Source organism: Actinomadura luteofluorescens, assembly GCF_013409365.1.
Lineage (GTDB): Bacteria > Actinomycetota > Actinomycetes > Streptosporangiales > Streptosporangiaceae > Spirillospora > Spirillospora luteofluorescens.
Genome location: NZ_JACCBA010000001.1, coordinates 4,473,958 through 4,586,855 on the forward strand (window position 1 = coordinate 4,473,958; position 112,898 = coordinate 4,586,855).

Below are 112,898 nucleotides of genomic sequence, written 5' to 3' on the forward strand. Positions count from 1 at the left end.
CGGCCACGGCCGCCTGCTCGTGTTCACGCACTACGTCGCGGTGACCCGCGCGGAACCGGACCTGCCGAGCGCCGCCACCGGCGGCGCCCCGGAACTGCGGCGGGGCATCGAGTTCCAGGACGTGTGGTTCCGCTACAGCGACGACCATCCCTGGGTGCTGCGCGGCGTCGACCTGACGATCCCGCACGGCTGGGCCGTCGCGCTGGTCGGCCTGAACGGCGCGGGCAAGAGCACGCTGGTCAAACTGCTCTGCCGCATGTACGACCCGACCCGCGGACGGATCCTGTGGGACGGCGTCGACCTGCGGGACATTCCGCCGCACGCGCTGCGCGAGCGCATCAGCGCGGTGTTCCAGGACCACATGAACTACGACATGACCGCGAGGGAGAACATCGCGGTCGGCGACCTCCGGACGCTCGACCGTCCGGAGGCGGTCGAAGGGGCGGCCGCCCGCGCGGGCGTCCACGACAAGCTCGCCACGCTCCCCCACGGATACGACACCCTGTTGACCCGGATGTTCTTCTCCGAGGCCGACAAGGAGGACGCCGACACCGGAGTGGTGCTGTCCGGCGGTCAGTGGCAGCGCCTCGCGCTGGCCCGCGCCTTCGTCCGCGACGGCCGGGACCTGATGATCCTGGACGAGCCCAGCTCCGGCCTCGACCCCGAGGCCGAGCACGAGGTCCACGCCCAGATGCGGCTCCACCGGTCCGGCCGGACCAGCCTGCTGATCTCGCACCGGCTCAGCGCCGTCCGGGACGCCGGCCTCATCGCGATCCTCGACGAGGGCCGCGTGGCCGAGCTCGGCACCCACGAGACGCTGCTGGCGGCGGGCGGCCACTACGCCCGCCTGTTCCGCCTCCAGGCGGCCGGATACCAGGAGGCCCCGCAACCCTCCGGGGGCATCGGATGACGTGGCTCGCCGCCGCGGCGGGCGTGCTCCTGGCGGCCGGCGCCCTCACCGTCTGGGTGCGCCTGCGTTACCTGGTCACCACGGTCGACGGGCCCAGCATGGAGCCGGCGCTCCATTCAGGCGACCGGCTCCTCGTCCGGCGGACCCGGCGGGTGCGCGCGGGTCAGATCGTGGTGGTGCGGATCCAGCCCCCGACGCTGGACGCGCCGCCCCCGGACGCGGGGCCCGCTCCAGGCGAGGAGATTCCGTTCTCGCGGGTCCACCCGGACGGGGAGCTGCTCGTCAAGCGGGCGATCGCCGTGGCCGGTGATCCCGTCCCGGTGGACCGGGTGCCGTGCCTCCGGGAGACGCGGGAGCCGACCGTGCCGCCGGGCGCCCTCGTCGTGCTGGGCGACAATGCCGCCACCAGCTGGGACTCCCGCGACTACGGGTTCGTCCGCGCCGAGCAGTTCATCGGCGTGGCCGTCCGCAGGCTCTCGACACCCTGACCCCTTCGGCGCCGGTTCGCATATGCCGGCGATATGCCGTCCCGCCTAGCCTTCGGGTATGCGCGTGCTGATCGTGGAGGACGAGCCCTACCTGGCCGAAGCCGTCCGTGACGGCCTGCGGCTGGAGGCGATCGCCGCCGACATCGCCGGCGACGGCGACTCCGCCCTGGAGCTGCTCAGCGTCAACTCCTACGACATGGCGGTCCTGGACCGCGACATCCCCGGGCCCTCCGGCGACGAGGTCGCCCGGCGGATCGTCGCCTCCGGCAGCGGCATCCCGATCCTCATGCTCACCGCCGCCGACCGCATCGACGACAAGGCCTCGGGGTTCGAACTCGGCGCCGACGACTACCTCACCAAGCCGTTCGAGCTCCGGGAGCTCGTCATGCGGCTGCGGGCGCTGGACCGCCGGCGCGCGCACGCCCGGCCCCCGGTCCGCGAGATCGCGGGCCTGCGGCTGGACCCCTTCCGCCGGGAGGTCTTCCGCGACGGGCGCTACGTCGCGCTCACCCGCAAGCAGTTCGCGGTGCTCGAAGTCCTCGCCGCCGCCGAGGGCGGTGTCGTCAGCGCCGAGGAACTCCTGGAGCGGGCCTGGGACGCCAACGCCGACCCGTTCACCAACGCCGTCCGCATCACCGTCTCCGCCCTGCGCAAACGACTCGGCGAACCATGGCTCATCGCCACGGTCCCCGGCGTCGGCTACCGGATCGACACCGCCCCCGGCGGCTCGCACGAATAGGCGCCCGGCCCCAGGCGAACGACGGCCCGGGTGCGCTCACTGGGCGGGACGCCACCAGGGCGTGGTGCCGCTCAGATTGCGCTGCACGTTCGTGACGCAGTGGATGTCGCCGCCGGCCGTACCGACGTAGTGGGAGTAGTCCCAGTCCTCGATCCAGTGGACGCGCACGCCCGCTCCGCGCAGGGCCTGCTCGGTGGCCCGCTGGAACACGTCATGCCCGTCCTGCCGCGGCCCGTGCTGGGCCGGGGCCAGGTAACCGCCGGTGCCCGTGCTCACGCCGTTGGCGGCGTCCGGCAGGTACGTGACGGTCAGGTCCTTACGCGGGTAGCCGTCGGGCAGGTCGAGCTTGGTGAAGAGCGCCGGCACCCGGATGACGTCCCGTTCTGTGATCCCGGCCTTCTCGCGGAACTGCCGCAGCGCGCGGTCGACGCCCGCCGCCGCGATGCGGGTGCCGTTCACCAGTTCGGGCTTGGCGAGAGCCTGGGCGACCGTGAGGCCGGGGAACTGCGTGTTGGACGGGGCGACGCCCTCGACCAGCCGCTGCCCACCGCCACCGCCGCGGGCGACCTTCGCCAGGAGGTTCATGCCCATCCGCGGGTCGGCGACGACCATGGCCCAGCCCTTGCCACCGCGCCTGGGCACGAAGTGGAAGAACTCGTCGATGTGGCCCACGCCGAGCCAGCTCGTGTCGATGGCGATCGGGTCCTGGTAGCCCTGGGCCTCCAGCATCCGGGTGAAACTCGCGTCGGGCGCGAACTTCCCCTCGCCTCCGTAGACGATCCGCCCGGTGCTGTACTTGCCGTACGGCGGGATCGTCCCGAAGTTGCCGCTCGAACTGGCCGATCCGTAGTACAGGTTGGCGTCGGGGCGGTCGACCGCCGTCGCGTCGAACTGCTGGAGGCCCGCGACGCCCGGACCGCGCATCATGGTGAAGACCGGCCGGGACGCGTCCCTCAGCGGGCGGTCGCGGGCGGGGAAGTCGGGGGTCACCGCCGGAGACCTGAGGTTGACCACGATGCGGTGCTCCTTGCCGCCCGGCCCCGGCATCGAGGCGTAACCGGCTTGAACATGTCGCCCATCCACTGGTCGCCCCCGGCCGGGGACTCGACGAACGGTGCGCGCAGCCCCTCGGCGTCCAGGCCGCGCCGCAGGTCGCGCCGGTACGCCTCCTGCCCCTTCACTGGCTTGTCGGGCGCGGTCCCCTTCTCGAGCGTCACGGGAGCCTTGGGGTTCGCCACGACCGCGCGCTCCAGGGGCAGGAGGTCGTGCTGGAAGAGAACCGGCGCCACCCGCAGCCGGACCGTGTCGGCCCGGGTCCGGCCGCGGTCGGTGACCGTCAGCGTGAGGTCGCTGAACCCGGACCAGGCGGCCGGGTCGCGGACGACGTCGCGCGCCTCGACGGCGAGCCGCACCCCGCGGCGCAGCTCGCCGGGGCGGATCGCGCCGTCCGTGCCGAGTGCCGTGAGCCGCCCGCCGCGCCGGACGAAGATCCGCACCTTGTCCGCCGACCGGGCGTCGGCGCGCAACGTCGCCCGCGCGGAACCGGACGCGCCCGCCACCGCCGGGATCTCCAGCGGCGCCAGATCGGCGGCGTCGGCCGCGCCGTTGACCACCGCGTCCGCCGCGTCGCCGCACGCCGCCAGCGCCGCGTCGGTGAGCCGCTTCCCGCCGGCGCCGGCCGTGGGGCAGCGGGAGGCGTCGTCGTCCAGGTTCGGAAGCATGATCGCCCCACGGGCGGCGGTCCACGCGCCGCGCCGGGCGTCGTCGGCGGGCGACAGCCGCCCGTCGCGATCGGCGTCGGCGCGCAGCAGCGCCCTCCCGGACGCCGACGACGCGCCCGCCTGCGCGGCCTCGGCCGTGAGACCGCATCCCGCGAGGCAGGCCACCGCGGCCGCGGCCAGCCCGGTTCGTACGATTCGCTTGTGATCGTTCATGGTGACGAGCCTGGCGATGGGGCCCCCGCCCGGGCATCGGCCGTACGGCAGATCTTCCGGGCGGGCGCCTCGGCCGTTCGGCAGAGCCGCCCGCGGGCCCGTGCGGCCGGGGCGTTGATCGTCGTGCTCGCGGCGGCCGCCGCCGCGGGCACGCCGGGCACGGGTCCGCTGATCACGGTCCCGGCCTGGCTGACCGGTGCCGCCCTGGTCCTGATGCTGGCCTTCCCGGCCGCCCGTCCGGGCGCCGTCGCCGGCACGGCCGCGGCCGGCTCGCTGGCCGCGACCCTGCTCTACCGGGGCCCGGCCGACAACCGGACGGCCGGCTGGTGGCTGGCCGAGACCGCCGCCGCGACGGTCCTCCTCCACCTGGTGGTACGGCGCGCGGAGGCCCGTCCCGCCGCGATCGCGGGCGCGGCGGCCGCCGCCGCGGTGACCGCGCTTCCGCTGCGGCTGACACTGCACGTCGTCCCGCCCGCCAGTGCGCGCGGCGCGCTGCTCGGCTGCCTGTTCTGCGGGCTCGGCGCGGCGGTCGCCGCCGGCACCGGGGCCTACCTGCGGTTCCTGGACGCGCGGCGGTCCCGGTCGGTGGCCGAGGCGCGCCGCGCGCAGCGCCTCGCCCTGGCACGCGACCTGCACGACTTCGTCGCCCACGAGGTCGGCGGAATGATCGTCCAGGCGCAGGCCGCCCAGATCGGCGGCGACTCCGGGGAGGCCCTCAGGCGGATCGAGGCGGCCGGGGCGCGCGCCATGGCCTCGCTGGACCGCACCGTCCACATGCTCCACGACGAAGGCCCCCGGGAGGGGCCGCACGGCCTGGACGAACTGCCCGCGCTCGTGGACCGCTTCAACGAGTCGAGTGCGGCCCGCGTCCGGCTGGCGATGGACGCGGAGACCCCGCCCCCCGAGGTCTCGGCGACGGCGTACCGGCTGGTCGTCGAGGCCCTGACGAACGTCCGCCGGCACGCCTCGGGCGCCACGGCGGTCGAGGTCGCCGTCACCGCGACCGGTCCGGCCCTGCGCGTCACCGTCACCGACGACGGCCGCGGGGGGCGCGCGGGCCCGCTGCGCGAGCGGCGCCGCGGCGGCCTCGGGCTGCCCGGGATCGCCCTGCGCGTCGAGGCGCTGGGCGGCGACTTCGACGCCGGCCCCGCGGAGGGGCGAGGCTGGCGGGTCAGCGCCCTGATCCCGGTACGATCACCGCGATGACCACTCGGATCCTCATCGCCGACGACCAGGACGACGTCCGAGGGGGCTACCGCATCATCCTGGACGCCCAGCCCGACATGCGGGTGGTCGGAGAGGCCGCCGACGGCGCGACGGCCGTCGAGCTGGCCCGCAGGCTGCGTCCCGACGTCGTCCTCGCCGACATCCGGATGCCCCGCATGGACGGCCTGGAGGTCACCCGGCTGCTGGCCGGCCCCGGCGTCCCCGATCCCCTCCGGGTGGTCGTCGTCACCACCTTCGACCTCGACGAGTACGTGCACACCGCGCTGCGCGACGGCGCCTGCGGGTTCCTGCTGAAGCGCTCGGGCCCCGCGCTGCTCGTGGAGGGCGTCCGCGCGGCCGCGGCGGGGGACGCGCTCATCAGCCCCTCGATCACCACCCGGCTGCTGCGCCGGTTCGCGCCGCCCGTGCCGCGCGCGGACGACGAGCGCCTCACCGGCCGTGAGGCCGAGGTCGCGACCCTCGTCGCGCGGGGCCGCACCAACGCGGAGATCGCCGCCGAGCTGTCCATCACGTCCGGCACCGCCAAGACGCACGTCGCCAACGTCCAGCACAAGCTCGGCGTCCGCAACCGGGTCGAGATCGCCGCCTGGGCCTGGCAGACCGGCCGGCTCCGCCCCTGACCGCGCGGGCGCCGCCCGTCACCGGTGCTCCACGACCGGAGAGTCGCGGGGCGGGGCGGGGAGTGCGGAGCCGAAGACCCAGGGAGAGGTCTCGGCGATGAAGTCGCTCGGGAAGCCGGGCGTGAACTCGGCGGCCCGGGTCAGCCGAGCGACGATCTCGGGCGGGAGGGTGAGATCGACGGCGGCGAGATCGTCGCGCAACTGATCACTGGTGCGTGCCCCGATGATGGGGTGGACGAGGGGCGAACGGCTCATCGTCCAGGCGATCGCCACCCGCGCCGGAGTGGTCCCGAGCTCGTCGGCGACCTCCCCGACGACGCGGGCGACGGCGTGGTCGCCGTCCGAGAGCGGGGCGCCGGCGAGCCGGCCGCCGGCGTTCCCCGGGCGGGTGTATTTTCCCGACAGCACCCCGCCGGCCAGCGGGCTCCAGGCGGTGACGCCGAGTCCGAGCGTCTCGGCCATCGGCAGCAGGTCCCGTTCGATGTCGCGCTTCAGCAGGCTGTAGGGGACCTGCAGGGCTATGAACCGGCTCCAACCGCGCCACTGGGCCAGGGTGTTGGCGTGCGCGACGACCCAGGCGGGGGCGTCGGAGATCCCCACGTACAGCACCTTGCCGGCCTGGACCGCGTCGTCGAGCGCGCGCATGGTCTCCTCGACCGGCGTGTGCCGGTCCCACATGTGCACCCAGTACACGTCGAGGTAGTCGGTGCGCAGCCGGCGCAGGCTGGTCTCCAGCGACGCGCGCAGGTTCTTGCGGTGGTTGCCGGCGGCGTTCGGGTCGTCGCGGTCGCGGGAGACGGTGTACTTGGTGCCGAGAACGAACGAGTCCCGCCGGCCTTCCAGCAGCTCGCCGAGGAACTCCTCGCTGGCCCCGTCGCGGTAGTTCACCGCGGTGTCGATCATGTTCCCGCCGGCGGCGGCGTACTGGTCGAGCATCCGGCGGCACTCGGGCAGGGGCGCGCCCACGCCGCCCTGCTCGCCGAAGGTCATCGCACCCAGGATCACCTCGGAGACCCGCAGGCCGCTGGCGCCCAGTGTGCGGTACCTCATGCCTTCTCCGACCCGGAGAACAGCTGCGCGGCCCGCGCGACGACCTCTTCGTGCGGCACGTCGCGCACATGCTGGTCCAGCGCCCACCGGTGCCCGAACGGGTCGAGGAACTGACCGGTGCGATCACCCCAGAACGCGTCGTGCACCGGCTCGAAGACCGTGGCCCCGGCCGCCGTCGCCCGCGCCCAGGCCGCGTCGGCGTCGGAGACGTCGACGTGCAGCGCGGCGGGGGTGCCACCGAGGCTCGCCGGCGCTCGCATTCCGCGTTCGGGCATCTCTCCCGCCACGGCCAGGACGGTGTCACCGAGCCGTAGTTCGACGGTCAGCGTCTGCCCGCCGGGAAGCGCTATGCGGCTCGTCTCGCGCGCGCCCAACGCCTCGGTGTACCAGGCGGCGGCCTGGTCGGGATCGGTGACGACCAGATGGATCGCGATATTCGTCATGAGGCGGGACCATACACGTTGTACGGACAGCATGTACAGACATCGCGTATGATGGGGTCATGTCCGCCAAGCGCTCCTCCCGGCCCGCTCGTCGATCCGACACCCCGCCCGCCTCCGGCCAACCCGGGGAGCAGATCCTGTCCGCGACGCGCGAGCTGCTGCGGGAGCGCCGGTTCGACGGCCTCAGCGTGGCCGACATCCTGACCACCGCCGGGGTGTCCCGCGCCAGCTTCTACTTCTACTTCCCCAACAAGCAGGCCGTTCTGGCCGAGCTGGTGCGCCGGTCCGTGACACAGGGCCGGCAGGCGGCCCAGCCCTGGACGGACGGACGACAGGACCCGATCACCGCACTGCGAGCGGGGACCCGGGAGGGCGCCCGGCTGTGGCGCGAGAACGCAGGCGTCCTGATGGCGATCGTGGAGAACTGGGCCTCCGACGCGGACCTGCGAGCTCTCTGGCTTGAGCAGATGGACCTGTTCACCGATGCCGCCGTGGCGCGCATCCAGTCCGACCCGCAGGCCCTGCAGCGACTCGCCGGCAAGAACGTACGCGCCGTCGCCGCGTCACTGACCTGGCAGGGCGAGCGGCTCTACTACCTGGCCGCAGCCGGGATCCCGCCCTTCGACGACGAGGAGACCCTCGTCGATGTCCTCACCGACGCCTGGACCGCCACCCTCTACGGGCGACCGACCGAGGAAACGACAGGTTGACCTGGGAGGGCCCCGACAGCGGCGTGGCCGTCGGCAGACCGAGGCTCGGCGCCGTCGCGGCCCGGGCCCACCGTGAGCGCCCGAGCACATTGTGGCCCGTTCAGTCCAGAACCAGTACGGTGAAGGCATGCCCCGGCCCCGCGAGTTCGACGAAGATCTTGTGCTTCTCGCCATCCGCGACGAGTTCTGGGACAAGGGCTACGCGGCGACGTCGATGGACGACCTGCTGCGCGTGAGCAAGCTGGGCAAGGGCAGCCTCTACGGGGCGTTCGGAGACAAGCGAAGCCTGTTCCTGCGGGTGCTGCGCAACTACGACGACGCGAACCTGCTGATGCTGCGCGAGCGCCTGGCGTCCGCGGCGCGAGGGATCGACCTGGTGCGCGAGTTCCTGCTCGGCCCGACCGGCGACCCGACCGGAGCCGCTGCGCGCCGGGGTTGCCTGCTGGCCAACAGCAACGCCGAGCTGGCCACCTGCGTTCCGGATGTGGCCGCCGAGGCTCGCCGCAGCTACGACGCGATCGCCACCATCCTCACCGCGGCACTGGAGCGCGCCCAGCGCGAAGGCGATCTCGCCCCCGACGCCGACCCCGCCGAGACCGCCCGCGCGATCCTCGTCGCCCAACTCGGCCTCGTCGCGCTCGGGCGCACCGGCATGGACATCGACACGCTCACCGCGGTGGCCCACTCCACCCTGGCGCGGCTACTGCCCACCCCAGCGCACTAGCCAGCAGACCACCGCCCGACCTGTACCGTCGCGGCCCGCAACCGGCCCGCAGCCCTGAAGAGTCGCCGTTCAATGTTTATTGACTGTGCAGTCCATAACTGGATAGTTTGCGGACTGAACAGTCCACAACTTGGAGGGAGGGCGGCATGGCCGTCCTGGCAGACAAGGTCGCCGTGGTCACCGGTGGCAGCACGGGCATCGGATTCGCGACCGCACGCGCGTTCCTCGAGGAGGGCGCCAGGGTCTTCATCACCGGTCGCCGCAAGGACGCGCTCGACGCCGCGGTCGCCGAGCTCGGACCCGCGGTAACGGGCGTGGTCTGTGATGTCTCGGTGCCATCGGAGCTCGACGCGTTCTACGAGACCGTGCGCGACCAGGCCGGCCGCATCGACGTGCTGGTCGCCAACGCCGGCATCGGCATCGTGGCTCCGCTCGGCGAGGTGACGGAGGATCTGATCGACTCGATCTTCGCCGTCAACGTCAAGGGAACGATCTTCACCGTGCAGCAGGCGCTGCCGCTGCTCGGCGCGAACGCGTCGGTGATCCTCACAGGCTCGACCGCCGGGACACGGCCCGACCGGGGACTCGAGGTCTACGGGGCGTCGAAGGCCGCGATCCGCAACCTCGCCCGCGGTTGGGCCCTCAGCTCGCGCACACGTGGCTTCCGGGTCAACGTCGTGTCCCCGGGCGGCACCCGCACCCCCGGTCTCCTCGATCTGGTCACGCCCGAGATGCTCAAGCAGGCCGAAGGCGCCGTCCCCCTCGGCCGGCTCGCCGAACCCGAGGAGATCGCCGCCGTGACGACGTTCCTCGCCTCGGACGCGTCGAGTTACGTCAACGGTGCCGAGTTCTTCGCCGACGGTGGCTACGCGCAGGTGTGAGTGCTCCCGCCCGGTCCGCGGCGAGGTCGCGTCGGGCGGTCAGGCCGCGGTTGACGCGGCGGTGATCTTGGCGGGGTTCATCATCCACAGCACCTGGCCGATGCCCTGGTCCGTGGCGTCGACGGTGAGGACGGTGAACGTCCGGCCGTCGCGCTGGAGCAGGGCGGCGTACTGGCCGTTCACGGTGGCCCACTCCACGTCGACCCCGTCCCAGAAGTGGTTCGCGAACGCCCGGACGTACTTGGCGACACGGACCGCGCCCACCACCGGGAAACGGGACGCGCGGACGGCGCCGCCGCCGTCGGAGTAGCTGACCGCGTCCGCGGCGAGGATCTCCTCCAGGGCGGCCAGGTCGCCGGCGCGGGCGGCGGCGACGAAGGCGGTCAGCAGCCTGCGCTGCTCGGCGCCGGTCACCGGCGCCCGCCGCTCGGACCGCAGGTGCTTGCGGGCCCTGCTGACCAGCTGCCGGACCGCCGGCTCCCCCGCCTGGAGGATCTCGGCGATCTGCGGATAGGGGTAGTCGAACGCCTCGCGCAGCACATAGGCGGCGCGTTCGGTGGGCGACAGCCGTTCCAGGAGCATCAGGACCGCGAGGTTGAGCGCCTCGCCGCGTTCGGCGCCCAGGTACGGATCGGCGCCGGTGTCGACGGGTTCGGGCAGCCAGGGACCGACGTAGCTCTCCCGGCGGACCCGGGCGGACTGCAGGACGTTGATCGCCAGCCGCGTGATGGTCGTCGCCAGGAAGGCGGCGGGATCGGCCACGGCGGCGCGGTCGTAGGTCTGCCAGCGCAGCCAGACGTCCTGCACCAGGTCCTCGGCCTCGGTGGCGCTGCCCAGCATCCGGTAGGCGATCCCGAACAGCCGCGGCCGCACCTCGGCGAAGACCGCGGTGGCGTGGTCGAGTTCGCCCGCCGCCGGGTCGCCGCCCGGTCCGCCGTCCGCCGCCATGATCGCCCCCGTTCGGATCGCCGGCCGGTCCTGTCTCACCTGCCCCCGGACAGCTCAGACAAGACGGGCCGCTCTCCCGCGAGAGTAACCGCTACCGGTTCACCGTTCGATCAGATGGCCTCACCCTGCGCCGCCGCGGCCCCGCCGGCCGGCCCGGGCGCCTCCTCACGGAAGTCGATCTTCCGGTGGGTGCCGTCGCACAGCGGCTTGCCGGCCGACTGCCCGCACCGGCACAGCGTCACCCTGTTGCGGGTCTCCAATGGCCGCCCGTCCGCGCGGTGCACGGGCACGCCACCGGTCACCCACAGCGCGCTGGCCAGCCCGTCCTCCTCTTCGAGCACGGCGATGGCGGGCGGAAGGCCGGGCTCGATGGTCTCCCCGCCGCGCCGCAGTGCGTAGCTGTAGGAGCCGGAGGGGCAGTGCTCGATCCGCCCCATGATGTTGGAGCGCACGTCGCTGTCGCCGGTCTCGGCGAGCATCTCCGCGATCGGCCGCGTGCGCCCGATGCAGAACGCCGCGTGGATGCACAGCTCGCCGACCCGCTGCGCGGAGATGCCCACCCCGTCGTGCACGTGCTGCAGTTCCTCGTAGGGCCGGACGTCGGCGCTCTCGGTGCCGTCGAACCCGATCAGTGCGTGCGTCCCGTCGCAGAACGGCTTGGACCGGGAATGGCCGCAGCGGCACAGCGCGTAGACGGGCTCGGTCGGCAGGGCGTCGCCGGTCTGCCAGGTGAGCGCGCTGTTCTCGGCGGAGACGATCTTCCGTTTGCGCCGGAGCGGGATCCCGCCGCGCACGAGGTACGGGCCGTGGGGGAGGACGTCGACGCGCTGCGGCTCGTCGCCTGCGCCCCAGCCGCGCTCCTCCGGCGGGACGTACTCGAACGTGGGGCCGGCCGTCGCGCCGTCGCCGTCGGGCGTCCGCATCAGCGCCTGGGCCTGCGCCTTGAGCTGGTACATGGAGGCGACGGAGACCGCGAGCAGCCGCGGGCTGCCGTTGAACGCCTGCTCCAGCAGGTGAAGGAGAGTGCAGTACGTCCGGTTGAACTCCTCCTGGGCCGCGCGGATCTCGCTCCCGGGGGCGTGGTCGGCGACCTTGGGGTTGGGCCGCATCGGCAGGACGCCGGCGAAGTCGACGCCGAGCGGCTCGCCGGTGGGGCCGGACGCCGGCGTGTCGCCGCGGCGGTAGCGGCGGCCGGCCCTGAGCTCCTGGAAGCGGTAGTAGTGGGCGACCTCGTCGCGGTCGGGATGGTGCACGTCGGGGTCGCCGTCCCAGACCGCGCCGCGGGACGTGCCCTCGCCCTCCTCGACGATCTCCTCCAGCGCCGCCAGCGCCGAGGCGAGACCGGTGACCTCGATCATCCGCCCGGCGGTGTGCGCGAAGTGCCCGGCGTGGAGCTGGCGTGCCGGGTCGCCGGAGAAGACCTCCGCCTCGCCGAGCCGGTCGCACAGGCCGCGCAGCCCGGCCTCGATCGCGTCGTAGAACTGCCCGATCGTCTCGTAGCGGTCGCCTTCGGCGGGGGCGCCGGCCGGTGCCGGCTGCTCCAGGTGCAGGAACATGTCGATCGCCGCGTCGCCGAACGGGAGCAGCGACAGCTCCAGCGAGGCGTCGCCGTGCGGCAGCCGGCGAGGGTGCGGCGGCAGCAGCTCCGGCGCGTCCAGCCGCGGGCTCCCGCCTACGGCGTTGAGCAGGTTCGCCGCCAGCACCAGGTGCAGCATCTCCTCGATGAAGACGCCCGCCACCGCCTCGACGGCCTCGGGGTTGCGCTCCGGGTCGAGCGAGTAGAGCGCGCACAGGTACGGCGGCAGGGTCGCGTGCTCCAGTTCGACCGCCCACTGCAGGTGCTCGCGGAGATCATCGAGCGTGGCGATTCCGGTCGACGGGACGGGTTCGGGGGCATGCTGCCGCCCAGTTGGTGGGTTCATGGGTGTCTCGCTTCGGATGTCGTGGGATGGGCAGAGGTCAGGCGCCTTCGCCGGGGCGGTGCCCGCGGGACCGGGGAGCGGCCCTCAGTTCCTCGGCCGCGCCGAGGAGGTTGCGGAGCTCGATCTCCTCGGCCTCTACCTCGGCCGGGTCGAACAGCCACTCGGAGGCCGGCCGCGCCGCGGCCCGCACCGGGTCGCTCGCCTCGGCCAGCTCCAGTTCGGCCTCGACCTCCGCCTCGAACTCGTCGCCGATGGGGGTGTTCATCAGTCCTCCACACACGGTTCGTTCGGCCGGCCGCCCGGACGCCTGGTCGCGTGGACCAGCCGCACCGGGCGGCAGCACCCGGTGGATCTCGCGGAGCATCGCGTCTCGCCGGGGGTCAGGAATCCCCGGGGACCCGCAGGTGCGCGCGCTCGGCGAGCTCGGCGTCGTCCACGAGGGTCAGCATCGGCTTGCCCGGCTCGCAGAGCATGGTGACGACGAACCGGACCGGCATGTCGTCGCGGTTGTTGCCGTCCTGGTAGTGGATGACGTCGCCGCCGGGCTCCCAGAACGCCTCGCCCGCCGGGACGGGCCGGGGCGGCTGCCCTTCGAGCTCCATCAGCATCTCGCCCTCCAGCACGTAGCCGAACGCCGGACCGGGGTGCCGGTGGGGCGGCGCGCCGGGGTCGCCGGGCGGGTACTCGATGACCACCGTCATGGCGTGCGCGCCGGCCGGGATGAACGGCGGCTCCACCTCCTGGACGGTGGTGAGCGCGGTCTGCCACGCGGTCGACCCGGGCTTCGGCTCGGCGGCGGTGGAGTCAGGGCCGGACATGGGGGCGCCTCCTCGGCTCGTCGGTGCGGGCGCCGGTCACTTGACGGGGTTCGCGGCCAGCCAGGCGGCGTAGGTGACCTCGCCGAGCGTCGCGGCGCCCTCGTCCGGGACGAGGTCGCGCTCGTGCATCTCGGCGCCGAAGTAGTGCGCGTGCGGGTCGGTGACCACCTCGCGCGGGTCGCCCCAGGCGGCCAGCGCCTTGCGGAAGAACTCGTCCATCCGGGACGCCTCGGGGCCGGCGATCTGGATCCGGCCGTTCAGCGGCGTTCCCGCCGCGGTCCGCGCGACCGTCCGGGACACCTCCTCGCCCGCGATGGGCTGGAACAGCACGGGCGGCATCGGGACCGCGTCGCCGCCGGCGGCGGCCTCGTCGGCGATCCTGCGGCCGAACTCGAAGAACTGCGTCGCGTGGATCAGCGAGAACGGGATCGGCGACTCCTCGATCAGCCTCTCCTGCGCGAGCTTCGCCCGGAAGTAGCCGATGTCGGGACGCCGGTCGGTGTTCACGATGGTCAGCGCGACATGGTGGCCCACACCGGCCTTCTTCTCCGCCTCCAGCAGGTTGCCGGTCGAGGTCGTGAAGAAGTTCAGCACGGCCTCGTCCTCGAAGGACGGCGAGTTGGACACGTCGACCACCGCGGACGCGCCCTCGAGCACCTCGGCCAGCCCCTCGCCCGTGAGCGCGTTCACGCCCGTGTTCGGCGCGGCCGGCACCGCCTCGTGCCCGTGCTGCCGGAGCATCTCCACGGCCTTCGAACCGATCAGCCCGGTGCCGCCGATGACCACGATCTTCATGAGGAACCCTCCCGTCCGCCGGGCGGTCGGTCACCGCCCGGTCGCCAGCTAGGACAGGGCACCCGTCCGGGCTGTGACGGCTCCGGCGAAGATTTCCCGGACGCCGCGCGAATCGGGCCGCGGCCGTCACAACTCCGGGCCCTCGCCTGTCCTTGCAGTCGGACGAGTTCATGCGACGACGGGAGCGAGACCGTGCCACCAGCAGGTGCCGCATGCCGTATCCGGATCCGGATGACCGCGCGCGCGGTCGACGAGCCGCACCGCGCCTCGAGTCAGCTCGAACTCCTGTTCGACCTCACCTTCGTGGTGGCGGTCGCGGCCGTCACCGCCCGGTTCGCGGACCACATCGCCGGCGGGCACGCCCTGTCCGGGCTCGTCCCGTTCCTGCAGGTCTTCTTCGCCGTGTGGTGGGCGTGGATGAACTTCACCTGGTTCGCGTCCTCGTACGACACCGACGACATCCCCTACCGGCTGCTGACCATGGTGCAGATGGCGGGCGTCCTGGTCCTCGCCGCGGGCGTGCCGGCCGCGGCCGGCCACGCCGACTACCGCGCCGTCGCGATCGGCTACCTCGTCATGCGGGCCGCCCTCGTCGCGCAGTGGCTGCGGGCCGCGGCCGAAGACCCGGCGGGCCGCGGCACCGCGCTGCGCTACGCCCTCGGCATCACCGTCGCTCAGGCGGGCTGGATCCTCTGGCTCGTCGCGGCGCAGGCGAACCTTCTGCCGTCGTCCGCCCAGTTCCCCTGCTTCGCCGCCCTGGCCGTCCTGGAGCTGACCGTGCCGCGGTGGGCGGAACGGACGAGCCCCACCAGCTGGCACCCCCACCACATCGCCGAACGCTACGGCCTGTTCATGATCATCCTGTTCGGGGAGAGCGTCCTCGCCGCGTCCAACGCGGTCGCCGAAGCGCTCGAAGGGGCCGAGGTCGGCCGGCGGCTCCTCATCATCGCCGGCTCCGGTCTCGTCCTGCTGTTCGCCCTCTGGTGGCTCTACTTCCTCGTCCCCGCGGGCGAGGGGCTCAACGACCGCCGCCACCGCTCCTACCGGTGGGGCTACGGCCACTACGGCATCTTCGCGAGCCTCGCGGCGCTCGGCGCGGGGCTTGAGGTGGCGGTCGCGCAGACCGGACACGACCTCGAAGCGTCACCTCTCGCGGTCTGCTACGCCGTGGCGGTCCCGACCGCTCTGTTCGTCATGCTGCTCTGGAAGGTCCACACGCCCATCCTGGCCGCGCCCGTCCTGCGCCCCGCAGTGGTGGTGCCCGGGGTCGCCGCCGTCCTGCTCATGCCGTCGGCGGCCGCACACGTCGGAGTGGCCACGGTCATCGCAGCGATTGCCGCCCTGGCCGTCGTGATGACCGTCCTCACGATCGCGCCCGGCGACAACAGGTCTCCGCGACAGGAAACGCGCGCCGCGACCTAAGCCCACAGCGGTCACAGAAGACTGGCCCCCGCAACGACGAAAACCCCGGGGCTTGCCGCTCCGGGCAGCGGCACAGGCTCCTCGATGACCCGGTACGGCTCGGTGCCGGTTTCGGCCCCGCCCATCTGTGCTTGTAGAGCGAAGGTGCGCGGATGTCCAGCCGGGCGGCCAGGGCTCGCATCGTGAGGCCATCACAGCCCTCCTCTTCGCGCAGGCCCATCTGGGCCGCGCGGGAGCTCAGGACGCCGAGTTCAGGCCGGTCGCTCACGGTGAGGTCTTCTCTCAGTGCGCAGCCTCGACGCGCTTCTTGAGCGCGTCGTTCATGGCGGCGAACTCGTCCTGGACGTCGATCGCACTCTCGGCGAAGGGCACCAGGAAGCCGGTGAAGTTCTCCCCCTGGGTCAGCTTGACGCGCCCAGGGCCCATCTCCTGGATGAGGAAGTAGTGCTCGCCGTCGACCACGCCCGGGACACCGAACCGGCCGATCCAGCGCAGTTCGTGCCCGGGGTCGGCGACCAGGACGGTCGGCTTGAAGGTCATCCCCTTCCCGCCGTCGTCGCCGGCCAGCTTGTTGACCAGCTTCGCGCCCTTCTTCGGCTCGCCGACGGCGCTGAGGATGAACGGGTTCCACTCGGGATAGGCCTGGAAGTCGGTGAGCACCTGCCAGACCTGGGCGGCGGAGGCGTTGACCTCGATCTCGGCGCGGAGCTTGTGCGGATGGATCCGGGTCCAGCCGTACAGGCTCCCGATGACGACGACGAGTGCGACGACCACGATCCCCGCGACGCGGACGATGCGGACGGCCATAACAACCCCTCCCTCTCAGCTAACCTTATTAGCCATAACCATAAGGCTAATGCAGTTAGCTGCACAAGGTCACTCCCCCCATCCCGAAGGCCGTCACCCGTTTCCACACATGCGCCGATAGTGGAATGAAGCATTCCGTTCTGCTAGAGTGAGAGCAGAACGTTCCGTTCCGCAAAGTTAGGGGTTCGATCATGACCTTCCTCGTCACAGGTGCCACCGGGACCGTCGGCCGTCTCGTCGTCGAGGAACTCCGCGCGGCAGGGCAGCCGGTTCGCGCCCTGACCAGGAACCCCGCCAGGGCCGCCTTTCCCGAGGGTGTCGAGGTCGTCGCCGGCGACCTCGCCGACCTCGACTCACTGACCGGTGTCTTCGACGGCGTCGTGGCCGCACACCTGATCAACTTCGCGGGTGACGACTACACGCCCCTGCCCGACGGTGCCGGTCTGGTGCGGCTGGCCGCCGAGGCGGGCGTACGGCGGGTCACGGTGCTCGGCGGGCGCGCGGACGGTGGGCTGGAGCAGGCTCTGGCCGCCGGCGGCATCGAGTGGACGCTGCTCGAACCGGTCGAGTTCATGTCCAACACGCTGCGCTGGTGGGCACAGACGATCAAGGCCGAGGGCATCATCAAGGAGCCGTTCGGGGACCGGCTCAGCGCGCTGGTGCACGAGCGCGACATCGCCGCCGTGGCCGCCACGGTGCTGGTCGAGGGCGGGCAGGGCGGCGAGACGCTCACCATCACCGGCCCCGAGGCGATCACGCTCAGGGACAAGGTCGCGATCCTGAGCGCGGCCATCGGCACGAACGTGGGGTTCGTGGAACTGACCGTGGACGAGGCGCGCGCCAAGTGGCGCGGCGACGGCATGGGCGAGGGGACCATCGAGTTCCTCGTCAACGCGCTGGGGAACACGCCAGAGGCCGGCTACACCGTGGTCCCGACCGTCAAGGAGATCACCGGCCGCGACGCGCGCGGCTTCGCCCAGTGGTCCGCCGAGAACGCCGCCGCCTTCCGCTCCTGATCGGCGACCACCGGGCAAAGGCGGCGGCACGGGCGCACTGCGGCGTACGCCGCAGTGCGCCCGTGCCCCTTCCGGGCTCAGAAACCCCGCCTCGCCGGCTGCGATCAAGAACTGTGGACCGCCTCGACACGTCGTGAGAAGCGGAAAGAGCCCCCACGCTGTCGCGTGGGGGCTCTTTCCGTCACTACCCCATCTTCCACTCGATGGCCCGGAGCCGTCTCCGGCTGTCTCTCGGACTCGTGACTGTCGCTGCTCATCGCGCGAGGCGCCGGTGGCGGGGGCGTCGGCACCGACGATCTCGACGACGACGCCGCGTTCGACGTTGGTCTGCCGCCCTACATCCGGCTGCACGCACTCCTGGCACCCGAGCCGGGTGCTCCCCGGCACCGCCGGCCCCGGGCGGTCACCCAGCGCCTCGAGCCCGGTGACAAAGCCACCCGGCTTCGGACGGTCCATGAGTGCGACGGCGGCCCGGAAGGGCGGCCGGAGCCTAGGGAAACAAACGAAAGGAACAAGAACAATGGAAATCAGGATTGCGGATCCTCGCGATCTGAAGGGCATCCGCCGGATCGTGAGCGACGTGGTGGCGGACCGCAACCAGTACTGGGTTCGGCGGGCCCTCCCGCTGGAGCCCTCCTTCCAGGACGTTCGGACCGTCTACCTGGTCGCGGCCGAGGGCGAGGAGGTCCTCGCCTTCATGCGCGGGCGGTGGATCAGTCGGTCGTGGTCGGAGCTGCACGTGGGCCCCGACGAGGACTTCCACGTGGACATGTTCGCCGTGGTCTCCGGCCACAGCGGGAAGGACCTCGTGCGGCTCTTCGTGGAGTCGGCGGGCGAGTTCTTCACGGGGCCGGTCACGATCGGCTTCAACGTTCCCGAGGGCAGTCCGCTGCTCGACGTGCTGGTGACGCTGGGGTGTGAGATCGCCCCCACCGACACGTTCTACGAGACCGGTGCACGGCGCCTTCAGGGCCGGTGGCACCGCGGTAGCTAGTTCGTGAGGGGGTGGTGGGGCCGCGCTGGCCCCACCACCCCCTCATTGTTCGCGTGGGTGTCGCGTGTCCGGGGGCCGGTCCGGAGGGACCCCCACCGCCGCGCTCGGCACAAGACACGCAAGCCACGCGGCACCTGGACACCCACCGGGCACATCACCCCGCCCGCAGCCTGAACCCCCGGCACTCACGACGCTGACACACCGCCACAAACCGGACCCAAGGGCCGAGGCATCCTCCTGCGTGCCTGCCGCTTCGGTCGCTGCGGTCACAGAAGACTGGCCTCCGTAACGACGAAGACCCCGGAGCTTGCTGCTCCGGGGTCTGTTCCGTCACTGTGGGGCTAGGACTTTCGTCTGTACCCCTGAGTGGGCGAGGAGGGATTTGAACCCTCACATCCTTTCGGACACACGGACCTGAACCGTGCGCGTCTGCCGTTCCGCCACCCGCCCGTGGGTGCCGTCCCGTTTCCGGGTGCCTGAAAAGGCTAGCACGGGGCCGGGGGTGGTTAGGTATCCAGATACGCCGAGCGAACCTTCGCACCGATACGATCGTCTACCAGTGGGGAAGGGAGGTGCCCGTGGGCGTCATTCAGCGCTTCGAGCGACGGCTCGAGGGCATGGTCGAAGGGGCCTTCGCCCGTGCCTTCAAGTCCGAGCTGCAGCCGGTCGAGGTGGCCAGTGCTGTGCAGCGCGAGATGGACGATCGGGCGGCGATCGTGGCACAGGGCCGCACGCTCGTGCCGAACGACTTCGTCGTGGAGATCTCTCAGCAGGACGGGCAGCGGCTGCAGGTGTACGCCGACAGCCTGAGCCAGGAGCTGGCGAATCTCGCGCGCGAGTACGCGAAGGAGCAGGGGTACTCCTTCGTGGGTCCGGTGCGGGTGAGGTTCGAGAACGCGGGGGACCTCGCCACGGGCATGTTCCGCATCAGGTCGGGCGTGATCCGGGGCTCGACGGTCGAGGGCGGGGAGATCCGCCGGCCGGTGAGCGACGTGCCGCAGGGCGGCCGGGGCGGGGTGTTCGGGGGGCATCCGCGCCTTCTGGTGACCACGGCGGTGGAGGGATCGGACACGACTCAGCGCACCTATGAGATCAACACTCCCGTGACCCTGCTGGGTCGCGGCACCGACTGCGACCTGCGCCTCGTCGACCCCGGCGTATCACGGCACCATGCCGAGATACGCGTAGAAGGTCCCGAAATCGCTCTCGTGGATCTAGGGTCGACCAACGGCTCGTTCGTGAACGGGCAGCCGATCCGGCGGGTGACGCTGGTCGACGGCTCCCGGGTCACGATGGGCCGCACCACTCTTGTGTTCCGCCGCGATAGGGAGTAACCCCGACTCCGATGTCCCCATTCACCCTCACGCTGATCAAGCTGGCGTTCCTCGCGGTGCTGTGGCTGTTCGTCATCGCGGCCGTCGGCGTGATCAGGGCCGACCTGTTCGGCTCGAAAGCCGCCTCGAAGGCGGCCAATCGCGCGTCCCAGCCCCGTCCCCCCCGGGCGGCGAGACAGCCGAAGCCGCCGCGGCCGCAGCGCAGCGCCCAGAACAGCGCCCCGACAAAGCTGGTCGTCGTCCAGGGCGAGCGGGCCGGCACCGTCATCGACCTCACGGGGGTGCCCATCACCATCGGCCGCGCCAATGACGCCACGCTCGTCGTGACCGACGACTACGCTTCGAGCCGGCATGCCCGACTTTTCGCGCAGGACGGTCAGTGGATCGTGGAAGATCTCGGCTCGACCAATGGGACGTATCTCGGACGCACGAAGGTGAGCCGGCCGATGCCGATTCCACCCGGCGTTCCGGTCCGTATCGGCAAGACCGTGATCGAGCTGCGCAAATGACACTGGGAATCCGCTACGCCGCGCGCTCCGACGTGGGCATGCTGCGCGAGGGCAACGAGGACTCGGCGTACGCGGGCGCGCACCTGCTCGCGGTGGCCGACGGGATGGGCGGGCACGTCGGCGGCGAGATCGCGAGCGCCGCGGCGATCGAGGCGCTGCGGGGGCTCGACAAGGACCTTCCCGCGACCGAGCTGCTGGCCGCGCTGGAGCACACGGTCAAGACGGCGAACGACAACCTGCACCGCATCGTGGAGTCCGACCCCGCCCTGCAGGGCATGGGGACGACGCTGACCGCGATGCTGTGGGCGGGCAACCAGGTCGCGCTGGTGCACATCGGCGACTCGCGCGCCTACCTGCTCCGCGACGGCAGCCTGTTCCAGATCACGCACGACCACACGCTGGTGCAGTCCCTGGTCGACGAGGGCAGGATCAGCCCGGACGAGGCGGCCTCGCACCCGCAGCGGTCGCTGCTGCTGCGGGCGCTGGACGGCCGCGGCGAGGTCGACCCCGACCTGTCGCTGCGCGAGGCCAAGGTCGGCGACCGGTACCTGCTGTGCTCGGACGGCCTGTCCGGCGTCGTCACGGCGGAGACGATCTTCCAGGTGCTCACGGACGTCGACGACCCCGAGCAGGCCGTCCGGCAGCTGATAGACCTGGCGAACCGCGGCGGCGGCCCCGACAACATCACCTGCGTCGTCGCCGACGTGGTGGACCTGGAGCGCCAGCCCCCGACGGGCGGCCCCGGCCACGCGGTGGGGGCGGCGGCCAACGCGGCGCCGCCGGAGCGGCCGGGCGGGGGGACGGGGCCGAACACGACCGTCGCCGACACCCCGGCGGGGCGGGCCGCGCAGCTGCGCGAGACCAGGCCGCAGCCGCCCGTGGCGGTGGACGAGATGCCGCCGCCGCAGGCCCCGATGCCGATGAGCGACGCGATGGGCCCCCCACCGGCGCCGGGCGCGATGCCGCAGGCCCAGCAGATGCGGGCGCGGCGGGGCGGCACGCGGCGCTGGACGTGGCTGGTCGTCGTGGCGGGCGTGGTCGTCGTGGGCGTCGTGGCGGGCGGGTTCGTACTGCTGCAGAACGTCCGGAACGGCTACTACATCGGCGCGAACAAGGACGGCGAGGTCGTCCTCTACCGCGGGACGACGCAGAAGGTGCCGGGCCTCAGCCTGTCGCGCGAGGCCGCCAAGAAGGAGCAGCCGAAGCAGGCGATCCTGGTGGCCGACCTCCCGCAGGACCTCCAGCAGCAGGTCAAGGACACCTACACCGTGGACGGCCCGAAGGCGCTGAAGCAGCTGGAGAACGCCGTCTGCAAGTACTCCCTCATCGGGGAGGGCGGCAAGGTCGTCATGGTGAAGGGCCGTGAGCAGCAGAACTGCCGGCAGTCCTCCGTGAAGAGCAGCGACATCCGGATCGACGAGCTGCCCGCATCGGACGTGACCGCGGTCGAGAAGGGCACCCTCGTGTTCATCGGGCAGAAGGCGGCGCAGGCCAAGCTCGACCAGCTCGGCGCGCACCGGGAAGAGTGCAAGCAGCGCACCCCGTCCATCAAGGACTGCCCCTCCAGCGGGGGGAGCTCGTAGATGCAATCCATCGGGGACCAGATCAGGGCCCACCTCCCGTACCAGCGGCGCAACGCCGCCTCGCTGGCGCTTCTGGCGTTCGCGATGGTCCTGACGCTGTCGGCGTTCGCGGAGGTCGGCCTCGCCCGTGACGGGAACATCCCCGGCGGCCTGTTCGTGTACGGCGGCGGCCTGGCCGTCCTGGCGTTCATCGCCTACCTGATCCAGGCGAAGTTCACCCCGTACGCCGACCCGCTGCTGCTGCCGCTCGCCGTGGCGCTGAACGGCATCGGGCTGGCGATGATCTACCGCCTGGACCTCGACACCAGCCACGACCGCAAGGTCGCGGCGGCCGCGGGCAAGAAGCTGCTCCCCGACGCCGCCGACGCGCCCGGCCAGCTGATGTGGACGTTCATCGGGATCGCCCTGTTCGTCGGCGCCGTGATGATCATGCGCGACACCGACAAGCCCGACGCGCCGCTGTCGTTCACGCCGAAGACCGCGCAGCGCTACACGTACCTGATCGGGCTCACCGCGGTCGTCCTGCTGCTGCTGCCGATCGTCCCCGGCATCGGAGCGGAGATCAACGGCGCCCGGGTGTGGATCCATCTGGGTCCGTTCTCGGTGCAGCCGGGCGAGTTCGCCAAGCTCCTGCTGGTGGTCTTCTTCGCCGGGTATCTGGTGAACAAGCGGCAGGCGATGTCGCTGATCGGCAAGAAGGTCGGCCCGATCAGCCTGCCCCGGGCCCGCGACCTCGGCCCGATCATGGTGATCTGGTTCTTCTGCCTCGGCGTCCTGTTCATGCAGAAGGACCTCGGCACCGCGCTGCTGTTCTTCGGCCTGTTCGTGTCGATGCTGTACATCGCGACCCAGCGGGTGTCGTGGGTGGTGATCGGTGTCGGGCTGCTGTCGGTCGGCATCTTCATCGCCACGCTGCTGCCGTTCATGGGCCACGTGAACCAGCGCATCGACATCTGGCAGAACCCCAAGCCCTACTTCGACGGCGGCTGCCTGCTGGAGAGCGGCAAGGTCGTCCCGGTCAACCCCGACACCACCATCTACAAGAAGTACAAGGCGCAGGGCACCATCTCGCCGGGCTTCTCCGCCTGCGCGGAGCTGGGCGGGGAGTACTCCGACAGCGCGCAGCTGATGAAGGGCCTGTTCGCGCTCGGCCAGGGCGGCGTGCTCGGCACCGGGCTCGGCCAGGGCGAGCCGTGGCGCACGCCCCTGTCGTTCAGCGACTTCATCTTCGACTCGCTCGGCGAGGAACTCGGGCTGACCGGGTTGATGGTGCTGCTGCTGATATACGCGTTGATCGTGCAACGCGGGATGAAGACGGCCGTGGCGGCGCGGGACCCGTTCCTGAAGCTGTTCGCGGGCGGCGTGTCGTTCGTGCTGGCCCTCCAGGTCTTCGTGATCGTCGGGGGCGTCACGCGGCTCATCCCGCTCACCGGCCTGACGACGCCCTTCCTGTCCCAGGGCGGTTCGTCGCTGATGGCCAACTGGATCCTGATCGCGATCCTGGTGCGAATGAGCCACGACGCGCGCAAGCCGGCCCCGCAGGCGATCCAGGACGAGGGCATGACCCAGATCGTGAGCACGAGGTGACTTCCCCCCAATGAACATGGACAAGCCGGTTCGGCGGGTGGCGATCTTCGCGCTGCTGCTGTTCTTCGGCCTGATGGCGCAGGTCAACTACGTCCAGGGCAGCCAGGCGGAGGACCTGCGGACCGACGCGCGCAACAGCCGCCAGTACGCGGACGTGTTCAACTCGCCGCGCGGCCAGATCTCGGCGGGCGGCGAGGTCCTGGTGACCTCGAAGGAGACCGGCAAGGACAACCCGAAGTACGGCCGGACCTACAAGGACGGGGCGGTCTTCGCCCCGATCACCGGGTACTTCAACGGCAACGCCACCCAGGTCGAGCGGGCCTACAACTCGCTGCTCGGCGGCAAGGACACGCGGATCACGCAGCAGCGCTGGTTCGACACGTTCATCGGCAAGAAGGCCGAGGGCGCGAACGTCGAGCTGACGATCGACCCGCAGGCGCAGCGCACCGCCTACGAGCAGCTGAAGGCGGGGACGGCGCAGGGCCGCCGCGGCGGCGCGGTGGTGATCGACGTGAAGACGGGCGCGGTGAAGGTGGCGGCGTCGTGGCCGTCGTTCGACCCGAACGAGGTCGCGCCGCAGACCGGTGAGAAGGGCGGCAAGCGCCTGGAGCAGCTCGACAAGGGCGACGGCGTCGTCAAGCCGCTGGTCGACAACGCGCTCAGCCAGACGTTCCCGCCCGGGTCCTCGTTCAAGGCGGTCGTGTCGGCGATCGGGATGCAGAAGCTCGGCCTGAACAGCTCCTCGACGGTGGACACCGGCCAGCTGATCCTGCCGGAGTCGGGGCGTCCGCTGCCGAACTCGCACGACACCGGCAACTGCGGCGGTGCGGCCCCGCTGCGCGGCGCCTTCGCCGAGTCCTGCAACACCTCGTTCGCGAAGATGGCGCTGAGCATGGGCATCCAGGAGCTGCACGACGGCGCCACGCGGTTCGGGTTCGGCAAGCACGTCCAGCTGGAGCCCGACATGTACGCCGCGGAGAGCGACGTCCCGGTGTCGATCAAGGACGCCAAGGGCAACACGATCGAGACCGGCAAGGACGGCACGGCCCGGTCCGGTATCGGCCAGGAGAACGTGCGCGCGACGCCGCTGCAGATGGCGCTGGTCGCCTGCTCGATCGCCAACGACGGCAAGATCATGAACCCGTACGTGGTGCAGAAGGTCCGCGCGAAGGACCAGAGCGAGCTCTACAACGCCTCGCCGAAGGAGTTCGGCGAGGCCATGAGCGGCGACCAGGCGGGCCAGCTGGAGGACATGATGCGCGCGGTGGTCTCCGAGGGCACCGCGAAGAACCTGGCGGGCAGGCGGATCGCCGGCAAGACCGGTACCGCCGAGCAGGGCCCGGGCAACCCGAACGCGAACTGGTTCGTCGGGTTCAGCCCGGTCGAGAACCCGCGTTACGCGTTCGCCGTGATGGTCGAGGCCCCGGGCTCCGGCGCGGCCAACGCCGGCCCCGTCGCCGCGGCGATCATGGCTAAGGTCCTGCAGAAGTGAGTGCGGGCCTCGTCCTGAACGACCGGTACCGGCTGCTGGAGCGGCTGGCGATCGGCGGGATGGGCGAGGTCTGGCGCGCCTCCGACGCGCTGTCGGGGCGGCTGGTGGCGGTGAAGCTGCTGCGCCTGGAGCTGGGCTCGGACATGCGGGCGCGCGGCCGGTTCGAGTCGGAGGCGCGGTTCGCGGCGGAGCTGCGGCACCCGGGGATCGCGCGGGCGTTCGACTACGGCGAGCAGGCCGGACGGACGTTCCTGGTGATGGAACTGGTGCCGGGCGAGCCGCTCGACGAGATCCTGGCGCGCGACGGCGGGCTGCCGCTGGAGGCGGTGCTCGACCTGGTCGTGCAGGCGGCGCGGGCGCTGGCGGTCGCGCACGCCGCCGGGATCGTGCACCGCGACGTCAAGCCCGCGAACCTGATGGTCGCCCCGGACGGCACCCTGAAGATCACCGACTTCGGGATCGCCCGCCGGCTGGCGGCGGCGTCGCAGACCCAGACCGGGATGGTCATGGGGACGGCGCACTACATCTCGCCGGAGCAGGCGCAGGGCCTGGAGCTGTCCCCTGCGGCGGACCTGTACTCGCTGGGCGCGGTGGCCTACGAGTGCCTGACGGGCGCGCCGCCGTTCGACGGGCCGACGCCGGTGGAGGTGGCGCTCAAGCACGTCCGGGACGCCCCCGCTGAGCTGCCGCGGCGGGTGCCCGAGTCGGCCCGCGAGCTGGTCATGGAGATGCTCGCGAAGGAGCCTCGGGACCGTCCCGCGAACGCGGACACGGTCGCCGCCCGGGCCCTCGGGATCCGCGCGGCGCTCAGCACGGGCCGGGCCGGGGCGACCGGCGAGGCCGCGCGCCTGGACGCCGCCCGGCGGGGCGCGCGCCGGCCCTCCGCGGCCGGCCCCGCTCCCCGTCCTGTAAGATCGTCTACTTTGTCGGGATTTGACGCTGGCGACGGGGCGGATAACCTCACCAGCGGACCGGTGACCGGGCAACGGCGCTCGGCACTGGCGTACGCGTCGGTCGCGGCCGTGGTCCTGGTCTGCGTGATCGTCGTCGGCTCCCTGTGGAAGGGGCTGGCCTTCGCCGGTCCGGGCGGGGACCCGCCCGCGGCTCCGGCCACCCGGCCGGTCGGGGACGACGGCAGCGTCGCCGATCCGGCGTCCACGCCGGCGTCCTCCGCGACCCCGCCGCGGCGCAGGGCCCGGAGCACTCCCGGGCCGGCTGTCCCGCCGCGGCACCGGACGCATAGGATCCGTCCGTCAACGCAGGCGTCGCCCCAGGCGTCCCTCTCACACAAGCCATCCACGAAACCGCCCCGGGCGACTCCCACCGCCCCTGAGCCCACACCCGTCCCGACGGGGAGCACCACGACTCCGTCAACTCCGAGCCCGGATCCCCCGCCGACCCAGACGGGGAAGCTAGGTTCTGGAGACAAGGTGTAGACGTACGAGGGAAAGTGCACATATGAGTCAACCTCGGCTGCTCGGCGGCCGCTACGAGCTCGAAACGGTGATCGGGCGCGGCGGCATGGCCGAGGTCTACCGTGCCCGGGACCGCCGCCTCGATCGCATCGTCGCGGTCAAGACGCTGCGATCCGACCTGGCCCGTGACCCCACGTTCCAGGCACGGTTCCGGCGCGAGGCCCAGTCGGCCGCGTCGCTGAACCACCCCTCGGTCATCGCCGTGTACGACACCGGCGAGGACATGATCGGCGACACCCCGATCCCGTACATCGTCATGGAGCACGTGGACGGGAGCACGCTGCGCGACCTGCTGAGGGAGAACCGCGCGCTGCTGCCGGACAAGGCCCTGGAGATCACCGACGGGATCCTGCGGGCGCTGGACTACAGCCACCGCGGCGGCATCGTGCACCGCGACATCAAGCCGGCCAACGTGATGCTGACCCGGCAGCACGAGGTCAAGGTCATGGACTTCGGCATCGCCCGGGCCATGGCCGACACGGCGTCCACGATGACGCAGACCGCCCAGGTGATCGGTACCGCGCAGTACCTGTCGCCCGAGCAGGCGCGCGGCGAGCGGGTGGACGCCCGCAGCGACATCTACTCGACCGGTTGCGTGCTGTACGAGCTGCTCACCGGCAAGCCGCCGTTCACCGGCGACTCCCCGGTCGCGATCGCCTACCAGCACGTGCGGGAGGAGCCGGTGCCGCCGTCGCAGGTGGACCCGCAGATCCCGCAGTGGGCTGACGCGATCGTCCTGAAGGCGATGGCGAAGGAAGCCGACCACCGCTACCAGAACGCGACGGAGTTCCGGCAGGAGATCCAGCGCGTCCTGCAGGGCCAGCCGGTGTCGTCGACGGCGGCGTCCACGATGCTGATGGGCGGCCACCAGCCCCAGGGCACGCAGGTGATGGGCGCGTACGGCGGCGGCCCGGCGCGCACGCAGGTGCGGCGGCCGCAGGACGACGGCTACGGCCTGCCTCCCGCCCACTACGACGACGACGGCGGACGCGGCGGCGGCGGCAAGAAGGCCGCGCTGTGGGTGGGTCTCGCGGTGCTGTTCATCGGCGGCGCCGCGCTCATCGGCCTGCTGATGAGCAACGGGAACGACGGGGCCGACCAGGTCGCGATCCCCAAGAGCATCGTCAACGTCTCGCAGAACGACGCGACGGCCCAGCTCACCAAGCTCGGCTTCAAGCTCGGCGAGCCGAGGACCGACTTCAACGACGACGTCCGGAAGGGCTTTGTGATCAGTTCTGATCCCCAGCCCGGCACGGACGCCGCCAAGGGCGCCACGGTGACGCTGCTGGTCTCCAAGGGCAAGAAGCCGCCCACGGAGGTCGAGATCCCGGACGTGACCGGCAAGCCGTACGCCACGGCCAAGAAGATGCTGGAGAACAGCGGATTCGAGGTCGACAAGAGGGTCGATTCGAACGACACGGTGCCGCGGGGCAACGTGATCTCGACCGACCCGTCCGGCGGTTCGAAGGCGGCCAAGGGCTCGAACGTGACGGTGACGGTGTCGACCGGCCCGTCGAGCCTGAAGGTCCCGAGCCTGTTCAACAACAGCCAGCGGGCCGCGTGCGGCAAGCTGGAGGGCATCGGCCTGAAGTGCAACGTGCAGAAGGGCGCGCCGCCGCCCGACAAGCAGGTCGCGCCCGGCTTCGTCTACGACCAGCAGCCGGGTGAGGGCGCGACGGTCGCACCGGGTGAAACGGTGACGATCTTCGTGGCGCAGAAGCCGCAGTCGCCGCCGCCCAGCACGCCGGGCACGCCCACGCCGGGCTTCCCGGGTTTCCCGGGCAACGGCCAGGGCTGACCGGATAACGCCCGAGGGCCCCGTCTCCATCAGGAGGCGGGGCCCTCGGGCGTTTCACGAGCCGTGTCACGGGGCCGGCCGGGCCCGGACATGAGAGAAGGGCCTCCGCCACTCGGGGGCAATGGCGGAAGCCCTTCGCTATGGTCTTCGTCACGACGTCGGGAGACGTTACCGATTTCAACCGAAATTTTCTAAGTTCGGGTGAGATGGGGCTGCCTAGCTCCCGCCCACCCGGTGAAGGCGCAGGTCATCGCAGGTGACCAGCCAGTTCCGAAGCAGTCGATGGCCGGCGGTCGACAGGATCGACTCGGGATGGAACTGGACGCCCTCGACGGGACGGCCGCGGTGGCGCAGCCCCATGACGACGCCGTCGCGGGTGCGCGCGGTCACCTCCAGGACGTCCGGCGGGACGGTGGCGGGCGCGACGGCGAGCGAGTGGTAGCGGGTCGCGGTGAACGGGTCCGGCAGGCCGCGCAGGACGCCGGCGCCGTCGTGGTGGATCTCGCTCGTGTAGCCGTGGACGATCTCGGGGGCGCGGTCGACCGTCGCGCCGTGCACGTGGGCGATCACCTGGTGGCCGAGGCAGACGCCGAGGAGCGGGGCGCCGCGGCGCTCGGCGTCCCGCACGAGGTCGAGGCAGACGCCGGCGTCGGCGGGATGGCCCGGTCCGGGGCTGAGCAGGACGCCGTCGACGGCGGCGGCGTCCCGGACGGAGACGTCCGAACGGTCCTTGACGACGCAGTCGGCGCCGAGTTCCAGCAGGTACTGGACGATGTTGTAGACGAAGCTGTCGTGGTTGTCGACGACGAGGACGCGCATCGCCGGTCAGCCCGGGGTCGCGGAGCCGGACGGCGCGGGGTCCTGCACGACGCCGTGGTCGAACTGGACCTTGGGCTCGATCCACGGGAACACCACGTACCAGAGGAGGACGGCGACCGCGACGAGCAGGCCGAGCGCGGTCGCGGTCTTGGTCTGCCAGGCGCCGGGCAGCCGGCGCCAGATCCAGGCGTACACGGAGCCTCCTACGTCCCGGCGGCCCGGGCCGACGCCGCGCGCGGCAGCGCCTCGGCCAGCTCGCCGAAGATGATCATTCGTTGGGCGGCGGAGTACTTGGGGTGGCAGGTGGTGAGCGTGAGGAGCCGCTCGGTCGGCCGCCGCTTCGGGTGGAACGGGACGGGCGCGGTCACCTCCACCGCCGACGGCTTCACGATCCGCCGGTCGGTGACCGTGTAGACGTACTGCTCGTCCCGGGTGTCGATGAGGATCCTGTCGCCGCGGTCGAGCTCGCCGAGCCGGTTGAACGGCGCCGAGTAGGTCGTGCGGTGCCCGGAGACCACGAAGTTCCCGATCTGGCCCGGCAGCGCGCTGCCCGGGTAGTGGCCGGGCCCCTTGCGCAGGTCGGCCCGGTCGACGCCCTCGATCACGACGAAGCGGTAGTGCTCGCCGAACCGGGGGATGCGGATCACGGCGATTCCCTTGCCGAGCCTGACCCTCTCGGTGGTGACCTTGGTGGCCCGCCAGTTCTTCAGCATCTCGTCGCCGAGCTCGTCCTGGGCGCCCTTGGTGTACTGGCCGGTGCCCCACAGCTCGTACGTGACGAACAGCATGACGATCAGCCCGGCGGTGATGCACAGCTCGCCCATGCCACGGATCACCGTCCGCACCGCGTCCTCCTCTGCCGGGGGGTTCAACCGCCTTGGGGCGGTTCCGCCGGAACCGTAGCGTGCTTCATGGTCACGTTGCCGGTGTAGGGCGGCAACGTGGCGCGCTCCACCGTCCGCACCGCGTAGCCGAGCCCGTAGGCGCGGACGTACCTGCGGTAGATCGCGATCTCGCGGGACGCGCCGAGCGCCGCGCGCAGCCGGACCGGATCGCCGACGGCGGTGATCCGGAACGGCGGGGAGTAGACGACGCCCTGGAGGATCAGCGTATTGCCGACGCACCGCACCGCGCTGGTCGAGATCACCCGCTGGTCCATGATCTGCATGGCGCGGGCGCCGCCGGCCCACAGCGCGTTGACGACGGACTGGACGTCGCTCTGGTGCACCACCAGGTCGTCCGGCCGGACGCCGCGGGGCAGCTCGCCCGGCTTCGGCAGCGGCGCGTCGTCCAGCGAGACCCGGACGGCGCGGCCCGCGGCGGGGGTGAACCCGGCCTCGGCGGCCAGCCGGTCGGCCTCCGCCTGAGCGTTTTTCACCCGGGCGTCGTGACGTCCGGCCTCCCGGGAGATACCGTCGACCTGGCGGCGCAGCCGCCGGTACTCGGCGCGATCCTGCCGGCCCCGGCGCTGCTCCGCGGTGATGAGCTCGGTGATCCTGGTCCGGCCCTGCTCGCGCAGGCTCGTGCCGCGGGCCGTGCTCGCGCTCGCCGCGAACAAGGTTCCCGCAAGGAGCGTGAGAACTGGGATGATGCTTCCCCACGCCGGACGCCGTACGCTGCTCACCAGCGACTACGCTAACCGACAAAACACCCATGCGCGGTCCGACGCTCCGGCCGCCGGACGCCCGAGGAGATCGATCCCACCGTGGCCAAGTCCAAAGTGCGCAAGAAGGCCGTCTACACGCCCCCGCAGAAGTCCAAGGCTCCCGAGGTCAGCCCCCGCTGGCTCGTGCCGACGATGGTCGCTCTGTGGCTCGTCGGCCTGATCTGGATCGCTGTCTTCTACGTGACGGCCAGCACGGGTACGGACGTGCCGTACATGACCGACCTGCACAACTGGAACCTGGGGATCGGCTTCACCGCGATCATCCTGGGTGTGATCCTCTCGACCCGCTGGCGCTGACCGCACGTTATCCACAGGTTGAGGATCTCTCACCGCGCCTTTCCCCAGGTTTTCCACAGCGGGTGTCCACAGGCGCCGGAGCGCGGACGCCGCCGCGCGCGGGCCGCGCGGCCCGGCGCCCGCGCGGCGTCCGCGCGCACGGCTACACCGACGGGCTCAGCTCGGCCGTCCTGAGCATCACGAGCACCGCGAGCAGCACCAGCACGGCCAGCGGCGCGCCGATGTGGAACAGCCGCCGCCGCGCGTCCGGCGCGTAGGCGTAGGCCGCGGCCAGCGCAGCCCCCACCGCCAGCCCGCCGACGTGGCCCTGCCAGGAGATCCCCGGCACCGAGAACGTGATCACCAGGTTGATCACCAGCAGGACCACGATGGGGCCGACCGGTCCGCCGAGCCTGCGGCCGATCACGAAGTACGCCCCGAACAGCCCGAAGATGGCCCCGGACGCGCCGACCGCGGAGTCCGCCGGCGAGCCGACCAGGTACAGCAGCACCGAGCCGCCGAGCCCCGACAGCACGTAGAGGGCGAGGAAGCGCCACCGCCCGAGGACCTGCTCCAGCGCGGGACCGACGGCCCACAGCGCCCACATGTTGAACAGGATGTGGGTGATGCCGAACGATCCGCCGCGCTGGTGCAGGAACATCGTGGTGAACAGGCGGTACCACTCGCCCTCGGCGACCCCGCCGACCTCCCCGCCGGGCAGCACCCCCCGGCCGAGCATCATGAAGTCCCAGACCACGCGCCAGGACGCCAGCTCGGCGAGGTACGCGGCGACGCACGCGCCGATGAGCGTGTAGGTGACGACCGGCACGGCGGTCGCCGAGCCCCGCGCGCCGAGGATCGTCCGGGGAACCGCCTTGCGGACCCCCCGGTTGCCCTCGGCGACGCACTCCACGCACTGGTGCCCCACCGCCGCGTCCCGCATGCACTCGGGGCAGATGAAGCGGTCGCAGCGGGTGCAGCGCACATACGTCTCGCGGCTCGGATGCCGGTAGCAGGTCGGCACCGAGGTCTCGGGGACGGGACTCTGGTCTGTGCTCATCAGTGGCTCCGTGGGCCGTACGTACGGTGGGTGCTCGGCTCACCCGTAGCGGGGTCTCACCGTGTGGAACGTCTAACGGCGCTCGATCGTCACCGACTCGATGACGACGTCCTCCTTGGGACGGTCCATCCGGCCCGTCGGGACCTTGCCGATGCGGTCGACGACGTCGGTGCCCTCGATGACCTTGCCGAAGATGGTGTGCCGGCCGGTCAGGTGCCGGGTGTGCGCGACGTTCGTCGTGATGAAGAACTGGGAGCCGTTGGTGCCGGGCCCCGCGTTCGCCATCGCCAGCAGGTACGGGCGGTCGAACTTCAGGTCAGGGTGGAACTCGTCCTTGAACTGGTAGCCGGGGCCGCCGGTGCCGGTGCCGAGCGGGTCGCCGCCCTGGAGCATGAAGTCGTCGATGACCCGGTGGAAGATCGTCCCGTTGTAGAGCGGCGCGTCCGACTTCTGGCCGGTGCGCGGGTCGGTCCAGGTGCGGGTGCCCTCCGCCAGCTCGACGAAGTTCGCCACGGTCTCGGGCGCCTGCTCCGGGTACAGCTGGATCACGATCTTGCCGAGCGACGTGTTGAGCGTCGCGAAGATCTCGTTGGCCACGCTGGCCGCCTCCTCCTGAGATGGGTTCTGTTCCGTCCGGTGCGCGGTCCCGGCCAGGCCGTCCACGTCACTCTGAGTGAAAGCCTCGTCACGATCGCGGTGTTTACCTTCCGTTCGCTGGGAAGGCTGCCTGACAGGACCTCGCAAACAGGGAGGTTAGCGTGTCCCTAATGATCAATATCCGCCGGAAGCCGCAGGACGAGGTCGTCAATCGGCTCGGCCGCGTCCAGCAGGCGGCCCGTCAGGGCGCCGACGCGTGCCGGCAGGGCGCCTCCAGTGCGGCCGAGCGGATCGGGCCCATCGCGAACGAACGCGTGATGATCGCCCGTGGATGGAGCGCACCGAGGCTGCGGCAGGCGGCCCGGTACGTGGAGACCGGCCTCGCCCCGCGGGTGAGCACGTTCCTGAGCGATGTCGCCGGACGGGTGGAACCGCCCAGATCGGCGGCCAAGCCCGGGCGTGGCGCCCTCATGGCGATGATGGGGGTGGTCGCCGCCGTCGGGGTCGCCGGCGCGGTGGCCACGCGGCGCGGCGCCGTCCGTGACATGGCCAAGGGGTCGAGCGAGCATGCGGGCAGCGCGACCTCGGCCGACTCCATGACGGTCAGCGGCGCCGACGTCGACGGTCAGGTGCGTTCATCGCACTGAGCCCCGCGATCGCGCTGAGCGCACAGGTGAAGGGTCCGGCCGCGCGGCGGCCGGGCCCTTCGCCGTCCCCGTCGGTCAAGGGGTTGCTACCACCCGGTACGGTGAACGCCATGTCGCCGAAACGCCCCTTGCGGCAGATGCTGGCGGCCCGCGCGAAGCAGCGGGCGCGCCAGGGCGTGCACACGGCCGTGCACCACGCCTGGGAATGGATCCAGCGGCACGGGGAGATCACCCCGCACACGCCGGGCCGCCGCAGGTTCGCCTACCTGGGCGAGGGCGCCTGCATCGGCTTCCCGACCGGCGCGATCTACGGCGAGCCCTGGATCTCGATCGGCGACCACACGCTGGTCGGCACGCACGTCACCATCTCCGCGGGGTTCGTGCCCGGCCTCGACCTCGGCCCGGACGTCATCGTCCGGATCGGCGGGAGCTGCTCGCTCGGCCGCGGCACCCACATCGTCGGCCACCAGTCGATCGACATCGGCGACGACGTCTTCACCGGCCCGAACGTCTACATCACCGACCAGAACCACACCTACGGCGACCTGCACACCCCGATCGGGCGGCAGTGGCCGGAGAACAACCCTGTCGTGATCGGGGACGGCTGCTGGATCGGCACCGGGGCGATCATCCTTCCTGGCACCCGCCTCGGCCGCAACGTCGCGGTGGCGGGCGGCGCCGTCGTCCGCGGCGAGTTCCCCGACCACTCGGTCATCGGCGGTGTCCCGGCCAAGGTCCTGCGCAGCCACGACAAGGAGAACGGCTGGCAGCCGCCCCTGCGCACCGACCCCCTCATGTCCCTGGACGAGCTCGCCGCCCTCTCGGTGGACGGCCTGGAGGGCCTGCAGATCCTCCAGGACAGGCTGCGCGCCGAGTCCGCCGCCCGCGAGGGCGACGTCCTCAGCGAGGAGGCGGGCTGACCGCCGCGGCCGGCCCGGAACGCGAAGAGCCCCGCCGTTCCCGGCGGGGCTCTTCTGTCGTCGATCAGCTGGTGCGGGCCGTCCGGCGGTCGCCCCCGTAGGAGGAGGTGCCCCGGCGGTTGCCGTGGGAACCGCCGCCGGTCCGGGGACCGCCGCCGCGGCGCTCGCCGGACGAGTAGGAGCGGTGCTCGCCGCCGCGCCCGCCCTCGCCGTCGCGACGGCGGTTGCCGCCCTCGCGGTCGAAGGTGCGCGGGCCGCGGCCGCGGCCGCGCCCACCCGGCCGGCCCCGGCCGCCCTCGCGGCGCGCCGGCCGCTCGGGGATGATCGGCTCCTCGATCGGGATGCCGGACGGCTGCCGGGCGCCGGTCAGCTTGACCAGCTCGGAGTCGCCGGTGGACACCCGCGTCCGGGGCGCGTTGATGCCGGCGCGGCGCGTCATCGCGGACGTGGAGCGCACCTGGTGCGGCAGGACGAGCGTGACGACGGTGCCGCGCTCGCCTGCGCGGGCGGTGCGCCCGGCGCGGTGCATGTAGTCCTTGTGGTCGGCGGGCGGGTCGACGTGCATCACCAGGGACACGTCGTCGACGTGGATGCCGCGGGCGGCGACGTCGGTGGCGACGAGCACGCTGATGGTGCCCTCGCGGAACTCGGCGAGGGTGCGGGTGCGCAGCCCCTGGCTCTTGCCGCCGTGCAGGCCCGCCGCACGGACCCCGGCCTGGGTGAGCTGCTTGGCGAGCCGGTCGACGCCGTGCTTGGTGCGGGCGAACAGGATCGTCCGGCCCTCGCGGTTGGCGATCTCGGCGGTGACGGCGCTCTTCTCCTTGGGCGCCACGAGCAGCAGGTGGTGGTCCATGGTGTCCACGGACTCGTCCACCGGGCCGATCGCGTGCGTGACCGGCTGGTTCAGGTACCGCCGGACCAGGACGTCGACGTCCTTGTCGAGGGTGGCGGAGAACAGCAGCCGCTGCCCGCCGGGCTTGGCGGCGTCCAGGATGTCGGTGACGTCGGGCAGGAAGCCCATGTCGGCCATGTGGTCGGCCTCGTCGAGCACGGCGATCTCGACGTCGGACAGGTCGCAGGCGCCCTGCCGCATCAGGTCCTTGAGCCGGCCCGGAGTGGCCACGAGCACCTCGACGCCGCGGCGCAGCGCGTCGATCTGCTTGAACATCGAGGTCTGGCCGATGACGGTCTTGAAGCGCAGGCCGAGCCCGCGGCCGAGCGGCTCCAGGTTCGTCTGGACCTGCTGGGCGAGCTCGCGGGTCGGGACGAGGATCAGCGCCAGGGGGCGCTTGGGGGCGGCCTTGCGGCCGGAGAGGCGGGCCAGCAGCGGCAGCCCGAACGCCAGGGTCTTGCCGGAGCCGGTCTTGCCGCGCCCGAGGACGTCGTGTCCGTCCATGACGTCGGGGATGGCGGCGGCCTGGATCGGGAACGGCGCCTCGATGCCCTGGCGGACCAGGGCGCTCACCAGCACCGGCGGGAGGCCGAGCTCGGCGAAGGTGGGAACCCGCTCCTCGTCCGCGATGGCGGGCATGGTCGGGTTCTGTTCAGCAGCAGCTGTGGTCACGCACTACCTTCCGAGAGGGGGGCACGTCTCGGGAGGCACCGCGTGGGTGTGGCCTGCAAGGACGAGCCTGGCGCCGTCGTCGGCGCCGAAGAGTGATTCCTAGAGTCTAACGTCGTCGGGGTACGAGCTTATGCCCCGTCCCCGAAGGAACATGCGTCACCGCGAGCTCAACAAGCACAGGAAACACCCCTGACGGGGGCGGTGAGCGGGTCCGGTGAACGCCGCGTGACGGTGCCGCCACCGGTCTCCACGGGGTAGCCCTCCCGCGCCCAGTACTCGAATCCGCCGAGCATCTCCTTGACGGGACGGCCGAGCTTCGCGAACTCCAGCGCCGCCTTCTGGGCGCCGTTGCAGCCCGGCCCCCAGCAGTAGACGACCACGGCCGCGCCCTCGGGGACGAGCGCGGCGGCGCGTCCGGCGATCTCGGCGGTGGGGAGGTGGACGGCGCCCTGGACGTGGCCCTGCGCCCAGCTCTCGGTGCTCCGGGTGTCGACGACCACGATTCCGGGCGTCCCCTCGGCGAGCCGGGCGGCCACGTCGGACACGTCCGTCTCGAAGGCCAGCCTGGCGGCGAAGTGCCGGAGGGCCTCGTCGGCGGTGGCGGGCGCCGGGGTGGCCTCGTTCATCTGCGGCTCCTTGGAATCGTGACGAGCGTCTCGTGACCACCTCGATCCTCGGCCGCCGGCCGCTCGCCCGGAAGTGGCGCGAATGCCGCGTATCGCTAATATCGCGCCATGTACGTCGCCGCCCCGTCCCGCCGGCACACGGTGTCGGTGCTGGTGTTCGACGGCATGGCGCCGTTCGAGCTCGGCACGGTCGTCGAGGTGTTCGGGCTGCCCCGGCCCGAACTGGACGTCCCCTGGTACGACCTGCGTGTCTGCTCTCTGGAACGCGGCCCGATGCGGGCGGTGGGCGGTTTCACGATGACCGCCGAGCACGGGCTGGACGCGTTCGCGTCGGCGGACACCGTGCTGGTCGTCGCCGTCCCCGACGTCCGCGGGGACCCGCCGCCCGAGGTCGTCGCGGCGCTCCGGGAGGCGCACGCGCGGGGCGCCCGCGTGGCGTCCATCTGCTCGGGCGCGTTCGCCCTCGCCGCCGCCGGGCTCCTGGACGGACGGGCGGCCACCACTCACTGGCGGTACGCCGACCTGCTCCGCCGCCGTTACCCGGACGTCCACGTGACGCCCGACGTCCTCTACGTGGACGGCGACGACGTGCTCACCGGGGCGGGCAGCGCGGCGGGGCTCGACATGTGCCTGCACCTCGTCCGCAAGGACCACGGCGCCCGGGTGGCCAACGCGGTGGCGCGGCGGCTGGTCGTCCCGCCGCACCGGGACGGCGGGCAGGCGCAGTTCGTGGAGGCGGCGGTGGTCCCGCCGGGGGAGGACGACCCGGTCGCGCGGGCCATGGCGTGGGCGCTTGACCACCTCGCCGAGCCCATCACGGTGGCCCGCATGGCACGTGAGGCGTGCCTCGCACCCCGTACGTTCCTGCGCCGCTTCCAGCGTCGGACAGGGACGAGCCCGCTGCGCTGGGTGGTCAGCCAGCGCGTCCTGGCCGCGCTGCCGCTGCTGGAGGAGGGCGGCGCGCCGATCGAGGAGGTCGGCGCGGCGGTCGGCTTCGAGAGCCCGGCGACGTTCCGGCACCACTTCGCCCGGACGATGCGGACCTCCCCGTCCGCCTACCGCCGCACCTTCCGCACCGCCGGCGGAACCTGACCCGCCTCCCTCACGCCCGGCGCGGGGAGCGCGCGCCGGGGTGAGAGTCCGGTAACGGTCACGAACCGGGGAGTGTCCCCGCGGTTTCCTGACCAGCAGAAGTCACCGATGTCAGGGGCGAGTTGCGCCATCTCGGCGGCCGGGGCGCGGCCGCGGTGACCGCGAGGGGCGGCAAGGTCAGCACGGCAGTCAGGCGGCGCGGGACGGGCGCGGGCGCGATCGGTCCGGACGCCCGCAAGATCATTACAGACGGGACCGAAACGCGCGGCCGCCCCGCCGGAAAACCGGGCACCGACACAAAGTTCCTGCTCAATCGTTGATCATCGCCCGGGGCCTTTGTTAATCTGCCCGGCAGCCGAGAGGAAGCGGTCCCTTACCGCATGTGATAGATCACTTCCACTCCGCGACATTTGTTCATCCCACCAACAAATGGAAGCCGTTCTCAGTGATCACGGCCGACACAATCGGCCGCGCACGCCTTCAGCTACACCCGACCCTTGAGTAGTCAGGTGAACGGTACAAGTCAATGACAGTTCAACCGCAGGCAGCCCCTGCCGCCCCACGCGCCGGCGGCACCCTCGGAAAGCGGATCCTGGCGTTCGCCGGCCACCCGCTGTTCCGCGGTGATCCCCAGGTCGTCCACGGCCGCAACCCCTACCGCCGCATGCTCGCGCCCGGCTCGCTGGCCGAAGCCGACTTCGACCGCCCGCCGGGCCCCGGCGAGTGGGCGGCCCATCGGTCCCTCGCCGCGCACCGGCTGCTCGGCACCTTCTACGAGGCCGAGACCGTGCTGCTCCCCGAGCAGGGACTCGACGGCCTGTACGAGGATTTCGACCTCTTCTACGGCCCTGACCTCAAAGAACTCCGGGAAGGGTCCGTCTCGGATCTGGAACGTTTCGCGTTCGGCTGCCTGGACGAGGCCGTGGACGTCAGCGGCGCCGCCACGCCCGAGGTGCTGGAGGCCTACTTCCAGCACGTCGTCGAGGAGGCCGCCGCCGGGCCCTCGCCCGCGCTGACCGCCATCGCCGGCGCCCGCGACCGCAAGAGCGCCGCCGACCTGTACCTGGTGCAGCTCGCGCTGGACGGGCTCACCGAGGCCTCCGCGATGTCGCGCAACCTCGCCGGGGCCTACGGTCCCGAGCAGTCCGCCCTGTTCAAGATATTCATCGACGAGTTCGGCTACGGGGTCTACGACGCCAAGCACACCACGATCTTCGCCAAAATGCTGCGCAGCCGCGCGATGGCGACCCATGTGCACGCGTACTGGAACTTCTACCTGACCGGCCCCCTGGCAACGAACAACTACTATTACTACCTGTCCCGCGACCATGCGAAGTTCTTCCGCTACGCGGGCGCGGTCACCTACGCCGAGGCCGTCTTCGCGCCCGCATTCGTGGAAATGATAAAAGTCTTCCGCGATATATTCGGCGACGCGGTCGATCTGCATTACTGCGACGAGCACGCGCACATCGACGAGCACCACGGGCGCATCACCCGGGACCAGGTCCTGCTGGCCCTGGCCGGGCGGCACGGCCCGCGAGTCGTCCCCGAGCTGCTGCGCGGCATCGCGGAGGCGCGGCTGGTCGGCGGCTGGTTCGAGGACGACACCGCGGCGCAGATCCGCTGGTCCGACGACCTCCCCCGGCACCGCGAGCTCGCCGGTTCGGCCCGGACCGGGTCCGAGCCTCCGCGGCGCGTCGTGCTGACCGCCGAAAGCCCGTTCGGGACGCGGTGCCATGACGGCGACGTCGTCCTGGAGGTGGAGCGCGGCGAGGCCGACCTCGTCACGACCCCCACCGGGCCGCCCGAGCGGCTGGCGCGCGGCGAGGCCGTGCTGATCCCCGGCGGGCGCCTCTACGGGATCCGGCCCGCGACGCCGGAGACCGCCTGCGCGCTCCACGCCGTGCCTCCCGCCTGAGACTCCCCGCTCCCCGACGCTCCCGCCGAGACTCCCGTCTCTCCCGCCCCGCCTGACCGCGCCATGCCCAGTGCCGCCCCCGCCCGTCACCGGCCGCGCCCGAAAGACAAGAGGAGCCGATGGCCCGCGTCATCGTGATGGATCTGAGCCGGCACAACACCGTGATGGTCGGCCACGACCGCTACTTCGTCCTGCACGAGGGCGAACGGTCGCTGCTCGTCCGCGACCACTGCCCGCACCGCGGCGGCCCGCTCAGCCTGGCCCGCCGCACCCCGGACGGGCGGCGGCTCAGCTGCCCGTGGCACGGCACGAAGGTCGGTGTCTCCGCCGTGAAGCGCTCCTGCCTGCCGATGGTGCGCAGCGGCGACGAGGCCGTCGTCGTCCTTCCCGACACCGGCGACCCCGTCTCGGTCATCCACAAGGAGATCCTCGCCAACCTGCCGCCCGACCCGACCCACGACGAAGGGGCCGAGAGCCGATGAACAGCGCACAGCCGCGGACGCAGGGCGCGATCGCCGGGATCCACGACGGAACGGAGCTCGGCGAGTTCCTCAGGTGGGGCCGCGACCTGCACCACCAGGGCCGCTACGAGGACGCCGCCAGGGCCTTCGAACTGATCCTCGGCGTGGACGCCGACAACCAGGAGGCCCTGATCGGCCGGAACCGGGCCGTCCGGCGCTCGGTCCCCCGCTGGCACTGGGAGATGCTGCACGACGAGGAGCGCGCCGAGCTGTACGACCGGGCGATCCGGCAGGCGGTTGCGGCCGCCCCGGACGCCCTGGTCCTCGACATCGGCGCCGGGTCGGGCCTGCTGGCGATGATGGCGGCGCGGGCCGGGGCGCGGGAGGTCGTGGCCTGCGAGGGCCAGCCGTCCGTCGCCGAGACGGCCGCGCGGGTGGTCCGGGTGGCCGGGTACGACGACGCGGTCGGCGTCGTGTCGAAGATGTCCACCCGCATGACGGTGCCCGGGGACCTGCCGAGGCGCGCCGGCCTGCTGGTCACCGAGATCGTCGACTGCGGCCTGCTCGGCGAGGGCATCCTCGGGACGATCGCGCACGCCCGCGAGCACCTCCTCACCCCGGACGCGACGATCATGCCGTCGCGGGGGCGGATCCTCGCGCAGCTCATCGAGAGCGAGCCGCTGCACCGCAAGAACCACGTCGGCAAGCTGTACGGGTTCGACCTCGCGCCCTTCAACCGCCTGTCCACGCTGGAGTACTTCGACTCCCGGCTGCACCGGCACGAGCACCGGGCGCTGTCGGAGCCGACGACGGTGTTCGAGTTCGACTTCTACACCGCGGACGCGCGGCCGCAGCGCACCGAGCTGACGGTCCGGCCGACGGCCGCGGGCAAGATGCACGCGATCGCGTTCTGGTTCGAGATGGAGCTGCTGCCGGGGATCGTGGTCGACAACGCGCCCGGCCACGACTCGCACTGGAAGCAGGCGATCCAGTGCCTGCCCGTCCCGCTGCACGTCCAGCCGGACCTGCCGGTGTCCCTGGTCGCCGCCCACGACGGCGAGTGCGTCCGCTTCGAGGTGGAGTCCGAGGAGGTGGTCGCGTGACGGCGATCACGGAGGCGCTCGGCGCACCGGCGCCGGGCATGGTGACGACGAGCATGGCACCGACGCCGGCCGCGGCGAGCGCCCTCGCCGCCTACTGCTCGCAGCGGATCTTCCAGCCCGGGCCCGAGGTCCTCATCGAGGGCAACCCGTTCCGGCGGCCGATCGGCCCGCCCGGCGCCGGCGCCGGCGACTTCTCCGTCCCGGCGACGGAGGCGGAGTTCCTCGGCAGCGGCCAGCTCATCGCCGGCCGCGTGCTGTGCAACGCCTACGAGAGCGACATGATCCTGCTGCCCGCCGCCGGGCTGGCCTCCGCGAAGGACGACTTCGACCTGTTCTACGGCGACGAGGTGCGGGCGCTGCGCGACGCCGTCCGGCCGGGCCTGGAGCGGTACGCGTTCTCCTTCCTGGACGACGCCGTCGCCGTCCCGCCGGTGCGAACGCTGGAGGAGCTCCAGGCGTACTTCCTCACCGAGGTCGGCGGCGCCGGGGCGCCCGCCGACGCGTCCGGGAGCAACCCGGCGGTGGACCCGGCGGCCGAGGTGACCGGCACCATGCGGCTGATCACCGAGTGCCGGCGGCCGGAGGAGGCCGCGGCGCTGCACCTGATCCAGCTCGCCCTGGACGCGCTGACCGAGGCGTCGGCCATGGCGCGCAACCTCGGCGGCTCCTACGGCGTCGAGCAGTCCGAGCTCTTCAAGATCTTCAACGACGAGTTCGGGTACGGGGTCTACGGCGCCAAGCACAGCACGATCTTCAAGGAGATGCTGGCCAGCGTCGGGCTGCGCACCGACCTGCACGCCTACTGGAACTTCTACCTGACCAGCTCCCTGGTCGGGGTGAACTACTTCAACTGGCTCACCGAGGACCACCGCGGCATGTTCCGCTACATGGCGGCGGTGACGTACCTGGAGTGGCTGTTCGCCCAGGGGTTCGCCGACACCGGCGCCATGCTCCGCGCCGTCTACGGCGACCGCGTGGACGCCAAGTACTGCGACGAGCACGCGCACATCGACGTCCACCACGGGCGGATGACCTACGAGAACCTGCTGCTCGGCCTGGCGCGCACGCACGGCGAGCTGGTCATTCCCGAGCTGGTGCGCGGCATCGAGGACACCAAGCTCCTGCTGCGCCTCGGCGACGCCGACTTCCGCGCGCAGATCGCCTGGGCCGACGGCCTCGACCGGTACACCGAGAAGGGCGCCGCGCTGGCGTCCTCCGCGCTGGACGACGCCGAGACGAGCACGCTCCGCCCGGACAGCCCGTTCTGTACCGGCGTGTACGACTCCGACCGGCTCGTGGAGATCACGAGCGGCGAGGCGGACGTGTACGCGTGGGCGACCGGCCACCCGCACCGGCTCGGCACGGGCGACGTGCTGCTGGTGCCGCGCGGCCGCCTGCACGGCCTGAAGGCCGCCTCGCCCGAGGCCCGGGTGACCGTTCGAACCGTCGAGAGGACGTCGCGATGACCGAGAACGCACCTTCGGCCGAGCGGCCCGCCCCGGTCGGCTCGTACAACGAGTGGGACCCGCTGGAAGAGGTGATCGTCGGCGTCGTCGACGGCGCCGCCGTCCCGCCGTGGCATCCGGCGATCGAGGCGACCGTCCCGCCCGAGGCGTGGGACTTCTACCGTCGCAACGGCGGCGGGGGGTTCCCGCGGGAGCAGGTCGAGGCGGCCCGCGAGGAGCTCGACGGTTTCGCGTCGATCCTGGAGGGCGAGGGCGTGACCGTCCGGCGCCCCGACCCGGTCGACCAGTCCCGCCCGTTCGGGACCGCCGACTGGACGTCCACCGGCGGCTCGTCGCACACCTTCCCCCGCGACATCGCGCTGGTCGCCGGCGACCAGATCGTCGAGGCGACGATGGGCTGGCGGTCGTACTACTTCGCCACCCACCCGTTCCGGACGATCTTCAAGGACTACTTCCGGCGCGGCGCCCGCTGGGTCGCGGCACCGAAGCCACAGCTCACCGACGCGTCCTTCAACCCGGGCTACGCCGCCGCCAAGCCGGCGACCATGTCCCCGGACGACCCGTTCCCGGACGCCACCTCCGTCATCACCGAGTTCGAGCCGATCGTGGACGCGGGCGACTTCATGCGGTTCGGCCGCGACATCCTCGTCCAGCGCAGCCACGTCACCAACCGGTTCGGCATCGAGTGGGTGCGGCGGCTGCTCGGCGGCGAGTTCCGGGTGCACGAGGTCGCCTTCGCCGACGACCACCCGATGCACATGAACGCCACGTTCGTCCCGCTGCGTCCCGGCCGCGTGCTGATCAACCCCGAGCGGGTGCCGGAACTGCCGGAGATGTTCGCCGACTGGGACGTGCTGGTCTGCCCCGAGCCCGCCATCCCCGCCGACCAGACCATGTACTTCTGCAGCCGGTGGATCGCGATGAACACCCTGATGCTCGACCAGGAGCGGATCTTCGTCGAGGCGCAGGAGACCGAGCTGCTGCGGCTGCTGGAGAAGGAGGGGTTCACCCCCATCCCCGTCCCGTTCCGCACGGTCAACACCTTCGGCGGCGGCTTCCACTGCGCCACCCTCGACGTCCGCCGCCGCGGCGGGCCCGAGGACTACTTCTCCTGACAACCTGCGATCGAGGTCCGCATGTCCTATGACCCGCCCGCGGGCGGCGAGCGTCCGCTCCTTCTCCTGGTCGCGAGCAGCTACTGGGTCTACCGCAAGTACATCCTGGAGTCGGTGTCGCAGCGGTACCGGCTCTGGCTGCTCAACCCGTCACCGGCGAGCTGGGAGGAGCCCTACATCGCCGGGCACACCGTCGTCGACTGCCTCGACCTCGAAAAGCTGACGGCCGCGGCGCGCGACGTCGCCCGCGACCACGAGGTCGCCGGGGTGTTCTGCTACGACGAGGTCTACATCGAGACGTCCGCGCACCTCAGCGCGGCGCTCGGGTTCCCCGTCCTCGACCCGGGCGCGGTGGCGCGGTGCCGGGACAAGTCCGCGACGCGGGAGGCGCTGCGGGACGCCGGGTTCCCGCAGCCCGCGTCCCGTGCCGTGGCGTCGCTGGAGGAGGCGCGCGCGTTCGCCGCCGGGATCGGGTACCCGATCATCGTCAAGCCGCGCAACCTCGGCGGCAGCCTCGGCCTCAGCAAGGTCGAGAGGCCCGAGGACCTGGACGCCGCGTTCGCGCTCACCGACGGGACGCGGATGGGCGGCATCCGCCAGTTCGAGGACTACGTGGTCGTGGAGGAGTTCCTCGAAGGCCCGGAGATCTCCGTCGAGTGCGTCCTGTTCCAGGGGGAGTGCACGCCGCTGATCGTGGCGCGCAAGGTGCTCGGGGGCAGCGGCGACCTGGCGTTCGAGGAGATCGGCCACGACGTCGACGCGGGCGACCCGCTGCTGTTCGACGCCGGGTTCCACGACATGCTCACCCGGGTCCACGCGGCGGTCGGGTTCACCGACGGGGTCACGCACATCGAGTTCAAGCTCACCCCGGACGGCGCGAAGCACGTCATCGAGATCAACGTCCGGCTGGGCGGGGGGATGATCCCCTACCTCGGGCTGCTGACCTCCGGCGTCGACGGGCCGCTCGCGGCGGCCGACGTCGCGGTGGGGCGCCGCCCCGCCCCGCGGTTCCCGAAGCCGCGCAGGGCCGCGTCCATCCGGTTCGCCTATCCCCCGTTCGACATGGAGGTCACCTCGGCGACCGCGCACCGGGAGCTGATACGACCCCCCGTCGCGGAGGTCGAGGTCGGGACGCAGCCCGGCGCGCGGGTGCGGCTGCCACCGCACGGCCTGGCCCGCACCGGCTACGTCATCGCGATCGGGGAGACCCTGGAGGAGACCCGCGCCGCGATCCCGGACGCCGGACGGTACTTCACCTTCGAGGGCGTCCCGCTGGAGCCGGCGCCATGAGCTCCGCCGACTCCCCCGAGCCCCCGGCTCCTCCGGAACACCCGACGATCATCGCCACGCTGCGGGAGATGAGCGGGACCGTCCGGATCCTCGTCCTCGGCAACCTGATCATCAATCTGGCGGCGTTCCTCAACGCGTTCCTGGTGCTGTTCCTCACCGACAGGGGCTTCACCGCGTGGGAGAGCGGCGTGGTGCTGACCGCGCTGATGATCGGGCGGATCTCCGGGTCGGCGGCGGGCGGCGCCGCCGCCGACCGGTTCGGCTACCGGCGCGCCATCATCGGCTCGATGGCCGGCACGGCGGTGCTGACCGCGGCGCTCGTGCACGTCCCGAACGTGTGGACCGGCGCGCTGGTCGCCGGGGGAGCGGGCCTGACCGCGCAGGCGTACCGGCCCGCCGCGCTCGCCTGGGTCGTGGAGCTGACGCCGAAGGACCGCCAGGTCATCGTGTTCTCGGTGCTGCGGCTGACCTTCAACGTCGGAACGACGGTCGGCCCGGTCGGCGCCGCGCTGCTGCTGGCCTACTCCTCCTACGACGCGCTGTTCTACGTGGACGCGGCGACGTCGCTGGCGTTCGGTGTCCTCGCCTACGTGGCGCTGCGCTCCAACCCCGAGCCGGCCGGCAGGGAGGCGGCGTCGAGCGACGGCAAGCGCGCCGGATACGGGCAGGTGTTCGCCGACCGGCGGTTCATGCTCGTCGTCCTCGGCCTCTTCGTCACCGCCATCGCCTACATCCAGAGCTCGGCCGCGCTGCCGCTGTTCGTCACCGGCTCCGGGCACACGGAGAAGGTGTACGCGGCGCTCCTCTCCGTGAACGGGTTCATGGTGATCGCGTTCGAGGTGCTGCTGTCGAAGTGGACGCAGCGGCTGCCGATCGGGGTGCCGATGGCGCTCGGCATGGCGATGCTGGGCGTCGGCCACCTCGTCTACACCGGGCCGTCCCCCGTCACGATGCTGATCCTCGCGACCGTGGTGTGGACCGCCGGCGAGATCATCGCGGCGCCGTCGATGATGGCCTACCCCGGCCTGGTCGCGCCGTCCGCGCTGCGCGCCCGCTACATCGCCGCGGCGACCGTCCCGCAGCACGTGGGCTACGCCGTCGGCCCCATGATCGGGATCGCCGCGTGGCACGCGTGGGGCTCGGGCGTGTGGGTGCTCACCGGGGCGTGCGGGCTGCTCGCCGGCCTCCTCGTGCTCGCCGGGGCCGGGGTGTCGCGGCGGCGGCCCGGCGAGGACGAGCCCGCGAAGGAGCCCGGGGAGCCGCCCGCCATGGCCGCGAGCCGGCCGGGCGCGGCGGACGAGGCGGGCGCGCCGGACTCCCCGGGGCCGCAGGGCCAACCGACGGATCAACCGACATGAAGGTGAAGAGCATGAGCAAACCCGTCGTCGCCGTCGTCCGGCCGTTCAGCTCGTCGGCGCTGCTCGCGCCCGCGCTGCGCGAGGCCGGCTTCAGCCCCGTCGCCGTCATGGACTACGACGGGCCGGCGCTGGCCCCCATGCAGGGGGCCTACGACCCCGCCGCCTACGACGCGGTGATCAACCACCACGGCGACGTCGAGGAGACCGTCGCGCGGCTGGGCGCGCTCGAACCGGTCGCGATCTTCCACGGCGCGGAGGCCGCGCTGGAGCTGGCGCAGCGCTGCACCGACGCCCTCGCGCCCGAGCTGTCCAACGACCCCGCGCTGATGGACGCCCGGCGCCACAAGTACGCGATGCACCAGGCCGTCGCCGCCGCGGGGCTGCCCGTCCCCCGGCAGATCTGCGCCTCCGACCCCGCCGAGGTCGCCGCCTGGATCGAGCGCGAGAAGCTCGCCGGGGTGGACCTGGTCATCAAGCCCCCGGCCAGCGCGGGCACGGTCGGGGTCAGCCGCGCGCCCGGCGGGCAGGGCTGGCGGGAGCTGTTCGACCGCATGATCGGCACGCGCGACAAGCTGGGCGTGCTCGCCGACGAGGTGCTCGTCCAGGAGCAGCTGACCGGCACCGAGTACGCGATCGACACGATCAGCCACCGGGGCCGCCACTCGATCACCGACATGATCAAGTACCGGCGGGTCCCGTTCGGCGAGGGCATCGCGGTGTACGACAGCGTCGAGTGGCTGCCCTACGACCGGGACGCCTACGGCGAGCTCATCGACTATGGCCTCGCCTCCCTGGACGCGGTCGGGCTGCGCAACTGGGCCGCGCACACCGAGATCATGATGACCCCGGACGGGCCCCGGCTGCTGGAGGTCAACGCGCGGCTCTCCGGTGCGGGCAACCCCGCGGTCACCTACATCGCGTCGGGGGAGAGCCAGGTCACCCGGACGATCGACCTGGTGCGCGGGCGCGGGCCGGAGCTGCCGCCCGGCTACACGCTGCGCCGCAACGTCATGGCCGTGTTCCTGATGTCGCACTCGACCGGGATCGTGCGCAACGCCGAGATCTACGACCTGGCCCGCGAGCTGCCGAGCTACCACTCGCCCGTCGCGGTCGTGCGCACCGGCGACCACGTGGACGCCAGCACCGACATCTTCGCCAGCATGACGATGGGCTACATCATCCTCGCCCACGAGGACCCGGAGCAGATCCACGCCGACCGCGAGGCCATCCGCAAGATCGAGAAGGACCTGGTCGTCGACGTGGAGGGGGCCGGCTGATGGTCACCGCGAAGTACATGGAGGCGGCCGGCGAGGGGCCACTGCGCGACGTCATGACCGAGGCCGAGTACCCGCCCGTCTTCGCCGAGGCCTGGGGCAGGTACCTGGCGACGCGGCCGCTGCTGTCGTCGGAGACGCGGACGCGCCAGGCGGCGGACGACCTCGCCGGACTGTTCCGGCTCATGGCGTCCCTGCCGGACCGGCTGTTCGACGGCGACCGCCGCAGGTTCTGCGCCGCGGTCGGCGCGGACGCCCGCCGGACCGACCTCATGACGCGATTCGACGCGGAGCCGATCCTGTACGGGCGGGCCGACCTCTACGACGACGGATCCCGGTTCCGGCTGCTGGAGTTCAACATCGGCAGCGAGCTGGGCGGCGTCGACATGAGCGAGGCCAACCGCTGCCTGCTGGCCCACAAGGAGTTCGCCGCGTTCGCCGACGAGCACGGCCTGTCCACCGTCGACACGCCCGCGGCCATCGCGCGGCAGTTCGTCCAGGCCACGCAGAAGGAGGCGCCCGTCGTCGCCACGCTTGAGGCCGTCGACGGGATGGCGGCGTACGAGTCGCTGCACCGCTCCTTCCAGGAGTCGATGAAGCGGTACGGCATCGAGCTGCTCATCGGTGAAGTGGACCAGGTGCAGGAGAAGGACGGACGGCTGTACCTGCACGACCGTCCGCTCGACCTCGTCCTGCGGTACTTCTCCGCCCACCAGGTGGCGCGGGACCCGCGCAACGACAAGCCCGTCGAGGCCGTCATGCGCGCCTACGAGGAGGGCAAGGTCGTCCTGTGGACTCCCCTGACGGCGTCCATGTTCTCCTACAAGAGCTGCCTGCCGCTCGTCTCCGATCCCGACATGCGCGCGGAGCTGTCGCCGGACGAGAACGCCCTGATCGACCGCATCCTCCCGTGGACGCGGACCCTCACCCCCGACCTGGCCGACCAGGTCCGGGCCGAGCGGGACGAGCTGATCCTCAAGCCGGTCGCGGGCCTGTCGGGGAGGGGCATCCGCGTGGGCTGGGAGCAGACCGACCGCGAGTGGGCCGAGACGGTCGCCGGGTGCCTGAAGGAGGACTACATCGTCCAGCGCCGCGTCGTCCCCGCCGCCGAGCCGATGCTCAACGACGAGACCGGCGCGGTCGAGGACTGGCTGGGCGTGTGGGGCCTCTTCGTCTTCCCGGACGGCTACGGCGGCGCGTTCTGCCGGGCCGTCCCGTCCGGCGGGGCGTCGGTCGTCAACCTCGGCACGAAGGGCGCGCGGGTGACCTCCGCGTTCCATTACTGATCGCCGGGAGGGCGCCGCGGGCCGGGCTTGGCAATGCCTGCCAGATTCGAGGCGCCCTCCGTTTTTGTCCACTTTTGACCTTTCTGGACGGCGGTGCCGTGGTTAGCATCACGCTGCCACCCCTCACTGGAGAGGACCCCCCGCCATGCACAGACGCCTTCTCGGCGCGCTCGCCGCCGCGGCCGTCGGCGCCGCCGCGCTGACCGCCGGAGCCGCCCCCGCCTCCGCCGCCCCCGCCCCCGCGCCCGCCGCCCAGGTCAAGGCGGTCGACTTCACCGGGATCGTCGCCCTGAGCAACTGCTCCGGCTCGCTCGTCCGCACCCCGACCGCCGCCGACAGCGACCCGGCGCTCGTGCTCACCAACGGCCACTGCTACGAGGGCGGCATGCCCAGCGCCGGACAGGTCATCACGAACCGGGCGTCCAGCCGCACGTTCAGCCTGCTCAACTCCAGCGGCTCGGGCACGCTCGGCACGCTGCGCGCCAACAGGGTGCTGTACTCCACCATGACCGACACCGACGTGACCCTGTACCGGCTCAGCCAGAGCTACGCGGCCATCCAGCAGTCCTACCGGACGCCGGCGCTCCAGCTCTCGCTCACCCGCCCCACGGCGGGCGCCGACGTGCGCGTGGTCTCCGGCTACTGGCGCAGGATCTACTCCTGCAACATCGACGGCTTCGCCTACCGTCTCAAGGAAGGGGAGTGGACGTTCAAGGACTCGATCCGCTACACCTCCACCTGCAACGTCATCGGCGGCACGTCGGGCTCCCCGCTCGTCGACGCCTCGACCGGCAAGGTCGTCGGGGCGAACAACACCATCAACGAGGACGGCGGCCGCTGCACGCTGAACAACCCGTGCGAGGTCGACCAGTCCGGCACCGTCACGGTGCACCCGAACATCGGATACGCCCAGCAGACCTACACCCTGGCCGCCTGCATCGCCCCCGGCAGCGTCATCGACTTCAACCGCGCGGGCTGCACCGTCCCCCGGTGATCCGCCACGCGGGCCGCTGACCCGAACCCCCACCTGCCCTGGACGGGGCGGCGCACCCCTCGCGCCGCCCCGTCCAGCCGCGTCCGGGGCGAGTGACACAACTAACCACCGGCCGTAGTACTACAGCTCGTAGTATTTCTGACAGGATGAAGTACTACAGCTTGTAGTAGATGAGCCGGAGAGGCCTGCGCCCATGGACACCGTCGACATCGCCCGGTGGCAGTTCGGGATCACCACCGTCTACCACTTCCTCTTCGTCCCGCTGACGATCGGGCTCTCCGCGCTGGTCGCGGTGCTCCAGACGGCCTGGCTGCGGACGGGGAAGACGGCCTACCTGCGCGCCACCAAGTTCTGGGGCAAGCTCTTCCTGATCAACTTCGCGATGGGGATCGTCACCGGCATCGTGCAGGAGTTCCAGTTCGGCATGAACTGGAGTGACTACTCCCGGTTCGTCGGCGACGTCTTCGGGGCGCCGCTCGCCATCGAGGGCCTGCTCGCCTTCTTCGTCGAGTCGACCTTCCTCGGCCTGTGGATCTTCGGCTGGGACCGGCTGCCCAAACGCCTGCACCTCGGCTGCATCTGGCTCGTCCACATCGGGACGCTGCTGTCGGCGTACTTCATCCTCGCCGCCAACTCCTGGATGCAGCACCCCGTGGGCTACCGGATCGACCACGAGTCCGGGCGCGCCGTCCTCACCGACTTCTGGGCCGTCCTGACCAACTCCACCCAGCTCGTCGCGTTCCCCCACACCATGACGGCGGCGTTCGCCACCGGCGGCATGTTCATGGCCGGCGTCAGCGCCTGGCACCTCGCCCGCCGCAAGAACGTCGAGGTGTTCCGGCCGTCGCTGAAGCTCGCGCTGGTCGTCACCGCGATCGCCTCCATCGGCGTCGCGATCACCGGCGATCTCCAGGGCAAGGTCATGACCGAGCAGCAGCCGATGAAGATGGCCGCCGCGGAGGCGCTCTACGAGACCGAGCGGCCCGCCTCCTTCTCGATCTTCACGGTGGGGACGCTGAACGGCGACGAGGAGGTCTTCGGCCTCAAGGTGCCGCGGTTGCTGTCGTTCCTCGCCACCGGCACCCTCGACGGCGAGGTCAAGGGGATCAACGACGTCCAGGCCGCCGAGGAGGCGCGCTACGGCGCCGGCGACTACCGGCCGGCGACCCCCGTCATCTACTGGAACTTCCGGGTCATGTCCGGCGCCGGGATCGCCATGGCGCTGGTCTCGCTGGCCGGGCTGTGGCTGCTGCGCCGCGGCAGGCTCCCCTCCAGCCCCTGGGTGTACCGGATCGGCGTCCTGTCGCTGACCCTGCCCTTCATCGGCAACTCCGCCGGATGGATCTTCACCGAGATGGGGCGGCAGCCCTGGTCGGTGTTCGGCGTGCTCAAGACCTCGGCCAGCGTCTCGCCCGGGGTGTCGGCGTCGTCGATGCTCATCTCGGTCGCGTCGCTGACCGCGCTCTACGGCGTCCTGCTGGTCATCGAGACGGGGCTGATGCTCAAGTACGCCAAGGCCGGGCCGCCGTCGGAGGACGAGGTGCTGCCGCCTCCGTCCGACGGTCCCGGGTCCGACTCCGACTCCGAGCGCTCGCTCGCGTTCGCCTACTGAGGGCCGACCATGGAACTCACCACCGCCTGGTTCATCATCATCGCCTTCCTGTGGACGAGCTACTTCTTCCTGGAGGGCTTCGACTTCGGCGTCGGGATGCTGCTGCCCGTGCTCGGCCGCGACGACGTCGAGCGCCGCGTCGTCATCAACACCATCGGCCCCGTCTGGGACGGCAACGAGGTGTGGTTCATCGTCGCGGGCGCCGCCACCTTCGCCGCCTTCCCCGAGTGGTACGCCACCCTTTTCAGCGGCTTCTACCTGCCGCTCCTCGCGATCCTCCTCGCGCTGATCATCCGCGGCGTCGCGTTCGAGTACCGCGGCAAGCGCGACGACGCCCGCTGGCGGTCCCGCTGGGACAAGTGCATCTTCTGGGGCAGCCTCGTGCCCGCCTTCGTGTGGGGCGTCGCGTTCGCGAACATGGTGCGCGGCGTGCCGCTGGACGCCGACCACGAGTTCGTCGGCTCCCTCGGCGACCTCCTCAGCCCGTACGCGCTGCTCGGCGGCCTCACCACAGTGACCCTGTTCCTCCTGCACGGGGCGGTGTTCCTCGCGCTCAAGACGTCCGGGAGCATCCGGGCGCGGGCCCGCCGGATCGCCGGCCTCGCCGCGGTCGCCGCCGTCCTCGCCGGGGGCGCCTTCCTGCTGATCACCCAGCTCCAGTACGGCGAGCCCGTCACCTGGCTCACCGCCGCGGGCGCCGCCGCAGGCCTGCTCGCCGCCGCGGCGGCGAACCGGCGCGGCCGCGAGGGCTGGGCGTTCGTCGGGACCGGCGCCGCCATCGTGCTCGCCGTCGCGACCCTGTTCCTGTCGCTGTTCCCGGACGTCCTGCCGTCCACCCTCGGCACCGGCGGCCTGACCACCGCGAACGCCGCCTCGTCCGGCTACACCCTGAAGATCATGACCTGGGTGGCGGCCGTGTTCACCCCGATCGTGATGATCTACCAGGGCTGGACGTACTGGGTCTTCCGCAAGCGGATCGGCACCTCCCACATCCCCATGAAGAAGCCGGTCGCATGAAGCCCCTCGACCCCCGGCTGCTGCGCCACGCCCGCACGACGCGCCCGTTCCTCGCGGCGTCCGTGCTGCTCGGCGCCGCCACCGCCGGGCTGATCATCGCGCAGGCGACCCTCCTCGCCGGGATGCTCACCCGCGCCTTCCTGCACGGCGCGTCGCTCGGCGACCTGCGCACCCCGCTCCTGCTGCTCCTCGCCGTCGTCCTCGGCCGGACGCTCGTCGCGTGGCTCCAGGAGGTCGCCGCGCACCGCTCGTCCGCCGCGGTGAAGTCGCAGCTGCGCGGCCGCCTGCTCGCCCGCGCCCTCGCCCTCGGGCCGCGCTGGCTGTCCGGCGAGCGCAGCGGCGAGCTCGCCACCCTCGCCACCCGCGGGATCGACGCGTTCGACGACTACTTCTCCCGCTACCTGCCGCAACTCGTCCTCGCGGTGATCGTCCCGGTGGCGGTCGGCGCGCGGATCCTGCTCGGCGACTGGCTCTCCGCCGTGACGATCGCGGCGACGCTGCCGCTCATCCCCGTCTTCGCGATCCTGGTCGGGCTCACCACCCGGCGCAGGATGGACCGGCAGTGGCGGACGCTCTCCCTGCTCTCCGCCCACTTCCTGGACGTCGTCGCCGGGCTCCCCACGCTGAAGATCTTCGGCCGGGCCCGCGCGCAGGCGGACCGCATCCGCGAGATCACCGGCCGGCACCGGCGCGCGACCATGTCCACCCTGCGGATCGCGTTCCTGTCCGCCCTCGTCCTCGAAGTGCTGTCCACCCTGTCCGTCGCCCTGGTCGCCGTGTCGATCGGGCTCCGGCTGGTGGAGGGCGGCCTCGGCCTGGAGACCGCGCTGCTCGTCCTGATCCTCGCGCCGGAGGCCTACCTCCCCCTACGCCAGGTCGGCGCGCAGTACCACGCGAGCGTCGAGGGCCTCACCGCCGCCGCGCGGATCTTCGAGGTCCTCGAAACGCCGCTGCCGCCCGCCGGGACGCGGCGGGACGTCCCCGACGCCGGCCGCGCGACGCTCCGCCTGGACGGGGTGACGGTCACCTACCCGGGCCGCGACGTCCCCGCCCTCGACGGCTTCTCCCTGACAGTCCACCCGGGCGAGACGGTCGCCCTGGTCGGCCCGAGCGGCGCGGGCAAGTCGACCGTGCTGGCCGTGCTGCTCGGCTTCGTCCACCCGGACTCGGGCCGCGTCCTGGTCGACTGGGACGACCTCGCCGACCTCTCCCCGGACGCCTGGCGCGAGCGCATCGCCTGGGTCCCCCAGCGCCCGCACCTGTTCGCCGGCTCCGTCGCCGCGAACATCCGCCTCGGCCGCCCGGACGCGTCCGACGCCGAGGTCCGCGAGGCCGCCCGCGCCGCGAACGCCCTCGGGTTCGTCGACGCCCTCCCCTCAGGCTTCGACACGCCCCTGGGCGACCGCGGCGCGGGCCTGTCCGCGGGCCAGCGCCAGCGCATCGCCCTGGCCCGCGCCTTCCTCCGCGACGCCCCGCTCCTCCTCCTGGACGAGCCGACCTCCAACCTGGACACCGAGAGCGAGGCCGCCGTCCTCGACGCCGTCCACCGGCTGGCGGAGTCCCGCACCGTCATCCTCGTGGCCCACCGCCCGGCCCTGGCCGCGATGGCCGACCGCACCGTCCCCATCACCCCCGCCCTGGTGACGACATGACCCCCACCACCCGGCAGGCGCCCTCCACCGGCCGACCGGACGCATGCTCTCCTCGCCGCGCGGCATCGCCCCTGGCCCGCCGGACGGCCCCGCGCTCCGAGCACCGAGCCGCACCGGCGGCCCCTGGAGGGACTGCCGGTGCGGATGATTCACGTGAAACTTCGGCGTTCTCGCGGAGCGCCGCGGTGACGGGGGTGAAGGCATGATCTGCCGGCTTCTCCGGTTCGCCCGCCCGGCGCGGGGACGGCTCGCGCTCGCGGTGCTGTTCGGGGTGCTGGCCCTCGGCAGCGGCGTCGGGCTGATGGCGACGTCGGCGTGGCTGATCTCCCGGGCGGCGCAGCATCCACCGGTGCTCATGCTGATGGTCGCGATCGTGGCGGTCCGGGCGTTCGGCCTCGGGCGGGGCGTGTTCCGCTACGTCGAGCGCCTCGTCGGGCACGACGCGACGTTCCGGATCCTCGCCGACCTGCGGGCCCGGGTGTACGAGCGGCTGGAGAGGCTCGCTCCCGCCGGGCTTCCCGCCTTCCGCGGCGGCGACCTCCTGAACCGCCTGGTCGCGGACGTCGACGCCGTCCAGGACCTGTTCCTGCGGGTGCTGCTGCCCTGCACCGTGGCGGCCGTCGTGGGCGGCGCGTCCGTCGGGCTCGCCTGGGCGCTGCTGCCTTCGGCGGGCGTCGTCCTCCTGCTGGCCCTGCTGCTCGCCGGGGTCTTCGCCCCCTGGCTGTCCGGCGTGGTCTCCCGCCGCGCCGAGCGCCGTACGACCGACCTGCGCGGCGAACTCACCTCCCACGTCGTCGACACCCTCCAGGGCGCACCGGAGCTCATCGCCTACGGCGCCGCTCCCGAGCAGCTCGCCAAGGCCGCGCAACTCGACCGCGACTTCACGCGTGCCACGGCCCGTTCCGCTACGACGACCGGCCTCGGCGCCGCCATCTCCGCCCTCGCCGGTGGCCTGGCCGTCTGGGGCAGCCTCGCCGTCGGAGTCCCGGCCGTCCGCTCGGGAGCGCTCGACGGCGTTATGCTCGCGGTCGTCGTCCTCCTCCCGCTGGCCGCGTTCGAGGTCGTCGCCGGGCTGCCCCTGGCCGCGCAGCACCTGGAGCGGGTGCGCCGTTCGGCCGCGCGCATCTTCGCCATCCTGGACAGTCCGCCCCCGGTGCGCGAGCCGGACACCCCCGCGCCCCTGCCTGAGACGCCCTACACGCTCTCGGTCGAGAACCTCCGAGCCCGTTGGACGCCCAGCGCGCCCTACGCCCTCGACGGCGTCTCCCTGGACCTGGCACCCGGCCGCCGTTGCGCGATCGTCGGCCCGAGCGGATCGGGCAAGACCACCCTGACCGCCGTGCTGCTCCGCTTCCTGGAGCCCGCCGGCGGCCGGACGTCCCTCAACGGCGTGGACCTTCGCGCCCTCTCCGGCGACGACGTCCGCCGGTTCGTCGGCCTCTGCGCCCAGGACGCGCACCTCTTCGACTCGACGATCGGCGAGAACATCCGCCTGGCCCGTCCGTCCGCCACCGGCGAGGAGATCCGCGACGCGCTGCGCCGCGCCCGGCTCCTCGACTGGGTCGAGTCCCTCCCGGACGGCCTCGCCACCCGCGTCGGCGAGCACGGCGCCCGGGTCTCCGGCGGCCAGCGCCAGCGCATCGCCCTGGCCCGCGCCCTCCTCGCCGACTTCCCGATCCTGCTCCTCGACGAGCCCGCCGAGCACCTCGACATCGCGATCGCCGACGAGCTGACCGCCGACCTCCTCACCGCCACCGAGGGCCGGACGACCCTCCTGGTCACCCACCGCCTCGCCGGCCTGGACGCCGTCGACGAGATCATCGTCCTGGACGAGGGCCGCGTCGCCGACCGGGGCACCCACACCGACCTCGTGAGCCGCCCCGGCCCCTACCGCGCACTCTGGCAACGCGAGCAGGCCACCGCACCGGCTCCGCAGCTCACGTAGACCGACCGCCTACCTGTTTTCTGAGGTATTCGGGGAACACATCCCGGTCTGTCGGCATCACACGGAGTACAGGATCCGTTCGATGGAACGGGGGTTCCACAGATGCGCATCACCCTCCGAATCGCGATGGTGTTCCTCGCCGTGGCCACCACGATCGGCGCCCTGGACGCCGCCCGAGCCGACACCTCCGCCGCCCCCTTCTGGCCGCGTCCCGCCAGCTCGCAGCCGTGAGCTGAAGCGGTCAGCCGCTTCAGTGCGCCTTCACCGCACTCCCGGGCGAGCGCCGCTCACGCCTGGGTGGTGGGCCCGTCCGGTACGGGCTCCGCGTGCGCGTACCGGGCCGCGGCGGCGAGGAGCAGGCGCTCGGCGCCCGGCCGGGCCACCAGTTGCAGGCCGGCGGGCAGCCCGTCGACGAGACCGGCGGGCAGGCTGACGGCGGGAAGCCCGAGCACGCTCCAGGGGCTCGTGTACGCCAGGAGCGCCGCGCGGACGTCGACGGGAGTCCCGTCCAGCACCAGGGTTCGAGCGCCCAGAGGCGGTGCGACGACCGGAACGGTGGGCATCGCGAGGATCTCGACGCGTCCGAAGAGGGCCGTCACCGCCCGGCGGACCCGTTCCCGCAGCTCGCGGGCGGTCGCAGCGTCCTTCTCGGTGATCCGCCCGGCCGCGCGCAGGCGCGCCAGCACCTCCGCGTCGTAGAGTTCCGGCGCGGCGGCCATCCGTCCCGCGTGGAGCCGGTGGACCTCGCCGCTCTGGATCGCGGTGTAGGCCCAGCGCAACCGCGCGACGTCCGGGACGGCGACGTCCCGCACGGGCAGCGGCCCCAGCACGGCGCGGGCCGCGGCGGCCACCCGCGGGTCGCCGGGGTGGAGTGCGTCCGGCGCAACCCAGCCGACGCGGACGCCGGAGACGTCCGCGTCCGGAGCGCCCCCTCCGGTCAGAGCGTTCCACAGCAGCAGGCAGTCGCCGGCGGTCCGCGCCATCGGGCCCACCGTGTCCAGGGAGGACGACACCGGGAAGACCCCGCCGGTCGGCACGGCGCCGAGCGTGGGCTTGAGCCCGACGATCCCGCAGCAGGCGGCGGGGATGCGCACCGAGCCGCCGGTGTCGGTGCCCACCGCGAGCGGCACGATCCCGGCGGCCACCGCCGCCGCGGACCCGCTGCTGGATCCCCCGGCGAGACGCCCGTCCCCGTAGGGGTTGCGGGTCGCCCCGCTCAGCGAGCGGTCACCGGTCGGCCCGAAGGCGAACTCGTGGGTCGCGGTCTTCCCGACGATGACGGCTCCGGCCGCGCGCAACCGGCGCACGCACTCGGCGTCGTGCTCGGGCACCCGGTCCGCGTAGTGGCGGGACCCCATGGTGGTGCGCAGCCCCGCGGTGTCGACGACGTCCTTGACCGCGACGGGAATGCCATGGAGGGGGCCTCGGTCCCGACCCGCGGCCAGTTCCCGTCCGGCGCGCTCCGCCGCCTCGCGCGCCCCGGCCCCGTCGAGGGTGACGAACGCGTTGAGCCCATGGAGCCTGGACGCCTCCGCCAGCGCCCGCTCCACGAGTTCGCCCGGGGACGACCGCCCGGCCCGGAGGTCGCCGGCCAGTCCCGCGACCGTCCGCCTGGCGAACCAGCCCGCCTCCGGTGGCAGGCCGATCACGCCGACCACCCCGCATCGACCCGTCGTGTCACGGCTTCGCCTCTTTCCCAAACGATTGGGGTGGATCTTCCGTCAACCCAAACGATTGGGTCAAACGTTTGGGTTGTATAAAAGACACCGGACGGTGGCCCTGTCAAGGGCACGGCGGCAGGAAGGCGGACGCAGTGGCCCGCAACGACCGGCAGCGGCCCGCGACGCTGCGCACCATCGCGGAGGCGGCGGGCGTCGACGTCTCCACGGTCTCCCGGGTGCTCAACGGCTCTCCCGACGACGCCCAGCGCGCCGCGTCCCGCGAGACCGCCGACGAGATCCGGCGCTGGGCCGCCCGGCTGGACTACCGCCCCAACCCGCACGCCACCAGCCTGCGCACGCAGCGCAGCAACCTCGTCGGCGTCCTCGTCCCCCGGCTGTCCGACCTGGTGCTCGCCACGATCTACGAGGGCATCGAGGACGCCGCCGCCCGGCACGGCCTCACCACCTTCGTCATGAACAGCCACGACCGGCCCGAGCAGCAGCGGGCGCGCACCGAACTGGCGCTGTCCCGGCACGTCGACGGCCTGGTCTTCGGCGACGCGCACGCCGGCGCCGCCTTCCTCGACGAGATCGCCGCGCGGCGCGTCCCGTTCGTCCTGGTCAGCCGGCACGCCGGCGGGCACCCGTCCGTCACCTGCGACGACCGTCTCGGCGGACGCCTGGTCGCCGACCACCTGCTCGCCCTCGGCCACCGGCGCGTGGGCGTCATCGCGGGCGAACCCTTCGCCAGCACCGGCGCCGACCGCACCGCCGGCTTCGTCGACCGGTACCGGGAGGCGGGCTTCCCCGTCCCTGGATCCCACGTCGTCCACTCCGGGTTCGACGCCGCCGGTGGCCGGGCCGCCGCCGAGCGCCTCCTGCGCCACGACCCCCAGCCCACGGCCATCTTCGCCGTCAACGACTTCGCGGCCATCGGCGCGCTCGGCGTCCTGCGCGACCAGGGCCTGCGCCCCGGCGAGGACGTCGCCGTCGCGGGCTACAACGACACCCCCCTGGCGGCGGAACTGCCCATCCCCCTCACCAGCGTCCGCTCGCCCATGCACGAGATGGGGGCGCGCGCCCTCGACCTGCTCGTCGACCTGCTCGCCGGAGGGACGCCTGCGTCCGCGCGCCTCACTCCGGGCCTCGTCGTCCGCGCGTCCACCGACCCCGCGCAGAACGCCGCGTGACGACGTGATCCCGCTGGCCGACTTCACCCGGCTCTTCGACCCGTTCATGAAACTCGTCGACCAGGGAGACCGTCCGGCCATCGTCCTGCAGAGCCGTTACCGAAGACCCCGCCTACCTCGCGGCCCGCGGCATCGAGAACCTCAGCCGCTGAAACCGGCGCGCCCCCGGACCAGCGGCAGGAAGACCTCTTCCACGATCTCGACGAGGACGCCGTCCGGCACGGCCGGGACGCCCCGCGTCATGTACTCGTTGCGCAGCAGCGCCACCGGCACGGACGCGACCCTCGGATGCAGCGCCTCGGCCGCGGCGTCACCGCGGGCCACCGCGCGTCCGAGCACCGTCAGCCACGCCGCCTCATAAGCGCCGCCCCCGCCGTCCCGCAACTCGGCGAGCACCTCAGGCGCGCTCCCGGCCGCCGCGATCAAACCTCGAAGGATCTCCCCGTACGGCGACGACCAGGTGCTGTTCGCGCGGCGCAGCAGGTCCAGAGCGTCGTCCCGCAGCGAACCGGTGTCCGGGACCGTGATCTCCGCGTCGGCCAGCCGGCGGTACGCGGCGACGCCGAGCGCGACGCGATTCGGCCACCGCCGGTAGATCGCGTTCTTGTTCGTGCCGGCCCGCCGCGCCACCTCGTCCATGGTCAGGCCGCCGGCACCGGACTCCCGCAGCACCTCGGCCGCCGCCCGAAGGATCGCCTCCTCAAGCGCGGCCCCCCGCCGCCGCGACCCACCGCCCTCAGCCATGCCGCCCCTCCACCGCTCTAGGGTACGAAGCGTACTCCGATGTGCTCCATCCAGCGCCGAAGGCGATCACCATAGGGTACGTTGCGTACCGTAACTTCGACGCGAAGGAACGACATGCGCGCCCTCGGCATCAACTTCGACACGGGCTTCACCAGCGCGGGGACCACCACCCGCGAGCCCTTCGACCCGGCCACCGTCCGCCGCGAGATGGCCGTCATCCGCGACGACCTGCGCTGCGACGCCGTCCGGATCACCGGCGGCGACCGCGACCGCCTGGAGACGGCCGCCCGCCTCGCCGCCGACGCGGGACTCGAAGTCTGGTACTGCCCGTTCACCAACGGCCTCGGCCAGGACGAACTGCTCGACTTCCTGACCGACAGCGCCGCCCGCGCGGAGAGGCTGCGCCGCACCGGCGCCGAGGTGGTCTTCCTCACCGGCTCGGAGATCTCCATCTGCACGGCCGGCTTCCTCCCCGGCGACACCCTCCAGGAGAGAGCCGCCGTCCTCTCCGACCCACAGCGGCTCCGCGCCGCGCTGGCCACCCTGCCCACCGCGATCAACGCCTTCCTCGGCAAGGCCGTCGCGGCCGTGCGCGCCGAGTTCGGCGGCCGCGTCGGCTACGCCTCGCTGCCGTTCGAGGGCGTCGACTGGACACCGTTCGACCTGGTCGCCACCGACGCCGGCTACCGCGACGCGCAGAACGCCGACCAGCTCCCGGCCGGGCTGCGGGCCCTGACCGCCCACGGCAGGCCCGCGGCCGTCACCGAGTTCGGCTGCGCCCCCTACCGCGGCGCCGCCGCCATCGCGAGCCGGGGCGACGAGGTCATCGAATGGAACGACCGCGCCCGTCCCGCCCGCTTCACCCGCCCGGTCGTCCGAGACGAGCAGGAGCAGGCCGACTACCTGCGCGAACTCCTCGGCGTCTTCGAGGGCTCGGGGATCGACGCGGCCTTCGTCTACACCTTCGCCCGCTACGACCTGCCGCACGCCGACACCGACGCCCTCGACTTCGACAAGGCGTCCTTCGGCATCGTCAAGGTCCTCCCAGGCAAGGGCACCACCTACCCGGACATGCCCTGGGAACCCAAGGCCGCCTTCCACACCCTTGCCGAATACGGCCGCAGCCGCTCGCGACAGGCTTAGCACCTCCCGTGCATCATTCCCCTTGCCGCTGCGCCGCGATGGCGACTACCTCGGCATGCGCCTTCTGGTGCATCCACTCCAGCTTGGTGACCATTCCCCGCCGCTGGTTGACCGAAAGGAACCTACGCGTCGTGTACTGGTCGATCTGACGCATCGCGCGCTTGCGCACACCGTCCAGGCGCCGCTGGACGTCCGCCAGCCAGGCCTCGGACACCGCCTCGTCCGACCCGGCGAACGCCTCCAGCACCTCCCGGTACTCCCGCTTGGCCTCGCTCAGATTCATCCGTCCCGCCCACCGAAGGCAAGCCGCCAAACGGCGGCGCCCATGCCACTGGCGACCAGAATGCCCGACTCATCGCCGACCTGGTTCTATGGCTTTCGGCCCGGGCGGACGACGCGACTCCTGGAGGTGATCGTGGTGGACGAGACGTCACTCGTTCTCAACATGTCGGCCCAAGGCCTCCGGCCGATCGCCGACGGCATCGCCTGGTTCGAGAGCCTGACGAGCGACCAGCGGCATGACGCCCTCTCGAGGCTTGCCATGTTCTGCACCCAAGCCGGCGCGACCAGCGAGAACGCCACGGAGGCCATTCGCCGCGCGGGCATCCGGCCGACGCACACCCCGGCGGTGCTGCTGCAGCGAGGTCGGATGGAAGTCCAGCTGGCGAAAATCGTCAATCTGCCCGAGGACGAGCGGCTCAGGTCCTTCCGTCTGCTCGTCGCACTGCTGGGCGTCTCTGACGGCCGGCGCCGGGCGCGCCTCTGCTCGGACGGATGCGGCCACGCCTGGCATCACCTTGGGGCACCGGCAGAGCCCAGCATCCGCCTGATCACGCGGCGCGATGAGCAGCCGGACGGCCCATAAACCGTTTCGCCATGGGCAGGGCTCGATCAGCACATTACAATTTCGCGGCCATTCGCGGAAAAAGTGTTGCACGTTCCGGATGCTCACCTCATGGGGCGAACTCCCTGATTCGTTGCGCATTCACCTCGCCTCCGCACGGTCCTCTGTTGGCACCGGTTCCTCCCGGTGCCGCCCTGGCAACTTCGGGGCTCAAACTAGAGACAAAGGTGGTAGATAACGGTGGATAACACGCGCACGGGGGCTCCGGTCATGGGAGTGCCTCCGTTTTTATGCGGTAGCGGGTGGTCGGCAGTCGCTCCCTCGGTCATCGGAGCGCCGCCGCTCATCCCCGGCATCGGGTGCTCGGCGGTCGCTTCCGTGACCACCGAGGCGCCTCCGATCGTCCAGGCGTGCGACATGCCCGGCCACGTGCAGCAGACGTGCATGATCTGCCAGGTGTCGTTCTGCTCGGTGTGTGACGGTCACAGCTGCTAGTTCCGGCCGGGCCTGGTCCTCGCGTGGGCCAGGCCGGTTGAGCGGCTGATCAACCGGCCGGTCCCTCCGCACTGCGCGGAGGGACCGGTCCCATGAACGAACGGCGGTCGGCCCCCTTGCAGAGCCGCCTCGCGCTGCCGGCGACACGGCCCCGCTTATGGGAGCTCGCAGATAACCACACGCACCCGTCCCATTAGCAGGGAAGGCGAGCCTGTCATTTTGCCCGAGGTGGGCTGAAGGGCTCGTTCTCACATGGGACGGTTATCGGACGAGCCTGCTTGTGAAGCCTGCCTCGACCAGACGGCGGTAGGCGGCCTCGACTTCGGACGGCATGTCCTGCGGGATGGCGAATCCTTGGCTTGGGTAGACCATGATGCGCTGCGTGTCGCCCACCAGCATGTCGACAACACGGTTCACGTCCCCGATGCTCACGATGTACTCGTCCAACGGGAGCGGTCGCGACGCGCAGACGACATCGAGTTCCGGCCACAGTTTCTTGGCGGTGGAGTAGGCGCGGCGCTGCTGGTAGGGCCGAGAGACCAGCGTCGCCGAGCGGACTTCGATCCCGCGTTCGGCGAGCAGCCTGCGAGTGAACTCGATGTTCTGACCCGTATTGGTGGCTTCGGACTCGACCAGGATCGCCTCATCGGGAACGCCGAGCGCGATGGCGTGCTCGCGGTAGTGAACGGCCTCGCCCCGCGGGAACCGCTCGATCGTCGTCGGCGCGTTGGCACCGGTGAACACGATGCGAGGGACCATGTCCCCGCGGTAAAGCTCCACCGAGAAGGCGGCGACACCGAGATCATGGCTGCCCAGTCCGATGGCGACATCGGTAGGCCGGATCGCGTGGTGCATGTCGTGGTAGTCCCACAGGGTTTCCACGTCGGAGCGGTACGCGTCGGGCAACAAGGTCTCGGGCACGGACCTTCCCCTCTCACGTGGACATCCGTGCACGGCGGGACTCTAGACCTTGAGGACCGCGACATCAGGCGGACGCGCCCATAGACCGAACTTCAATTAGGTCCAAGGTGGCGGCGACTCCGGTCGTCGCCCGCGCGACCGCCCGACAACCGACCGCGAGAAGCGAATGGTCAGCCGCAGTGAACCTTCTTGCCGGTCAGCTCTCCCGTGTGCGCACCGTTGGTGTTGATGGAGGCCTTGACGTACAGGCACCGATGACGGGCGTAGACGTAGAGCGGCCCGGAGTACCAATGGTTCCGCTTGCTGTAACCGTCGTATTTGCAGTTGCCGTACTTGGTCCTGGCCGCGTTGTAGACGCAGAGCTTGAGCTTGATGCTGTAGAGCGACGTCGAGCCCTTGCGGACGGCCAGCGCGCAGTTATAGCCGTTCGAGGAGTTGTAGTAGACCTTGAGATAGCCGCGGACCTTGGAGTTCACGTAGATGGAATGGGTGCTGCGCAGGGCGTACCTCGACCCGCACGACGGGCCTGCCGCACTCGCCGGCGCAGTGGACGCCAGCACGGTCGTCAGGGTCAGCGTAGGAAGCATGACAGCGGCCAGGCGCAGCGCGCGCCCTCCAATTTTGATCACGCGTGAACCCTACGGCGACCGGGGTGGTTCCGCCAGAGCCGGATGATCTCTTGTCTCCGCTGTGACCTGCACACCTTCCACCATGTGCACTCTGCGGCCGCCCGGGCACGCGCCGCGACAGATGCCCGTCCAGCACGGATCTCATCCACCTCCGCCAAGCCTCTGCGAACACTAACGAGTCCCCTCGGACAGGAGGCACCGCGCCATTAATGGAGTGCTCCCGCCACTAGGCGCACGAGAGACCGAGCCTCCAACGGCCTATGGGCAAGAACTCGCGCAGCCGTCGCAAGGGCCCGCGAACTCAGCAGGGACGGCCACCTCTGCAGTGAACTGCGATGATCAGGGAATGCCCACGGAGTACCTGGAGCACGGCGGGACGGTCTACGAACTGCTCAGCTACTACGCCCTGCCGGACGATGCCTGGAGCATCGAACTGACCGACATGAGCGGGGAAGGCGGCCCGCTGGCGCATGTGCTGGTGCCGGATGAGGACATGGATCGCCCGTGCGAGGTACTGGTACTGGACTCGTCGCGGATACCCACAGAGGTCCTACGCCGCCTGCTCGTGGAGGTAGCCGAAAGCGCCCGGCACGCCGGAGCAACCTTCGTCCGTGACCAGCAGGATCCCCCCGCCGGAAGCACAATCAACCGACCGAGCCGGAAACAAGACAGGGATAAGCGACCCTGAGATCTTTATTTCCTGGTGGCGCTCAACCATTGAGCAGGCCTCCACGGTTCGGGCGCTGTGGTTCGGCCTCATGGAGCTGACGGAAGCCGAGGGCGCCAGGCGGAATCTGTACGTAAGCGGATGCCGGGAGTTCACTCGGGCGGACGACTCGGGCGACCGACGTAGCGACGCCGCAGACCCGCGAGGCCCCGCCGGAAGCTCTGCTGTATTCGGGTGGCCTAACCTGGCGTCATGCCGAGACCTCCAGAGCCGACGGATCCCGACCGTGAGGCAAGCCTTGGCCGACTTGCCCTGTGGCTGGCCCCGGAAGATCTGCAATGGCTGGCGTCTCGCTGTACGTGCACCGACGCAACGCCCGACCATGAACGGGATCGGTGCGCCCGGGTTCGGTTTCGCGCCAGCGCCGCGCTGCACAGGCAGGCGTTGTACACGGCGGCTTCGCTGAGAGATGACGCAGGAAGCGGCGCCGCGTACCCGTGACGCCGCTCGAGTACGAGGGCTCAGGGACGCGAAGCGATCGGGCACGGCATTCAGAGATCAGCGATGCGCCTTCGCCACCATGGCCAATCTTCCGGTGTGGACGGATCATGCAGAGTGCGGGCCTGATATTGCTCCGCAAGCGGGGCCACGATTGCCAAGACCTGACGCCGGGAGTTCGGAGGGAGAGCCGCAGCGATCTCGTGGAGCGTGTCCAGCGCCTCCCGTGGATCATGACACGGGCAGGTGGGGTACACCTCCGCCGTCAGTCTCCGGCCTGGTTGCCGGAGGAACCATTTCAGCGCCGCGAGAGCCGTGGTCATCGACTCGACACCGAGGCACTTCCCGGCCCGTGAGGCTTCCGTGATCTCCCGCAGAACCTTGGCGGGAACTCTGTCAGGGACGCTCGGAGCGGACTCGGCGTCCCTGGTGTACCGCGTCGCACGCACGCGGCCCGGCGGTCGCCGTCCCATTAATGCCGTTGTGTGATGGCCATCCCGACATCGTGGCACCAAATCGAGCAGTGCCACCACCCACTGCCCCGCACCGAGTGCTGCGGAAGCACGCGCCAGCATCGTGCGAGCATGGAGGATGACTCTCAATGACGTTGTCAAGCCGCAGCGGGCAAGGGAGGCGTGAGTTGGTAGACGCGTCCGTCGCGCAGCAGGGCCCACAGCACGTTGACGCGTCGTCGGGCCAGTGCGAGCACGGCTTGAGTGTGACGTTTACCCTCGGTGCGTTTGCGGTCGTAGAAGCGCCTGGAGTCGGGGCAGGACTGGATGCTGATCAGAGCAGAGGTGTAGAAGACGCGTTGCAGCGCGCGGTTGTAGCGCTGGGGCCGGTGCAGGTTCCCGTGGACGCGGCCGGAGTCGCGGGGTACTGGGGTGACGCCGGCGAAGCTGGCCAGCTGGTCGGCCGAGGCGAACCGGTCCATGTCGCCGCCGGTGGCGGCGAGGAACTCGGCGCCCAGCAGGACTCCGATGCCGGGCATGCTGATGATCACCTCGGCAGACGGATGGCGGCGAAACCGGTCCTCAATGAGCTGGTCGAGGTCCTTGAGCTGCTCGTTGAGGGTGATCACCCCCTCGGCGAGTTGCGCCACCAGGCGGGCGGCCATCTGCTCGCCGGGCAATGTGGTGTGCTGGGTGGCAGCCGCGGCGGCGGCCTTGGCCGCCAGCGCGGCGGCGCTGCGGACCTTGCGGGCCCGCAGCCAGTCGGTCAGGCCGTCGATGCCGATCTCGCGCAGCGCGGCCGGGGTTTGGAAGCCGGTCAGCAGCACCAGCGGCCCCTGGTTGGTCAGCTCCAGGGCCCGTTCCAGCGCGGGGCAGATGGCCAGCAGCTGGTCGTGCAGCCGGTTGACCGCGCGAGTGCGGTCGGCGGCCAGGTCGCGGCGGCGGGCGACCAGCAGCCGCAACTCGACGATCAGCTCGTCATCGCCGTCCAGGATGGTCAGGTCGCGGCGCATCCGGGCCTGATCGGCGATGATCAGAGCGTCCTTGGCGTCGGTCTTGCCCGCACCCTTGTAGCCCTCGGCGGCCCGGTTGACGGTCATCCCGGGCACGTAGACGACCCTCTGGTCGTGATCGAGCAGCAAGGTCAACAGGAGCGCCGACTCGCTGCTGTTCAGGTCGATCGCCCAGGTCACCTGCCCGGCCACATCCATGACCTGGCCGATTACCTCCAGCAACGCCGTCTCGTCGTTGGCCACCCGCCGCGACAGCAACCGCTCGCCCTCGGTGTCGACCACGGCGACGTGGTGATACTGGCGGCCGATGTCCATCCCGGCCCACGCGCGTTCCAACCATGCCTCCCACCTGAGGGTTTCTCGGTCCAGCCCGCAGACGACCTCGCCGTCAGGTCCCTACACAGCGATGCGCTCGCAACTCTCAATCAGAGGCCGAGTCCGTCACGCAGGAGCGGGCGGCAAGTCATAGGAAGCCACACATGAACGGCAGACCACTGAAAGCCACACCCGCCCCTGCCGGGGCATCCGCACCCTACGACGGGCTGGATACGTCAACGGTAGGGACCACTGACCAGGACACTCATGTGCACGTCAGGGCCTGGGCCGGCACCAAGCCCGATGGGGAACCGGTCTATGAACTGGTGCCTGCAAAGCGATTGACTGACGGACGATACGAGGTCGTCGGTACTCCAGCGCTCGTCCTCGGGTGCGCCGCCGGCGACATCGTGACCCTCGACGAGACGATGCGAGTTCGAGTGCTGCACCGTGGCGGCAACCTGGCAGTGCAAGCGGGGCCGGTCAAAGAATTCGTCCCCTCGGATGTCGATCGCTTGCGCGAGGCGATGACTCCGCTGGGTGGGCTGGTAGAGGCTCCTGCCGATCTACGATTCATCGTCGTGACCGTCCCTGCGGCCGCGGGCTTCCCCCACGTCGAGTCGATCATGAATGAGTGGGCCGCCACGGCCAACGCCGAGTGGTGGTACGGGAACGTCACACACGACAGCGGCACCCTGTTGAACTGGTGGTAGCCATGGACCCGCGTATTCGCTCCGGCATGGGTGGTGAGGATGAGCCGCCAGTCCCTTTGGCCCGCGAAGCCGAAGGTTGACATGGCCAGAGTTGTCCCCCTTTCACCCCTGCCCTCGGCGTGCCCGATGCGAGACACTCCCAAGTGCACGGAGAGCGAATCCCGATGCGGGGACGACGTTTGGAGAGCCGATGCCGCATATCGCCCTGGGGAACGACGCGTCCGGAATCATCTCGCTGTTCGCCTACCGGCCCGAGACCGCGCGCCCGTTGAGCGAGCTGGCCGAGGTGCTGCTACGCGGCCCGAGCTCCCTGAGCCGCGGCGAGCGGGAACTGATCGCCTCCTACGTTTCGGCCCTCAACGAGTGCGAATTCTGCACCAGCTCACACGCGGCGTTCGCCGCCGCCCAGCTCCCCGAGGGCATCGCCCTGGTCGACCAGGTACGGGCCGACCTCGAGAGCGCACCCGTATCGCCGAAGCTGAAGGCCCTGCTGCGGGTGGCCGGCGCCGTCCAGCGGAGCGGGCGCGACGTGCGGCCCGAGGACGTGGCCGCCGCTCGCGCCGAGGGCGCGACCGACGTCGAGGTACACGACACGGTGCTGATCGCCGCGGCGTTCTGCATGTTCAACCGGTACGTGGACGGCCTCGGCACGACCCTGCCCGACGACCCCAAGGAGTACACGGCGTCCGCCAACGCGATCGTCAGCGGCGGATACCTGGCCATACTCGGCCGCCCGGAAGCGCACGCCGACACGTAAGCCGGCAATCACGCCGGTAAGCCCGGCCGTGTCGACGGCGCGGCCGGCGCTGCCCCTGAGCGCGAGGGCCAAGGCTGAACAGAAACAAACGCCGCCCTCTTCTGCCTCGCCCGCCGACGCAGCCACATCCTCTACGCAATGCTCCTCGACAAGCAGCCCTACCAACCAACACGTCGACCAGCCACTCAGGCAGCCTGACGCCCCCGACTGAGATGGTCACTCATATGAGCGAGTTCACCCGAGCCTTGATCACCGCAGCCATCCAAGACCGCGGTCCGGCCTGGGAAGCAACTGGCACCCAGTGGCAGATCACCACCGGACCCAAGACCGACAAGCCTTCAGTCTGGGTCACCTGCGAAAACACCCACAACCTCGCCCAGCTCACCATATGGAGCAGCGGAGAGGCCGAACTCGACCTCGGTCACCCCACCGACGATGCCACCACGAGCATCCACTACGACCTCGCCACGCACGAAGACCTGGCCACCCGCCTCGGCGACCTCACCGATCTACTCAACCGGCGCCCCACCGCTTCAAACCCATAGGGACACCCCCGGTCAGACGTCCCACCTCGACGAACCTTGATCCTCAAGTGACCGCTCTCGCTCTTTGATCACCATGCCTAATGGCCCGCTGATGGCCCGCAGCACCGCCCCGCGGCCTGCACACATGGCAAGGCGCTCATCCCGCGTCCGGCCTGGGCACGCACCACCACGGACGAACGAACCCGTCCGGAGGGGCCTGGGGAACCACGGGGATCCCCAGTAGCGCACGCCGAACTCCCCCGCGGGTCGACCTCGTCAGAGCGGCACGACCTCAACCCGGCAGCTTTCATCGTCGACGTCCCCGAAGCGAAGGACAGCCTCGTTCGGTCGGAGACCAGCCGTTCGAAGCACCGGCCGAATGGCCTGGAGCAGCCTCTCGGCATCAGGGCCGTAGAGATAGATCTGCGCAGTGCTCTGGCCGAACTCGTGACCGTCGACCTCGCCATCACCCGCTGTTTCAAGGGCTTCTTCAAGTTGATGCGCCAGCGCGTAGATCGCACCTCGTTCCGGCTCAGTGCCGTACCCGTCACCGGTGAGGGCGAACTTCAAGAACACAGCGTGCTCAGTCGACAACATGGGCTCCCTGAGGCGGGCAAAGGACTCGCGCACAGAATAGAGGCGTTGACAGCGGCGCGGCCGGCGCGGCGGGCGGTCGGGGCAGGCCGGTGGACGCGTCGCGATGCGCGGCCCCGCGCGGCCGTCCGGTGACCGGCGCCCACGCCGCGCGGGCCTCCAACACTGAAAAGATGCGCTCAACAGGAAGGTCAAGGCGGGGCGGGGCGGCGAGGATGAGAGGGCGGCCTTGGTAGCGAACTCGTCCCTGTGGCCTGATCGCACGCTTATTGCACGAACGCCCCCGCCCGGGGTCTGGGCGGGGGCGTTTTGGCTGGTGGAGCCTAGGGGATTCGAACCCCTGACACCCGGCTTGCAAAGCCGGTGCTCTACCAACTGAGCTAAGGCCCCTGGTCTTCTGTTGCTTGACCTGCGGTGACTGCCGATCGGCGTAACCGGTGACGATCGTACACCGTGGGAGGAGCGGTGGTTTCCAGGCTGGGCGGCCGTCGAGACCCTCGGCGGCTTACTGGTCCTCGGGACGACGGCGGTCAGCCGGCCGGGAGCGGTGCCATGGTTGCATCGGCCGGGAGGTACGCCTCCAGTCTCAGTCACGTCGCGAACGTTGTCAGGCGCGGTCCGCTGCACGTCGAGGACAGCAGCAAGGGGATGAAGCAGCCCACGTGGCGGAGTGGCGCAAGGTGGGGTTCCTTGGTGCGCCTGCTGAGCTCGGGTTCCTTGGCCAGGGCCAGGTCGATTGCGGGATAGGGCCCGCACCGGGCCGACGCCGTCATGGTTCGGCCCTGGTCAGGACGGCTGACTGAGACGGCTGCGGCGACTGGTCTGGCGCGGGGCTGGGAGGAGTCGACCCCTCGGTTCATACCTTCGAAGGAATTGTTGTTATTCCTGGCGGAGACGACGATCCTCACTCATGGATACGCGACTCGGGATTTTGCTCCCCACCAACCGGTCTCAGTGGGATGACGCTCGCCGTTTGGTCGACTTCGCCGTCCAGGCCGAACTTCTCGGCTACGACTCGATTTGGGCCAACGACACGCTGCTCGGCCCGCGGATCGAGCCGTTGGCCATGCTCGCCGCTCTCTCGTCGGCGACCGAGCGCGTCACGCTGGGGACGGCCGCGCTCCTGCCCGCCTTCCGCCGTCCGGTGATGGCGGCCCAGGCGCTCGCGTCCATCGACCACCTCTCTGCGGGACGCCTGGTCGTCACCGTGGGTGCGGGCTTTCCCGGCCGGTCGGAGATCGAGTATGCGGTGTCCGAGGTGCCGGGGGAGCGCCGTTTCGGACGGTTGGACGACACCGTGGCGCTGTGGCGGGCACTGTGGTCTGGCCAGCGTGCCTTCCACGGCACGGTGCTGCACTTCGACGATCTGCCTGAATCCACACCTTCTTACCGGCCCGGCGGGCCGCCGATCTGGCTGGGCGGGGCGAGCCCGTCGGCGTTGGAGCGCACCGGACGGCTCTACGACGGATGGCTGCCCTACCCGCCCGACCCCGCCGACTACCGGACGGGCCTCGCGGCGGTGCGGTCGGCGGCTGCGACGGCGGGCCGGTCAGAGGACGCGGTCGACCCGGCGCTGTTCGTCACGGTGTTGATCAGCGAGGAGCCGGAGGGCTTGGAACGGCGGCTCGACTCGTACTGCCAAACAACCTACGGGCTGCCCTACGAGACGGTGCGGACCGTCCAGGCGATCGTCGCAGGTCCGGCCGAACACGTGGCCGCCACCTTGGGCCGTTACGCGAAGGCAGGCGCGGAGCACCTCGTCTGCCGCATCGCCGCGCCGTCCCTCGACACCCAACTCGACCAGCTGGAGCTCATCGCCAAGGTCATCCGCCCTGCACTCCAGATCCCCTCGCGAGCTTGAGGGGAGCCGGTTCTCGCGCTCGACCATTGCGTTGTGACGTTCTCGCACGTGCAGGGCCTGATCGTCCACACGGGACGCGTTCCCCGGAGACTGACCGCTGACGGGTGGTCAGGGAGCGGTGAGGAGGCGGACTTGCGCGGCTGGACCTCGGCGTCTGCCACCGGGGTGGTCCGCCTCGTTGAAGGACCCGGCGGCTACCCGTGGTCGGCGTTGACGGGGGTGCGGAGGACGAGGTCGGGGAGGGCGGCGACGGTGGGGAGGACGTGGGTGGCGCCGGCGGCGAGGAGGCGGTCGTGGTCGTGGGCGCCGGTGAGGACGCCCGCGACGATGGACGCGCCGGAGCGGCGGCCGCACAGCATGTCGCCCGCCGTGTCACCGCAGACGGCGATCTGACGGACATCGTCCACACCGAGGCGCAGGGCCGCGGTCAGGACGAGGTCGGGCCACGGCCGGCCGCGCGGGGCGTCCTCGGGGCAGAGCGTCAGGTCGGCGCGGTCCCACCAGCCGAGGGTGTCGAGGATGCGGGCCTGCGTGCCGCGACCGAAGCCGGTGAGCAGGCACACGCGGACACCGGCGCCGCGCAGCCTCGTCAGGGCGTCATCGGCGCCGGGCACGGGTGCCAGGCCGCGTCGGTCGATGAGGTCGTGGTAGGACCGCTCGAACGCCAGGTGCGCGGCCTGGGCGCGGGGTTCGTCGAAGAGCGAGCGAAAGATGCCGATCTTCGATCCGCCGCGCGCGTCGCGGAAGCGGGCGAGGGCACGGTCGTAGGACGCCGTGCCGGAGACGATCCCCAAAGTGGCGATCGCCTCGGCGAAGGCGGCCTCGACGGTGTCGCCGTCCGCGACGGTGGTCCCGGCGAGATCGAGGCAGGCGACGGTGATCGGCTCTGCTTCGTTCACGCCGGGGCCTGTCGCCGGCGTGTCAGTTGTCGGACGACGTGGCCTCGGTCCACAGGTCCAGCTCGGCGCGGTCCTGCTGGAGCTTGCGCCAGACGGCGAAGCCACCGAGTGCGACGACGGCGAGGACGAGCAGCTTCTTCACGGTGGGACCCCTTCACCTTCGACTATCAAGTCAGAGCCCGGGAACGGCTCATCAGTGTCTGCTTCCCCCAGGCTCTCCGCAGCCTAGCAACCGCGGCCGGGCGATCAGCACCTAAGGGCCCCTCACGGACGGCACATTCGAAGAAGCCTCGCATTTCACCCTCTCGTCGGAACGCCGGAACGGCCGCATAATCCGGGTGGACGACCTTCGGGAGTGCCGATGGCAGAAGACGACTTCCGGCGCTGGGAACGCGAACTGGAACCAGACGTCCCGGACGAGGGGCCGTCCGGGGCCCGCGGGCTGGTGCTGGTCGCGGGGCTGACCGCCACGGCGTGCGCGGCCGTGATCGCGTTGGGCGACGTGCCGCTCGGCACGGCCGGGCTGGTGCTCTCGTCGGTCATTCTGCTGCTGTGGCGCATCGGAATGTGATCCGCCATCATCTCGGCATGGATCTGCGCGGAGCGAACGTCCTGCTGACCGGCGCGACCGGCGGAATCGGCCAGGCGCTGGCGAGGGCCCTCGCGGGGCGCGGCGCCCGGCTGGTGCTGACGGGGCGCCGGGCCGACGTCCTGGAACCGCTGGCAGAACGGCTCGGCGGCCGCGCCATCGCCGCCGACCTGGCGGATCGGGCGACGGCCGAGAGCCTCCTGGACGAGGCGGGCCGGGTGGACGTGCTGGTCGCGAACGCGGCGCTGCCGGCGTCCGGGCTGCTCTCCGAGTACTCGATCGGGGAGATCGACCGGGCACTGGACGTGAACCTTCGGGCGCCGATCGTGATGGCGAAGCTCGCCGCCGCGCAGATGGCCGATCGTGGCCGCGGCCACCTGGTCTTCGTATCGTCACTGTCCGGCAAGACGGCGTCCGGGCACGCCTCCCTCTACAACGCGACGAAGTTCGGTATGCGGGGATTCGCCCTGGCCCTGCGCGAGGACCTGCGCCCGCACGGCGTCGGCGTCTCGACGGTCTTCCCCGGCTTCATCCGGGACGCGGGCATGTTCGCCGAGGCCGGGGTGACCCTGCCCAGGGGGGTCGGGACGCGGTCGCCCCGGGACGTGGCGCGCGCGACCGTCCGGGCCGTCGAGCGCGACATCGCGGAGATCGACGTGGCGCCGCTCGGGCTGAGGATCGGCGCGCGGATCGGCGGGGTCGCGCCGGTCCTGTCGGCCGCCGTGCAGCGGCGCGCGGGCGGGCACCGGATCTCGCAGGGCCTCGCGGACGGGCAGCGCGGCAAGCGGTAGCGACAAATCGGGATCTTCCAGCGATAATCCGGGCGGGCCCGCTTGATCAGCGAGCCGAGCCGGCGCAGCGCCCGGGCCGTACCCCGCCCGCCGCACGCGCCCCCGCGCGAGGAGGGTCTGCGCATGTGGACGGGCAGGAAGATCGTGATCGGGACGGCCGCCGCGGCCACCCTGACGCTGGTGGCGGTGCCCGCGCGGGCGGCCGAACCGGCGGACGCGACCGTGGTCCCGGTGCAGGTCACCGGCGACCCCGCGAAACGCTTCAACCTGGTGGTACTGGGGGACGGCTATACAACGGCGGACATGCCGAAGTTCCGCGCGAACCTCGCCAAGCACCTCAACGACCTGTGGACGATCGAGCCGTTCAAGTCGTACCGCAGCTACATCAACGTGTACGCGGTGGAGATTCCGTCAGGTGAGTCCGGCGTGAGCTGTGACCCGGCGTTGTCCTCACCGCGCCGCAACACTCCATTGAGTATGGCCTTCTGGAGTGGCTGCAGAGATGACGGCATTCAGCGTCTCCTCGTCATGAACTCTGCGGCCGCCAAGACGTATGCGGACCTCGTCCAAGGCACGACTGTAGGAAACCGTCAGATCCTCGCGCTCGCTAACAGCGACACCTACGGCGGGGCAGGTGGCGCCTATGCGACGGCGTCCGGTGGGAACGCGATGTCGGCTCTCATAGCGCCGCACGAACTCGGCCACTCGCTGGGTGGGCTGGACGACGAGTACGACTACTACCAGCGGGGCGTGCCTGGCGGGACGTATACCGGTCCTGAGCCCGGCTCCATCCACCACACGCTTCTGACCGAAGACGCGATGAAGGCGCAGAAGCAGAAGTGGTGGCGATGGCTCGGCGAGCGGAGCGAGGCCGGGGGCACCATCGGACGGTACGAGGGTGGCCTCTACTCAAGTAAGGGCGTGTGGAGGCCGAGCCAGCACTCGATGATGAAAACGCTCGGCTACTACTACGACCAGGTCGCCCGAGAGCGGATGACCCAGCGGATCTCAGGCAAGGTCAACCTCGTCCAGGCGAGCACCCCCACGAACGCCCCGGTGGGCGACGACCGTGTGCTGTGGGTCGAAACGATGCATCCGACCGGCCATTCGTTGTCCGTCGCATGGACGGTCGATGGGAAGACCGTCGGGCGGGGCGCGAACCTTGACCTGTCCAGGCTGCACCTACGGAAGGGCAAGCACACGGTCGAGGCGACGGTCACCGACCCGACCGGCTTCGTCCGGGACCCTGCCGTCCGGTCATCCGCCGCACTCACGCAGGTGCGTACATGGACGGTCGACACCGGCATGAGCACCCCACCCGAGAACGTGCCTGCCGACTTCAGTTCGTCCACGCCGATCGACAAGCCTGTGGGAGGCGATTCTGTCGTCTACGTGGAAACGACCCACCCGGTGCGGAGCGTGCCGAAGGTGAAATGGCTGCTGGACGGGCGACCCGTACGTGGCGGTGACCGAGACATCGATCTCGGACGGTTCCGCTTGGCGAAGGGCACGCACACGCTCGTCGCACGGGTCGGCTCCAAGACCCGCACCTGGACGATCGACGCGCAGGCGCCGACAGTGGCTTACGAGCTGTCCAAGGCAGCACAGAGCCAGGTTCGTCCTGGGCGGACGCCCGAGTACGTCTTCGACGGGCCCTTCACTATGCGGCTCACCGGCGCGGACGACCGTCCAGGCGTTGTCGTCTCGGAGTTCCGCGTGGACGGCGACGGCTGGTTCAACTACTTCGGCTGGCCGACCGACTCGTCCGCTCCCTGGCTGTTCACCGAGAACGGCACGGTCATCGACAGCCTCACCTACGGCAAGCTCGGGAAGGGCCGCCACACCATCGAGTACCGCGCGATCGACCCGGCGGGCAACGTCGGCAAGCCTGGCAAGTTCATCGCCACTCTCCGCTGACCCCTGACACTCGACCCTCTCACCGCACTCTGCTACCGGCCATCGGTCCTCTTCCACGCGACCCACCGTCCGCTGCGGCTGGCATCGGGGCTTTTCAACGTTCAGGGGCGGGCTTCACGGCAGGTTCCGGAGCGTGGGTGGTGGCGCCGGCGTCGAGCAGGGGCGTGGGGGTGGCGGCGTCAGGCAGGGGCGCGGCCGCGGCAGCCGGGGTGCGGCGCGCGGTGGCGAGGACGGAGCCGCCGAGGATCAGCACGAAGGACGCGATGATCGTCCCGGTGAGGGGCTCGCCGAGCAGGACGACGCCGGCCGCGACCGCCACGGCCGGGTTCACGTAGGTGAACACCATGCCCCGGGAGGTGCCGACCTCCCGGATGAGCTCGAAGAACACGATGAACGCCAGCGCCGTGCAGACCAGGCCGAGGGTGATGAGCGCGGCGAGGACGCGCCCGCCGGGCATGGCGCTCGGCCAGGTGGCGATCGCCGGACCGGTGTAGGCGAGCGCGGCGATCGCCAGCGAGAACGCGGCCATCTGGAGGCTCGGGAGGTCCTGGAGGCGCCGGGTGGCGATCATCGGGGCGATGGCGTACCCGACCGCGACCAGCATGACCTCGCCGATCGCCCACGCGCTGCCGCCGCCGAGGTGCGGCCCGGCGAGCACGCCGACGCCCGCCAGGCCGACCAGCAGCCCCGCCCACCGGAGCGGTCCGAGCCGCTCGGCGTCCCCGGTGAGCCGGGCGAGCACCACGCCGATGATCGGGACGGCGGCGATGAGCAGCCCCGTCATGGAGCTGGTCAGCCGGTTCTCGGCGTCCGACAGCAGCGCCCACGGGCCGAGGATCTCCACGGCGGTGAACAGCAGGAGCGGGCGCCAGTGCCGGCGGACCACGCCCAGCCGCCCGGCCCTGACCGCCAGCGGCAGCAGGATGAGCGCGCCGAGCGTGGTGCGGGTGAACACCACCATGGGGACCGAGACGCTCTCGACCGCCACCTTGATCAGCAGATAGGGGATGCCCCACAGCACGCTCATCAGCGCGAACAGCATCCAGCCACGGCGACTCAACCCGACCTCCGTTCTCGACCGCCCCCGCCCGGGCCGCTTTCCGCCCCCGAGACCTTTCGCGGGGGCGGGCACGTTGGCCATCGGCCCGGGCACCCGGGGCCAGACCCGGGACGGACGTTCAGAATGCGGGTCGGCGAGATGTGCTGTCTTGAACGCTGTTGCGGTAAACGCCCGGGGTGACGCCCAGCACGCGCCGGAACCAGCGGGTGAGATGCGCCTGGTCGGCGAACCCGACGAGCGTCGCCGCCTCGGCCGGACGGTGTCCCGCGTCCAGCAGCGCCCGGGCCCGGGCGACCCGGTGCTGGGCGAGCCACGCGTACGGCGGCATGCCCATCGCGTCCCGGAAGGCGCGCAGCAGTTGGTAGCGCGACATCCCCAGGTCGGTGGCGACTTCGGCGAGCGTCGGCGGGGCGACCAGCTCGTCGGACAGGCGGTTCGCGACCGTCCTCGCGATGCGTCCGGCTTCGGCCCCGCGGTGGGCTGGGACCGCCTTGGGCCCGGACGCCGCATGCCGCCGGACGAGCGCGCCCAGCACGCCGAGCAGCCGCGACTCGCCCTCGAGCGGGTCGGACCCGAGCCTCAGGGCATGGTGGGCGAGGCGCAGCGCCTCGCCGAGCCCCCGGTCATCGATGATCGGGTTCGCGAAGTGCGGCTCGGCCGGCACCGGGCCCGGCTCCGCTGTCGTCGCCGCGCCCAGCAGTTCGGCGGTGGGATAGAGGCACAGGTACGCGAACCCCTCCGGGCGCGCCGGACCGCCGGTGTGCGCCTCGCCCGGCTCGACCACGACGACGCTGCCGGCCGCCGAGTAGATCCTCTCGCCCCGGTAGAGCATGGTCTCCGTGCCGTCGACGGTGACGCCGATGGCGTACTCGTCGTGGGTGTGCGGCGCGTAGTGGCGGCTGCCGATGCGGGCCGTCAGCAGATCGAGCGGCGCGCCCTGGATGCCGCCCACACGCGTCCACAGCGTCCGGTCGACTCCGCGGGCGCCGGGCGGGACCCCGCCGTCCGGACGCCGGTCAGGCCGAGAAGACGTGCCGGAGCCGCCAGCGGTCCTCGTCACGACCGAACTCCACGACGGCCACGCCCTCCGCGCCGGTGACCCGGAACCGGTAGACCCTGCCCTCCCGGGCCGATCCGTAGGTCTTCAGCACCGCGTCGACCGCGTAGCGCGTCCCCCGCCACTCGTACGCGGTGAGCCGCCCCGCCGGGTCGTGCTCGGCTCGGACCGGCTCGTTCAGCAACTGCCCCATGCGGGGAGAGTAGCACGCGTTCGAACAAATGTTCGCAGGTCGGAGAGGCCTTCCCGCGCGGCCGGGCACCGCCTGCGGGCCGATCGGGGCGCGAAATCCGCCGTGCCGCCGGGCGTGGCGCACCGCTCGCCTCCATGGCGCCGAGCCGAATCACGCGGGTCATGAACAGACCAACGGCAATCACCCCCGACCTCATCCCGATCACGCAGTCGCCACCCGCCGGCACTGCGAGAAACCCCCTCGACGCCGTCGCCGACCCTCGGCGATTCCGAGCCCGCCGAGCGGCGGCCAGGAGGGTGTGGAGCCGTCACGACCGCCGCATCATGATCGGGCGGCTCGCCGCATCCGGCAAGGGCTCCGAAGGGAGTTGTCCACAGGTTGTGGGTAACCGTCGCACACACCTCCCTCATCGTCGCAGCAGGGCGTTCCGGGGTCGCGTCCACAGGCGGATCCCCAGAACAACCGGGCTTTCCACGGTCCGGACGGCGCATCGGCCACCGCCCTTCCCATCATGGCCGAGATCGCGCATCCGTCCACAGAATCCACAACCTGTGGATAACTCTCGTGCACAACCTGGGTACGACCGCGCGGCTCCGCGTCCACATTCTTCCCCAGCCCGCCCCCAACCCGCGCGCTCAGTTGTCCACGTCGTGGAAAAGCCGCTGACCAGCGGAAGAACCCCCTCTGCGCCGACCTTCTCCACACCCCGTTCACACCCTGTGGGCGAATTCTCTCCACAGCCCCACCGCACCGGTGGACAGAGTTGCCCACAACAATCCCCAACCGCGTCCCCAACATCGCACCCCACCAGGGGCGACACGAGGGTGGACGTCCTCCCGGTCCCACACCGGCCGGCGGCCCGGCGGTCGCACGCGGGACGATCAACATCGAGCGGTCTCGAGACCAGGGTCCTCACCCGTGCGGGCCCGGTCAGCGCGCGTCTCCGGTCGATGAAGCCGGACCGTCGACGGGGACGGCGGCTTCGAGGTCTGCCAGGCGGCCGAGGTCGTCGGCCGGCTCGGACGAGTCGGCCGGCCCGATCGCGCGGGCTTCGGCCACGAGGGCGCGGACGAGAGGCCATTCCTCCAGGTGGGCGGCCGCGTCGGCGCGCAGGACCAGAGCCTTCAGACGCTCGGACGGGGACAGCGCCTCACCGGAGCGCAGGAGCCGGTCGAGGATCCGGGAAGCGGCGAGGTGGTCCCCCTTCGACTCGCCCAGGAGCGCGGCCATGTGGAAGGCCCGGGCCACCTTCTCCTCCGGGATGGGCGCGTGCCGCGTGTCGTCCGAGATGGCCTGGCCGATGCGGAGCTGGAGCCCGTCCGGGTCGCTGAGCAGGAACTGCCGGACGCCGTACGACATGTCCCGCAACGCGCTCAGCCGAGGAAGCCCCCGGGTCGGGACCCGGCCGAGAGCCTCGCGGAGCCCGCCGCGAAATGCCTCGTACAGGGCGTCCACCTCCGTCGTGGTGATATAGCACATGTTCATGGACGCGGCCGGATCGTGCTTCTTCCACCCGAAGAACTGCAGTTCGACGTCGCCGCGCCGGACCGCGAGGTACGGGTTGGGACGCGTCTGCCAGGTGGTCTGCTCGAATCCGAGCGCCCGGTAGAAGTCCCAGGTCGACTGGATCGACCGGCACGGAAAGATCGGAATCGCCTTCTCACCCATGGTCGGAGCGTAGGAAAGACAAGGATGGTTAGTCAAGTTTGACTACATGCGATCCCGATGGCGATGACCTGGTCGCCGGGCGCGAACCGCCGAGGTGGGGAATGATGTGCGTCATCGCGATCATGCGCCCGCCGCCCATGGGCGCACTTCACGGCGCGGGGACCGGAGGAGTCCACGAAGATCGGTCTCACCGTCCGGCGGGCGCCACTCCCGGGAGTGGCGACATCCCATCGCCAGAGTTTTCCACAGGCTGTGGAAAGGGAGGCATTCGTGGACTTCAACGAGCACACTGCGACGCGGGCCGTCCAGGACAGTTTCCGCGACACTCCCGACCCGCGACTTCGCGAACTGCTGGAGGCGCTCACCCGCCACCTGCACGCGTTCGTAGGCGAGGTGCGGCCGTCGATCCACGAGTGGGAAAAGGCGATCGCCTTCCTCACCGCGGTCGGCCAGACCTGTACCGACACCCGCCAGGAGTTCGTCCTGCTGTCCGACGTCCTGGGCGTCTCCATGCTGGTGGAGACGCTGAATGAGAACGAGGAAGGCACAGAGAGCACCGTCCTGGGCCCGTTCCACATGGTCGAGTCGCCCCCGCGCGCGCTTGGCGACAGCATCGACCTCGTCGGTGAGGCACCCCCGTGTGTGGTGGCTGGTCGTGTCCTGAGCAGCGACGGGACGCCCCTGCCCAACGCGGAGGTGGACGTCTGGCAGTGCAACGACAAGGGGTTCTACGACGTCCAGCAACCGGGGATCCAACCGTCCGGGAACGGGCGTGGCCTTTTCCACACCGACTCCGAGGGCCGGTTCCGGTTCCGGACCGTCCTGCCCAGCCATTACCCCATCCCGACGGACGGCCCGATCGGACGGTTCCTGGAGGCCACCGGACGCCATCCCTACCGGCCGGCGCACATCCATTTCATCGTCCGCGCGGACGGCCACACCCCACTGACCACCCACGTCTTCGTGGCGGGAAGTCCCTACCTGGACTCGGACGCGGTCTTCGCGGTCAAACAGAGCCTCATCGTCGATTTCGCCGAGTCGGACGACGAGGAGGCGGCTGCCCGGAACGGCGTCCAAGCCCCATTCCGCCACGCCGAGTTCGACCTCATCCTGAGCCGAGACCCCGTGTGACCTGCCCCGCGCGTCTCGGCGTCGCCGCGCGCCACGGGTCAGCCGCATGATCGCGACTCGCGCTCGGCGATGTGACAGGGTTCGAGTCGAACACCGCCCTCACCTCCATCGCAACGCCTCCAAAGTTATCCACAGTCTGTGGAGAACTACCCGCCTTATCTGGATAACCGTCTCCGGGCCGCGTAGCCGTCGTTCCGCAAGGCGCCCGTGCCGCCGCTCGTATCGGCCATTGAGAAGCCCGCCTGACCCGCGCCTTCCACCCCCGTCGCGCGCACCATCGCCCATGCGCCGCCGGCCTCCGCCAATCGGAACCCACGTTTTGCCCCATCCCAGGCCAAGAGAGCATCACCCATGGTTTGCGATGGACGACGCATTGGGGACTTTCAGGGCATCCCGACAGATCGCGCGGGTGGTCGGCACGCCGGGAACCGCCTCAACACAGCGACCACGCATCCTCCTGCTCCCGGCAGCAGGGGACACAACGGGGGAAAACATGAGCGACCTGATCGCCGTCGCCTACGACGACCTGCCTCACGCCGAGCAGGCGCGCGAGAAGCTGGTCCAGTTGCACAAGGAGCACATCATCGAGCTGGCCGACGTCGTCATCGTCGAGCGCAGGCAGGACGGCAAGATCAAGCTCCATCAGGCTCGCAACCTCGTCGCGGGCGGCGCCCTCGGCGGCGCCGCGTGGGGCGGGCTGATCGGGCTCATCTTCTTCATGCCGCTGCTCGGCATGGCCATCGGCGGAGCCACCGGCGCGGCCATGGGCTCCGCGGCCGACACCGGCATCGACGACGACTTCATGCGCAACCTCGGCGAGCAGCTGCCGCCCGGCGCCGCGGCCGTGTTCGTCCTGATCGACAAGCGCAATCCCGAGAAGGCCGTCCCGGAGATGGCACCGCTGGGCGGCAGGCTCATCCAGACCTCGCTGTCCCCCGAGCAGGAGGAGCACCTGCGCGAGGCCGTCAAGGCCGCTCGCGCGCCCCAGCCCGCCTGAGAATTCGATCCGGTGGCGGCAGGCCCGCTCGCCGGCACGGGGCCATGACCACGCCGAACAGAGGCCGGTTTCGAGCCACTCGAAACCGGCCTCTGTTCCGGGCAAGACCCGTCAAGACCGGCGCCTGGCGACAGAGGCTGATGGGCGAACTGATCCGCACTAGCCTCGTCGCGTGAGTGATGACGTCCAGCAGGTTCAGCCACTCGACTCTGGGATAGCCGAAGAGTGGATACGCAAGACAGATGAGCCGGACCTGCGCGCGGTCTCGGCCTCCAAACTTCGAGTCGGCCCGCTGTGGAACGTCAGCGCTTGGGTCATGGAGTTCATCCGTACCGACCCTCTCGAATCCGAACTGCGCCGCCGGATCGCAGGCGCACTGCTCGGCGTCAGCGGCGTCACCAGCGTCGAGGAGGAGGACCGGGAAGTGTGGACAGTGACCGGCACCCCAACGGGCAAAGCGCTGGTAGAAGCAGTAGCCCAAGTAGTGGACGACCTAGCACCGCAGACACGCGACGCTCTCTAACTCACGTCACCACAACGCCCATCTCCAGGCTGGCTCGTGACGTTGATCGGGAAATTGCGGGTGTGGCAGGCTCACGCAATGATCGTCGAGCTGGCTCCCGGCTTTCTGAGCTGGGACGAGGTGGCCCCTTCCCGGCATCCGTTCGACCGCCCGTCCGCGGCGCGGGTGGTGAAGTCCCTCGGTCCGGCCCAACGTGTCCCCCGCCGTCCCGACGTGCCCCTCACCGACCCCGCGAGGAGCGAGTGGGCCGACGGAGAGGCCGAGATGTGGGCTACCGCGATGTCGCACGCCCTGGCCGAGCGCTACGGCCGCTGGGCCGTCGGCTGGCGCTGGGCCCACGACGAAGGTGACTTCGACGGCGGGCCCGTAGGCAGCTGGTGCTGTCCGCGGGACTCGGTGACCACACCCGAGGAGACCCTGACCCGTGTGGTCCACTGCCACCAGGTTCTCACCTGGTTCCTCAGCCGCCGGCATGTGGCGGACAGCGTCGCGAAGGAGATGGTCGGCCAGGCGATCGGTGGCCGCTTCCACAGCTGGACCAGCCCCGACACCGTCCTGGTCGACGACATTGCCGAACGACTCGCCCTGTCGGTACGTCCTGACGCCGCCCTGAGCCCCTCCGAAGCCGCACCGGACCATCTGGAGCGCTGGCTTGCGGTACGTGCCTCCGTGCCCTGGCAGGACGCCGCAGAGAGCGGCTCCGACGAGCCTGTGACGCCGTCCCGAGATGGCGCTGCGGAAAGCATCCGCGCCTTCGACGGCGCCATAGACCCAGCCCGTGCCGAAGGGCTCCTGACCGCTCTGGAACGCGCCCGGGCGGACGCGACCCAGGACGCTCCCCTCACTCTCGAACGACTGTGCGACTGGCAGCAGCGCGTCCTCGGAGTACCGCAGCCACCCCGGTTCAGGAACTCGGTCGCTTTCGCCAAAGGGGGACGGGAACGCTACGGCATCGCCCCTGACACTCCCGCCCGCCTCGAAGCCTGCCTCGCAGAGAGCGGGTCCGACGACCGGCGGCCGCTCCCACTGATCGCCCGTGCGGCACGCGCCTACCTCGACGTCTGCTTCTTCCACCCCTTCGATGACGGCAACGCCCGTGCCGGTTTCCTCGCCCTCGTCTTCGTCCTCGCCCGCGAAGGCGTCGCACTCGACGACGTGAGCCTGCTCCGGCGCGTCAGCTTCCAAGCCGACAGCCCACAAGACCCGCTGACCCTCATCCGGTACATCGATCTCCACCTCGCACAGACCCGGCAGAGGGCCGCGTCCCATGGCCGGGCCACGGACTGAACAAGGAACGCGCCCCGGCCATCGAGCGGGAGTACGCCCAGCGGCAACGCCGCGACTTCACGAAGTCAGAGTCGTTCAGGGCCTGCGGTCGTGGAAGGTGCGGCGCAGGTCGCTCACCCAGGCGTCGGGGTTCTCCCAGGGAATGAAGTGGCCGCCATGGTCATGGGCGTTGACATTGACGTGGTTGAACCAACCGGCCTGCGGACCCGCCTTGAACGCCTGAACGCGCTCGTCGGCGGTGTGGATGCCGGGCGGGTTCTCGTACGTGACGAAGGTGAGGCCGACCGGGGCCTGCACGACCGGGGTGCGGTCGTGGGCAGAGGCCCAGGGGTAGCGGTTGGCGTTGGCGTAGTACCGCATCGACGTGGCGATGGAGTTGTTCACCCAGTAGATCGTGGCGTGGGTGAGCAGGTCGTCCCTGGTGAAGACGGACTCGACGTCGCCGCCGTTGTCGCTCCAGGCGCGCCAGCGCTCCAGCAGCCAGGCGAGCAGGCCGGCAGGTGAGTCGCTCAGCCCGTGGGCCAGGGTGGCGCCGTCGAGCATGTGCACGGTCAGGTGGGACGCCGACCGGTGGTCCAGCTCGATGATGCGGGCGCGGACGTCGTCGGGCTGGTCGTCGCTAAGGGGCCGGTTCCGGGTGAAGCTCCAGGCACGGGGCCCGTTGAAGAAGTCGAGCGGCAGCCCGGAACCGATGTGGATGCCGTACAGCTCGTCGGCGTACTTGTGGCCGAGCTGGCTGGTGACGATCCCGCCGATGTCGCAGCCCCCGGCGGCGTACTTCTCGTATCCCAGGGTCTCGGTCATCAGGGTGTGCCAGAGGTCGGAGACCTTCCAGAAGTTGACGTCCGGAAAGCCGGTGAGGGGGCCGGGGAAACCGAAGCCGGGCAGGGACGGCACGATGACGTCGAACGCGTCGGCGGGGTCACCGCCGAACGCGGCCGGGTCGGCGAGCGGGTCGATCACCTTCGACCAGTGCCAGAACGTCCACGGCCAGCCGTGGGTGAGGATCAGCGGGACCGGGCGGGGCCCGCGGCCGGGCTTGCGCATGAAGTGCACAGGGACACCGGCGACGTTCACCTGGTAGTGCTCGTAGGCGTTGATGGCGGCCTCGGCCTTGCGCCAGTCGTAGCCGTCCCGCCAGTAGGCGACCAGGCCGCGGAGGTAGCCGTCCGGGACGCCGTAGGACCAGTCCTCGTTCCCCTCGTCCAGCGGCGGCCGGGTCAGTGTGAGACGGGTGCGCAGGTCATCGAGGACCTCGTCGGACACATGGATCGGCGTGGGCTCCAGAGGAAAGTCGTGCGGGCTGGTCATCGCGTGGTTCCTTACTGGGTGAGAGAAGCAGCGCCGTCGGCCCTGGGCAATGGCGCTCGCCGGGGCCTCCGTCCTCTGGCGCGGCCGTCAGCGGCTGGGGACCGGCGCCTGCCGGTCGATCTCACGGCACAGAACGGTGATCACGTCATCGAAGACGGCGGCGCCGTGCTTCCGGATGAGAACACCGTAGAGGTCCTTGCGGCTGGCCTCCCTGACCACCCAGCTGAGGGTGGCGTGATGAACACGGCGACCAGCGGCCAGATCGTCGTACGCATCGCGCGCGACCCTCATCAACTCCGGATAGGCCGCAGACTCCGCCAGAATCATGCGCATCGCATCGGGGAGATTCATGCGAGGATTCTAGGTCCAGCCGCACCCACCGACATATGCCCTCGCCGAGCCCGACCGCGGATGCGCCAAGCTCACCAGCGAGCGCCTGGCGGGGCAGCCACTGCCCAGCAACCGCAACCGACAGGGGGCGTGGGGGCGTGGGGGCGAAGCCCCCACATCGGGGGTCCGGGGGTCGCCCCCCCGGGCAGAAACGACGAAGGAGTGGCGGGGAAGAAGCCCAAAGGGCTTCGACCACACCACTCCCAACTCCGAAGTGGGCCTAGGTGGACTTGAACCACCGGCCTCATCCTTATCAGGGATGCGCTCTAACCGACTGAGCTATAGGCCCGGAGTGTGCCGCCGCCCCTGGCGGCGCAACGAGAGGTTACCCCATCTGGGCGGGCAACCGGAAATCGATAACCGGGGGCGGCGGGCAGGGCTACTCGGCTTCCTTGAGGGTGACCTCGACGCCGCCCACGAGGTCGGCGGCGAGGTTGTAGATGACGGAGCCGACCGTCGAGAGGGCGGTGATGAGCAGGACGTTCAGGGCGCCGACGAGGACGGTGTAACCGAAGACGCGGACGAAGGAGAACCAGCTTCCGGCGTCGACGCCGCCGGTGGTCTCGCCCTGCTCCTTGGTGAGGCTGTTGACGGTGTCGCTGATCGCGTCGAAGACGCCGAGCCCGGACAGGATCACGTACAGGACGATGACGGCGACCAGCAGGACCACGAAGCAGACCAGCGACATGACGAAGCTGAACTTCATCACCGACCAGGGTTCGAGCCTGGAGAGCTGGAGCTGGGCCTTGCGCGCGGGCTTGCCGGGCGCGGGCTTGGACGCGGCGCCGGCCGGGGCCACCGCGGTGGACGGACGGTCCTTGAGGACGGTGCCGGCGAAGCCGCGACCACCCGACCCGGACGAGCCGGACGAGCCGGACGAGTTGCCGGAGGGCCCGCTCGCCGAATTGAACCCCTTGCCGGGACTGTCCGTACGTCCTGCCGAGACCGAACCGGACGGCTCGGCGGGTTTGGCCCAGCCCGCCGAGCCGGAGCCGCCCGCAGGACTTGATGCGGGACCGGCCGGGGCGCCTGCCGCGCCGCCGACCGGAGGCGCCGGCTTGGCGGCCGGCTTGGGCGGTTCGGCCGTGTCCTTGACCGGGGCGATCTCGGGTGTGCCGGCCGCCTTGGCCGGGGCGTCGTCGATCTGGGTGAGATCGGACCGCGTCTCGTCGGCCTTGCCCGCCGGGTCCGTCGCGCCGGTGTCGATGTCGACGGTCGTCTCGTCGCGCCCGGACTTGGCGGACGCGGCGGCCACCGTCTTGCCCGGCTTCCCCCTGGGCTTGCCGGTGGACTTGGCGGGGCCGGGCTTGGCGCCGGGTTTCCGGTCGCCGCCCTTGCCGGCGGCGCCGGCCCCGTCGTTGTCCTGGCCGGGCTCGGTGCTCACGTGTCCTCCTGGCCTAGTGGCTCGGTGAGGGTGCAGGATACGTCACTCACCGTCGCCCCCTTCGGCTTCGTCAGAGTCCTCCATGGACTCTACGTTCCTCGCGATGGCCACCACGCTGTCCCCGTCGGCGAGATTCATCAGACGGACGCCCATGGTCTGCCTGCCGGACTGCTTGATCTCGGCGGCGGTGGTACGGATCACGCCACCGTTCGACGTCATCGCGAACACCTCGTCGTCCAGGCCGACCATCAGGGCCCCGACCAACATCCCGCGAGATTCCACGATCTTAGCGGTGAGAACGCCCTTACCCCCACGTCCCTGGAGCGGGTACTGGTCCACCGGGGTGCGCTTGGCGTAGCCGCCCCGGGTGGCCACCAGGACGTCCTGCGAGGTGTCCTGCACGACGAGCATGTTGAGGACCTCCTGGTCCTCCTCGAACCGCATGCCGATGACGCCGGAGGTGGCGCGTCCCATCGGGCGCAGCGACTCGTCGTCGGCGCGGAACCGGATCGCCTGGGCGCCGGTGGAGACCATCAGCAGGTCGTCGTCGGACGACACGAGCCGCGCCGCGATCACCTCGTCGTCGTCGACGAGGTTGATGGCGATGATGCCGCCGGTGCGGGGCGAGTCGAAGTCGCGCAGCGCGGTCTTCTTGACGCGGCCCTTCTTCGTGCCGAGCACCAGGTAGGGGGCGACCTCGTAGTCGCGCAGGTCCATGACCTGCGCGATGTGCTCGTCGGGCTGGAAGGCGAGCAGGTTCGCGACGTGCTGGCCGCGCGAGTCGCGCCCGGAGTCGGGCAGCTCGTAGGCCTTGGCGCGGTAGACGCGGCCCTTGTTGGTGAAGAACAGGATCCAGTGGTGCGTCGTGGTGACGAAGAACTGGTCGACGATGTCGTCCTGCTTCAGCTGCGCGCCGCGGACGCCCTTGCCGCCGCGCCGCTGCGCGCGGTAGTGGTCGGTGCGGGTGCGCTTGGCGTAGCCGCCGCGGGTGATGGTGACGACGACGTCCTCTTCGGCGATGAGGTCCTCGTACGACACGTCCCCGTCGAACGGGATGATCTCGGTGCGCCGCTCGTCGCCGAACTTCTCGACGATCGGGGCGAGCTCGTCGCCGACGATCCGGCGCTGCCGCTCGGGCGAGGCGAGGATCTCGTTGTAGTCGGCGATCTCCGCCATGAGCTTGTCGTACTCGTCGATGATCTGCTGGCGCTCCAGGGCGGCCAGCTTGCGCAGCTGCATGTCGAGGATGGCCTGCGCCTGGATCTCGTCGATCTCCAGCAGGTTCATCAGGCCCTGCTGCGCCTCGGAGGCGGACGGCGAGCGCCGGATCAGGGCGATGACCTCGTCGATGCGGTCGAGGGCCTTGAGCAGGGCGCGCAGGATGTGGGCGCGCTCCTCGGCCTTGCGGAGCAGGAACCGGGTGCGGCGGACGATGACGTCGATCTGGTGCGCGACCCAGTGCCGGACGAACTGGTCGATGCGCAGGGTGCGCGGCACCCCGTCCACGAGCGCGAGCATGTTCGCGCCGAACGTCTCCTGCAGCTGCGTGTGCTTGTACAGGTTGTTCAGGACGACCTTGGCGACGGCGTCCCGCTTGAGGACGATGACCAGGCGCTGCCCGGTCCGGCCGGACGTCTCGTCGCGGACGTCGGCGATGCCGTCGAGCTTGCCCTCCTTCACCCCGTCAGCGATCTTGAGGGCGAGGTTGTCCGGGTTGACCTGGTAGGGGAGCTCGGTGACGACGAGGCAGGTGCGGCCCTGGATCTCCTCGACCTCGACGACGGCCCGCATCGTGATGGAGCCGCGGCCGGTCCGGTAGGCCTCCTCGATGCCCTTGCGGCCGACGATCAGGCCGGCGGTCGGGAAGTCGGGGCCCTTGACCCGCTCGATCAGCGCTTCGAGCAGCTCCTCGTCGGTCGCGCCGTAGTTGTCGAGGTACCAGCGGACGCCGTCGGCGACCTCGCGCAGGTTGTGCGGCGGGATGTTCGTCGCCATCCCGACCGCGATACCGGCGGACCCGTTGACCAGAAGGTTCGGGTACCGGGACGGCAGGACGTCGGGCTCCTGCGAGCGGCCGTCGTAGTTGGGGGAGAAGTCGACGGTCTCCTTGTCGATGTCGCGCAGGAGCTCCATCGCCAAGGGCGCCATGCGGCACTCGGTGTACCGCATGGCCGCGGCGGGGTCGTTGCCGCGCGAGCCGAAGTTGCCGTTTCCGTCGACCAGCGGGTACCGCATCGACCACGGCTGGGCGAGCCGGACGAGCGCGTCGTAGATGGCCGAGTCGCCGTGGGGGTGGTAGTTCCCCATGACGTCGCCGACGACGCGGGCGCACTTGAAGTAGCCGCGGTCGGGCCGGTAGCCGCCGTCGTACATCGCGTACAGGACGCGGCGGTGAACGGGTTTGAGGCCGTCGCGCACCTCGGGCAGCGCGCGCGCGACGATGACCGACATCGCGTAGTCGAGATAGCTCTTCTGCATCTCGACCTGGATGTCGACCGGTTCGATCCGTTCGCCCGGGTGGCCGCCCTCTGTGGTCACGTCCGTCACTCTCAAGACCTCTTCTGCTCGGTGGGAAGGAAGTACGTCCGCCTCTGGGAGTCAGGCCGGGGAGCCGGCCCTGGCGCGTACCTCAGATGTCGAGGAAGCGCACGTCCTTGGCGTTGCGCTGGATGAACTCCCGGCGGGGCTCGACCTCCTCGCCCATGAGCACGCTGAACAGCTCGTCCGCCTGGGCGGCGTCGTCCAGCTGGACCTGCAGCAGGACCCGGTTGTCGGGGTCCATGGTGGTGTCCCACAGCTCGTTGGCGTTCATCTCGCCGAGGCCCTTGAACCGCTGCACCAGGTCGCGGGGACGGGGGTCGCGCTTGCCCGCGGCGATCCCGGCCTCGATGATCGCGTCCCGCTCGGAGTCGGAGAAGGCGTAGTCGGCCTCGGTGCCCCGCGCGTCCCACTTGATCTTGTACAGCGGGGGCTGCGACAGGTACACGTGGCCGGCCTCGATCAGCGGCTTCATGAACCGGAACAGCAGCGTCATCAGCAGGGTGTTGATGTGGTGGCCGTCCACGTCGGCGTCCGACATCAGGATGATCTTGTGGTAGCGCAGCTTGGAGATGTCGAACTCGTCGTGCACCCCGGTGCCGAGGGCGGTGATGATCGCCTGCACCTCGTTGTTCTTCAGGATCTTGTCGATCCTGGCCTTCTCCACGTTGAGGATCTTGCCGCGGATCGGAAGGATCGCCTGGAAGTGCGGGTCGCGGCCGCCCTTGGCCGAGCCGCCCGCCGAGTCGCCCTCCACGATGTAGAGCTCGGACCTGGCCGGGTCGGTGGACTGGCAGTCCGACAGCTTGCCGGGCAGGGACGTCGACTCCAGCAGGCTCTTGCGCCGGGTCAGGTCGCGCGCCTGCCGCGCCGCGACACGCGCCCGCGCCGCCTGCGAGGCCTTGCTGATGATCTCCTTGGCCTCGCCCGGGTTCTCCTCGAACCAGTCGCGCAGGTAGACGTTGCAGGCCCGCTGCACGAACGACTTGGCCTCGGTGTTGCCGAGCTTGGTCTTCGTCTGCCCCTCGAACTGGGGGTCGGCCAGCTTGATCGAGATGATCGCGGTGAGGCCCTCGCGGACGTCCTCGCCGGTCAGGTTGTCGTCCTTGTCGCGCAGCAGGCCCTTGTCGCGGGCGTACCGGTTGACGATCGTGGTGAGCGCCGCCCGGAAGCCCTCCTCGTGGGTGCCGCCCTCCGCCGTGTTGATGGTGTTGGCGAAGGTGTGGACCGACTCGGAGTAGGACGAGTTCCACTGCATGGCGATCTCGATCGACATGCCGGTGGTGTCGTCGCTGAAGTAGATGACCGACTCGTGCGCGGAGTCCTTGCGCGCGTTGATGTAGCGGACGAAGTCCTCGATGCCGCCTTCGTAGTGGTACCGGACGACGTGCGGCTCACCGTCGGCGTGGTCGGGACGCTCGTCCCGCAGCGTGATGGACAGGCCGCGGTTGAGGAACGCCATCTCCTGCATGCGGCGGGAGAGGGTCTCGAAGTTCCACTCGAGGGTCTCGAAGATCTCAGGGTCGGGCCAGAACTTGATGAGCGTCCCGGTCTCGTCGGTCGCCTCGCCCTTCTGGAGCTCGATCTCGGGCCCCTGCCAGGTGTAGGACTGGCGCCACACGTGGCCGTCGGCGCGGACCTCGGCCTCCAGCCGGGTGGACAGCGCGTTCACCACGGCCGAGCCCACACCGTGCAGACCGCCCGACACGGCGTAGGACTTGCCGTCGAACTTGCCGCCCGCGTGCAGCGTGGTGAGCACCAGCTCGATGGCCGGGCGCTTTTCCACAGGGTGCATTCCGACGGGGATACCGCGGCCGTTGTCGAGGACGCCGACGCCGCCGTCGGCCATGAGCGTCACCACGATCTCGTCGGCGTAGCCGGCCAAGGCCTCGTCGACCGCGTTGTCCACGATCTCGTAGACGAGGTGGTGCAGGCCGCGCTCACCGGTCGAGCCGATGTACATGCCCGGGCGCTTGCGAACCGCCTCAAGCCCTTCAAGGACAGTGATCGAACTAGCGTCGTACGCCAAAGGAGATCCTCCTGCCGGGGATGTCTGCCGCTCCGCGCCCGAGGGAGCGCGGTGTGCCCCGTAACACACATGGGGGCGCCCGGTGGTGCTCTGGTCGTGCCGGTCAGAGCCCCGGGCACCCGTTGGCGGCGCAGCATCCTGAACCCACCGTCATTCTACCGGGTGACGAGGCGAAAAGTGGCACTCGCGAGCGCTGTGTGCGCGTGTGGCGGCCGAGAGGGCCCGGAGACACATCCCCCCATTGGGCCAGGGGGGTTATTTGGCCTACGTGGCGCTCGCCGCTGAACTGGACGTCCCGTCACCGAACAGATGTTCCCACCCGCCACTGACACTCGCCGCGGCCCCGGGGCATCGGCTCAGCGGGCGCGCCACGCGCCCGTCCGGCGCGGCCCTGACGAGGGCCCCACGACCTTCACCCTGCGGACGGTGCCGTGGCCGAGCTCCTCGTTCAGCCGCCGCACGAGCGTGGACGACAGCAGGCGGAGCTGCGTGGCCCACGTCGTGGAATCGGCCGCGACGGTGAGCTCGCCGTCCTCGAAGTGGTCGGGCCGGGTGTGCTCGGCCAGCTCCGGGCCGACGATGCCGGCCCAGTTGCCGAACACGCCGCCGACGGCGGCGCGCTGCTCCCACCCGCGCGACGCCATCAGCTCGCGGATCGCCGCGCTGAAGAGCTTGGGATCGCCGCCCCGCCCGGGGTCCCGCACGCGCCCGCCCCGCCCGGCGCCCTTGCGCTTGCCGCCCTGACCGGGCATCGTGCCGCGCTTGAGCGCGTCCGCCTTCGCCTGGGCGAGCGCCTCGCGGGCGAGCTCGATCCCCGACTTGGCGGGCGGAACCCCGTCTTCGGCGGACTTGTGCACATCCTGTGGATCACTCACTCGCTCGCCCCCTCGGACTCACGAACGACCTGGCCGTCCGAGACGGTATACGAGCCCCCCGTCAGTTCGGCGGGGACGTCGGCGGGGACCGCCGCCGTGATCAGGACCTGCTCGGCCGGCGCGACCATCTCGGCGAGCCGGCTGCGACGCCCGGTGTCGAGCTCGGCGAACACGTCGTCCAGGATGAGGACGGGGTCGTCGCCGTCCGCGCGGAGCAGGTCGAACGCGGCCAGCCGCAGCCCGAGCGCGAACGACCACGACTCGCCGTGGCTGGCGTAGCCGCGCGCCGGAAGCTCCCCGAGGCGCAGCACCAGCTCGTCCCTGTGCGGGCCGACGAGGCTCACGCCGCGCTCCAGTTCCTGCTTGCGCGACTCGGCGACCGCCTTCAGGATCTGCTCGGCCAGTTGTCCACGGTCTGTGGACAACTCCGCGTCTCCTAGGGAGCTCTTGTAGATGAGGTCGGCCGCGCCGCTGTGCGGAGCGAGCGCCGCGTAGGCCCGGACCACGAGCGGACGCAGCGCCTCGACGAGATCGAGCCGCGCCGCCAGGAGCTCCGAGCCCATGCGCGCCAGATGCGAGTCCCACACGTCCAGGGTGGCGAGCACCTCCGGGCCGGGGGAGCGCCTGTGCGCGGCCGCCGATTTCAACAGGGCGTTGCGCTGCTTGAGGACGCGGTCGTAGTCGGACCGCACGCCGGCGAACCTCGGCGCCCGCGCGGTCAGCAACTCGTCCATGAACCGGCGCCGCTCCCCCGGGTCGCCCTTCACGAGCGCGAGGTCCTCCGGGGCGAACAGCACCGTCCGCAGCATCCCCAGGATCTCGCGCGGCCTGGGGATGGGGGACCGGTTGAGCCGCGCCCGGTTCGCCTTGCCCGGGTTGATCTCAAGCTCGATCAGCGCCTTGCGGTCGTCCTTCACCACCCCGGCCCGGACGATCGCCCGCGGCGCCCCGTGCCGGACGAGCGGCGCATCCGTCGCGGCCCTGTGACTGCCGTGCGACGCGACGTACCCGATGGCCTCGACCAGGTTCGTCTTGCCCTGCCCGTTCGGCCCCACGAACGCGGTGACCCCCGGCTCCAGCGCGACCTCGGCGGCCGGATACGAGCGGAAGTCCTGCAACGAAAGGTGGGCGACGTGCACAACACACGAGCGTAGAGCCTCCCCCACCCCCACCACACACCTCACCCACACCCGCAGGCCGACACGCCGCCGAATGCCGCCCGGGGGCAGGTCGGCAGGGCAGGTCCGCGGGTCACGTCCGCGGGTCACGTCCGCGGGTCACGTCCGCGGGTCACGTCCGCGGGTCACGTCCGCGGGTCACGTCCGCGAGATACGTCCGCGCAGGACATGTCCCCGCCCTCCCAGGGGGGCCGACCCCACTCCCAGCCTGAAACACATCGCAGGGAAGCGGGGTCGGAACCCACAACTGTGGATAACTAGGGGGTCAGACCGAGGGAGGGTTGACGTCGGCGCCGGGGGAGTCCGCGCCCTTGGAGGACTCGACGGCGTGGCCGCCGAACTGGTTGCGGAGGGCGGCGACGACGCGCATCGTCGGGGAGTCGTCCTGGCGGGAGGCGAAGCGGGCGAACAGGGACGCCGTGATGGCGGGCAGCGGGACGGCGTGGTCGACGGCGGCCTGGACGGTCCAGCGGCCCTCGCCGGAGTCGTTGGCGTAGCCGCGCAGGTCGTCCAGCTCGGGGTCGCCGGCGAGCGCGCGGTTCAGCAGGTCGAGCAGCCAGGAGCGGATGACGGTGCCCTCCTGCCAGCTCAGGAACGTCTCCGGCACGTTGGTGACGATGTCGCTGGCCTCGATCAGCTCGTAGCCCTCGCCGAACGCCTGCATCATCGCGTACTCGATGCCGTTGTGGACCATCTTCACGAAGTGGCCGGCGCCGACCTTGCCGGAGTGGACGAACCCGAACTCCCCCTCCGGCTTGAGCGTCTCGAAGATCGGCATCAGCCGCTTCACGTCGTCCTCGTCGCCGCCGACCATGAGCGCGTAGCCGTTCTCCAGGCCCCACACGCCGCCGCTGACACCGCAGTCGAGGAACCCGATCCCCTTGGCGGCCAGCTCCTCGCCGTGCTTCCGGTCATCCACATAGTGTGAATTACCGCCGTCCACGACGAGGTCGCCCTGCTCCAGGACCTCCCCCAGCTTGTGGATGGTCTCCGCCGTCGGCCCGCCCGCGGGGACCATCACCCACACGGCACGCGGCGGGGACAACCGCTCCACCAGCTCCTCGACCGAGCCGACGTCGCTGACCTGCGGGTCGCGGTCGTAGCCGATGACGGTGTGGCCGCCGCGGCGCAGCCGCTCGGCCATGTTGCCGCCCATCTTGCCCAGGCCGATGATGCCAAGCTCCATGAAACGCTCACTCTCCCCTGTGCGTGCCTGCCTGTGTCCGCCTGCTCTGCCTCGACCGCGGGGCGCGGCTCCCCGTGGACAACGCCACGGTGCCATGCCCCAGAGGTCGGTACTTATCCGGACAGACGAACCGGCATGATCAGGTAACGGTAGTTCGGGTTCTCCCCGTCCTGCGGCGGCTTCCCGGTGAGGACGGCGGGCTTGGTCGGGGTGGTGAAGGACAGCCGCGCCACGTCCGAGCCGATCGCGGAGAGCCCGTCGAGGAGGAACCCGGGGTTGAACGCGATGTCGATGTCCTCGCCCTCCAGGGACGCCTCCAGCGCCTCCACGGCCTGAGCCTCGTCGCCCGTCCCGGCCTCCAGGACGACCTCGCCCTGGCTGAACGAGAGCCGGACGGGGGTGTTGCGCTCCGCCACCAGGGACACGCGCTTGACGGCCTCGATGAAGGAGGCCGTCTGGACCTCGGCGAGGCCCGCGTACTCGCTCGGCAGCAGCGAGCGGTACTTGACGAAGTCGCCGTCCAGCAGCCGGGACGTGGTGCGGCGGCCGCCGCCCTCGAAACCGATCATGCCTTCGCCGGTGCCGCCCGTCCCGCCGAGCGCGATCGACACCTCCGCGCCGGCCGTCAGCGACTTGGCGGTGTCGGCCAGCGTGCGGGCCGGGACGAGAGCGACGGCGGAGAAGTCCGGGCGCTCGGGCTTCCAGTGCATCTCGCGGACCGCGAGGCGGTAGCGGTCCGTGGACGCCAGCGTGACGGTCTCACCCTCGATCTCCACACGGACACCGGTCAGCATGGGGATCGTGTCGTCCTTGCCAGCGGCGATCGCGACCTGGGACACAGCGGCGGCGAACTCGTCGCTGCCCACCGACCCCGCGGCGGGCGGCATCTCCGGCAGAGTCGGGTAGTCCTCCACAGGCATGGTGAGAAGTGTGAACTTCGCGCTGCCGCAGCGGAGCATCACCTTCGCGCCGTCCGTCGTCACCTCCACAGGGTGGGGAGGAAGGCTGCGCGAGATCTCGGCGAGGAGCCGTCCGGACACCAGCGCCGTCCCGGCCTCCTCCACGTCGATGTCCGTGGACACCTGGGCCGAGACCTCGTAGTCGAACGCGGAGAGCTTCAGCCGGTCGCCGTTGCCCTCGCCCCCGGCGACGATGTGCATGCCCGCGAGGACCGGCACCGGGGGACGGACGGGGAGCGTGCGCGCGGTCCAGGCGACGGCGTCGGCCAGGGCGTCTCTGTCGATGCGGAACTTCAAAGGGACCCGCCTCCTGCAGGTGTCGGACAAGGGTGAGCTGATCTCGTCCGGGCCGGGGCGCTCGGTGCGCGTTGTCCCCAGGCCCTGACTTGAGATGGATCTTTTCTTGGATAGAGATGTAGAGCAGTACTAGTAATAGGGGCCGTGGATAGTGTGGACAACGTCCGTTGTCGCAGGTGAGACCCCGTTTCTCTGTCCACCGGCGCTGTGCATGGCCCGTGGACGGCGCGGCGCCGCCTGGGGACGGCGAAAACATCCCCACACGTCATCCTCATGTCATCCCCCGGTTATCCACGAGTTCTCCACGGGTATACAGCCCGTTCGCCCTCCCTGGGGATGACGGGACCGGTGATCTTCGTGACCGTCCCCAGGTCGTCCCCAGGCCGTCCACCGGTTTTCCCCAGAAGGCCGGGCGGTGGTGCACACCCGGTCCACACCCGTCCACCGTTCATCCTCAGCTTCTCCAATGGTTGCCCACAGGGTTATCCGCGAAAATCCCCAGAGTTTTCCACAACTTGTGAGTAGCGCCGTCGATTCTCGGGGGACGCGTGCCTTTTGTCGGTTCTTTGCCTTGGCGAGGGTGTGGACGGCGCGGGCGGGGTCCGTCCACAGGCGTGACGCGGGTCTGTCCACAGTGTGTACGAACAGGGGGATCAGCGCTTGCGGGCCTGGTGCTTGATGCGCCCCGTCAGCTCCGTGACCTGGTTGTATATGGCGCGGCGCTCTGCCATCAGCGACCGGATCTTGCGTTCGGCGTGCATGACCGTGGTGTGGTCGCGTCCGCCGAACTGCTGACCGATCTTCGGAAGGGACAGCTCGGTCAGCTCCCGGCACAGGTACATCGCGATCTGCCGGGCGGTGACGAGCATCCGCGAGCGGGACGGGCCGCACAGGTCGTCGATCGTCGTCCCGAAGTACTCGACGGTCTGCGCCATGATCATCGCGGCGGTGATCTCGGGACCGGAGTCGTTGGGGATGAGGTCCTTCAGGACGATCTCGGCGAGCTTCATGTCGACCGACTGCCGGTTCAGGCTCGCGAACGCCGTGACCCGGATCAGCGCGCCCTCCAGCTCGCGGATGTTCGTCGCGATCTGCGAGGCGATGAACTCCAGCACGTCGGGCGGCGCGGCGAGGCCCTCCTGCCGGGCCTTCTTCTGCAGGATCGCGATCCGCGTCTCCAGCTCGGGCGGCTGGACGTCGGTCGTCAGGCCCCACTCGAACCTGTTGCGCAGCCGGTCCTCCAGCGTCACCAGCTCCTTGGGCGGGCGGTCGCTGGAGATCACGATCTGCTTGCTGGCGTTGTGGAGCGTGTTGAACGTGTGGAAGAACTCCTCCTGCGTCTGCTCCTTGCCCTCAAGGAACTGGATGTCGTCGACGAGGAGGATGTCCACATCCCGGTAGCGGCGGCGGAACCCGTCCGCCTTGCCGTCCCGGATCGAGTTGATGAAGTCGTTCGTGAACTCCTCGGAGCTCACGTAGCGGACCCGCGCCCCGTTGAAGAGGCTCTGCGCGTAGTGGCCGATCGCGTGCAGCAGGTGGGTCTTCCCCAGGCCCGAGTCGCCGTAGACGAACAGCGGGTTGTACGCCTTGGCCGGCTGCTCGGCCACCGCGACGGCGGCGGCGTGCGCGAACCGGTTCGACGAGCCGATGACGAACGTCTCGAACGTGTACTTCGGGTTCAGCCGTGCATGCTCGGACGCGCCGGACTGCTGTGCCGGCGCAGGGGCGGGCGCCCGTGGGTCGGACTTAGGGCCTCGGGGGTCGGACCCAGGAGCCCTGGAATCGGAGCTCTCCTCGTCCCGAAAGACGCCTTCACCCCTGTAGGACTGCTCACCGCCTGAAAAGGGCTGCTCAGCCCCTGGGAAGGACTGTTCGCCGTTCTGGAACTTGTCGTCCGAGTGCCCGAGCGGGGCCTCGTTCCCAGCGTGCTGAGGTTCGCGGCCCTGGGCCTCCCCGCGACCGCCAGGACGCAGGGGGCCGAGCGTGCGGTCGTTGAGATGAGAGTGCGGAGGGCGTCCTGGAGGCTCGCCGCCGTAGCCTTCCTGCCCCCCGTAGCTCGGGTAGCCGCGGCTTTCATAGGGCGCAGGGCCGCGCCCGCCGTGGCCCGCACCGTACGCGGGGGGGCGGGTGGCAGGCGGGTACGATCCACGGTCGTCGTCCTGAGCCTGTGGATAACCTCCGGGCGAACCGGGGTTGTGGGTAACTCCCGACTGCGGCCGGTATCCCTGGTCTGTGTACGGCTGCTCCGGATACGGGCGGTCGGGACGTTCCGTGTAGGACGACTGATCTCCGTACGGCTGCTCCCCGTAGGACTGCTCCGTATAGGAACGGTCTCGATCCCGGTCGCGCTCGTCGCGCGCCCGCTCCCCGTACGGCTCTCCATAAGAAGGAGTGGGCTCGTGCATGCCGAGCCCTACGCCCGGCCCGGGAATCGGTGCGGAAAGGGGCTCGCCGGGACCCGGACGGGCGCCCGCCGGAGGGTCCGGCTGGACGGTCACCGCGACCCGGATCTCCCTGCCCAGTTCGTGGGAAAGTGCCTGCGTGATGAGGTTGCGCAGGCGCGTCTCCAGCGCGTCCTTGGCGAACTCGTTGGGCGCGGCGAGAAGTGCCGTCCCCTCGACGAGCGCCAGGGGGCGGACCATGGGCAGCCATGCGCGGTAACTCGGCGACAGATCGCTCTCGGACAGTGCGGTGAGGGTGCGGGCCCAGACCGATCCGAGATCCTGACCGTCCATGCGCAAGGTCCCCTCCCCACAACTCCGCCGAACGGAGCACACCTGACTGCCCGGCTTTCCCGCGGGATGCCACACGCCTCACAGGACACTGCCGCTACGCGGAAGACTTACTCTCTCACGAGTTGTCCACAGAGTTGTCCACATGCTGTGCATAGGCATGGGGACCCTGTGTAAAACCCACGAGGCGGGTTCAGGGATATGCGGTCGACAAGGGGCCGGCCTTCATCAGGGCCGGTGCGGGATGGTTCTCGAACGGGGGCTTGAGGGCTGAACGCCGACATCGGATTCGTCGAAGGAAGTGTCGGCTCGCCTCGTCGACCTTAACCGCTCCCGGACACAGCCGCAACACGGTCACCAACGATCCCGCCCGTCCACAGGAGCCCTGCGGTGGCCGCCTCCGTTTGACCCGCTGCCTGAATACCCCGTAACGTTCTGAGGTCGAGTCGCATCGACGGAGATGCCGCGTGCCCGCCGGCAGCCCCTCAGGAATGCTCGGGTGGGCCCCCGCTGCGGGGGACCGTACGCGGCCCTCGGTGCGAGCCTTCGAGCTTCAAGTCCTCAGACGATCCGACCGCAGCACTGGAGCCTCAAGTGAGCAAGCGTACCTTCCAGCCGAACAACCGTCGTCGCCACAAGAAGCACGGCTTCCGGCTGCGCATGCGCACGCGCGCGGGCCGCGCGATCCTGTCGAGCCGGCGCAGCAAGGGCCGCGCCCGCGTCGCGGTCTGACCCACCTTCACATAGTGCTGCCGTCCGGAAACCGGATGCGGCGGCGGGACGACTTCTCGTTGGCCGTCCGGCGCGGTCGCCGCGCCGGACGGCCAACTGTCGTCGTTCATCTGCTGCGCCCGGAAGAGGTCCGGCCGGCGGCCGCCCGGCCGCTGGTCGGGTTCATCGTGGCGCGCACCGTCGGCAACGCCGTGGTCCGCAACACGACCCGGCGCCGGCTGCGCCACCTGATGCGCCCGCACCTCGACCGCCTCCCAGCGGGTAGCCTGCTCGTAGTGCGCGCCAACCCCCGTGCGGGAGCGGCGCGACCAGACGAACTGGCCGCGGATCTGGAGTCGGCGCTCGACCGGCTGCTGCGGCCCGCGTCCAAGGGGCGAAGATGAGGAGTCCGCAGGGGACCGAGTTCCCCGCGCAGCACAGGACGGGCCGCCCAGGTCCCGTCGCGGTCGTGCTGATCCTTCTCGTCCGCGCCTACCGCCGCTTCTTGAGTCCCCTGCTCGGGCAGCAGTGCCGCTTCCAGCCCAGCTGCAGCGCGTACGGCCTGGAGGCGCTCCAGGTGCACGGGGCGCTGCGCGGCACGTGGCTGATCGTCCGCCGAATAGCGCGGTGCCATCCGTTCCACCCCGGCGGTTACGACCCGGTACCGCCGAAGAAGACGCCGGATCAGCGCGCGGCGGCTTCCTCGAACTCCGGCCGCGAGGAGAGCGGCCCCGCCCTAGCAGAGCCCAAGGAGCTGCCCGGTGCTTGATTGGTTGTACGAGATCGTCTCTCAGCTCATCGTGTGGATCCACACGGGGCTCAGTACGGTCGTCCCCAAGGACAGCGGATGGGCGTGGGGCGGTTCGATCATCCTCCTCACCGTCCTCCTGCGGCTGCTCCTCGTCCCCCTCTTCGTGAAGCAGATCCACGCTTCGCGCAAGATGCAGGAGCTGAACCCGAAGGTTCAGGCGCTGCGCAAGAAGTACAAGAACGACAAGCAGCGCCTCAACCAGGAGGTCATGAAGCTCTACCAGGAGAACGGCGCCAACCCGCTGTCGGGTTGCCTGCCGCTCCTGGTGCAGATGCCCATCTTCATCGGGCTGTTCCAGACGCTGAAGCGGATCTCGGACGCCAAGCCGGGGCAGAGCGTCTTCGCCGTCTCGTCCGACCTGGTGTCGAGCGCGCAGAACGCGAACATCTTCGGCGCCCACATCCCGGACACGTTCCTGAACGCCTGGGGCACCGACCCCAAGAGCTGGACGGCGATCGTCATCACCGGCATCGCCGTGGTGATCAGCTCCGTGACGACCTTCTTCACCGTCCGGGCCAGCATGAAGCGGCAGCCCGTCGCTGACGAGGCCAACCCGATGATGCAGGCGCAGAAGATGATGGTCTTCCTGGCGCCGCTGTTCGGCCTCTTCGGCCTCGGGTTCCCGCTGGGCGTCCTCATGTACTGGGTGACGTCCAACAGCTGGACCCTCGCGCAGCAGCACTACATCTACAAGCGGTACCCACCGCCCGGCACGGACGGCGCGGGCCGCGGCGACCACGGCCAAGACGGGGGCGAAGACCGACTCCAAGACCGCCGGGTCGAAGCCCTCCGGCTCCAAGGCCGGGGCGTCCAAGAACGGCCAGGCGCCCTCGACCGGCATCAAGGCGAAGCTGAAGAAGGAGCCGGAGCCGACTCCCGAGCCCGAGGACAAGCCGAAGGTCGTGCGCAACCAGCCGACCCGCAAGTCGCGCAGCAAGCGCAGCGGTACCCAGAAGCGCTAGTTTGGACCCCGAGCACGTGCCGGAGAAGGAGAGCCCGTTGAGCCAGACCGACACCACCGAGGTCGACGTCCAGGCGCTCGAACAGGAAGGCGAGATCGCCGCCGACTACATCGAGGGCCTGCTGGACATCGGTGACTACGACGGCGACATCGACATGGACGTCGAGGGCGAGCGCGCCATCGTCGCCGTCGTCGGAGGTGCGCTGGACGAGCTGGTCGGCAAGCGCGGCGAGGTGCTGGAGGCGATCCAGGAGCTCACCCGGCTGGCCGTCCACCGCCAGACCGGCAACCGCACCCGCCTCATGCTGGACATCGGCGGCTACCGCGAGCGGCGCCGCGCCGAGCTGACCAAGCTCGGGACGGACGTCGCGAACGAGGTCAAGCAGTCCGGCGAGCCGAAGCCCCTCGCCCCGATGACCCCGTTCGAGCGCAAGATCGTCCACGACGCCGTCGCCGCCGCGGGCCTCCGCAGCGAGTCCGAGGGCGAGGAGCCTGACCGCTACGTGGTCGTCGCCCCCGCCTGACCCCTACGGCTTCACACGGCCCCGACCGGAACCCCGGTCGGGGCCGTCGCCTTTCCGGACACAACCGGTTTCTCCGGGCATGAGAGGGCCCCGCGCCCTGGCCGGCGCGGGGCCCTGGGGAGCTCGGTGTGCACCGCCGCCCTGGCACACCGAGCAGGTTCTCGGTGCTACCGCCGGGCGGTGCGGCGCCAGCGGCGCCGCGGGACGCCGTCGCCGGTGTCGACGGTGTTCTGCACGCCGGGGTCCTGCGCGTTCGCAGGATCCTGCGCGTACCCCGGGTCCTGAGGATGGTTGTGGGTGACACCCCGGTCCGCCGGGTGTTCGACCACACGTTCGACCCGCTCGGCGGGACGGCCACCGGACGGCGGCGGGTCCTCGATGATGTGCTCCTCGCGGACCACCGTCCCCGGCTCGTCGCCGTAGGCGGGATCGGCCCCGACCACACGTCCGGCGGCGCGTCGCGGCCGGGTGTACTTGAGCGTGAACCCCATACTGATCAGGCCGACCAGGATCAGGATCCAACCGACCATGTGGATGTCGAGGCCGCTGAGGTCAACGCGGATGGCGAAGGCCAGGATCGCCCCGAGGGCGATGAATGCGAGACTGACTCCGATTCCCATGTGTCGGAGCTCCTTCCGGGGGGACGGACGGGCGTCACGGCAGCCTCTACCCGCCCCTCGGCGAATATGCGGCGGGGTCATGTGGTTCTCGCCATAACGCAAGGGTCGTCCCACCCGGGCGTCCTGTTGTCCACGGGAACGTTTCGCGTGCACGGCCGCACCGGGTTTTGTGGAACGATTCGTTCGGTGGGGACTGCACGTGAGGTTTTCGGTGACGCGCTGCCGACCGCGGAGCGCTACGCGGCGTTCCTCGCCAAGGCCGGGGTCGAACGCGGGCTCATCGGCCCGCGCGAGGCCGACCGGCTCTGGGAACGCCATCTGATCAACTGCGCGGTGGTCTCGTCGGCGATACCGCAGGACGCCCAGGTCGTCGACATCGGCTCGGGCGCGGGGCTGCCCGGCATCGTCCTGGCCATCGTCCGGCCCGATCTGCGGATCACCCTGCTGGAGCCGCTGCTGCGGCGCACGGCGTTCCTGAACGAGTGCGTCGAGCTGCTCGACCTGCGGAACGTCGAGGTCCGGCGGGCCCGCGCCGAGGACGTGACCGAGGAGTTCGCGGTGGACGTCGCCACGGCACGCGCCGTCGCGCCCCTCGAACGCCTGGCCAGGTGGGCGCTGCCGCTGCTGCGCCCGGGCGGCGAGCTCCTCGCGCTCAAGGGCGAGCGGGCCGCGACCGAGTTGGAGGAGGCGGGGCCGGTCCTGGAGCGCTTCGGGGTGCGCTCGACGGAACTGCTGCAAGTAGGGCGCGGTATGGTCGATCCGCCGACAACACTCGTCCGTGTGGTCGCCGGACGAGGAGAGGTTGTCGGGCGACGGCAGCGCGCCCCCCGGCGCGCCAAAGGGTCGAGGAAGAGGTCTTCATGAGCACGGGACCAGGACTGGGCAGGCCTGACCGCGCCGACGAATCCCCCGACGAACAGCCGTCCGGCCCGGGCGGGCCCGGCGCGGACGAGGGCGCTGCGGCGCCCGCCTCCGGTGGGACGCGGCCGGAATCATCGCCGGGCACCGCACCCTCCGGGCACGCGATGTGGGGTAACACGACGTCCGGTACCGCGGAGAACGTCGGTTACGTGCCGACGAACGCCGGCGCGCAGCCGCCGGGCTCGCGCAACGGACCAAATCAGGGGGAGTCAGAACTCGTGCGAGAGGCGCTGCGGGACGCCAAGGTTTCACATGAAACAGCCGTCACCGCGCTCAAGGCGATGGCGGGCCGCAGGGATCGGGAGTGGCCGCGGCCCGACCGATGCCGGGTCATCACGATCGCCAACCAGAAGGGAGGCGTCGGCAAGACCACCAGCTCGGTGAACATCGCCGCCTCCCTCGCCATGCACGGCGCGCAGGTGCTGGTCGTCGACCTCGACCCGCAGGGCAACGCGTCCACCGCCCTCGGCGTCGACCACCACGCCGAGGTCCCGTCGATCTACGACGTGCTGATCGAGGACATGGCGCTGTCGGACATCATCGTCCCGGCGCCGGAGATCCCCAATCTCTTCTGCGCGCCGGCCACGCTCAACCTCGCCGGCGCGGAGATCGAGCTCGTCTCCAAGGTCGCCCGCGAGTCGCGCCTCCAGCGCGCGCTGGACGCCTACGACATCGAGAAGTTCGACTACGTGCTGATCGACTGCCCGCCGTCGCTCGGCCTGCTCACCGTGAACGCCCTCGTCGGGGGCGACGAGCTGCTCATCCCGATCCAGTGCGAGTACTACGCCCTGGAGGGCCTCGGCCAGCTCATCCGGACGGTCGACCTCGTGAAGGCGCACCTCAACCAGAAACTGAGGGTGTCGACCATCCTGCTGACGATGTACGACGCCCGAACCCGCCTCGCCGCGCAGGTCGCCGAGGACGTCCGGAGCCACTTCGGCGACGTCGTCCTCAACACGGTGATCCCCCGCAGCGTCCGGGTGTCCGAAGCGCCCAGCTACGGACAGTCCGTCATGACCTACGACCCCGGTTCGAGCGGCGCTCTCGCCTACAGCGAGGCCGCCTCGGAGATGGCCCACGGAGGAGCTGTCCAGTGAGCCAGCAGCGACGCGGTCTGGGCAGGGGCCTTGGTGCCCTCATTCCCACCGCCCCGCCCACGCCGACGTCCACCGGACCGAACGGCGCGGGAGAGCCGGGATACCCCGGCGGTCCCGTCTCGGACGGCACGGTCGCTCCCGCACCAGCGCTCGAACCGGTCGCCGGAGCCCATTTCGCGGAGTTGCCCGTCCGCTCCATCACGGTCAACCCGCGCCAGCCCCGCGAGCACTTCGACGACCAGGCCCTGGAGGAGCTCGCCGAGTCGATCGGCATCGTCGGCCTGCTCCAGCCGATCGTCGTCCGCAGGTCCCCCTCGGACGAGCACGACTACGAACTGATCATGGGCGAGCGCCGCTGGCGCGCGTCGAAGATGGCCGGGCTGGACGTCATCCCGGCGATCGTCCGCGACACCGGCGACAACGACCTGCTCCGTGACGCGCTCATGGAGAACCTCCACCGGCAGCAGCTCAACCCGCTGGAGGAGGCCGCCGCGTACCAGCAGCTGCTGCAGGACTTCGGCGCCACCCACGAGCAGCTCGCCACCCGGATCGGCCGGTCGCGCCCGCACATCACCAACACGCTCCGCCTGCTGAACCTGCCGCCCGCCGTCCAGCGCCGGGTGGCGGCGGGAGTGCTGTCCGCCGGCCACGCCCGCGCGCTGCTCTCCCTCGACAGCGTCGAGGCTCAGGAGCACCTGGCGCAGCGGATCGTTCAGGAGGGCCTCTCCGTCCGCGCGCTGGAAGAGATGATCGCGCTCCGCGAGGTGGACGACGAGCCGAAGGCGCCGCGCCAGGGCCGCCGGAAGCAGCCGGTGGCCCCCCGCCTGGTGGAACTGGCCGACCGCCTCTCCGACCGCTACGAGACCAAGGTCCGCGTCGACATGGGCCGCAACAAGGGCAAGATCGTCGTCGAGTTCGCCACCCTGGAGGACCTGGACCGCATCATCAAGTCCATGGCCCCCGAGGACGAAACAGACGACTCCTGAAACCTGCCCGCTCCTCAGCGCCCCGGACCCCAAGGTTCCGGGGCGCTTCTCGTTCCACCCTCCCCCAACGTTTCCCGTGAAACATCCCACCCCCGTGGGCTCCACCTAGGCAGAGGTCCTGTCCAAAGAGGCCCCTAAAGACCGACCCCCTACGCCAAGACCCTCAATCCCCCGGCCACATGGAGGCCTGCCGGACACCCCGCGTCTATACCGACGGCCCGCGTCGCGCTCAGCCTCACCAGACAAACCAGCCACCGCCCCCCAACTTCTCCAACCCACCGATGCGCCAGGCCCGACCCTGGCGGCACGCCCCTGGGGTCCTCCGCTCCGCAGATGGAGCGATGCTGCGCTCCCGCCGTCAGGGTTCGCTCGGAGAGGCCGATCGCCTCCTCCGGACCCGCGCACAACCATCCGAGTGCAGTGAGACACGACGGCGCGGCCCAGGCGCGCCAGCGTTGATACCGACGGCCCTTCTCGTCTTGTCGCGCACAGGATCGCCGGACTCGCTAGGTGCCCGCCTGTCTTCTCTCCGTCTGTCTGTGAGACAAAGCCGATCTCGGCGCCACGGTCCCAGGCTGTTTCTTCCAGAGGAAGCGTCGCCGTGCCCGTAAGTCGCGCTACCGGACTCGCCCGTAGGGGGCCAACCGCTCCTGCGGACCCGCGCCCAGTCGAGTGCAGTGGCTTCCGACGAGGTCGGTCGGCCGCGGCGGCGGGCCCTCTTGTCGACTCCGACAATGGCATGCCCTTCCCTGACGGGCGGCGCTATCGCCGTAGCCCAGAGGGCGGCCGTCGTGCCCAGCCTTGCGGCCTATGCCCACGGCGCGGCCGACCCTTCCGCAAGCCGGCGTGGGCCAGACGTGTGAAGCCAGCCGAGTGCACGCAGTGCGACTCGACGGCCAAGCCGCCCCAGCGTTGATCCCGACGGGCCCCTCTCGTCTCGGCGCGCCCGGAGTCGCCAGACTCGGCTGGCCACCGGTGCCCGACTGGGCCAGTGTTGCCCGATCTGCGACCAACGCATGCTGGGGCAAGCCCGGCGCAGTTCCCGCTGCGCCGCCGTTGTCGGCCCGAGCAGTGAAGGAGCGGCCCGCTCGTCACGGGGCTGCCAAGGTTCTTGCGTACTGGCCCCGTAGATGGGTCGAGCAGCCAGGCAACTTCTCGAGAGGCGTCCCGTGATCGATTCGAGCGGCGGTGAGGAGCAGTGCCGCCCCGAACCGCCGGAGGGCCCCGGCTCGCCCACGGGCAAGTTTCACGTGAAACCGTCCCCCTGTAACTCATCGAACCGGGAGCAGGTGGACAGACGACCTCCCCACACATGAGGCGGCAGCCGTGTGCGTCGACGCGTGGACGCAACCTCAGACTCTCTGATGTAGGGCATCAGTCGGGCATTCAAGGCTGCTGCTCGATTGACACGCCCTCCTGGCTGCAGAACGTTGGCGCCGCACTGGAGCACCGCCCCATTCCTCAGGCCGGCGCAGCCTCTCACCCCACACCGGCTCTTCCCGCTGAGGGGCCTCGAGAGGGAGGTGATGAGTCGACAGCTCCCATCGCGTGCGGTCTGGCGGCCCGCTTGCCGAAGGTCCGCGGGTCCCGGCGCCGTCTGCAGGCCGTCGATGATGCGGAGGACGCCGCGGTCCGTAGACGCGAGTCGGCGGCGCTTGGCTTGCGCGGGTCACGCACCGAGAGCAGAGGCCTTGCCCCGACTCCTCAGTGCGTTCGGTGGCGCTGGCGAGCGCCTGGCCCTGCGGTACGGCCAGCGGCATCGAGCTGACCGTCCACCTAAGCTTCCGGCGCCCTTCTACGCAGTAGGCGTGGGCAGAGCACGCAGCCAGGCGTGGCAGGGACATGAGCCACCCACTCTTCCGTGACTGCCCTCGGGGCGACGGTGAGGACCTAGACGGACGCGTGGCGAGCGACGCCGGCAGGCGATAGGCCAGGAAACCTGGGACTGAATGACACACTTTCGCCAGCCGGCCTGGACGGGCCTTCCCTGCCTTGGCACTGCTGTGGAGGCGGCAGGGGCGAGAAAGCGGTCCGTCGGGGCAACCTCTCGTACGTGCGAGGAGCGCGTTGTTTCACGTGAAACGAGGTGCCTGTGTCCCGCGAGTGGTCACCGTGTGGCGAACTCCGGACCTAGCTGCTCAGCATCCTTTGGACCTCTGGAGTTGGAGCTTCCGAGTTCTCAGGGGGTGCACTACGCCCCCGCAGCCAACGACCCCACGCCCTGAAGCTCCGTGCCCCTGCGGCCCTGCGCCCCTGCGGCCCCACACTCCCGAGGTTCTGTGCGCCTGTGCTACGCGGCACCACGGCCGCGCGCTGCGCTCCCACGGCCTAACGGCCGCCCTGTACCCCTGTCGCCCTGTGCGCCCCCTGCGGCCCTGCGGTTCTGCGGCATCGGGCCTTCGGCGGCGCGGGCCAGTTCCGTGGTGCCCAGCCAGCGCGGGGCGGTGGGTTGCCCCCTGAGTTCTGCAGGGATGAGGGAAGGACCGAGAGATTGCCTCTAGTTCCGGGTCCGATGCTGCCTCGATCGCACGACCGCGCGGAAGTCAGGCGATGCCACCACCCGTGCTAGGTCAGCGACTGAGCGACCGCACTTTGCCAGCAGACCCCAGACGGGCGCTTTGCCTAGCCTGGAACCGCCGATGGCCGCATCGGGTGGAAGAGGACTTGGTCTTCCGGTGGGCCGAGCGTCTTGGTCTCCGGTACCGGGGCAACCCCTGACGACCCTTTTGATCGCGGATGCCCTCAGAAGACGCCTGAACGCAAGGAGGCGGCCAAGCGTGGGACGGGCCGAGTCCTGGACCGCCTTCGCGCGATGATCGCTAGGACGCAGATCTGGGGCCATATGTGGGTAGTTGAGAAGCGGATGGAAGGGTCGGCCGCCCCCTCCACCCCCTGCTTTGGTCAGTCATCGGTAATGGAGCCAGTCCCATCGCTTACTGCGGGGAGGGTCAGCGCCGCTCGGACGCCTGTCGCTGCAGCCGACCGCTATCGACCGTGAAAGCTCAGACCGAGCCCCTGGATCTTCGGATGTACCCAGCCAAGACGTAGGTGATTTACGGAGTTCGTCGTGATCGATGGAGGCCTCCATCGGGTGGGGCTGCATGGCTCACTTCCGCCGCGTGCTGGTCGAGCGAGTCCACGTCCTGGGCCGTCCCGTCGCGCATTGAGCGAAGGAGTTGGAGGCCCGCGCCAGCGCGCACCCCTGTGGTTGCGCCCCTAGCACGCCGTCCGTGCGCGACGACCTCCGCGCCCGCGCCACACCCCCATGCCCCACGCCCGCTCCTCACGCCCCTCCTCGCCCCCGCGCCACACGTCCGCGCCGCACCCCCGCGCCACACCCCGCGCCACACCCCGCGCCACACCCCCGCGCCACACCCCCGCGCCACATACGCGCACAGGACACGTGCACAGGACACGCGCACCACAGACCGTTTGTGTTGCAGGTCGAGGGGACGGGTGCTGGAGTAGCAGTAGTGGCGGCGGTGTTGGGAAGCGGCCTTTTCTCCGTCGCGGCTGGAATGCGAACGCGTCGTCACCCGCAGCCCGCGTGGCCACCGCATTCGCGGCCAGCCGCCTGTGACTGGTCACCGGGCCGGCCGATCTAAGTCACCTTCCAGAGCCACTCGAACATCGGGTACCTGCCGGTGTCGAGCAGCGCGCGGGCGTAGGGGGCGCTCTGCTCGACCAGGGTGTCATCGCGTCCTGGCGCATCTCCCGCGTCCACTCGATCTCGCCGCGCGCCGTGCGCTCGACGTAGCCGTTCAGCATTTCCAGCGTGGCGACACCATGTCGTCGATCGGGATGCCGACGTCCAGTGCGCCGAAGGCGGACATCGGTCAGATGTAGGAGCGCCGCCCCACCACGGCGCCGCCCCACCACGGCGCCGCCCCACCACGGCGCCGCCCCACCACGGCGCCGCCCCACCACGGCGCCGCCCCACCACGGCGCCGCCCCACCACGGCGCCGCCCCACCACGGCGCCGGCGCGCCTGCAACTGCCGTGGCTTCTGCCAACGGCCGCGTGGAAGCTCGCATCGGTTGTGGCCTCGTCCACCACGCCGTCGTCGACGACCACGCCAGGCAGAGTCACGCCCAATCCAGCCCGACGAGGAACTCCAGAGCCTCCAGCGAATGACCGCCGGCCTGCTAAGCCACCCAAGTCGCCGTCGCCGTCGCCGTCGCCGTCGCCGTTCCCAGGCCCGTTCCCATCACCGCCACAGGTGGTTCCCACTACGACTCATCCGAGCGCCCCACGACGATCAGGGCGGTCTCACGGTGTCCGAGCGAGCCACGGCGTCCCAGCGGTCATGACGGCGGGACTGTCCGCGGCGATTGGCGGTTCCACGGCGAGGCCCCACTCCGTCCCGGCGGCCTTACGGCGTTCGAGCGGCGGACAAACGGCGAGGGCGGACCAACAACGATTGGGGCCCACGGCGTCCGGGCGTTCACAGCGCGCTGGACGCCCCACCGCGAGTTGGACGCCCCCACCGCGAGTTGGACGCCACCACGGCGAGCGGGCGAACTACGAACGAGCGGGCGAGGTACGACGAGCGAAGCGGTTCCACGACGGTCGGGAGTCCACGGCGTCCGGGCGATGCCACGGCGTCCGGGCGATGCCACGGCATCCGAGCGGCGCCACGGTGAGTGGGAGGGCTCCACAGCGATTGGCGGTTCATGGCGTTCGGGCGTCCCACGGCGAGCGACGCGGTTCCACGACGGCCGGGGGCCCACGACGGCCGGGGGCCCACGACGGCCGGGGTTACGGCGTCCGAGTGGTTACGGCGTCCGGGGGGGCACGGCGTCCGGGGGGTCACGGCGAGCGGGGCGGTTCCACGACGCTGGGGGGACACCGCGTTCGGGCGGTGCCGCGGGGAGTGGGACCGGGGGTGGCGTTACTGGCTTCGCGCTACCCGCACGCGCGCGGTGGGCTCCGATTGCACCAGTTTCAGAGGGCGCGGCTGAGTCGCGGGATTGCTGTGGTGATTGGTTGCGTCGCCGCCTTGCTGTGCTTGGGCTTCCTTGCCGCCTACATGTCGTCCCCGCCACCGCTGCGGGGGTCGTGGCTGTGCTGGCCGAGTTGGTTGTCGGTCGCGGCTCATTCGCCGTATCGCCGCCCTTGGCGGAGCGGTGGCTGAACGGCTTCATCGGAGTCTGGCCGCCGCGTGCCCTGCTGGCTGGTGGTCATCAGCGACACCGGCGGAGCGTGCACTCGGCACCTTGGGCGGTGTGCGGCACCACACGCGCGCGCATCCCCACGCGGCCATGCGTCGGTCACCCGTCTGCCGACAACGCCATGAGGGAGTGCAGCTGGATGGGGCTGATGTAGGTGGTCCTGGGGCGTGGGTATTGCGTGACCGTGGAGCGGTTGTGGCGGGTGGTGTGTTCGGCTGAACGACGGTCGCTGCCCTGGGGGGCTTTCGTGGATCCCAGCGGGTGCGTGGGGGTGGTCGTCAGCGGAGGTGGCGTTGGAGGAGGGATTCGCAGACTTCGCCCAGGTCCAGGTCGGCGACGCTGATGGCTCGGGGGAGGAGGCTTGTCTCCGTCATGCCGGGGGCGACGTTGACCTCCAGGAAGTGGACCTCGCCGTCGGGGGAGACGATGAGGTCGGTGCGGGAGAGGTCGCGCAGGCCCAGGGCGCGGTGGGCGGTGATGGCGGCTGCGGCGGCGCGGGCGGTCGCCTCGGGGGTGAGGCGGGCCGGGGTGATGAACTCGGTGTCGCCGGCGTCGTAGCGGGCCGTGTAGTCGTAGCGGCCGCCGGGGGCGACGATCTCGACGGCGGGCAGGGCGATCGGGGCGCCGTCGCGTTCGATGACGCTGACCGCGACCTCCGTGCCGCTGACGTGTCGCTCGACGAGAGCGGCGTCGCCGTAGGCGAAGCAGCCGACCATGGCGGCGGACAGTTCGGACGCCTCGTGGACGACCGACGCGCCGAGGGCCGAGCCGCCGCGGGTCGGTTTCACGAACAGGGGGAGGCCGAGGCCGCGGACGATCTGGTCCAGGACGGACGCCGCGCCGAGGTCGTGGAAGACCTCCTTCGGCAGGGCGACGGAGTCGGGCGTCCGCAGGCCGGCGCGTCGCACGACGGACTTGGCGGTCGGCTTGTCCCAGACGACACGACATGCGTCCGGGCGGGCGCCGACGTAGGGGACGTCCAGCAGTTCGAGGACGTCGCGGATCGAGCCGTCCTCCCCCGCCGCGCCGTGCAGGACGGGGAAGACGACGTCCGGCGGGTCGTCGGTCAGGGAGTCCAGGAGTGTCGCATCCGCGTCGCGGAGTTCGACCGGGATGTCGCGGGCGCGCAGCGCGTCGGTGACGCGCCGGCCGGAGCGGAGCGAGACCTCCCGCTCGTAGGAGAGCCCCCCGGCCAGGACGACGACATGCCCGAGTTCCAAGATGCCCCTCGTTTCACGTGAAACAGTCAGACGATGCCCGGGCCCGGCGTCTGGACGCCGGTGGACGAACCGCCGGTGGTGCTCCCGAAAGTGTCCCGGAGACGGATCTCCTGTTCCACCACGCCGGCGAGCCGGCGGACGCCCTCGCGGATCCGGTGCGGCTCGGGGAAGCAGTACGACAGGCGCATGTGCCGGTGGCCCGTGCCGTCGGCGTAGAAGCCGGTGCCGGGGACGTAGGCGACGCGCTCGGCGATCGCGCGGGGGGCCATCGCCTTGGCGTCGAGGCCCTCGGGGAGGGTGAGCCAGACGAAGAAGCCGCCGGCGGGGCGCGTCCAGGTGCAGCCGTCCGGCATGAGCTGGTCAAGGGACTCCAGCAGCGCGTCACGGCGCGTCCGGTACAGCTCCCGGAAGTCCTTGATCTGCTCCCGCCACGGCTGCGTCGCGAGGTACTCGCGGACGGCGAGCTGCGAGAAGTTCGACGGGCACAGGATCGCGGACTCGGCGGCCAGCACGAGCTTCGCCCGCACCGCGTGCGGCGCCAGCACCCAGCCGACGCGGAGCCCCGAGGCGATCGTCTTGGAGAACGAGCCGAGGTAGATGACGCGCTCGGCGTCGTCCGCGCGCAGGGCCCGCATGGGCTCGCCGTCGAATCCGAGGAGCCCGTACGGGTTGTCCTCGATGACCAGCACGTCGTACTCGGCGCAGATCTCCAGGATCTGGGCGCGGCGGGCGGTGGTGAGGGTGACGCCCGCGGGGTTCTGGAAGGTCGGGACGGTGTAGAGGAACTTGACCCGGCGTCCCTGGGCGCGGAGGCGGGCGAGGGTCTCGCGCAGCGCCGACGGGACGAGGCCGCCCTCGTCCAGCGGCACGTGCACCACGTCGGCCTGGTAGGCGGCGAACGTGCCGAGCGCGCCCACGTAGGACGGGGCCTCCGCGAGGACGACGTCGCCGGGATCGACGAAGATCTTCGTGATGAGGTCGAGCGCCTGCTGCGCGCCGACGGTGACGACGACGTCCTCCGCGGACGCCTGGACGCCCTCCAGGGACATGACCTCGCAGATGTGCTCGCGGAGCTGCTCGTCGCCCTGGGCGGAGCCGTACTGGAGGGCCTCGGCGCCCTTGCCGGCGACGAGTTCGCCGACCATCCGGCCGACGGCGTCGAGGGGGAGCGCGGAGACGTAGGGCGCGCCGCCCGCCAGCGAGACCACCTCGGGGCGGGCGACCATCGCGAACAGGGCCCGGATCTCCGACGGCACCATGCCGGCGGCACGGGCGGCGTAGCGATCGGCATAGGCGTCTGTACGCGAGTGCTGTTCCACGAGGCACCTCCGAGGTGGATCGGCTTCCCTGCAAACTACGTCATGGCGGCCGCGAAGGGGCCTTCGGGTGTGGCGTGCCGCGGCTTTGGGGAAACTCCTGTCCGATACGATGCCCGCGGGTCCCGGAGGGTTGCCGGGAACTTCCGCCGCCACGGGTCCCAGGCCGGCGGGCGAGGATCGCAGCAGGGGGTGCCGACCCGGTGTCGCGTCGTCTCGTCAACATCACACTGGACAATCTCGATGATCTACCGCACCGCTGCCGCGGCTGCGTGTTCTGGGAGCTGGATCCGGTGAGCCGGGACCGCGCCCACGAGAGCGGTGACGCCGGCCTGGAGAAGGAGGCGTGGATCTCCTCGACCCTCCTGGAGTGGGGCAGCTGCGGCAAGATCGTCTACGTGGACGACGTCCCGGCGGGGTTCGTCATGTACGCGCCGCCGCTGTACGTCCCGCGGTCGGTGGCGTTCCCCACGAGCCCGGTGAGCGCGGACGCGGTGCTGCTGATGACGGCGCACATCCTGCCTGAGTTCTCGGGGGGTGGCATCGGCCGGATGCTCGTCCAGG

General features: G+C 70.9%; 105 protein-coding genes, 3 tRNA genes and 1 pseudogene (2 of these 109 only partly in view). 61 read left to right on the forward strand and 48 right to left on the reverse strand.

Annotated features, from left to right (window positions below; genetic code table 11):
• The 3 genes in view from BJY14_RS20730 to BJY14_RS20740 are tightly spaced (at most 58 nt apart) and all read left to right on the forward strand, a layout consistent with a single transcriptional unit that may run on beyond the window.
• Nucleotides 1–910, forward strand: the final stretch of a protein-coding gene (locus BJY14_RS20730; protein WP_179845146.1) for an ABC transporter ATP-binding protein. The gene continues 926 nt to the left of window position 1, outside the view; only the last 910 of its 1,836 coding nucleotides appear in the window; its start codon lies beyond the left edge, outside the window; its stop codon occupies nt 908–910.
• Complete coding sequence (locus BJY14_RS20735; protein WP_179845147.1) at nt 907–1,398, forward strand: S26 family signal peptidase; 492 nt, start codon at nt 907–909, stop codon at nt 1,396–1,398. Before BJY14_RS20730 ends, BJY14_RS20735 begins: the two co-directional genes overlap by 4 nt.
• Before the next feature lie 58 nt (nt 1,399–1,456).
• The gene (locus BJY14_RS20740) at nt 1,457–2,137 is read left to right on the forward strand and encodes a response regulator transcription factor (RefSeq protein ID WP_179845148.1); all 681 of its coding nucleotides are present in this window, start codon (nt 1,457–1,459) and stop codon (nt 2,135–2,137) included.
• A gap of 36 nt (nt 2,138–2,173) precedes the next feature.
• Here BJY14_RS20740 and BJY14_RS20745 read toward each other — a convergent pair whose 3' ends face one another.
• Entirely contained in the window at nt 2,174–3,151 is a 978-nt protein-coding gene (locus BJY14_RS20745) for a protein-arginine deiminase family protein (protein WP_312879330.1), read from the reverse strand.
• Nucleotides 3,124–4,071 (reverse strand): hypothetical protein, encoded by a 948-nt coding sequence (locus BJY14_RS20750; protein WP_179845150.1) that lies wholly within the window; start codon nt 4,069–4,071, stop codon nt 3,124–3,126. Before BJY14_RS20750 ends, BJY14_RS20745 begins: the two co-directional genes overlap by 28 nt.
• On the opposite strand from BJY14_RS20750, the gene BJY14_RS46595 reads away from it, so the two are divergent.
• Nucleotides 4,060–5,277, forward strand: a complete 1,218-nt coding sequence (locus tag BJY14_RS46595; RefSeq protein ID WP_179845151.1) for a sensor histidine kinase — start codon at nt 4,060–4,062, stop codon at nt 5,275–5,277. The genes BJY14_RS20750 and BJY14_RS46595 overlap by 12 nt on opposite strands.
• Nucleotides 5,274–5,918: a response regulator gene (locus BJY14_RS20760; protein WP_179845152.1), complete on the forward strand. Its 645-nt coding sequence runs from the start codon at nt 5,274–5,276 to the stop codon at nt 5,916–5,918. The genes BJY14_RS46595 and BJY14_RS20760 overlap by 4 nt, the downstream gene beginning before the upstream one ends.
• A gap of 18 nt (nt 5,919–5,936) precedes the next feature.
• Here the strand turns inward: BJY14_RS20760 and BJY14_RS20765 are convergent, their stop codons facing one another.
• Together BJY14_RS20765 and BJY14_RS20770 are read right to left on the reverse strand one after the other, a co-directional pair.
• Nucleotides 5,937–6,968: an aldo/keto reductase gene (locus tag BJY14_RS20765; protein WP_179845153.1), complete on the reverse strand. Its 1,032-nt coding sequence runs from the start codon at nt 6,966–6,968 to the stop codon at nt 5,937–5,939.
• On the reverse strand, nt 6,965–7,411 hold the full coding sequence (locus BJY14_RS20770) for a VOC family protein (protein ID WP_179845154.1): 447 nt from the start codon (nt 7,409–7,411) through the stop codon (nt 6,965–6,967). The genes BJY14_RS20765 and BJY14_RS20770 overlap by 4 nt, the downstream gene beginning before the upstream one ends.
• Before the next feature lie 59 nt (nt 7,412–7,470).
• Between BJY14_RS20770 and BJY14_RS20775 the strand changes: the two genes are divergently transcribed.
• The 3 genes from BJY14_RS20775 (at nt 7,471) to BJY14_RS20785 (ending at nt 9,726) form a co-directional block, all read left to right on the forward strand.
• Nucleotides 7,471–8,121, forward strand: coding sequence for a TetR/AcrR family transcriptional regulator (locus BJY14_RS20775; RefSeq protein WP_179845155.1), 651 nt, complete (start codon nt 7,471–7,473; stop codon nt 8,119–8,121).
• Nucleotides 8,122–8,248: 127 nt separating this feature from the next.
• Nucleotides 8,249–8,845: a TetR/AcrR family transcriptional regulator gene (locus BJY14_RS46600; RefSeq protein ID WP_179845156.1), complete on the forward strand. Its 597-nt coding sequence runs from the start codon at nt 8,249–8,251 to the stop codon at nt 8,843–8,845.
• Between the two features lie 146 nt (nt 8,846–8,991).
• Nucleotides 8,992–9,726 (forward strand): SDR family NAD(P)-dependent oxidoreductase, encoded by a 735-nt coding sequence (locus tag BJY14_RS20785; RefSeq protein WP_179849519.1) that lies wholly within the window; start codon nt 8,992–8,994, stop codon nt 9,724–9,726.
• Between the two features lie 39 nt (nt 9,727–9,765).
• On the opposite strand, the gene BJY14_RS20790 is transcribed toward BJY14_RS20785, so the two are convergent.
• From BJY14_RS20790 to BJY14_RS20810, 5 genes are all read right to left on the reverse strand, one after another.
• On the reverse strand, nt 9,766–10,674 hold the full coding sequence (locus tag BJY14_RS20790; RefSeq protein WP_179845157.1) for an RNA polymerase sigma-70 factor: 909 nt from the start codon (nt 10,672–10,674) through the stop codon (nt 9,766–9,768).
• 110 nt (nt 10,675–10,784) lie between these two features.
• Nucleotides 10,785–12,596, reverse strand: coding sequence for a ferritin-like domain-containing protein (locus BJY14_RS20795; RefSeq protein ID WP_179845158.1), 1,812 nt, complete (start codon nt 12,594–12,596; stop codon nt 10,785–10,787).
• 37 nt (nt 12,597–12,633) lie between these two features.
• Entirely contained in the window at nt 12,634–12,861 is a 228-nt protein-coding gene (locus tag BJY14_RS20800) for a hypothetical protein (RefSeq protein WP_179845159.1), read from the reverse strand.
• Between the two features lie 115 nt (nt 12,862–12,976).
• A complete protein-coding gene (locus BJY14_RS20805; RefSeq protein ID WP_179845160.1) occupies nt 12,977–13,414 on the reverse strand; it encodes a cupin domain-containing protein in 438 nt (145 codons plus the stop codon).
• Nucleotides 13,415–13,450: 36 nt separating this feature from the next.
• On the reverse strand, nt 13,451–14,209 hold the full coding sequence (locus BJY14_RS20810) for an SDR family oxidoreductase (protein ID WP_179845161.1): 759 nt from the start codon (nt 14,207–14,209) through the stop codon (nt 13,451–13,453).
• 231 nt (nt 14,210–14,440) lie between these two features.
• On the opposite strand from BJY14_RS20810, the gene BJY14_RS20815 reads away from it, so the two are divergent.
• A complete protein-coding gene (locus tag BJY14_RS20815) occupies nt 14,441–15,631 on the forward strand; it encodes a low temperature requirement protein A (RefSeq protein WP_179845162.1) in 1,191 nt (396 codons plus the stop codon).
• A gap of 282 nt (nt 15,632–15,913) precedes the next feature.
• Here BJY14_RS20815 and BJY14_RS20820 read toward each other — a convergent pair whose 3' ends face one another.
• Nucleotides 15,914–16,438, reverse strand: coding sequence for an SRPBCC domain-containing protein (locus BJY14_RS20820; protein WP_179845163.1), 525 nt, complete (start codon nt 16,436–16,438; stop codon nt 15,914–15,916).
• Between the two features lie 191 nt (nt 16,439–16,629).
• Between BJY14_RS20820 and BJY14_RS20825 the strand changes: the two genes are divergently transcribed.
• Together BJY14_RS20825 and BJY14_RS20830 are read left to right on the forward strand one after the other, a co-directional pair.
• Entirely contained in the window at nt 16,630–17,454 is an 825-nt protein-coding gene (locus tag BJY14_RS20825; RefSeq protein WP_179845164.1) for an NmrA family NAD(P)-binding protein, read from the forward strand.
• 520 nt (nt 17,455–17,974) lie between these two features.
• Nucleotides 17,975–18,448: a hypothetical protein gene (locus BJY14_RS20830; protein WP_179845165.1), complete on the forward strand. Its 474-nt coding sequence runs from the start codon at nt 17,975–17,977 to the stop codon at nt 18,446–18,448.
• Between the two features lie 367 nt (nt 18,449–18,815).
• On the opposite strand, the gene BJY14_RS20835 is transcribed toward BJY14_RS20830, so the two are convergent.
• Nucleotides 18,816–18,898 (reverse strand) — tRNA-Leu (locus BJY14_RS20835).
• 128 nt (nt 18,899–19,026) lie between these two features.
• Between BJY14_RS20835 and BJY14_RS20840 the strand changes: the two genes are divergently transcribed.
• From BJY14_RS20840 to pknB, 7 genes are read left to right on the forward strand one after another with little or no spacing between them, the layout of a single operon-like run.
• On the forward strand, nt 19,027–19,782 hold the full coding sequence (locus BJY14_RS20840; RefSeq protein WP_067627928.1) for an FHA domain-containing protein: 756 nt from the start codon (nt 19,027–19,029) through the stop codon (nt 19,780–19,782).
• An 11-nt stretch (nt 19,783–19,793) separates the two neighbouring features.
• Nucleotides 19,794–20,291 carry an FHA domain-containing protein FhaB/FipA gene (locus BJY14_RS20845; RefSeq protein ID WP_179845166.1) on the forward strand — a complete coding sequence of 166 codons (498 nt, stop codon included), beginning with the start codon at nt 19,794–19,796 and terminating at the stop codon, nt 20,289–20,291.
• Nucleotides 20,288–21,874, forward strand: a complete 1,587-nt coding sequence (locus BJY14_RS20850) for a Stp1/IreP family PP2C-type Ser/Thr phosphatase (protein ID WP_179845167.1) — start codon at nt 20,288–20,290, stop codon at nt 21,872–21,874. Before BJY14_RS20845 ends, BJY14_RS20850 begins: the two co-directional genes overlap by 4 nt.
• Entirely contained in the window at nt 21,875–23,461 is a 1,587-nt protein-coding gene (locus tag BJY14_RS20855; RefSeq protein ID WP_179845168.1) for an FtsW/RodA/SpoVE family cell cycle protein, read from the forward strand.
• A gap of 10 nt (nt 23,462–23,471) precedes the next feature.
• Nucleotides 23,472–24,953, forward strand: a complete 1,482-nt coding sequence (locus BJY14_RS20860) for a peptidoglycan D,D-transpeptidase FtsI family protein (RefSeq protein WP_179845169.1) — start codon at nt 23,472–23,474, stop codon at nt 24,951–24,953.
• Complete coding sequence (locus tag BJY14_RS20865; RefSeq protein WP_179845170.1) at nt 24,950–26,389, forward strand: serine/threonine-protein kinase; 1,440 nt, start codon at nt 24,950–24,952, stop codon at nt 26,387–26,389. Before BJY14_RS20860 ends, BJY14_RS20865 begins: the two co-directional genes overlap by 4 nt.
• 22 nt (nt 26,390–26,411) lie before the next feature.
• Nucleotides 26,412–28,226 carry a Stk1 family PASTA domain-containing Ser/Thr kinase gene (gene pknB / locus BJY14_RS20870; protein WP_179845171.1) on the forward strand — a complete coding sequence of 605 codons (1,815 nt, stop codon included), beginning with the start codon at nt 26,412–26,414 and terminating at the stop codon, nt 28,224–28,226.
• Between the two features lie 216 nt (nt 28,227–28,442).
• Here pknB and BJY14_RS20875 read toward each other — a convergent pair whose 3' ends face one another.
• From BJY14_RS20875 to BJY14_RS20890, 4 genes are read right to left on the reverse strand one after another with little or no spacing between them, the layout of a single operon-like run.
• The gene (locus BJY14_RS20875; RefSeq protein ID WP_179845172.1) at nt 28,443–29,045 is read right to left on the reverse strand and encodes an anthranilate synthase component II; all 603 of its coding nucleotides are present in this window, start codon (nt 29,043–29,045) and stop codon (nt 28,443–28,445) included.
• Nucleotides 29,046–29,051: 6 nt separating this feature from the next.
• Nucleotides 29,052–29,240, reverse strand: a complete 189-nt coding sequence (locus BJY14_RS20880; RefSeq protein WP_179845173.1) for a hypothetical protein — start codon at nt 29,238–29,240, stop codon at nt 29,052–29,054.
• A gap of 8 nt (nt 29,241–29,248) precedes the next feature.
• Nucleotides 29,249–29,890, reverse strand: a complete 642-nt coding sequence (locus BJY14_RS20885) for a class E sortase (RefSeq protein WP_312879335.1) — start codon at nt 29,888–29,890, stop codon at nt 29,249–29,251.
• Nucleotides 29,891–29,913: 23 nt separating this feature from the next.
• Nucleotides 29,914–30,669 (reverse strand): DUF881 domain-containing protein, encoded by a 756-nt coding sequence (locus BJY14_RS20890; protein WP_179845174.1) that lies wholly within the window; start codon nt 30,667–30,669, stop codon nt 29,914–29,916.
• Nucleotides 30,670–30,750: 81 nt separating this feature from the next.
• Between BJY14_RS20890 and BJY14_RS20895 the strand changes: the two genes are divergently transcribed.
• Nucleotides 30,751–31,008 carry a cell division protein CrgA gene (locus BJY14_RS20895; protein ID WP_121432795.1) on the forward strand — a complete coding sequence of 86 codons (258 nt, stop codon included), beginning with the start codon at nt 30,751–30,753 and terminating at the stop codon, nt 31,006–31,008.
• A 142-nt stretch (nt 31,009–31,150) separates the two neighbouring features.
• Here BJY14_RS20895 and BJY14_RS20900 read toward each other — a convergent pair whose 3' ends face one another.
• Both BJY14_RS20900 and BJY14_RS20905 read right to left on the reverse strand, forming a co-directional pair.
• A complete protein-coding gene (locus BJY14_RS20900) occupies nt 31,151–32,047 on the reverse strand; it encodes a rhomboid family intramembrane serine protease (RefSeq protein WP_179845175.1) in 897 nt (298 codons plus the stop codon).
• Nucleotides 32,048–32,119: 72 nt separating this feature from the next.
• Nucleotides 32,120–32,644 (reverse strand): peptidylprolyl isomerase, encoded by a 525-nt coding sequence (locus tag BJY14_RS20905; RefSeq protein WP_179845176.1) that lies wholly within the window; start codon nt 32,642–32,644, stop codon nt 32,120–32,122.
• A 170-nt stretch (nt 32,645–32,814) separates the two neighbouring features.
• Between BJY14_RS20905 and BJY14_RS20910 the strand changes: the two genes are divergently transcribed.
• Both BJY14_RS20910 and BJY14_RS20915 read left to right on the forward strand, forming a co-directional pair.
• Nucleotides 32,815–33,291 carry a hypothetical protein gene (locus BJY14_RS20910; protein WP_179845177.1) on the forward strand — a complete coding sequence of 159 codons (477 nt, stop codon included), beginning with the start codon at nt 32,815–32,817 and terminating at the stop codon, nt 33,289–33,291.
• Nucleotides 33,292–33,401: 110 nt separating this feature from the next.
• Nucleotides 33,402–34,211: an acyltransferase gene (locus BJY14_RS20915; RefSeq protein ID WP_179845178.1), complete on the forward strand. Its 810-nt coding sequence runs from the start codon at nt 33,402–33,404 to the stop codon at nt 34,209–34,211.
• 64 nt (nt 34,212–34,275) lie between these two features.
• Here the strand turns inward: BJY14_RS20915 and BJY14_RS20920 are convergent, their stop codons facing one another.
• Both BJY14_RS20920 and BJY14_RS20925 read right to left on the reverse strand, forming a co-directional pair.
• Nucleotides 34,276–35,742, reverse strand: a complete 1,467-nt coding sequence (locus BJY14_RS20920) for a DEAD/DEAH box helicase (RefSeq protein WP_179845179.1) — start codon at nt 35,740–35,742, stop codon at nt 34,276–34,278.
• Nucleotides 35,743–35,942: 200 nt separating this feature from the next.
• Nucleotides 35,943–36,401, reverse strand: a complete 459-nt coding sequence (locus BJY14_RS20925; RefSeq protein ID WP_179845180.1) for a rhodanese-like domain-containing protein — start codon at nt 36,399–36,401, stop codon at nt 35,943–35,945.
• Nucleotides 36,402–36,509: 108 nt separating this feature from the next.
• Here BJY14_RS20925 and BJY14_RS20930 point away from each other — a divergent pair, with 108 nt between their 5' ends.
• From BJY14_RS20930 to BJY14_RS46605, 16 genes are all read left to right on the forward strand, one after another.
• Nucleotides 36,510–37,493 (forward strand): helix-turn-helix domain-containing protein, encoded by a 984-nt coding sequence (locus tag BJY14_RS20930; protein WP_179845181.1) that lies wholly within the window; start codon nt 36,510–36,512, stop codon nt 37,491–37,493.
• 526 nt (nt 37,494–38,019) lie between these two features.
• A complete protein-coding gene (locus tag BJY14_RS20935; protein ID WP_179845182.1) occupies nt 38,020–39,411 on the forward strand; it encodes an iron-containing redox enzyme family protein in 1,392 nt (463 codons plus the stop codon).
• A gap of 119 nt (nt 39,412–39,530) precedes the next feature.
• Nucleotides 39,531–39,893: a Rieske 2Fe-2S domain-containing protein gene (locus BJY14_RS20940; RefSeq protein ID WP_179845183.1), complete on the forward strand. Its 363-nt coding sequence runs from the start codon at nt 39,531–39,533 to the stop codon at nt 39,891–39,893.
• Nucleotides 39,890–40,975, forward strand: a complete 1,086-nt coding sequence (locus BJY14_RS20945) for a 50S ribosomal protein L11 methyltransferase (RefSeq protein WP_179845184.1) — start codon at nt 39,890–39,892, stop codon at nt 40,973–40,975. Before BJY14_RS20940 ends, BJY14_RS20945 begins: the two co-directional genes overlap by 4 nt.
• Nucleotides 40,972–42,441 carry an iron-containing redox enzyme family protein gene (locus tag BJY14_RS47285; protein WP_179845185.1) on the forward strand — a complete coding sequence of 490 codons (1,470 nt, stop codon included), beginning with the start codon at nt 40,972–40,974 and terminating at the stop codon, nt 42,439–42,441. Before BJY14_RS20945 ends, BJY14_RS47285 begins: the two co-directional genes overlap by 4 nt.
• Entirely contained in the window at nt 42,438–43,556 is a 1,119-nt protein-coding gene (locus BJY14_RS20955; RefSeq protein ID WP_179845186.1) for an amidinotransferase, read from the forward strand. Before BJY14_RS47285 ends, BJY14_RS20955 begins: the two co-directional genes overlap by 4 nt.
• Before the next feature lie 21 nt (nt 43,557–43,577).
• Nucleotides 43,578–44,846 carry an ATP-grasp domain-containing protein gene (locus BJY14_RS20960; protein WP_179845187.1) on the forward strand — a complete coding sequence of 423 codons (1,269 nt, stop codon included), beginning with the start codon at nt 43,578–43,580 and terminating at the stop codon, nt 44,844–44,846.
• Nucleotides 44,843–46,204: an MFS transporter gene (locus BJY14_RS20965; protein ID WP_179845188.1), complete on the forward strand. Its 1,362-nt coding sequence runs from the start codon at nt 44,843–44,845 to the stop codon at nt 46,202–46,204. Before BJY14_RS20960 ends, BJY14_RS20965 begins: the two co-directional genes overlap by 4 nt.
• Before the next feature lie 11 nt (nt 46,205–46,215).
• Nucleotides 46,216–47,481: an ATP-grasp domain-containing protein gene (locus BJY14_RS20970; protein WP_179845189.1), complete on the forward strand. Its 1,266-nt coding sequence runs from the start codon at nt 46,216–46,218 to the stop codon at nt 47,479–47,481.
• Complete coding sequence (locus BJY14_RS20975; RefSeq protein WP_179845190.1) at nt 47,481–48,764, forward strand: hypothetical protein; 1,284 nt, start codon at nt 47,481–47,483, stop codon at nt 48,762–48,764. The genes BJY14_RS20970 and BJY14_RS20975 overlap by 1 nt, the downstream gene beginning before the upstream one ends.
• Nucleotides 48,765–48,909: 145 nt before the next feature.
• A complete protein-coding gene (locus tag BJY14_RS20980) occupies nt 48,910–49,758 on the forward strand; it encodes a S1 family peptidase (protein ID WP_179845191.1) in 849 nt (282 codons plus the stop codon).
• Between the two features lie 193 nt (nt 49,759–49,951).
• Entirely contained in the window at nt 49,952–51,370 is a 1,419-nt protein-coding gene (locus tag BJY14_RS20985; RefSeq protein WP_179845192.1) for a cytochrome ubiquinol oxidase subunit I, read from the forward strand.
• 9 nt (nt 51,371–51,379) lie between these two features.
• Complete coding sequence (cydB, locus tag BJY14_RS20990; protein WP_179845193.1) at nt 51,380–52,387, forward strand: cytochrome d ubiquinol oxidase subunit II; 1,008 nt, start codon at nt 51,380–51,382, stop codon at nt 52,385–52,387.
• Nucleotides 52,384–54,039, forward strand: coding sequence for a thiol reductant ABC exporter subunit CydD (gene cydD / locus BJY14_RS20995; protein WP_179845194.1), 1,656 nt, complete (start codon nt 52,384–52,386; stop codon nt 54,037–54,039). The genes cydB and cydD overlap by 4 nt, the downstream gene beginning before the upstream one ends.
• Nucleotides 54,040–54,241: 202 nt before the next feature.
• Nucleotides 54,242–55,984 carry a thiol reductant ABC exporter subunit CydC gene (gene cydC / locus BJY14_RS21000; RefSeq protein WP_179845195.1) on the forward strand — a complete coding sequence of 581 codons (1,743 nt, stop codon included), beginning with the start codon at nt 54,242–54,244 and terminating at the stop codon, nt 55,982–55,984.
• A 102-nt stretch (nt 55,985–56,086) separates the two neighbouring features.
• Entirely contained in the window at nt 56,087–56,215 is a 129-nt protein-coding gene (locus tag BJY14_RS46605; RefSeq protein ID WP_281382114.1) for a hypothetical protein, read from the forward strand.
• Between the two features lie 56 nt (nt 56,216–56,271).
• On the opposite strand, the gene BJY14_RS21005 is transcribed toward BJY14_RS46605, so the two are convergent.
• Nucleotides 56,272–57,633, reverse strand: a complete 1,362-nt coding sequence (locus tag BJY14_RS21005) for an amidase (protein WP_179845196.1) — start codon at nt 57,631–57,633, stop codon at nt 56,272–56,274.
• A gap of 164 nt (nt 57,634–57,797) precedes the next feature.
• On the opposite strand from BJY14_RS21005, the gene BJY14_RS21010 reads away from it, so the two are divergent.
• A complete protein-coding gene (locus BJY14_RS21010) occupies nt 57,798–58,835 on the forward strand; it encodes a LacI family DNA-binding transcriptional regulator (protein WP_179845197.1) in 1,038 nt (345 codons plus the stop codon).
• A 141-nt stretch (nt 58,836–58,976) separates the two neighbouring features.
• On the opposite strand, the gene BJY14_RS21015 is transcribed toward BJY14_RS21010, so the two are convergent.
• Entirely contained in the window at nt 58,977–59,579 is a 603-nt protein-coding gene (locus BJY14_RS21015) for a TetR/AcrR family transcriptional regulator (protein ID WP_179845198.1), read from the reverse strand.
• 114 nt (nt 59,580–59,693) lie between these two features.
• Between BJY14_RS21015 and BJY14_RS21020 the strand changes: the two genes are divergently transcribed.
• Nucleotides 59,694–60,722, forward strand: coding sequence for a glycoside hydrolase family 113 protein (locus BJY14_RS21020; RefSeq protein WP_179845199.1), 1,029 nt, complete (start codon nt 59,694–59,696; stop codon nt 60,720–60,722).
• A gap of 13 nt (nt 60,723–60,735) precedes the next feature.
• Here BJY14_RS21020 and BJY14_RS21025 read toward each other — a convergent pair whose 3' ends face one another.
• Nucleotides 60,736–61,005, reverse strand: coding sequence for a hypothetical protein (locus tag BJY14_RS21025; protein WP_179845200.1), 270 nt, complete (start codon nt 61,003–61,005; stop codon nt 60,736–60,738).
• A 132-nt stretch (nt 61,006–61,137) separates the two neighbouring features.
• On the opposite strand from BJY14_RS21025, the gene BJY14_RS21030 reads away from it, so the two are divergent.
• A complete protein-coding gene (locus BJY14_RS21030) occupies nt 61,138–61,587 on the forward strand; it encodes a DUF5958 family protein (protein WP_218905525.1) in 450 nt (149 codons plus the stop codon).
• A 735-nt stretch (nt 61,588–62,322) separates the two neighbouring features.
• On the opposite strand, the gene BJY14_RS21035 is transcribed toward BJY14_RS21030, so the two are convergent.
• Complete coding sequence (locus tag BJY14_RS21035) at nt 62,323–62,982, reverse strand: YdcF family protein (protein WP_312879336.1); 660 nt, start codon at nt 62,980–62,982, stop codon at nt 62,323–62,325.
• 170 nt (nt 62,983–63,152) lie between these two features.
• Entirely contained in the window at nt 63,153–63,611 is a 459-nt protein-coding gene (locus tag BJY14_RS21040; protein WP_218905527.1) for a hypothetical protein, read from the reverse strand.
• Between the two features lie 346 nt (nt 63,612–63,957).
• Here BJY14_RS21040 and BJY14_RS21045 point away from each other — a divergent pair, with 346 nt between their 5' ends.
• A complete protein-coding gene (locus BJY14_RS21045; protein WP_179845202.1) occupies nt 63,958–64,299 on the forward strand; it encodes a hypothetical protein in 342 nt (113 codons plus the stop codon).
• A 1,087-nt stretch (nt 64,300–65,386) separates the two neighbouring features.
• Here BJY14_RS21045 and BJY14_RS21050 read toward each other — a convergent pair.
• Nucleotides 65,387–66,556 carry an IS110 family RNA-guided transposase gene (locus BJY14_RS21050; protein ID WP_179845203.1) on the reverse strand — a complete coding sequence of 390 codons (1,170 nt, stop codon included), beginning with the start codon at nt 66,554–66,556 and terminating at the stop codon, nt 65,387–65,389.
• Between the two features lie 164 nt (nt 66,557–66,720).
• Between BJY14_RS21050 and BJY14_RS21055 the strand changes: the two genes are divergently transcribed.
• The 3 genes from BJY14_RS21055 to BJY14_RS21065 all read left to right on the forward strand — a co-directional run bounded on the left by BJY14_RS21055 (nt 66,721) and on the right by BJY14_RS21065 (nt 68,571).
• Entirely contained in the window at nt 66,721–67,269 is a 549-nt protein-coding gene (locus tag BJY14_RS21055) for a DUF4265 domain-containing protein (protein WP_179845204.1), read from the forward strand.
• 190 nt (nt 67,270–67,459) lie between these two features.
• Nucleotides 67,460–68,026 (forward strand): carboxymuconolactone decarboxylase family protein, encoded by a 567-nt coding sequence (locus BJY14_RS21060; protein WP_179845205.1) that lies wholly within the window; start codon nt 67,460–67,462, stop codon nt 68,024–68,026.
• A gap of 224 nt (nt 68,027–68,250) precedes the next feature.
• Nucleotides 68,251–68,571 (forward strand): immunity protein TriTu family protein, encoded by a 321-nt coding sequence (locus BJY14_RS21065; protein WP_179845206.1) that lies wholly within the window; start codon nt 68,251–68,253, stop codon nt 68,569–68,571.
• 255 nt (nt 68,572–68,826) lie between these two features.
• Here the strand turns inward: BJY14_RS21065 and BJY14_RS21070 are convergent, their stop codons facing one another.
• Both BJY14_RS21070 and BJY14_RS21075 read right to left on the reverse strand, forming a co-directional pair.
• Nucleotides 68,827–69,120, reverse strand: coding sequence for a hypothetical protein (locus BJY14_RS21070; RefSeq protein ID WP_179845207.1), 294 nt, complete (start codon nt 69,118–69,120; stop codon nt 68,827–68,829).
• A 338-nt stretch (nt 69,121–69,458) separates the two neighbouring features.
• A tRNA-Ala gene (locus BJY14_RS21075) sits at nt 69,459–69,534 on the reverse strand.
• A 520-nt stretch (nt 69,535–70,054) separates the two neighbouring features.
• On the opposite strand from BJY14_RS21075, the gene BJY14_RS21080 reads away from it, so the two are divergent.
• Nucleotides 70,055–71,005, forward strand: a complete 951-nt coding sequence (locus BJY14_RS21080; protein ID WP_179845208.1) for an LLM class flavin-dependent oxidoreductase — start codon at nt 70,055–70,057, stop codon at nt 71,003–71,005.
• Nucleotides 71,006–71,199: 194 nt separating this feature from the next.
• On the opposite strand, the gene BJY14_RS21085 is transcribed toward BJY14_RS21080, so the two are convergent.
• Entirely contained in the window at nt 71,200–71,904 is a 705-nt protein-coding gene (locus tag BJY14_RS21085) for an HAD family hydrolase (protein WP_312879337.1), read from the reverse strand.
• A 22-nt stretch (nt 71,905–71,926) separates the two neighbouring features.
• The gene (locus BJY14_RS44495; protein ID WP_021592723.1) at nt 71,927–72,046 is read right to left on the reverse strand and encodes a DLW-39 family protein; all 120 of its coding nucleotides are present in this window, start codon (nt 72,044–72,046) and stop codon (nt 71,927–71,929) included.
• Between the two features lie 219 nt (nt 72,047–72,265).
• Between BJY14_RS44495 and BJY14_RS21090 the strand changes: the two genes are divergently transcribed.
• The 3 genes from BJY14_RS21090 to BJY14_RS21100 all read left to right on the forward strand — a co-directional run bounded on the left by BJY14_RS21090 (nt 72,266) and on the right by BJY14_RS21100 (nt 75,201).
• Entirely contained in the window at nt 72,266–72,475 is a 210-nt protein-coding gene (locus tag BJY14_RS21090; RefSeq protein ID WP_179845209.1) for a hypothetical protein, read from the forward strand.
• Nucleotides 72,476–72,492: 17 nt separating this feature from the next.
• The gene (locus tag BJY14_RS21095) at nt 72,493–73,284 is read left to right on the forward strand and encodes an SDR family NAD(P)-dependent oxidoreductase (RefSeq protein WP_179845210.1); all 792 of its coding nucleotides are present in this window, start codon (nt 72,493–72,495) and stop codon (nt 73,282–73,284) included.
• A gap of 123 nt (nt 73,285–73,407) precedes the next feature.
• Nucleotides 73,408–75,201, forward strand: coding sequence for a M64 family metallopeptidase (locus BJY14_RS21100; RefSeq protein ID WP_179845211.1), 1,794 nt, complete (start codon nt 73,408–73,410; stop codon nt 75,199–75,201).
• A gap of 94 nt (nt 75,202–75,295) precedes the next feature.
• On the opposite strand, the gene BJY14_RS21105 is transcribed toward BJY14_RS21100, so the two are convergent.
• The 4 genes from BJY14_RS21105 to BJY14_RS21120 form a co-directional block, all read right to left on the reverse strand.
• Nucleotides 75,296–76,261 (reverse strand): DMT family transporter, encoded by a 966-nt coding sequence (locus BJY14_RS21105; protein WP_179845212.1) that lies wholly within the window; start codon nt 76,259–76,261, stop codon nt 75,296–75,298.
• Nucleotides 76,262–76,379: 118 nt separating this feature from the next.
• Nucleotides 76,380–77,321 carry a helix-turn-helix transcriptional regulator gene (locus tag BJY14_RS21110; RefSeq protein ID WP_179845213.1) on the reverse strand — a complete coding sequence of 314 codons (942 nt, stop codon included), beginning with the start codon at nt 77,319–77,321 and terminating at the stop codon, nt 76,380–76,382.
• The gene (locus tag BJY14_RS21115) at nt 77,278–77,511 is read right to left on the reverse strand and encodes a hypothetical protein (RefSeq protein ID WP_179845214.1); all 234 of its coding nucleotides are present in this window, start codon (nt 77,509–77,511) and stop codon (nt 77,278–77,280) included. The genes BJY14_RS21110 and BJY14_RS21115 overlap by 44 nt, the downstream gene beginning before the upstream one ends.
• 930 nt (nt 77,512–78,441) lie before the next feature.
• The gene (locus BJY14_RS21120; protein WP_179845215.1) at nt 78,442–79,179 is read right to left on the reverse strand and encodes a bleomycin resistance protein; all 738 of its coding nucleotides are present in this window, start codon (nt 79,177–79,179) and stop codon (nt 78,442–78,444) included.
• Between the two features lie 270 nt (nt 79,180–79,449).
• On the opposite strand from BJY14_RS21120, the gene BJY14_RS47290 reads away from it, so the two are divergent.
• The 4 genes from BJY14_RS47290 (at nt 79,450) to BJY14_RS21140 (ending at nt 83,117) form a co-directional block, all read left to right on the forward strand.
• Nucleotides 79,450–80,310 (forward strand): dioxygenase family protein, encoded by an 861-nt coding sequence (locus tag BJY14_RS47290; RefSeq protein WP_179845216.1) that lies wholly within the window; start codon nt 79,450–79,452, stop codon nt 80,308–80,310.
• Nucleotides 80,311–80,803: 493 nt separating this feature from the next.
• On the forward strand, nt 80,804–81,307 hold the full coding sequence (locus BJY14_RS21130) for a DUF1269 domain-containing protein (RefSeq protein ID WP_179845217.1): 504 nt from the start codon (nt 80,804–80,806) through the stop codon (nt 81,305–81,307).
• Between the two features lie 172 nt (nt 81,308–81,479).
• The gene (locus BJY14_RS21135; protein ID WP_179845218.1) at nt 81,480–81,830 is read left to right on the forward strand and encodes a hypothetical protein; all 351 of its coding nucleotides are present in this window, start codon (nt 81,480–81,482) and stop codon (nt 81,828–81,830) included.
• A gap of 78 nt (nt 81,831–81,908) precedes the next feature.
• Nucleotides 81,909–83,117, forward strand: coding sequence for a Fic family protein (locus BJY14_RS21140; protein WP_179845219.1), 1,209 nt, complete (start codon nt 81,909–81,911; stop codon nt 83,115–83,117).
• 75 nt (nt 83,118–83,192) lie between these two features.
• On the opposite strand, the gene BJY14_RS21145 is transcribed toward BJY14_RS21140, so the two are convergent.
• The 11 genes and pseudogenes from BJY14_RS21145 to dnaA all read right to left on the reverse strand — a co-directional run bounded on the left by BJY14_RS21145 (nt 83,193) and on the right by dnaA (nt 97,999).
• Entirely contained in the window at nt 83,193–84,428 is a 1,236-nt protein-coding gene (locus BJY14_RS21145) for an epoxide hydrolase family protein (protein ID WP_179845220.1), read from the reverse strand.
• Between the two features lie 87 nt (nt 84,429–84,515).
• Nucleotides 84,516–84,779, reverse strand: a complete 264-nt coding sequence (locus tag BJY14_RS21150; protein WP_179845221.1) for a hypothetical protein — start codon at nt 84,777–84,779, stop codon at nt 84,516–84,518.
• A gap of 254 nt (nt 84,780–85,033) precedes the next feature.
• Nucleotides 85,034–85,107, reverse strand: a tRNA-Ile gene (locus tag BJY14_RS21155).
• A 90-nt stretch (nt 85,108–85,197) separates the two neighbouring features.
• Nucleotides 85,198–85,572 (reverse strand): annotated as a pseudogene (locus tag BJY14_RS47960) (DUF3566 domain-containing protein); the annotation flags it as partial.
• Nucleotides 85,573–86,244: 672 nt separating this feature from the next.
• The gene (gene gyrA, locus BJY14_RS21165; protein WP_179845222.1) at nt 86,245–88,749 is read right to left on the reverse strand and encodes a DNA gyrase subunit A; all 2,505 of its coding nucleotides are present in this window, start codon (nt 88,747–88,749) and stop codon (nt 86,245–86,247) included.
• A gap of 82 nt (nt 88,750–88,831) precedes the next feature.
• A complete protein-coding gene (gene gyrB, locus BJY14_RS21170; protein WP_179845223.1) occupies nt 88,832–90,769 on the reverse strand; it encodes a DNA topoisomerase (ATP-hydrolyzing) subunit B in 1,938 nt (645 codons plus the stop codon).
• A 356-nt stretch (nt 90,770–91,125) separates the two neighbouring features.
• On the reverse strand, nt 91,126–91,644 hold the full coding sequence (locus BJY14_RS21175; protein ID WP_179845224.1) for a DciA family protein: 519 nt from the start codon (nt 91,642–91,644) through the stop codon (nt 91,126–91,128).
• A complete protein-coding gene (gene recF / locus BJY14_RS21180; RefSeq protein WP_179845225.1) occupies nt 91,641–92,783 on the reverse strand; it encodes a DNA replication/repair protein RecF in 1,143 nt (380 codons plus the stop codon). The genes BJY14_RS21175 and recF overlap by 4 nt, the downstream gene beginning before the upstream one ends.
• Before the next feature lie 304 nt (nt 92,784–93,087).
• Nucleotides 93,088–94,104 carry a phosphogluconate dehydrogenase (NAD(+)-dependent, decarboxylating) gene (gnd, locus tag BJY14_RS21185; protein WP_179845226.1) on the reverse strand — a complete coding sequence of 339 codons (1,017 nt, stop codon included), beginning with the start codon at nt 94,102–94,104 and terminating at the stop codon, nt 93,088–93,090.
• A gap of 17 nt (nt 94,105–94,121) precedes the next feature.
• Complete coding sequence (gene dnaN, locus BJY14_RS21190) at nt 94,122–95,264, reverse strand: DNA polymerase III subunit beta (protein ID WP_179845227.1); 1,143 nt, start codon at nt 95,262–95,264, stop codon at nt 94,122–94,124.
• A gap of 653 nt (nt 95,265–95,917) precedes the next feature.
• Entirely contained in the window at nt 95,918–97,999 is a 2,082-nt protein-coding gene (gene dnaA / locus BJY14_RS21195) for a chromosomal replication initiator protein DnaA (RefSeq protein WP_179845228.1), read from the reverse strand.
• A gap of 591 nt (nt 98,000–98,590) precedes the next feature.
• Here dnaA and rpmH point away from each other — a divergent pair.
• The 5 genes from rpmH to BJY14_RS21220 are packed head-to-tail and all read left to right on the forward strand — an operon-like array spanning nt 98,591 to nt 101,003.
• The gene (rpmH, locus tag BJY14_RS21200) at nt 98,591–98,728 is read left to right on the forward strand and encodes a 50S ribosomal protein L34 (RefSeq protein WP_179845229.1); all 138 of its coding nucleotides are present in this window, start codon (nt 98,591–98,593) and stop codon (nt 98,726–98,728) included.
• 14 nt (nt 98,729–98,742) lie between these two features.
• Nucleotides 98,743–99,111 carry a ribonuclease P protein component gene (rnpA, locus tag BJY14_RS21205; protein WP_179845230.1) on the forward strand — a complete coding sequence of 123 codons (369 nt, stop codon included), beginning with the start codon at nt 98,743–98,745 and terminating at the stop codon, nt 99,109–99,111.
• The gene (gene yidD, locus BJY14_RS21210) at nt 99,108–99,476 is read left to right on the forward strand and encodes a membrane protein insertion efficiency factor YidD (protein WP_179845231.1); all 369 of its coding nucleotides are present in this window, start codon (nt 99,108–99,110) and stop codon (nt 99,474–99,476) included. The genes rnpA and yidD overlap by 4 nt, the downstream gene beginning before the upstream one ends.
• The gene (gene yidC, locus BJY14_RS21215; RefSeq protein WP_312879339.1) at nt 99,469–100,521 is read left to right on the forward strand and encodes a membrane protein insertase YidC; all 1,053 of its coding nucleotides are present in this window, start codon (nt 99,469–99,471) and stop codon (nt 100,519–100,521) included. Before yidD ends, yidC begins: the two co-directional genes overlap by 8 nt.
• Nucleotides 100,518–101,003, forward strand: a complete 486-nt coding sequence (locus BJY14_RS21220) for a Jag family protein (protein ID WP_179845232.1) — start codon at nt 100,518–100,520, stop codon at nt 101,001–101,003. Before yidC ends, BJY14_RS21220 begins: the two co-directional genes overlap by 4 nt.
• Nucleotides 101,004–101,170: 167 nt before the next feature.
• On the opposite strand, the gene BJY14_RS21225 is transcribed toward BJY14_RS21220, so the two are convergent.
• On the reverse strand, nt 101,171–101,623 hold the full coding sequence (locus BJY14_RS21225; protein WP_179845233.1) for a DUF6458 family protein: 453 nt from the start codon (nt 101,621–101,623) through the stop codon (nt 101,171–101,173).
• A gap of 186 nt (nt 101,624–101,809) precedes the next feature.
• Here BJY14_RS21225 and rsmG point away from each other — a divergent pair, with 186 nt between their 5' ends.
• The 3 genes from rsmG to BJY14_RS21240 all read left to right on the forward strand — a co-directional run bounded on the left by rsmG (nt 101,810) and on the right by BJY14_RS21240 (nt 104,627).
• The gene (rsmG, locus tag BJY14_RS21230; protein WP_258940323.1) at nt 101,810–102,487 is read left to right on the forward strand and encodes a 16S rRNA (guanine(527)-N(7))-methyltransferase RsmG; all 678 of its coding nucleotides are present in this window, start codon (nt 101,810–101,812) and stop codon (nt 102,485–102,487) included.
• A 338-nt stretch (nt 102,488–102,825) separates the two neighbouring features.
• Nucleotides 102,826–103,641: a ParA family protein gene (locus tag BJY14_RS21235; protein WP_179849524.1), complete on the forward strand. Its 816-nt coding sequence runs from the start codon at nt 102,826–102,828 to the stop codon at nt 103,639–103,641.
• Nucleotides 103,638–104,627, forward strand: coding sequence for a ParB/RepB/Spo0J family partition protein (locus BJY14_RS21240; RefSeq protein ID WP_179845235.1), 990 nt, complete (start codon nt 103,638–103,640; stop codon nt 104,625–104,627). Before BJY14_RS21235 ends, BJY14_RS21240 begins: the two co-directional genes overlap by 4 nt.
• A 3,601-nt stretch (nt 104,628–108,228) precedes the next feature.
• Here BJY14_RS21240 and BJY14_RS46620 read toward each other — a convergent pair.
• The 3 genes from BJY14_RS46620 to BJY14_RS21250 all read right to left on the reverse strand — a co-directional run bounded on the left by BJY14_RS46620 (nt 108,229) and on the right by BJY14_RS21250 (nt 112,277).
• Complete coding sequence (locus tag BJY14_RS46620) at nt 108,229–108,351, reverse strand: hypothetical protein (protein WP_281382117.1); 123 nt, start codon at nt 108,349–108,351, stop codon at nt 108,229–108,231.
• A 1,725-nt stretch (nt 108,352–110,076) separates the two neighbouring features.
• Nucleotides 110,077–111,021, reverse strand: a complete 945-nt coding sequence (locus BJY14_RS21245) for a D-alanine--D-alanine ligase family protein (RefSeq protein ID WP_179849525.1) — start codon at nt 111,019–111,021, stop codon at nt 110,077–110,079.
• A 23-nt stretch (nt 111,022–111,044) separates the two neighbouring features.
• On the reverse strand, nt 111,045–112,277 hold the full coding sequence (locus BJY14_RS21250) for an aminotransferase-like domain-containing protein (protein ID WP_179849526.1): 1,233 nt from the start codon (nt 112,275–112,277) through the stop codon (nt 111,045–111,047).
• 260 nt (nt 112,278–112,537) lie between these two features.
• On the opposite strand from BJY14_RS21250, the gene BJY14_RS21255 reads away from it, so the two are divergent.
• Nucleotides 112,538–112,898 carry the 5' portion of a GNAT family N-acetyltransferase gene (locus BJY14_RS21255; protein WP_179845236.1) on the forward strand. It continues 257 nt past the right edge of the window, so the window shows 361 of its 618 coding nt (coding positions 1–361); the start codon lies at nt 112,538–112,540; the stop codon falls past the right edge of the window.

What these genes read in the sequence shown, in the direction of transcription:
- cydD (WP_179845194.1), top strand. Translation starts at nt 52,384, where the DNA reads ATGAAGCCCCTCGACCCCCGGCTGCTGCGCCACGCCCGCACGACGCGC.
- BJY14_RS21065 (WP_179845206.1), top strand. Translation starts at nt 68,251, where the DNA reads ATGAGCGAGTTCACCCGAGCCTTGATCACCGCAGCCATCCAAGACCGC.
- BJY14_RS21080 (WP_179845208.1), top strand. Translation starts at nt 70,055, where the DNA reads ATGGATACGCGACTCGGGATTTTGCTCCCCACCAACCGGTCTCAGTGG.
- BJY14_RS20940 (WP_179845183.1), top strand. Translation starts at nt 39,531, where the DNA reads ATGGCCCGCGTCATCGTGATGGATCTGAGCCGGCACAACACCGTGATG.
- BJY14_RS21100 (WP_179845211.1), top strand. Translation starts at nt 73,408, where the DNA reads ATGTGGACGGGCAGGAAGATCGTGATCGGGACGGCCGCCGCGGCCACC.
- BJY14_RS20925 (WP_179845180.1), bottom strand. Translation starts at nt 36,401, where the DNA reads ATGAACGAGGCCACCCCGGCGCCCGCCACCGCCGACGAGGCCCTCCGG.
- BJY14_RS20815 (WP_179845162.1), top strand. Translation starts at nt 14,441, where the DNA reads ATGACCGCGCGCGCGGTCGACGAGCCGCACCGCGCCTCGAGTCAGCTC.
- BJY14_RS21140 (WP_179845219.1), top strand. Translation starts at nt 81,909, where the DNA reads ATGATCGTCGAGCTGGCTCCCGGCTTTCTGAGCTGGGACGAGGTGGCC.
- BJY14_RS21095 (WP_179845210.1), top strand. Translation starts at nt 72,493, where the DNA reads ATGGATCTGCGCGGAGCGAACGTCCTGCTGACCGGCGCGACCGGCGGA.
- BJY14_RS20910 (WP_179845177.1), top strand. Translation starts at nt 32,815, where the DNA reads ATGATCAATATCCGCCGGAAGCCGCAGGACGAGGTCGTCAATCGGCTC.
- BJY14_RS21250 (WP_179849526.1), bottom strand. Translation starts at nt 112,277, where the DNA reads ATGGTGCCGTCGGAGATCCGGGCCCTGTTCGCGATGGTCGCCCGCCCC.
- BJY14_RS21235 (WP_179849524.1), top strand. Translation starts at nt 102,826, where the DNA reads ATGGCGGGCCGCAGGGATCGGGAGTGGCCGCGGCCCGACCGATGCCGG.
- BJY14_RS20795 (WP_179845158.1), bottom strand. Translation starts at nt 12,596, where the DNA reads ATGAACCCACCAACTGGGCGGCAGCATGCCCCCGAACCCGTCCCGTCG.
- cydB (WP_179845193.1), top strand. Translation starts at nt 51,380, where the DNA reads ATGGAACTCACCACCGCCTGGTTCATCATCATCGCCTTCCTGTGGACG.
- BJY14_RS21090 (WP_179845209.1), top strand. Translation starts at nt 72,266, where the DNA reads ATGGCAGAAGACGACTTCCGGCGCTGGGAACGCGAACTGGAACCAGAC.
- BJY14_RS20945 (WP_179845184.1), top strand. Translation starts at nt 39,890, where the DNA reads ATGAACAGCGCACAGCCGCGGACGCAGGGCGCGATCGCCGGGATCCAC.
- BJY14_RS20775 (WP_179845155.1), top strand. Translation starts at nt 7,471, where the DNA reads ATGTCCGCCAAGCGCTCCTCCCGGCCCGCTCGTCGATCCGACACCCCG.
- BJY14_RS20820 (WP_179845163.1), bottom strand. Translation starts at nt 16,438, where the DNA reads ATGGCCGTCCGCATCGTCCGCGTCGCGGGGATCGTGGTCGTCGCACTC.
- BJY14_RS21115 (WP_179845214.1), bottom strand. Translation starts at nt 77,511, where the DNA reads ATGGGGCAGTTGCTGAACGAGCCGGTCCGAGCCGAGCACGACCCGGCG.
- BJY14_RS20810 (WP_179845161.1), bottom strand. Translation starts at nt 14,209, where the DNA reads ATGAAGATCGTGGTCATCGGCGGCACCGGGCTGATCGGTTCGAAGGCC.
- BJY14_RS21145 (WP_179845220.1), bottom strand. Translation starts at nt 84,428, where the DNA reads ATGACCAGCCCGCACGACTTTCCTCTGGAGCCCACGCCGATCCATGTG.
- BJY14_RS21130 (WP_179845217.1), top strand. Translation starts at nt 80,804, where the DNA reads ATGAGCGACCTGATCGCCGTCGCCTACGACGACCTGCCTCACGCCGAG.
- pknB (WP_179845171.1), top strand. Translation starts at nt 26,412, where the DNA reads ATGAGTCAACCTCGGCTGCTCGGCGGCCGCTACGAGCTCGAAACGGTG.
- BJY14_RS21025 (WP_179845200.1), bottom strand. Translation starts at nt 61,005, where the DNA reads ATGAATCTGAGCGAGGCCAAGCGGGAGTACCGGGAGGTGCTGGAGGCG.
- BJY14_RS20790 (WP_179845157.1), bottom strand. Translation starts at nt 10,674, where the DNA reads ATGGCGGCGGACGGCGGACCGGGCGGCGACCCGGCGGCGGGCGAACTC.
- BJY14_RS20770 (WP_179845154.1), bottom strand. Translation starts at nt 7,411, where the DNA reads ATGACGAATATCGCGATCCATCTGGTCGTCACCGATCCCGACCAGGCC.
- BJY14_RS20740 (WP_179845148.1), top strand. Translation starts at nt 1,457, where the DNA reads ATGCGCGTGCTGATCGTGGAGGACGAGCCCTACCTGGCCGAAGCCGTC.
- BJY14_RS20750 (WP_179845150.1), bottom strand. Translation starts at nt 4,071, where the DNA reads ATGAACGATCACAAGCGAATCGTACGAACCGGGCTGGCCGCGGCCGCG.
- dnaA (WP_179845228.1), bottom strand. Translation starts at nt 97,999, where the DNA reads ATGGACGGTCAGGATCTCGGATCGGTCTGGGCCCGCACCCTCACCGCA.
- BJY14_RS20915 (WP_179845178.1), top strand. Translation starts at nt 33,402, where the DNA reads ATGTCGCCGAAACGCCCCTTGCGGCAGATGCTGGCGGCCCGCGCGAAG.
- BJY14_RS20935 (WP_179845182.1), top strand. Translation starts at nt 38,020, where the DNA reads ATGACAGTTCAACCGCAGGCAGCCCCTGCCGCCCCACGCGCCGGCGGC.
- BJY14_RS46605 (WP_281382114.1), top strand. Translation starts at nt 56,087, where the DNA reads ATGCGCATCACCCTCCGAATCGCGATGGTGTTCCTCGCCGTGGCCACC.
- BJY14_RS20785 (WP_179849519.1), top strand. Translation starts at nt 8,992, where the DNA reads ATGGCCGTCCTGGCAGACAAGGTCGCCGTGGTCACCGGTGGCAGCACG.
- BJY14_RS20850 (WP_179845167.1), top strand. Translation starts at nt 20,288, where the DNA reads ATGACACTGGGAATCCGCTACGCCGCGCGCTCCGACGTGGGCATGCTG.
- BJY14_RS21060 (WP_179845205.1), top strand. Translation starts at nt 67,460, where the DNA reads ATGCCGCATATCGCCCTGGGGAACGACGCGTCCGGAATCATCTCGCTG.
- BJY14_RS20985 (WP_179845192.1), top strand. Translation starts at nt 49,952, where the DNA reads ATGGACACCGTCGACATCGCCCGGTGGCAGTTCGGGATCACCACCGTC.
- BJY14_RS20965 (WP_179845188.1), top strand. Translation starts at nt 44,843, where the DNA reads ATGAGCTCCGCCGACTCCCCCGAGCCCCCGGCTCCTCCGGAACACCCG.
- BJY14_RS20760 (WP_179845152.1), top strand. Translation starts at nt 5,274, where the DNA reads ATGACCACTCGGATCCTCATCGCCGACGACCAGGACGACGTCCGAGGG.
- BJY14_RS20860 (WP_179845169.1), top strand. Translation starts at nt 23,472, where the DNA reads ATGAACATGGACAAGCCGGTTCGGCGGGTGGCGATCTTCGCGCTGCTG.
- BJY14_RS21225 (WP_179845233.1), bottom strand. Translation starts at nt 101,623, where the DNA reads ATGGGAATCGGAGTCAGTCTCGCATTCATCGCCCTCGGGGCGATCCTG.
- BJY14_RS20955 (WP_179845186.1), top strand. Translation starts at nt 42,438, where the DNA reads ATGACCGAGAACGCACCTTCGGCCGAGCGGCCCGCCCCGGTCGGCTCG.
- BJY14_RS21150 (WP_179845221.1), bottom strand. Translation starts at nt 84,779, where the DNA reads ATGAATCTCCCCGATGCGATGCGCATGATTCTGGCGGAGTCTGCGGCC.
- BJY14_RS21020 (WP_179845199.1), top strand. Translation starts at nt 59,694, where the DNA reads ATGCGCGCCCTCGGCATCAACTTCGACACGGGCTTCACCAGCGCGGGG.
- BJY14_RS20825 (WP_179845164.1), top strand. Translation starts at nt 16,630, where the DNA reads ATGACCTTCCTCGTCACAGGTGCCACCGGGACCGTCGGCCGTCTCGTC.
- yidD (WP_179845231.1), top strand. Translation starts at nt 99,108, where the DNA reads ATGAGGAGTCCGCAGGGGACCGAGTTCCCCGCGCAGCACAGGACGGGC.
- BJY14_RS20930 (WP_179845181.1), top strand. Translation starts at nt 36,510, where the DNA reads ATGTACGTCGCCGCCCCGTCCCGCCGGCACACGGTGTCGGTGCTGGTG.
- BJY14_RS20980 (WP_179845191.1), top strand. Translation starts at nt 48,910, where the DNA reads ATGCACAGACGCCTTCTCGGCGCGCTCGCCGCCGCGGCCGTCGGCGCC.
- BJY14_RS20765 (WP_179845153.1), bottom strand. Translation starts at nt 6,968, where the DNA reads ATGAGGTACCGCACACTGGGCGCCAGCGGCCTGCGGGTCTCCGAGGTG.
- BJY14_RS20855 (WP_179845168.1), top strand. Translation starts at nt 21,875, where the DNA reads ATGCAATCCATCGGGGACCAGATCAGGGCCCACCTCCCGTACCAGCGG.
- BJY14_RS21050 (WP_179845203.1), bottom strand. Translation starts at nt 66,556, where the DNA reads ATGGACATCGGCCGCCAGTATCACCACGTCGCCGTGGTCGACACCGAG.
- BJY14_RS21045 (WP_179845202.1), top strand. Translation starts at nt 63,958, where the DNA reads ATGCCCACGGAGTACCTGGAGCACGGCGGGACGGTCTACGAACTGCTC.
- BJY14_RS20845 (WP_179845166.1), top strand. Translation starts at nt 19,794, where the DNA reads ATGTCCCCATTCACCCTCACGCTGATCAAGCTGGCGTTCCTCGCGGTG.
- BJY14_RS20805 (WP_179845160.1), bottom strand. Translation starts at nt 13,414, where the DNA reads ATGTCCGGCCCTGACTCCACCGCCGCCGAGCCGAAGCCCGGGTCGACC.
- cydC (WP_179845195.1), top strand. Translation starts at nt 54,242, where the DNA reads ATGATCTGCCGGCTTCTCCGGTTCGCCCGCCCGGCGCGGGGACGGCTC.
- BJY14_RS21015 (WP_179845198.1), bottom strand. Translation starts at nt 59,579, where the DNA reads ATGGCTGAGGGCGGTGGGTCGCGGCGGCGGGGGGCCGCGCTTGAGGAG.
- BJY14_RS46600 (WP_179845156.1), top strand. Translation starts at nt 8,249, where the DNA reads ATGCCCCGGCCCCGCGAGTTCGACGAAGATCTTGTGCTTCTCGCCATC.
- BJY14_RS21120 (WP_179845215.1), bottom strand. Translation starts at nt 79,179, where the DNA reads ATGGGTGAGAAGGCGATTCCGATCTTTCCGTGCCGGTCGATCCAGTCG.
- BJY14_RS20900 (WP_179845175.1), bottom strand. Translation starts at nt 32,047, where the DNA reads ATGAGCACAGACCAGAGTCCCGTCCCCGAGACCTCGGTGCCGACCTGC.
- gnd (WP_179845226.1), bottom strand. Translation starts at nt 94,104, where the DNA reads ATGGCACCGTGGCGTTGTCCACGGGGAGCCGCGCCCCGCGGTCGAGGC.
- BJY14_RS20875 (WP_179845172.1), bottom strand. Translation starts at nt 29,045, where the DNA reads ATGCGCGTCCTCGTCGTCGACAACCACGACAGCTTCGTCTACAACATC.
- BJY14_RS20735 (WP_179845147.1), top strand. Translation starts at nt 907, where the DNA reads ATGACGTGGCTCGCCGCCGCGGCGGGCGTGCTCCTGGCGGCCGGCGCC.
- BJY14_RS20830 (WP_179845165.1), top strand. Translation starts at nt 17,975, where the DNA reads ATGGAAATCAGGATTGCGGATCCTCGCGATCTGAAGGGCATCCGCCGG.
- BJY14_RS20920 (WP_179845179.1), bottom strand. Translation starts at nt 35,742, where the DNA reads ATGCCCGCCATCGCGGACGAGGAGCGGGTTCCCACCTTCGCCGAGCTC.
- BJY14_RS20800 (WP_179845159.1), bottom strand. Translation starts at nt 12,861, where the DNA reads ATGAACACCCCCATCGGCGACGAGTTCGAGGCGGAGGTCGAGGCCGAA.
- BJY14_RS20970 (WP_179845189.1), top strand. Translation starts at nt 46,216, where the DNA reads ATGAGCAAACCCGTCGTCGCCGTCGTCCGGCCGTTCAGCTCGTCGGCG.
- BJY14_RS20975 (WP_179845190.1), top strand. Translation starts at nt 47,481, where the DNA reads ATGGTCACCGCGAAGTACATGGAGGCGGCCGGCGAGGGGCCACTGCGC.
- BJY14_RS20960 (WP_179845187.1), top strand. Translation starts at nt 43,578, where the DNA reads ATGTCCTATGACCCGCCCGCGGGCGGCGAGCGTCCGCTCCTTCTCCTG.
- BJY14_RS21055 (WP_179845204.1), top strand. Translation starts at nt 66,721, where the DNA reads ATGAACGGCAGACCACTGAAAGCCACACCCGCCCCTGCCGGGGCATCC.